Source organism: Neisseria polysaccharea (genome assembly GCF_963392925.1).
In the GTDB taxonomy this organism is placed as follows: domain Bacteria; phylum Pseudomonadota; class Gammaproteobacteria; order Burkholderiales; family Neisseriaceae; genus Neisseria; species Neisseria polysaccharea.
Genome location: NZ_CAUJNZ010000003.1, coordinates 1 through 115343 on the forward strand (window position 1 = coordinate 1; position 115343 = coordinate 115343).

At 53.5% G+C, this 115343-nt stretch carries 102 protein-coding genes, 2 tRNA genes, 3 pseudogenes and 1 riboswitch (1 of these 108 running past the window's edge); of the genes and pseudogenes, 60 read left to right on the top strand and 47 right to left on the bottom strand.

Annotation, left to right across the window (positions count from 1 at the left end; translation table 11 throughout):
* The 5 genes and pseudogenes from RDY34_RS02540 to RDY34_RS02560 all read left to right on the top strand — a co-directional run.
* A pseudogene (locus tag RDY34_RS02540) lies at nt 1-244 on the top strand (hypothetical protein); the annotation flags it as partial.
* Nucleotides 245-359: 115 nt separating this feature from the next.
* A complete protein-coding gene (locus tag RDY34_RS02545) occupies nt 360-593 on the top strand; it encodes an RNA-binding S4 domain-containing protein (RefSeq protein ID WP_003752919.1) in 234 nt (77 codons plus the stop codon).
* On the top strand, nt 571-774 hold the full coding sequence (locus tag RDY34_RS02550; protein ID WP_002214553.1) for an oxidoreductase-like domain-containing protein: 204 nt from the start codon (nt 571-573) through the stop codon (nt 772-774). Before RDY34_RS02545 ends, RDY34_RS02550 begins: the two co-directional genes overlap by 23 nt.
* A 104-nt stretch (nt 775-878) precedes the next feature.
* On the top strand, nt 879-1280 hold the full coding sequence (locus tag RDY34_RS02555; protein WP_002233000.1) for a hypothetical protein: 402 nt from the start codon (nt 879-881) through the stop codon (nt 1278-1280).
* Nucleotides 1281-1589: 309 nt separating this feature from the next.
* A complete protein-coding gene (locus tag RDY34_RS02560; RefSeq protein ID WP_308074415.1) occupies nt 1590-2426 on the top strand; it encodes a PHP domain-containing protein in 837 nt (278 codons plus the stop codon).
* 51 nt (nt 2427-2477) lie between these two features.
* Here the strand turns inward: RDY34_RS02560 and RDY34_RS02565 are convergent, their stop codons facing one another.
* From RDY34_RS02565 to pilM, 16 genes are all read right to left on the bottom strand, one after another.
* The gene (locus tag RDY34_RS02565; RefSeq protein WP_308074422.1) at nt 2478-3770 is read right to left on the bottom strand and encodes a valine--pyruvate transaminase; all 1293 of its coding nucleotides are present in this window, start codon (nt 3768-3770) and stop codon (nt 2478-2480) included.
* A 55-nt stretch (nt 3771-3825) separates the two neighbouring features.
* Nucleotides 3826-5736 carry an NADH-dependent dehydratase PglD gene (pglD, locus tag RDY34_RS02570; protein ID WP_308074414.1) on the bottom strand — a complete coding sequence of 637 codons (1911 nt, stop codon included), beginning with the start codon at nt 5734-5736 and terminating at the stop codon, nt 3826-3828.
* 47 nt (nt 5737-5783) lie between these two features.
* Nucleotides 5784-6959, bottom strand: a complete 1176-nt coding sequence (locus RDY34_RS02575) for a DegT/DnrJ/EryC1/StrS family aminotransferase (RefSeq protein WP_308184458.1) — start codon at nt 6957-6959, stop codon at nt 5784-5786.
* 130 nt (nt 6960-7089) lie between these two features.
* Nucleotides 7090-8331, bottom strand: a complete 1242-nt coding sequence (locus RDY34_RS02580) for a NeuD/PglB/VioB family sugar acetyltransferase (protein ID WP_308075231.1) — start codon at nt 8329-8331, stop codon at nt 7090-7092.
* A 15-nt stretch (nt 8332-8346) separates the two neighbouring features.
* Nucleotides 8347-8502 (bottom strand): hypothetical protein, encoded by a 156-nt coding sequence (locus tag RDY34_RS02585; protein WP_308074423.1) that lies wholly within the window; start codon nt 8500-8502, stop codon nt 8347-8349.
* Complete coding sequence (locus tag RDY34_RS02590) at nt 8499-9920, bottom strand: lipopolysaccharide biosynthesis protein (RefSeq protein ID WP_002219795.1); 1422 nt, start codon at nt 9918-9920, stop codon at nt 8499-8501. Before RDY34_RS02590 ends, RDY34_RS02585 begins: the two co-directional genes overlap by 4 nt.
* A gap of 194 nt (nt 9921-10114) precedes the next feature.
* Complete coding sequence (ribD, locus tag RDY34_RS02595; RefSeq protein WP_308074412.1) at nt 10115-11224, bottom strand: bifunctional diaminohydroxyphosphoribosylaminopyrimidine deaminase/5-amino-6-(5-phosphoribosylamino)uracil reductase RibD; 1110 nt, start codon at nt 11222-11224, stop codon at nt 10115-10117.
* 32 nt (nt 11225-11256) lie between these two features.
* On the bottom strand, nt 11257-11721 hold the full coding sequence (gene nrdR, locus RDY34_RS02600) for a transcriptional regulator NrdR (protein ID WP_308073298.1): 465 nt from the start codon (nt 11719-11721) through the stop codon (nt 11257-11259).
* A gap of 28 nt (nt 11722-11749) precedes the next feature.
* Complete coding sequence (locus RDY34_RS02605) at nt 11750-12592, bottom strand: class II glutamine amidotransferase (RefSeq protein WP_308074410.1); 843 nt, start codon at nt 12590-12592, stop codon at nt 11750-11752.
* 627 nt (nt 12593-13219) lie between these two features.
* A complete protein-coding gene (gene aroB / locus RDY34_RS02610) occupies nt 13220-14299 on the bottom strand; it encodes a 3-dehydroquinate synthase (RefSeq protein ID WP_308073301.1) in 1080 nt (359 codons plus the stop codon).
* Nucleotides 14300-14309: 10 nt separating this feature from the next.
* Complete coding sequence (locus RDY34_RS02615) at nt 14310-14822, bottom strand: shikimate kinase (RefSeq protein ID WP_308073302.1); 513 nt, start codon at nt 14820-14822, stop codon at nt 14310-14312.
* A 903-nt stretch (nt 14823-15725) separates the two neighbouring features.
* Nucleotides 15726-17915, bottom strand: a complete 2190-nt coding sequence (locus tag RDY34_RS02620) for a type IV pilus secretin PilQ (protein ID WP_115437596.1) — start codon at nt 17913-17915, stop codon at nt 15726-15728.
* 17 nt (nt 17916-17932) lie between these two features.
* On the bottom strand, nt 17933-18478 hold the full coding sequence (locus tag RDY34_RS02625) for a pilus assembly protein PilP (protein WP_003750267.1): 546 nt from the start codon (nt 18476-18478) through the stop codon (nt 17933-17935).
* 17 nt (nt 18479-18495) lie between these two features.
* Nucleotides 18496-19158 (bottom strand): type IV pilus inner membrane component PilO, encoded by a 663-nt coding sequence (locus RDY34_RS02630; protein ID WP_301673389.1) that lies wholly within the window; start codon nt 19156-19158, stop codon nt 18496-18498.
* Entirely contained in the window at nt 19159-19758 is a 600-nt protein-coding gene (locus tag RDY34_RS02635) for a PilN domain-containing protein (protein ID WP_304711412.1), read from the bottom strand. It lies immediately after the preceding gene.
* 2 nt (nt 19759-19760) lie between these two features.
* Nucleotides 19761-20876 carry a type IV pilus biogenesis protein PilM gene (pilM, locus tag RDY34_RS02640; RefSeq protein ID WP_304711413.1) on the bottom strand — a complete coding sequence of 372 codons (1116 nt, stop codon included), beginning with the start codon at nt 20874-20876 and terminating at the stop codon, nt 19761-19763.
* Between the two features lie 152 nt (nt 20877-21028).
* Here pilM and RDY34_RS02645 point away from each other — a divergent pair, with 152 nt between their 5' ends.
* A complete protein-coding gene (locus RDY34_RS02645) occupies nt 21029-23425 on the top strand; it encodes a penicillin-binding protein 1A (RefSeq protein WP_304711414.1) in 2397 nt (798 codons plus the stop codon).
* Between the two features lie 121 nt (nt 23426-23546).
* Here the strand turns inward: RDY34_RS02645 and yihA are convergent, their stop codons facing one another.
* Nucleotides 23547-24173, bottom strand: a complete 627-nt coding sequence (yihA, locus tag RDY34_RS02650; RefSeq protein ID WP_025456630.1) for a ribosome biogenesis GTP-binding protein YihA/YsxC — start codon at nt 24171-24173, stop codon at nt 23547-23549.
* 206 nt (nt 24174-24379) lie between these two features.
* On the opposite strand from yihA, the gene RDY34_RS02655 reads away from it, so the two are divergent.
* The 4 genes from RDY34_RS02655 (at nt 24380) to tsaD (ending at nt 29568) form a co-directional block, all read left to right on the top strand.
* Complete coding sequence (locus RDY34_RS02655) at nt 24380-25003, top strand: c-type cytochrome (RefSeq protein ID WP_127231103.1); 624 nt, start codon at nt 24380-24382, stop codon at nt 25001-25003.
* 277 nt (nt 25004-25280) lie between these two features.
* Nucleotides 25281-27233: a cytochrome c biogenesis protein ResB gene (locus RDY34_RS02660; RefSeq protein WP_308074979.1), complete on the top strand. Its 1953-nt coding sequence runs from the start codon at nt 25281-25283 to the stop codon at nt 27231-27233.
* Nucleotides 27226-28413 (top strand): c-type cytochrome biogenesis protein CcsB, encoded by a 1188-nt coding sequence (ccsB, locus tag RDY34_RS02665; protein ID WP_304670985.1) that lies wholly within the window; start codon nt 27226-27228, stop codon nt 28411-28413. Before RDY34_RS02660 ends, ccsB begins: the two co-directional genes overlap by 8 nt.
* 90 nt (nt 28414-28503) lie before the next feature.
* Nucleotides 28504-29568: a tRNA (adenosine(37)-N6)-threonylcarbamoyltransferase complex transferase subunit TsaD gene (gene tsaD, locus RDY34_RS02670; RefSeq protein ID WP_304670993.1), complete on the top strand. Its 1065-nt coding sequence runs from the start codon at nt 28504-28506 to the stop codon at nt 29566-29568.
* Nucleotides 29569-29611: 43 nt separating this feature from the next.
* On the opposite strand, the gene RDY34_RS02675 is transcribed toward tsaD, so the two are convergent.
* Nucleotides 29612-30463 (bottom strand): lysophospholipid acyltransferase family protein, encoded by an 852-nt coding sequence (locus RDY34_RS02675; RefSeq protein ID WP_443677869.1) that lies wholly within the window; start codon nt 30461-30463, stop codon nt 29612-29614.
* Nucleotides 30464-30560: 97 nt separating this feature from the next.
* Nucleotides 30561-30670, top strand: a riboswitch (SAM-I-IV-variant riboswitch).
* A gap of 337 nt (nt 30671-31007) precedes the next feature.
* Here RDY34_RS02675 and metK point away from each other — a divergent pair.
* A complete protein-coding gene (gene metK, locus RDY34_RS02680) occupies nt 31008-32177 on the top strand; it encodes a methionine adenosyltransferase (RefSeq protein WP_003750250.1) in 1170 nt (389 codons plus the stop codon).
* A gap of 81 nt (nt 32178-32258) precedes the next feature.
* Here the strand turns inward: metK and RDY34_RS02685 are convergent, their stop codons facing one another.
* Nucleotides 32259-32705, bottom strand: a complete 447-nt coding sequence (locus RDY34_RS02685) for an Rrf2 family transcriptional regulator (RefSeq protein ID WP_304674319.1) — start codon at nt 32703-32705, stop codon at nt 32259-32261.
* 162 nt (nt 32706-32867) lie between these two features.
* Here RDY34_RS02685 and RDY34_RS02690 point away from each other — a divergent pair, with 162 nt between their 5' ends.
* Nucleotides 32868-33257 carry a hemerythrin domain-containing protein gene (locus RDY34_RS02690; RefSeq protein WP_118787530.1) on the top strand — a complete coding sequence of 130 codons (390 nt, stop codon included), beginning with the start codon at nt 32868-32870 and terminating at the stop codon, nt 33255-33257.
* A 27-nt stretch (nt 33258-33284) separates the two neighbouring features.
* Nucleotides 33285-34442, top strand: a complete 1158-nt coding sequence (locus RDY34_RS02695) for an NnrS family protein (protein ID WP_118787498.1) — start codon at nt 33285-33287, stop codon at nt 34440-34442.
* A 63-nt stretch (nt 34443-34505) separates the two neighbouring features.
* Here the strand turns inward: RDY34_RS02695 and RDY34_RS02700 are convergent, their stop codons facing one another.
* The gene (locus RDY34_RS02700) at nt 34506-35378 is read right to left on the bottom strand and encodes a prephenate dehydrogenase (RefSeq protein ID WP_118787497.1); all 873 of its coding nucleotides are present in this window, start codon (nt 35376-35378) and stop codon (nt 34506-34508) included.
* An 83-nt stretch (nt 35379-35461) separates the two neighbouring features.
* Here RDY34_RS02700 and RDY34_RS02705 point away from each other — a divergent pair, with 83 nt between their 5' ends.
* From RDY34_RS02705 to RDY34_RS02715, 3 genes are read left to right on the top strand one after another with little or no spacing between them, the layout of a single operon-like run.
* Nucleotides 35462-36274, top strand: a complete 813-nt coding sequence (locus RDY34_RS02705) for a carbon-nitrogen hydrolase family protein (RefSeq protein WP_308074404.1) — start codon at nt 35462-35464, stop codon at nt 36272-36274.
* Nucleotides 36264-36446 carry a hypothetical protein gene (locus RDY34_RS02710; RefSeq protein WP_003750244.1) on the top strand — a complete coding sequence of 61 codons (183 nt, stop codon included), beginning with the start codon at nt 36264-36266 and terminating at the stop codon, nt 36444-36446. Before RDY34_RS02705 ends, RDY34_RS02710 begins: the two co-directional genes overlap by 11 nt.
* Nucleotides 36447-37301 carry a DMT family transporter gene (locus tag RDY34_RS02715; RefSeq protein WP_003750243.1) on the top strand — a complete coding sequence of 285 codons (855 nt, stop codon included), beginning with the start codon at nt 36447-36449 and terminating at the stop codon, nt 37299-37301.
* Between the two features lie 703 nt (nt 37302-38004).
* Here RDY34_RS02715 and RDY34_RS02720 read toward each other — a convergent pair.
* A complete protein-coding gene (locus tag RDY34_RS02720; protein WP_101141708.1) occupies nt 38005-38523 on the bottom strand; it encodes an opacity family porin in 519 nt (172 codons plus the stop codon).
* A gap of 276 nt (nt 38524-38799) precedes the next feature.
* Here RDY34_RS02720 and RDY34_RS02725 point away from each other — a divergent pair, with 276 nt between their 5' ends.
* The 8 genes from RDY34_RS02725 to RDY34_RS02760 all read left to right on the top strand — a co-directional run bounded on the left by RDY34_RS02725 (nt 38800) and on the right by RDY34_RS02760 (nt 45687).
* Entirely contained in the window at nt 38800-40032 is a 1233-nt protein-coding gene (locus tag RDY34_RS02725) for a multidrug effflux MFS transporter (RefSeq protein ID WP_308074403.1), read from the top strand.
* 38 nt (nt 40033-40070) lie between these two features.
* Nucleotides 40071-41198 (top strand): prephenate dehydratase, encoded by a 1128-nt coding sequence (gene pheA, locus RDY34_RS02730; protein WP_308074402.1) that lies wholly within the window; start codon nt 40071-40073, stop codon nt 41196-41198.
* A gap of 36 nt (nt 41199-41234) precedes the next feature.
* Entirely contained in the window at nt 41235-41975 is a 741-nt protein-coding gene (recO, locus tag RDY34_RS02735) for a DNA repair protein RecO (protein ID WP_304671989.1), read from the top strand.
* A 60-nt stretch (nt 41976-42035) separates the two neighbouring features.
* Nucleotides 42036-42764 (top strand): pyridoxine 5'-phosphate synthase, encoded by a 729-nt coding sequence (gene pdxJ / locus RDY34_RS02740; protein ID WP_308074400.1) that lies wholly within the window; start codon nt 42036-42038, stop codon nt 42762-42764.
* 49 nt (nt 42765-42813) lie between these two features.
* On the top strand, nt 42814-43191 hold the full coding sequence (gene acpS / locus RDY34_RS02745) for a holo-ACP synthase (RefSeq protein WP_308074399.1): 378 nt from the start codon (nt 42814-42816) through the stop codon (nt 43189-43191).
* Between the two features lie 80 nt (nt 43192-43271).
* Entirely contained in the window at nt 43272-44081 is an 810-nt protein-coding gene (locus tag RDY34_RS02750) for an NUDIX domain-containing protein (protein ID WP_308184459.1), read from the top strand.
* Nucleotides 44074-44496, top strand: coding sequence for a hypothetical protein (locus tag RDY34_RS02755; protein WP_003754236.1), 423 nt, complete (start codon nt 44074-44076; stop codon nt 44494-44496). The genes RDY34_RS02750 and RDY34_RS02755 overlap by 8 nt, the downstream gene beginning before the upstream one ends.
* Nucleotides 44497-44544: 48 nt before the next feature.
* On the top strand, nt 44545-45687 hold the full coding sequence (locus RDY34_RS02760; RefSeq protein WP_308184453.1) for a THUMP domain-containing class I SAM-dependent RNA methyltransferase: 1143 nt from the start codon (nt 44545-44547) through the stop codon (nt 45685-45687).
* Nucleotides 45688-45744: 57 nt separating this feature from the next.
* Here RDY34_RS02760 and RDY34_RS02765 read toward each other — a convergent pair whose 3' ends face one another.
* On the bottom strand, nt 45745-46995 hold the full coding sequence (locus tag RDY34_RS02765; protein ID WP_308075234.1) for an N-acetylmuramoyl-L-alanine amidase: 1251 nt from the start codon (nt 46993-46995) through the stop codon (nt 45745-45747).
* Nucleotides 46992-47453, bottom strand: a complete 462-nt coding sequence (tsaE, locus tag RDY34_RS02770; protein WP_308075235.1) for a tRNA (adenosine(37)-N6)-threonylcarbamoyltransferase complex ATPase subunit type 1 TsaE — start codon at nt 47451-47453, stop codon at nt 46992-46994. The genes RDY34_RS02765 and tsaE overlap by 4 nt, the downstream gene beginning before the upstream one ends.
* Before the next feature lie 200 nt (nt 47454-47653).
* Between tsaE and murI the strand changes: the two genes are divergently transcribed.
* The 3 genes and pseudogenes from murI to RDY34_RS02785 all read left to right on the top strand — a co-directional run bounded on the left by murI (nt 47654) and on the right by RDY34_RS02785 (nt 54398).
* A complete protein-coding gene (gene murI / locus RDY34_RS02775; protein WP_308075236.1) occupies nt 47654-48466 on the top strand; it encodes a glutamate racemase in 813 nt (270 codons plus the stop codon).
* A gap of 996 nt (nt 48467-49462) precedes the next feature.
* Nucleotides 49463-51576, top strand: a pseudogene (locus tag RDY34_RS02780) (transferrin-binding protein-like solute binding protein).
* Between the two features lie 86 nt (nt 51577-51662).
* Complete coding sequence (locus RDY34_RS02785; RefSeq protein ID WP_308075238.1) at nt 51663-54398, top strand: lactoferrin/transferrin family TonB-dependent receptor; 2736 nt, start codon at nt 51663-51665, stop codon at nt 54396-54398.
* A gap of 575 nt (nt 54399-54973) precedes the next feature.
* On the opposite strand, the gene RDY34_RS02790 is transcribed toward RDY34_RS02785, so the two are convergent.
* Entirely contained in the window at nt 54974-56116 is a 1143-nt protein-coding gene (locus RDY34_RS02790; RefSeq protein WP_019272516.1) for an extracellular solute-binding protein, read from the bottom strand.
* A 302-nt stretch (nt 56117-56418) separates the two neighbouring features.
* Between RDY34_RS02790 and rpsT the strand changes: the two genes are divergently transcribed.
* The 5 genes from rpsT to RDY34_RS02815 all read left to right on the top strand — a co-directional run bounded on the left by rpsT (nt 56419) and on the right by RDY34_RS02815 (nt 61136).
* On the top strand, nt 56419-56682 hold the full coding sequence (gene rpsT / locus RDY34_RS02795) for a 30S ribosomal protein S20 (protein WP_002212556.1): 264 nt from the start codon (nt 56419-56421) through the stop codon (nt 56680-56682).
* A gap of 160 nt (nt 56683-56842) precedes the next feature.
* On the top strand, nt 56843-57991 hold the full coding sequence (locus RDY34_RS02800; protein ID WP_308074393.1) for a phospholipase A: 1149 nt from the start codon (nt 56843-56845) through the stop codon (nt 57989-57991).
* Between the two features lie 142 nt (nt 57992-58133).
* Nucleotides 58134-58835: a DUF502 domain-containing protein gene (locus RDY34_RS02805; protein ID WP_118818021.1), complete on the top strand. Its 702-nt coding sequence runs from the start codon at nt 58134-58136 to the stop codon at nt 58833-58835.
* 57 nt (nt 58836-58892) lie between these two features.
* Complete coding sequence (aspS, locus tag RDY34_RS02810) at nt 58893-60701, top strand: aspartate--tRNA ligase (protein WP_308074392.1); 1809 nt, start codon at nt 58893-58895, stop codon at nt 60699-60701.
* Nucleotides 60702-60851: 150 nt separating this feature from the next.
* Nucleotides 60852-61136 carry a PepSY domain-containing protein gene (locus RDY34_RS02815; RefSeq protein ID WP_308017836.1) on the top strand — a complete coding sequence of 95 codons (285 nt, stop codon included), beginning with the start codon at nt 60852-60854 and terminating at the stop codon, nt 61134-61136.
* 81 nt (nt 61137-61217) lie between these two features.
* Here the strand turns inward: RDY34_RS02815 and RDY34_RS02820 are convergent, their stop codons facing one another.
* Nucleotides 61218-62237 carry a L,D-transpeptidase gene (locus RDY34_RS02820; RefSeq protein ID WP_308073528.1) on the bottom strand — a complete coding sequence of 340 codons (1020 nt, stop codon included), beginning with the start codon at nt 62235-62237 and terminating at the stop codon, nt 61218-61220.
* A 63-nt stretch (nt 62238-62300) separates the two neighbouring features.
* On the opposite strand from RDY34_RS02820, the gene rlmD reads away from it, so the two are divergent.
* The 7 genes from rlmD (at nt 62301) to RDY34_RS02855 (ending at nt 68163) form a co-directional block, all read left to right on the top strand.
* Nucleotides 62301-63632, top strand: coding sequence for a 23S rRNA (uracil(1939)-C(5))-methyltransferase RlmD (rlmD, locus tag RDY34_RS02825; protein ID WP_308074391.1), 1332 nt, complete (start codon nt 62301-62303; stop codon nt 63630-63632).
* Between the two features lie 253 nt (nt 63633-63885).
* Nucleotides 63886-65304, top strand: a complete 1419-nt coding sequence (locus RDY34_RS02830) for a tetratricopeptide repeat protein (RefSeq protein WP_304670674.1) — start codon at nt 63886-63888, stop codon at nt 65302-65304.
* 19 nt (nt 65305-65323) lie between these two features.
* Nucleotides 65324-66421 carry a response regulator gene (locus tag RDY34_RS02835; RefSeq protein WP_115437600.1) on the top strand — a complete coding sequence of 366 codons (1098 nt, stop codon included), beginning with the start codon at nt 65324-65326 and terminating at the stop codon, nt 66419-66421.
* Nucleotides 66422-66432: 11 nt separating this feature from the next.
* A complete protein-coding gene (locus tag RDY34_RS02840) occupies nt 66433-66969 on the top strand; it encodes a GTP-binding protein (protein ID WP_003710372.1) in 537 nt (178 codons plus the stop codon).
* 1 nt (nt 66970) lies between these two features.
* On the top strand, nt 66971-67615 hold the full coding sequence (locus RDY34_RS02845) for a hypothetical protein (RefSeq protein WP_003710371.1): 645 nt from the start codon (nt 66971-66973) through the stop codon (nt 67613-67615).
* A gap of 20 nt (nt 67616-67635) precedes the next feature.
* On the top strand, nt 67636-67995 hold the full coding sequence (locus tag RDY34_RS02850; RefSeq protein WP_003710368.1) for a roadblock/LC7 domain-containing protein: 360 nt from the start codon (nt 67636-67638) through the stop codon (nt 67993-67995).
* Between the two features lie 92 nt (nt 67996-68087).
* A tRNA-Asn gene (locus tag RDY34_RS02855) sits at nt 68088-68163 on the top strand.
* A gap of 396 nt (nt 68164-68559) precedes the next feature.
* Here the strand turns inward: RDY34_RS02855 and RDY34_RS02860 are convergent.
* Together RDY34_RS02860 and dacB are read right to left on the bottom strand one after the other, a co-directional pair.
* Nucleotides 68560-68676, bottom strand: a pseudogene (locus RDY34_RS02860) (IS5/IS1182 family transposase); the annotation flags it as partial.
* A gap of 193 nt (nt 68677-68869) precedes the next feature.
* Complete coding sequence (gene dacB, locus RDY34_RS02865) at nt 68870-70279, bottom strand: D-alanyl-D-alanine carboxypeptidase/D-alanyl-D-alanine endopeptidase (RefSeq protein WP_003754264.1); 1410 nt, start codon at nt 70277-70279, stop codon at nt 68870-68872.
* A gap of 158 nt (nt 70280-70437) precedes the next feature.
* On the opposite strand from dacB, the gene RDY34_RS02870 reads away from it, so the two are divergent.
* From RDY34_RS02870 to RDY34_RS02880, 3 genes are all read left to right on the top strand, one after another.
* Nucleotides 70438-71010, top strand: a complete 573-nt coding sequence (locus RDY34_RS02870; protein WP_003754265.1) for an NADPH-dependent FMN reductase — start codon at nt 70438-70440, stop codon at nt 71008-71010.
* Nucleotides 71011-71124: 114 nt separating this feature from the next.
* A complete protein-coding gene (locus RDY34_RS02875; RefSeq protein ID WP_003754266.1) occupies nt 71125-71799 on the top strand; it encodes a response regulator transcription factor in 675 nt (224 codons plus the stop codon).
* Between the two features lie 81 nt (nt 71800-71880).
* Entirely contained in the window at nt 71881-73131 is a 1251-nt protein-coding gene (locus tag RDY34_RS02880; RefSeq protein ID WP_308073547.1) for a sensor histidine kinase, read from the top strand.
* A 34-nt stretch (nt 73132-73165) separates the two neighbouring features.
* Here RDY34_RS02880 and rng read toward each other — a convergent pair whose 3' ends face one another.
* A complete protein-coding gene (gene rng, locus RDY34_RS02885) occupies nt 73166-74659 on the bottom strand; it encodes a ribonuclease G (RefSeq protein ID WP_301673418.1) in 1494 nt (497 codons plus the stop codon).
* 213 nt (nt 74660-74872) lie between these two features.
* Here rng and grxC point away from each other — a divergent pair, with 213 nt between their 5' ends.
* From grxC to recG, 3 genes are all read left to right on the top strand, one after another.
* Nucleotides 74873-75130, top strand: coding sequence for a glutaredoxin 3 (gene grxC / locus RDY34_RS02890; protein WP_308074390.1), 258 nt, complete (start codon nt 74873-74875; stop codon nt 75128-75130).
* Between the two features lie 20 nt (nt 75131-75150).
* Nucleotides 75151-75594 (top strand): protein-export chaperone SecB, encoded by a 444-nt coding sequence (secB, locus tag RDY34_RS02895; protein WP_002226664.1) that lies wholly within the window; start codon nt 75151-75153, stop codon nt 75592-75594.
* Nucleotides 75595-75679: 85 nt separating this feature from the next.
* On the top strand, nt 75680-77722 hold the full coding sequence (gene recG / locus RDY34_RS02900) for an ATP-dependent DNA helicase RecG (protein WP_308073524.1): 2043 nt from the start codon (nt 75680-75682) through the stop codon (nt 77720-77722).
* Nucleotides 77723-77805: 83 nt separating this feature from the next.
* On the opposite strand, the gene argC is transcribed toward recG, so the two are convergent.
* The 3 genes from argC to RDY34_RS02915 all read right to left on the bottom strand — a co-directional run bounded on the left by argC (nt 77806) and on the right by RDY34_RS02915 (nt 80597).
* Complete coding sequence (gene argC / locus RDY34_RS02905; protein WP_308074389.1) at nt 77806-78849, bottom strand: N-acetyl-gamma-glutamyl-phosphate reductase; 1044 nt, start codon at nt 78847-78849, stop codon at nt 77806-77808.
* 73 nt (nt 78850-78922) lie between these two features.
* Nucleotides 78923-79372 (bottom strand): DUF6636 domain-containing protein, encoded by a 450-nt coding sequence (locus RDY34_RS02910; protein WP_308073522.1) that lies wholly within the window; start codon nt 79370-79372, stop codon nt 78923-78925.
* 4 nt (nt 79373-79376) lie between these two features.
* The gene (locus tag RDY34_RS02915; protein WP_003754276.1) at nt 79377-80597 is read right to left on the bottom strand and encodes a YihY family inner membrane protein; all 1221 of its coding nucleotides are present in this window, start codon (nt 80595-80597) and stop codon (nt 79377-79379) included.
* Nucleotides 80598-81112: 515 nt separating this feature from the next.
* Here RDY34_RS02915 and queC point away from each other — a divergent pair.
* From queC to RDY34_RS02945, 6 genes are all read left to right on the top strand, one after another.
* Nucleotides 81113-81772, top strand: coding sequence for a 7-cyano-7-deazaguanine synthase QueC (queC, locus tag RDY34_RS02920; RefSeq protein WP_025458053.1), 660 nt, complete (start codon nt 81113-81115; stop codon nt 81770-81772).
* Between the two features lie 32 nt (nt 81773-81804).
* Entirely contained in the window at nt 81805-82323 is a 519-nt protein-coding gene (locus RDY34_RS02925) for a DUF1543 domain-containing protein (RefSeq protein ID WP_308074388.1), read from the top strand.
* 10 nt (nt 82324-82333) lie between these two features.
* On the top strand, nt 82334-82756 hold the full coding sequence (gene queD / locus RDY34_RS02930; protein WP_308074387.1) for a 6-carboxytetrahydropterin synthase QueD: 423 nt from the start codon (nt 82334-82336) through the stop codon (nt 82754-82756).
* Between the two features lie 381 nt (nt 82757-83137).
* Nucleotides 83138-83557 carry a hypothetical protein gene (locus RDY34_RS02935; RefSeq protein ID WP_042508533.1) on the top strand — a complete coding sequence of 140 codons (420 nt, stop codon included), beginning with the start codon at nt 83138-83140 and terminating at the stop codon, nt 83555-83557.
* Between the two features lie 270 nt (nt 83558-83827).
* Entirely contained in the window at nt 83828-84199 is a 372-nt protein-coding gene (locus RDY34_RS02940; protein WP_025456926.1) for a DUF1304 domain-containing protein, read from the top strand.
* Entirely contained in the window at nt 84196-84834 is a 639-nt protein-coding gene (locus RDY34_RS02945; protein ID WP_003754295.1) for a 7-carboxy-7-deazaguanine synthase QueE, read from the top strand. The genes RDY34_RS02940 and RDY34_RS02945 overlap by 4 nt, the downstream gene beginning before the upstream one ends.
* A gap of 335 nt (nt 84835-85169) precedes the next feature.
* On the opposite strand, the gene RDY34_RS02950 is transcribed toward RDY34_RS02945, so the two are convergent.
* The 6 genes from RDY34_RS02950 to RDY34_RS02975 form a co-directional block, all read right to left on the bottom strand.
* Nucleotides 85170-85246 (bottom strand) — tRNA-Pro (locus RDY34_RS02950).
* 225 nt (nt 85247-85471) lie between these two features.
* Nucleotides 85472-86557 (bottom strand): beta-N-acetylhexosaminidase, encoded by a 1086-nt coding sequence (gene nagZ, locus RDY34_RS02955; RefSeq protein ID WP_003754307.1) that lies wholly within the window; start codon nt 86555-86557, stop codon nt 85472-85474.
* A 56-nt stretch (nt 86558-86613) separates the two neighbouring features.
* Nucleotides 86614-88134 (bottom strand): Na+/H+ antiporter NhaC family protein, encoded by a 1521-nt coding sequence (locus tag RDY34_RS02960; RefSeq protein ID WP_003754308.1) that lies wholly within the window; start codon nt 88132-88134, stop codon nt 86614-86616.
* 201 nt (nt 88135-88335) lie between these two features.
* Nucleotides 88336-89835: a DegQ family serine endoprotease gene (locus RDY34_RS02965; RefSeq protein WP_115437601.1), complete on the bottom strand. Its 1500-nt coding sequence runs from the start codon at nt 89833-89835 to the stop codon at nt 88336-88338.
* 137 nt (nt 89836-89972) lie between these two features.
* A complete protein-coding gene (gene nth, locus RDY34_RS02970) occupies nt 89973-90602 on the bottom strand; it encodes an endonuclease III (RefSeq protein WP_002217860.1) in 630 nt (209 codons plus the stop codon).
* Between the two features lie 45 nt (nt 90603-90647).
* On the bottom strand, nt 90648-91061 hold the full coding sequence (locus tag RDY34_RS02975) for a YqaA family protein (protein WP_308074386.1): 414 nt from the start codon (nt 91059-91061) through the stop codon (nt 90648-90650).
* A 205-nt stretch (nt 91062-91266) separates the two neighbouring features.
* Here RDY34_RS02975 and RDY34_RS02980 point away from each other — a divergent pair, with 205 nt between their 5' ends.
* Both RDY34_RS02980 and nhaC read left to right on the top strand, forming a co-directional pair.
* On the top strand, nt 91267-92490 hold the full coding sequence (locus tag RDY34_RS02980; RefSeq protein WP_308074385.1) for a sugar MFS transporter: 1224 nt from the start codon (nt 91267-91269) through the stop codon (nt 92488-92490).
* A gap of 682 nt (nt 92491-93172) precedes the next feature.
* Nucleotides 93173-94552 (top strand): Na+/H+ antiporter NhaC, encoded by a 1380-nt coding sequence (nhaC, locus tag RDY34_RS02985; protein WP_003753802.1) that lies wholly within the window; start codon nt 93173-93175, stop codon nt 94550-94552.
* A gap of 137 nt (nt 94553-94689) precedes the next feature.
* Here the strand turns inward: nhaC and RDY34_RS02990 are convergent, their stop codons facing one another.
* Together RDY34_RS02990 and ybeY are read right to left on the bottom strand one after the other, a co-directional pair.
* A complete protein-coding gene (locus tag RDY34_RS02990) occupies nt 94690-95514 on the bottom strand; it encodes a CorC family transporter (protein WP_115118472.1) in 825 nt (274 codons plus the stop codon).
* A 1-nt stretch (nt 95515) separates the two neighbouring features.
* Nucleotides 95516-96031, bottom strand: a complete 516-nt coding sequence (ybeY, locus tag RDY34_RS02995) for an rRNA maturation RNase YbeY (protein ID WP_308184454.1) — start codon at nt 96029-96031, stop codon at nt 95516-95518.
* Nucleotides 96032-96149: 118 nt separating this feature from the next.
* Here ybeY and hemC point away from each other — a divergent pair, with 118 nt between their 5' ends.
* Nucleotides 96150-97085: a hydroxymethylbilane synthase gene (gene hemC / locus RDY34_RS03000; RefSeq protein WP_308184455.1), complete on the top strand. Its 936-nt coding sequence runs from the start codon at nt 96150-96152 to the stop codon at nt 97083-97085.
* A gap of 309 nt (nt 97086-97394) precedes the next feature.
* On the opposite strand, the gene RDY34_RS03005 is transcribed toward hemC, so the two are convergent.
* Both RDY34_RS03005 and RDY34_RS03010 read right to left on the bottom strand, forming a co-directional pair.
* A complete protein-coding gene (locus RDY34_RS03005) occupies nt 97395-98588 on the bottom strand; it encodes an amino acid aminotransferase (protein WP_308084756.1) in 1194 nt (397 codons plus the stop codon).
* Nucleotides 98589-98669: 81 nt separating this feature from the next.
* Nucleotides 98670-99167, bottom strand: a complete 498-nt coding sequence (locus RDY34_RS03010; RefSeq protein ID WP_308084757.1) for a DMP19 family protein — start codon at nt 99165-99167, stop codon at nt 98670-98672.
* Between the two features lie 115 nt (nt 99168-99282).
* Between RDY34_RS03010 and RDY34_RS03015 the strand changes: the two genes are divergently transcribed.
* Entirely contained in the window at nt 99283-99486 is a 204-nt protein-coding gene (locus RDY34_RS03015; protein WP_118816680.1) for a zinc-finger domain-containing protein, read from the top strand.
* A gap of 167 nt (nt 99487-99653) precedes the next feature.
* Here the strand turns inward: RDY34_RS03015 and RDY34_RS03020 are convergent, their stop codons facing one another.
* Nucleotides 99654-101240: an L-lactate permease gene (locus RDY34_RS03020; protein WP_308073516.1), complete on the bottom strand. Its 1587-nt coding sequence runs from the start codon at nt 101238-101240 to the stop codon at nt 99654-99656.
* A 268-nt stretch (nt 101241-101508) separates the two neighbouring features.
* A complete protein-coding gene (lpxH, locus tag RDY34_RS03025; RefSeq protein ID WP_301667058.1) occupies nt 101509-102231 on the bottom strand; it encodes a UDP-2,3-diacylglucosamine diphosphatase in 723 nt (240 codons plus the stop codon).
* 248 nt (nt 102232-102479) lie between these two features.
* On the opposite strand from lpxH, the gene smc reads away from it, so the two are divergent.
* On the top strand, nt 102480-105965 hold the full coding sequence (gene smc / locus RDY34_RS03030; protein WP_308075239.1) for a chromosome segregation protein SMC: 3486 nt from the start codon (nt 102480-102482) through the stop codon (nt 105963-105965).
* Nucleotides 105966-106040: 75 nt separating this feature from the next.
* Here smc and adhP read toward each other — a convergent pair whose 3' ends face one another.
* Both adhP and RDY34_RS03040 read right to left on the bottom strand, forming a co-directional pair.
* Nucleotides 106041-107087, bottom strand: a complete 1047-nt coding sequence (gene adhP, locus RDY34_RS03035; protein ID WP_003753820.1) for an alcohol dehydrogenase AdhP — start codon at nt 107085-107087, stop codon at nt 106041-106043.
* Between the two features lie 281 nt (nt 107088-107368).
* Nucleotides 107369-107758, bottom strand: a complete 390-nt coding sequence (locus tag RDY34_RS03040) for a type IV pilin protein (RefSeq protein ID WP_003753822.1) — start codon at nt 107756-107758, stop codon at nt 107369-107371.
* 225 nt (nt 107759-107983) lie between these two features.
* Here RDY34_RS03040 and RDY34_RS03045 point away from each other — a divergent pair, with 225 nt between their 5' ends.
* A complete protein-coding gene (locus RDY34_RS03045; protein WP_308074418.1) occupies nt 107984-109159 on the top strand; it encodes a MacA family efflux pump subunit in 1176 nt (391 codons plus the stop codon).
* A gap of 70 nt (nt 109160-109229) precedes the next feature.
* Nucleotides 109230-111164 (top strand): MacB family efflux pump subunit, encoded by a 1935-nt coding sequence (locus tag RDY34_RS03050; RefSeq protein ID WP_308073511.1) that lies wholly within the window; start codon nt 109230-109232, stop codon nt 111162-111164.
* A 101-nt stretch (nt 111165-111265) separates the two neighbouring features.
* Here the strand turns inward: RDY34_RS03050 and RDY34_RS03055 are convergent, their stop codons facing one another.
* Nucleotides 111266-112048, bottom strand: a complete 783-nt coding sequence (locus tag RDY34_RS03055; protein ID WP_308073510.1) for a DsbC family protein — start codon at nt 112046-112048, stop codon at nt 111266-111268.
* A gap of 255 nt (nt 112049-112303) precedes the next feature.
* Between RDY34_RS03055 and RDY34_RS03060 the strand changes: the two genes are divergently transcribed.
* Together RDY34_RS03060 and RDY34_RS03065 are read left to right on the top strand one after the other, a co-directional pair.
* Nucleotides 112304-112969: a hypothetical protein gene (locus RDY34_RS03060; protein WP_308074380.1), complete on the top strand. Its 666-nt coding sequence runs from the start codon at nt 112304-112306 to the stop codon at nt 112967-112969.
* A gap of 41 nt (nt 112970-113010) precedes the next feature.
* On the top strand, nt 113011-115200 hold the full coding sequence (locus tag RDY34_RS03065; RefSeq protein ID WP_308074417.1) for a primosomal protein N': 2190 nt from the start codon (nt 113011-113013) through the stop codon (nt 115198-115200).
* A 45-nt stretch (nt 115201-115245) separates the two neighbouring features.
* Here the strand turns inward: RDY34_RS03065 and RDY34_RS03070 are convergent, their stop codons facing one another.
* Nucleotides 115246-115343 carry the end of an NnrS family protein gene (locus tag RDY34_RS03070; protein WP_308074379.1) on the bottom strand. The gene runs 1000 nt beyond the window's last position, so 98 of the gene's 1098 nt are visible here — the last part of the coding sequence; its start codon lies off the right edge, out of view; it ends in the stop codon at nt 115246-115248.

Here is a 115343-nt window from a genome sequence, read left to right on the forward strand (position 1 = left end):
TGCTCATGAGAAATCCCCTAAATGTCTTGGTGGGAATTTAGGGGATTTTGGGGAATTTTGCAAAGGTCTCTTCTTGTGTGAGCCTTATCTAAAATCAGGACAGCTTGTTCGTTTATTTCCTGAAGTGGAGATTCAAAAATGGCAACTGTTTTTATACCGCTCATACGAAACTGTTACGCCACTAATGGTATTAAAAGTCTTTGAAATACTTGAAGGAATTTTGAAAAAGGAATTCGAGAGATAGCCAAGCGTGAGGATTTTGCAAAGCTCTTGGGTTTATCAGAATGAATAAAACAGGAGGAGGATTTTCTTTCAGACGGCTATGTTAAAATATCGCCATCATTAAAAAGGATTGAATTATGGAAGCCACTGTCTATCTCGAAGACAACGAATACATCGCCTTGTGCGACCTCTTGAAATTGGCCGGACTTGCCGAAAGCGGCGGACAGGCGAAAGCGTTTATCGCCGAAGGGCTGGTGTTGCGCAACGGCGAAACCGAAACCCGCAAAACTGCCAAAATACGCGGCGGCGAAATCATTGAGTTTGACGGCGCGCGCTTGGAAATCGCCGATGGATATGACCCTGAAGCATAAAGCCGAAGCCCTTTTGGGCGAGCCGCTTTTAGACGAACCCGTCCGCCCCGAGTCGTGGGAATGCTGCGGTAGCGACTGCGGCGAGGCGTGCATTCAGACGATTTATTGGGCAGATAAGGCCCGCTACGACGCGCAACGGCGGAAATTGAAAGAAGCGGGTTGGTCGGACGATGCCGTCTGAAAACGGAACCAACATCTACTATTAATGTGTATAGAGGGGAACCTAATGGACATACTGGTCTAAGTCCTATACATGGCTCACCTGGAAATTAGCAAGGAACATAAATGGCTATTTATGACTTAAACGAAATAGTAACCAGTGCCGCATTAGGTATGTATAAAGGTAAATGGCAAAACATGGATTTTGAGCAAGTTTTACAAGATATTGTTCAGGAAACAGATTTTACATACTCTTGGGAATATGGGGAAAATTGGGCTATTTTCTGTCTAAACGAAAAGTCTGTTGGTATGTTATGTAAACAGATACCTTTCGCGATTATAGAGAATGAAAAATTATCACAGAAAATATACCAAGAATACCCTTGGATACTAACTCAACAAGTTTATCATTTTGATACAGATAAAATTTTATTAAACAAATATGTATGCAAATTAACTATTGGAATAATGAGTGCCATCAGCCAAGAACCTATATCTTTACAAGATCTTTATGTAGATACTGTGTAGATGTACATAGTGAGAACTCGCTGTTTGAAATTGCGTTAGGAATTCGCAATCCAAAATTGGTACAAGAGCTAGAACAACAATTAATTGAAGCATATGATTTAATGGATACAGCAGGATAACTAATAATGCAAACAAATAATGTACCCATCCCTACTGGCTCTATCCGCACATTCGGGGGTTGGGAATGACCGCATAGCGGCTTTTCCTTTGCATTTGCCATACACCGGTTTTTTAAAATGACCGCCGACGCCACACTGCCCGACAACATTGAAACATCCCGTCCTTCATTCACCACACACATAACACCCCATGATAGACCTGCACTGCCATTCCACCGTTTCCGACGGTATGCTCTCCCCCGCCGAAGTTGTGCGTCTCGCGCATCAAAACGGCTGCACGCTGCTGGCGTTGACCGACCACGACCACACGGGCGGCATCGCCGAAGCGCGTGCCGAAGCCGACAAACTCGGTTTGCGCCTGATTAACGGCGTGGAAATCTCCGTAACTTGGCGCGGGCGTACCATACACGTTGTCGGTTTGGATTTCGACGAGCAGGACGAAAACCTGCAAAACTTGTTGGCGCAAGTGCGGCAAGGCCGTCTGAAACGTCTTGAAGCCATCGCCGCCAAGCTCGAAAAGAAAGGTATCGTCGGCGCATACGACGGCGCGCTCGCGTTGGCGGCAAACAAAGAAATGGTCAGCCGCACCCACGTCGCCGAGTTCCTCATCCAAGCGGGACATGTCAAAAACAAGCAGCAGGCGTTCACCAAATACTTGGGCGACGGCAAATCCTGCGCCGTCCGACACGAATGGGCGACGCTGGAAGACTGCGTTTCCACCGTCAACGGCGCGGGTGGGTTGGCAGTCATTGCCCATCCGATGCGCTACGATTTGTCCGCCACCGCCAAGCGCAATCTGTTTGAAGAATTTAAAAACCTCGGCGGCGCAGGCATTGAAGTCCACAGCGGAAACTGCTGCAAAAACGACCGCCTCAACTACGCGCTTTTGGCAGAACGCTTCGGTATGCTCGCCAGCGCGGGCAGCGACTTCCACCGTTTAAACGACTTCAGCGGCGGCATCCTCGGCGCGTGTCCCGAGCTGCCGGAAAACTGCAGGCCGGTGTGGGCGCATTTTTCCCGACATTGAATGCAGATAAAAATGCCGTCTGAAAACCTTTCAGACGGCATTTTTTGCGTTTTAAACGTTGTCGTACAGTTTTCGGACGGTTTTGCCGATGGCGGCAATGCCTTTTTCCAGCGTTTGAGCGTCCTGCGCGATACTCATGCGGATGCACTCGCCAGCGTGCGGGTAATCCTGCGTGTCGATGCCGACGAAGAAATGCTCGCCCGGAATAATCAGCGTGCCTTCGGCTTTGAGCATTTCGTACAGGGTTTGCGAAGAAACGGGCAGGTTTTCAAACCAGAGCCACAGGAAAATCGCGCCTTCGGGTTTGTGGATTTTCATCGGGTACGTGCCCAATTCGCGCTTGAGCAGGGCGACGGCGGTTCGCGCCTGATTGCGGTAAAACGGACGGATGACTTGGTCGGCAAGCCGTTTCATCTCGCCGCTTTCCAGCAGCGGGGCGGCGATGGCCGCGCCGAAGCGCGTGGGGGCAAGGTTCACAATCGCGTTCAGGCTGCTGACGGCTTTGACGACTTCGGGCGCGGCGACGATGATGCCGGTGCGAACACCCGGCAGGCCGACTTTGGACAGGCTGAAGCAGAGGATGATGTTTTCGTGCCAATTCAGCGTTACGTCGCTGTAAATGATGTTGGGGAACGGCATTCCGTAGGCGTTGTCGATAATCAGCGGAATGCCGTGTTCCCGTGCCAGAGCGTCCAAACGCGCCATTTCGCCGTCGGTCAGCACGTTGCCGGTCGGGTTGGTCGGGCGCGAACAGCAAATCGCGCCGATTTTGCCCGCTTTGAGTTCGGGCAGGTTTTCCAGTGCGTCAAAGTCCACACGGTATTTGAAGAAACCTGCTTCGCCTTCGTGTTCGATGTTTTCGATTTTGGGCTTGACGGAAACGAAGTGCTGCCCTTCGACATGCACGTCGGCATAGCCAATGTATTCGGGCGCGAGCGGCAGCAAAATGGCTTTTTCTGCGGATGTGCCGTCTGAAAGGTTGAATTTGCCGCCGAAGAGGTTGAACAAATAGAAAAACGCGTTTTGCGAACCGTTGGTCAGCGCGATATTGCCGACGGTCAGGTTCCAGCCGTATTCGCGGTTGAGGAAGGCGGTCAGCGCGTCAATCAGCGCGGCATCGCCTTGGGGATTGGAGTAGTTGCCGATGTTCTCGACGGCGTGTTCCGCCGCCAGTTTGGAGAATATGTCGGCGAACGCCCGATCGATTTCCGGAATGCGCGCCGGATTGCCGCCGCCGAGCATATTGACGGGCTTGTCGCTTTTGAGCGCGTCGCCGAGGTCGTCCATCAGTTGGAGGATGCCGCTGTGTTGCGTGAATTTTTCGCCGAATGCTGAAAACTGCATGTCAAACTCCGTGTGTGTAAGGTAGGTTGGTTTGTACGTTATGCCGTCTGAAGGTTCAGACGGCATTTTTTCTGTGTGTTTCTCGTACCCAAAGCAGGTCGCAGATGCCGTCGCTCGGGGCAAAGCCGGTCGGGGCGTTGACGAGCAGGTCGCGGATTGCCTGCTGGTCGTAACGGTCGCAGGCGGTGCGGATGCGGTCGAGCAGGGCGGAGAGCTCGTGCCACGGCAGCATGGTCTCGCTGGCGGTCATGATGCGCGGATGGCCGGTTTTGCGGACGTTGTCGCCGATGAGCAGCTCTTCGTAGAGTTTTTCTCCAGGACGCAATCCGGTAATGAGGATTTCGATGTCGCCGTCGGGTTGTTCGGGTGTTTTGGGTTTGAGGCCGCTTAGGGTAATCATTTGGCGGGCAAGGTCGATGATTTTGACGGATTCGCCCATGTCGAGGACAAACACGTCGCCGCCTTTGCCCATCGCGCCGGCTTGGATAACCAGTTGCGCCGCTTCGGGTATGGTCATGAAATAGCGCGTGATGTCGGGGTGGGTCAGGGTAAGCGGGCCGCCTTCGGCAATCTGTTTTTCAAACAGCGGGACGACGGAGCCGGACGAACCTAAAACATTGCCGAAACGTACCATGCTGAAGCGGGTTTTCTGTCCGGGTTCGGCGGCGAGTGCCTGAAGGCAGAGTTCCGCCATGCGTTTGCTGGCACCCATGGTGTTGGTGGGGCGGACGGCTTTGTCGGTGGAGATGAGGACGAAGGTTCTTACGCCTGATGCCGTGGCGGCAAGCGCGCACTCGAGTGTGCCGAAGATGTTGTTGCGTATGCCTTCGACGGTGTTGAATTCGACCATGGGGACGTGTTTGTAGGCAGCGGCGTGATAGACGGTCGCAACGGAAAAGGCGGTCATGACGTGTTCGAGCAGCGTGCGGTTTTGCACCGAACCGAGAAAGGGCAGGATTTCGGTGTCGAGGCGTTTTTGGATGCAGGTTTCGCGCAATTCTTTTTCGATGGCGTACAGGGCGAATTCGGATAACTCGAACAGCAGCAGTTTTTCGGGGCGGCGGCGGATAATCTGGCGGCAGAGTTCCGAACCGATAGAACCGCCGGCGCCGGTTACCATCACGGTTTTGCCGGCAATGTCGGCATTCATGAGGCGGTCGTCGGGCGTGACGGGGTCGCGTCCGAGCAGGTCGGACACGGAGATTTTTTTGAGCGTGCCGATGCTGAGTTTGCCGTCCATCAGGTCTTTGATGCCGGGAATGGTCAGCACTTCGCAGGGATAGGCTTCCAGTTTGCCGATGATTTTGCGGCGTTGCGCCTGGGTCGCGCCGGGGATGGCGAGCAGGATTTTTTTCACGCCGCAGCGTCCGATGAGGGCGGCGATGTCGTCGGGACGGTAAACGGCAAGGCCGCAGATGACGGTGTGCCACAGTTTGGGGTCGTCGTCCACAAAGGCGGCGGCGGAATATTCGCGCATTTGTTTGACGGCCTCGAGAAGCTGCCTGCCCGAACGCCCCGCGCCGTAAATAATGACGGGGATCATCTGTTTTTTGGGGTGTTCGGACAACAGTCCGCGCAAAACCATACGCGAGCCGGTCACGGAAACAAACAGCAGTAAGAAATAGACAATCGGCAGGGCGAGGCGCAGTCTTTCTTCAAAAATCAATGTGTTGAGGAAGAACAATACGGCGGAGGCGAGGCTGCCTGCCAGTGCGGTGGTGAGGATGCGGAAGCTGACGAAGCGTGTAACGGCGCGGTAAAGCCCCATTCGGATAAATAATGTGATGGTCAGCAAGGCAGTCAGCAAAAAAGACTGCCAGTTGGCAAAATTGAACCATTCGTCCGAGTAGTCGGCCTTCAGGCTTTGGGTGAACCAAAAGGCAATGAAAATCATCAGAAAATCGTGTATGAGGAAACAGATTTTCTTGATGTTGCGCGGCAGGGCGATCAGGGTTTCCAGATTCATATCGTGGGGCGGTATGTGCTTTCGGGCGGCGTATGCCGTCTGAAGGGTTATTGTGTGGCTTCTGCCAATACGGCTTCGATGTGTTTTTTGCAAAACGCGATTTCGCCGTCGGTCAGCGTCGGATGCACCAAGAACATCAGGCCGGTATCGCCCAGCTCGACGGCGTTTTTCAGCCGCTCTTTCGGCCGCCACGGCGTGTTGTCGAAGGCTTTTTCCAAATAGACTTCGGAGCAGCTTCCCTGATAGCAGGGGACTTTGCGCGCGTTCAGTTCGTTGACGATGCGGTCGCGCGTCCAGCCGTCTTTGAGGTGTTCGGGGCGGACGAAGGCGTAGAACTTGTATTGCGCGTGTCCGATGTAGTCGGCGACTTCAACCAAACGGATGCTGGCGAACTTGCCTAAACTTTCGGCAAGCGCGGCGGCGTTTTCTTGGCGGCGTGCCGTCCATTCGGGTAGGCGTTTGAGCTGGATGCGGCCGATGACCGCCTGCATTTCCATCATGCGCCAGTTGGTGCCGAAGCTTTCGTGCAGCCAGCGGAAACCGGGTGCGTGTTGGCGGTGGTACACGGCATCGTAGCTTTTGCCGTGGTCTTTGTACGACCACATTTTTTCCCACAGGGTTTTGTCGTTGGTGGTAACCATACCGCCCTCGCCGCCGGTGGTCATAATTTTGTCTTGGCAGAACGACCACGCGCCGATGTGTCCGATAGAGCCGACGGATTTGCCTTTGTATTTTGCGCCGTGCGCTTGGGCGCAGTCTTCGATTACCCAAAGATTATGTTCTTTTGCCAAAGCCATAATGCCGTCCATTTCGGCGGGCATACCGGCAAGGTGAACCACGATAATCGCTTTGGTATTCGGGGTCAGCACAGCCTTGACGGTTTCCGCGCTGATGTTTTGGCTGTTCAAATCCACATCGGCAAACACCGGATTTGCGCCCGCGTTCACAATGCAGGACGCGGAAGCCAAGAAAGTGCGCGAAGTGACAATCACATCGTCGCCCGCGCCTATGCCGATTGCTTTGAGCGCGGCATCGAGTGCCAGCGTGCCGTTGGCAAGGGCGACGGCGTATTGCGTACCGGCGAAGGCGGCAAATTCTTTTTCAAATTCGCGGCATTCGTTTCCCGTCCAGTAATTGACTTTGTTGGACAGCAGGACTTTGGAAACGGCATCGGCTTCTTCTTGGGTGAAGCAGGGCCACGGGGAAAGGAAAGTGTTCAACATGATGGTTTGTCCGTCGGGTTCAGACGGCATTTCCGACCCTATGCCGTCTGAAGGGGGCGTGTTCCGAAGAATCGGGTGCACGCCGCAGGTGTTGTCAAAATCGGTCTGTACGGGGGTGTATTTTAATCGCTTATGCCGTCGCGGTCTCGGGATTTTTGCGCGGCAGGGGCTTTGCCGGATTGCCCGCGACGGTTATACCGTCTGAAACGTCGCGCACGACGACTGCGCCCGCTCCAATGGTTGCGCGGCTGCCGATACGGATTTGCTGGCGGCTGCACGCGCCCGTGCCTATCCAGCTTTCTTCGCCGATACGCGTGTTGCCCGACAGGTGCGCGCCCGGGCTGATGTGGACGAAAGCGTCAAGCAGGCAGTCGTGATCGACGGTGGCGGCAGTGTTCACAATCACGCCGTCTTTCAATACGCTGCCGGCCTGTATGACTGCCTGAGCCATCACGACGCTGCCCTGACCGACGGTTGCCGACGGGGAAACGTATGCAAGCGGATGAATCAGGACGGGCAGTTTAAAACCCAATGCGGCGGCGCGTCCGGCGATTTGGCGGCGGATGCGGTTGTTGCCGACGGCGACGGCGATGTCGAATTGTTCGGGCGATAAACCGTTTTCAAGCAGCAGTGTCGTGCCGATGACGGGAAAGCCGTCGATACTGCCTTGTGCGCGGTCGTCCAGAAAAACGATTTCGCCGTATGTGCCGAGTGCGGCGGCAAGGTCGGCAACGACTTTTCCGTGTCCGCCCGCGCCGACGACGGCAAGTTTGCGTTTTCCTGTGAAAGGAGGCATAGTGGCTTCGCCCTCCGCCGAAATGCCTTCTTTGATAAAGACTTTTCTGACTGTCAAAAACAGGATTTTCATATCCAGCCAAAAACTGTAATGGTCGATATACCAAACATCGCAGGCGAACTTTTCGTCCCACGAAAGCGCGTTGCGCCCGTTGACCTGCGCCCAGCCGGTAATGCCCGGTTTCATTTCGTGGCGGCGGTTTTGAAATTCGTTGTAAAGCGGCAGGTAGCCCATCAAAAGCGGGCGCGGGCCGACCAGGCTCATCTCGCCTTTTAAGACATTCCACAGTTCGGGCAGTTCGTCCAAGCTGGCGGCACGCAGTTTTTTGCCGAAATCGGTCAGGCGTTCTCCGTCGGGCAGCGGAATGCCGTCTGAATCAAGCGCATCGCGCATAGAGCGGAATTTAATCATTTTAAACGGCTTGCCGTCCTTGCCCGGCCGCTCTTGGATGAAGAACACGGGCGAACCCAGATTCTTGCGGATGAGGTACGCCAAAATCAGGAAAACGGGTGAGAGGACAATCAGCCCCGATGCGGAGGCGGCAATGTCGAACAGGCGTTTGAAAAATTTATTCATCAGCTAATCTTTCAATCAGGTTGACGATTTTTTGATAGGCAACGTCGCGCCTGAAGCGGCGGACGATTTCGTCGGACTGAACGGGGTCGTTTTTGCACGCCATTTGGCAATCGATGATGTCGTGCCCGTGCCGCCCAAGCCCGACATAGAAGTGGTCAGGATGATTTTCATAATGGGAAACCTTGTTTTTTCAAATAATGAAACAGTTTGTGCAAATCTTTCCGGTGGCGCAGGATGCAGCCTGCCAGATATGCCGCCCATACGCCGGCAAACAGGGGGTAGTTTGCCGGTGTGCCGAAGCAGGTGTAGGCCGCCGAGGAGGCCAGGCAGAACAATGTGTGCATATAAAGCGGCAGGCGTTTGAGCGGCTGCCACAGGCGACAGGAGCTTTCTGTCTTGAAAACAAAAAACAACCAGAATGAGGCGGCACAGGCAACCGCCGCGCCGCGCGCGCCGCCGGACGGTACGGCAAGCCCCAGCAGCAGCAGGTTTGCCGCCAGCGCGCCCAAGGTGGCGAGCGCGATCGGGCGTGTTTTTCGGACGACGTTCAAACCGATGCCGCTGATTTCTACCAGCGTGCAAAACAGCGGCGGCAGCATACACGATACGACGATAAACCGGACGGCGGCGTAGTTTTCCGGCAGCAGGAGGGAGGCGAGGGGCGAGAAAATGCCGGTCAGGCAGACGGCGGCGGCAAGCAGGGCGGAGGCGGATTCTGCCGTTGCCGAGAGGCGGGCGGGCGGGGCGTTTTCTTCGATTGCGCGGAAAATATACGGTGTCCAGACCGTTGAAAAGATGCTTTGGAACAATAATGCCGCCCCGCCGAACGAAATACCCATCGAATAAACGCCGAGCTGTTCTAGGCCGGCATATTTTTTCAGGAACAAACGGTCGGCGGATGCCAGCCCCCAATAGGCGATGCTGCTTAGTGCGATCGGTATGCCGTAGCGCAGGCCGCGATGCAGGACGGCGGATGAAAACGGTGCTCGCCGGACGGCCTTCAGACGGCATCGGTTTTGAAACAGCAAAAAGGCGGCGGCGGCAAGGTTTGCCAGCGCGTAAACGGCGGTCAGGACGGCGGTGTTCGCCGGAAAGTGCAGCAGCCCGACCGTCAGCGGCAGCAGCAGCAGGATGGCGAGCTTGGACACGAGTTGCGCGGACGAAAAGGCAAGGGCGCGTCCTTCCATACGCAAAACCAGTAAGAGAAAGCGGATGGGCAGGAAGCTCAGTTCAAACAGCACCAGCCCGATGCCGGCGGCGGCATCGTCGAGCGAAAACAGGATTTCAGACGGCAGGGACGGGCGGGAAAGCAGCAGGGCGGCTATCGCGGCGGCAGACAGCAGCGGCGGCAGGAACAGGGTTTTGAACAAAGTGTCTTTGTCGGCGGCGGCATAGTATTCGCGGACGTATGCCTGATCCAGCCCGAGGCACAATACCGACACCGTCAGTCCCGCCGCCGTCTGCATCAGCACGATGCGTCCGATGTCGTCGGCGGGGAAATACCACGACAGCAGCGGCAGGATGATGACGGCTAAAACCGCGCTGCCGATCGAGCCTGCCGCGTAGCCGAGGATTTCTTTTGTGTCCATTTTTGATGTCCGGACGGAGGCGGGATGCTGCCTATGCCGTCTGAAGCCTTTCTTGATCGGAATTTGACGGCTTTCAGACCGTCGCGGCTGCCGGCGGGGTGCGGCAGTCCGGGTTGCGCTTTTTCGGGTGGGCGGCGGTCTGAATGGTGCCGTTTTTTATCGGCGTTATTATATAGTGAAACGGCACAAACCCTTTAAAAGGCGTTGCCGTTTTTCCGGAACACGGTTTTGATGTCGTGTCCGAGGATTTCGCTTGAAACGGGTGTCCACAAGGGTGGTGCGGAAAGGGCGGCGCGGTTTTCGGGCAGGGAAAACAGGTCTTTGCCGCCGCCGAGGATTTTGGGCGAGCGGTATAAAACGATTTCGTCCGCCAAATCTTCTGCCAAAAATGCGGATGTGAGTTCGGAGCCTGCTTCGACCATGATTTCGCCGAAACCTTCGTCGGCAAGGAGGCGCATCAGGTGGTGCAGGTCGATTTTGCCGTCTGCCGTTTCAGACGGCATCAGGATGCGGATGTGTGCGTGTTCCCGATAGGGGCGGAGTTTGTCTTCATCGCGTTCCAAGGTGGCGATGTAGGTCGGAGATTGTCCGTCGGTAACCAAATGGCTGTACGGGGGCAGGCGCAGGCGGCTGTCTAACACGATGCGTGCGGGTTGGCGCAAAGTTGGAAAAGCGCGGACGTTGAGTTGGGGATTGTCCGCCAACACCGTGCCGATGCCGGTCAGCATCGCGCAGCTTTCGGCACGCAAAACCTGTACGTCGGCACGCGCTTCTTCGCCGGTAATCCAAAAGCTGCTGCCGTCTGAAAGCGCGGTTTTGCCGTCCAGCGAAACGGCGCATTTGAGGCGGACAAAGGGGCGGCGGCGTTCGATGCGCGATAAAAATCCCCGGTTGAGTTCGCGTGCTTTGTTTTCAAGCAGTCCGCATTCTGTTTTGATGCCCGCTGCTTCGAGCATGGCAAACCCTTTGCCTGCAACCGGCGGGTTGGGGTCGCGCATGGCGGCAACGACGCGTGTTACGCCGGAACGGAGCAGAGCTTCGGCGCAGGGCGGTGTGCGCCCGTAATGGCTGCACGGTTCGAGGGTAACAAAGGCGGTCGCGCCTTGTGCCATTTTGCCCGCCTGACGCAGGGCGTGGACTTCGGCATGGGGTTCGCCGGCTTTGATATGGAAACCCTGTCCGACAATTTGGCTGCCGTGTGCGATAACGCAGCCGACGCGCGGATTGGGCGAAGTGGAAAAACGTCCCAAAGCGGCAAGTCGGAGGGCGTTTTCCATCATGGATATATCTGTGTCCGAAAACATGGGGATACCGTATCAGTATGGGTTGGGGAGAATCAGGCTTTGCGGTCTGTTTTGACGGCTTGCGCCAGCCACGAGGCAAAGTCTGACGGATTGTCGAAGCGTTTGTGCAGTGCGGCGAAGCGGACGGCGGCTTCCGTATCTTGTCGGAGCAGTTCTTTTAGCACCATGTCGGCAAGTGCGGCAGAGGGGATGTCGCGCTGACCCGAAGTGTAGAGCCTGTGTTCCGTCAGGCGGACGGTTTCGTCGATCTGTTCGGGTGTCAGGGCGGATTTTCGGGCGGCGGCGGTCAGGTCGGCATGAAGCTTCCTTCTGTCGAAAGGACAGCGTTTTTTGTCATGGCCGATGACGGCGGGCATTTTGAGTTCGGCGGTTTCGAGCGTACCGAAGCGTTTGCCGCAGTTGGGGCAGTGGCGGCGGCGGCGCACGGCGTTGCGTTCTTCCATCAGGCGCGAATCGGCAACGCGGGTGTCGGGGTGGGCGCAAAACGGGCATTTCATGGTATTTCTTCCTGATGCCGTCTGAACGTCAAACCGATACGCCGGCGGCGCGGGCGATTTCCAGACCTTCTTCGGCACTCATATAGACGGGGTTTTCGGGACGGTCGTGTCGGACGATGTTGCCTTCGCGGAACATGACCAGTTCGTTCACGGCAAGTTGGGACCACGATTCGTCGCGGGTCAGCGGTAGGGTGGCGATAACGGCGACGCGGTCGTCCGGCGTGGTTACTTCGGCAAAATCGACCATTACGTCGTCGTCGAGCAGGCGCGCCTTGCCGAACGGGGCTTGGCGGACGATGTAGTGCAGCAGTGTGCTGGCGTGGGCAAACAGGGCAATGCCGTCTGAAAGCATAAAGTTAAACAGCCCGAACTTGCGGATTTCGTGCGTCAGCCCCGCAATCGCGCCAAACAGGGTTTCGTCGTCGGGACGGGCGGCAAAGCGGGTGCGGAGGCGGTTGAGGATGTGGCAGAACGCGCGTTCGGAATCGGTTGTGCCGACGGGGTGGAAAAATTCGCCCTGTTCGGGAAAAAAATCGACCAAATGCCCGTTGTGGGCAAACAGCCAGTAGCCGCCCCACATTTCGCGCATAAAGGGATGGGTGTTCGCCAGCGAGGTTTGTCCTTGCGATGCTTTGCGGATATGTGCGATGACGTTTTCCGATTTGATTTGGTAGGCGCGCACGAGGTCGGCGACGGGGGAATTTGCGCTCGGCTTGTCGTCGTGGAACAGGCGCACGCCTTTGCCTTCGAAAAAGCCGATGCCGAAACCGTCGGCATGATGGTCGGTAATGCCGCCCCTGCGGCGGAAGCCCTCAAAGGAAAACATAATATCGGTCGGCGTATTGCAGTTCATACCCAGCAGTTGACACATAGTTTGTCCAAATGATTCAGATGGTCGCAAGTATTCGGATTATACCCCGAACTGAAAATGCCGTCTGAAATACGGCTTGTCCCCATTGTTCACGCGAAAACGGAAAACAAAGGCGGAAACTTAAAATTCCGCCATTTCCGTTCAGGCGGGAATCCGGTCTGTCCGTTTCCGGTTGTTTTTCGTTCCGTAACTTTTGAGCCGTCATTCCCGCGCAGGCGGGAATCTAGAATTTCAATGCCTCAAGAATTTATCTGGAAAAACCAAAACCCTTCCGCCGTCATTCCCACGAAAGTGGGAATCTAGAAATGAAAAGCAACAGGAATTTATCGGAAATGACCGAAACTGAACGGACTGGATTCCCGCCTGTGCGGGAATGACGGCGACAGGGTTGCTGTTATTCTGGATAAATTCCTGTGATTTTGAATTTCCGGATTTCCATCTGCATGGAAATGACGGCGAACGGATTGTCGTTATTCCGGATAAATTCCTGCGATATGGGATAACCGGATGCCCGCTTTTACGGAGAATGATGATGGAAAGTCATCATCGTGCGTCAAACCCGCGCGGCAGCACACCGGTAAAGCCGATGCCGTCTGAACGCCCTTCAGACGGCATCGGTATGGCTGATCAGAGATACGGTTGCAGGGTGCGGCGGAGGATGTCCGTGTCAGTAATTTCGGTGATGACGGCTTCGCCCAGACGGTTCAACCCGATAAAGCGCATCACGCCGCCGCTGACTTTTTTATCGTGGCTCATATGTTCGAGCCATTTTTCGAATGGGAACACGGGCGGTGCGGACGGCAGTCCGGCGGCTTCAAACAGGGCGGCAAGCCGTGCGGTATCTGCGGCGGAGATTTTGCCCAGTTGTTCGGACAAACGCGCCGCCAACACGCAGCCGGCGGCGACGGCCTCGCCGTGCAGCCATACGCCGTAACCCATTTCCGCTTCGACGGCGTGTCCGAAGGTGTGTCCGAGGTTGAGCCATGCGCGTATGCCCTGTTCGGTCTCGTCTTGGGCGACGATGTCTGCCTTCATCTGACAGCAGCGGTACACGGCACGGGCGAGTTTTTCCCGATCGAGCGTCATCAGGCTGGACATATTCTGTTCCAGCCATTCGAAAAAACCGATGTCGCCGAGCGCACCGTATTTGATGACTTCCGCCATACCGGCGGACAATTCGCGTGCGGGCAGAGTGTGCAGCGTGTCCAAGTCGGCAAGCACCGCCTGCGGCTGGTAAAACGCGCCAATCATATTTTTGCCGAGCGGGTGGTTGATGGCGGTTTTGCCGCCGACGGAGGAATCGACCTGGCTTAATAAAGTAGTGGGAATTTGAACAAATGGCGCGCCGCGTTGATAAGTAGCCGCCGCAAAACCCGTCATATCGCCGATTACGCCGCCGCCCAGCGCGATTAATGTGGTTTTACGTTCGGCGCGGTTTTGCATCAGACCGTCGAAGATGAGGTTGAGCGTCTGCCAGTTTTTGTGCGCCTCGCCGTCGGGCAGGATGATGCTGAAATGGGATACGCCTGCCGCATCCAATGCCGTCTGAAGCGTACCGAGGTAGAGCGGCGCGACGGTTTCGTTGGTAATGATGGCGGCGCGTTTGCCCAAATGCGGTTTGAGCAGGCTTCCTGCCTGCGGCAGCAGCCCGTTGCCGATAAAGATGGGGTAGCTGTGGGACGGGGTGTGTACGGTCAGTGTTTTCATGCGTCGGTTTTTATTCGGATAAAAGGTTGAGCAGGGTTTGTATGGTTTGTCGGCAGTTTCCCGATTCGACGGTGAAGTCGGCAGTTTGCCTGTAAAGCGGGTCGCGTGCGGTGTAGAGTTCGCGCAATTTCGCCAAAGGATCGGCAACTTGCAGCAAAGGGCGGCTGTTGTCGCAGCGCGTGCGTTCGAGCAGGGTTTCGGGTGGGGCGTGCAGATAGACGACCGTGCCGCTTTTGCGGATAAGGGCGCGGTTTTCTTCTTTTAACACCGCGCCGCCGCCGGTGGACAGGACGATATGCGGCAGGACAATCAGTTTTTTGAGTATGGCGGTTTCGCGCGAACGGAATCCTTGTTCGCCTTCCATTTCAAATATGGTGGGGATGGGAACGCCGGCGGCTGCGGCGATTTCGTGATCGCTGTCGTAAAAACGGTAATCCAGCCGCTGCGCCATTTGCCGGCCCAACGTGGTTTTGCCCGCGCCCATCAGTCCGATGAGGATGAGTTTGTCGTTAAAGTTTTTCATCACAATTCCTTAATGTTTGACACCCCGCCTTTCGGGGCGGCAGGGTTCGGGCTTGTCGGGTTACGGCGGGATTTTATACGAAATCGGCAGGGCGGCGGTATGTTTGGAAAAATAACCCGACCATCCCGAACCTTTCTGATTTTAAGGAAAAATAAAAGAAATCAGGGAGGTTTTTTATTTCAGGCTGTGTTTTGACAATCCGTTGATTTCACTTATTTGTCAGGAAAAGGCAATTATCTTTGCTTAGGCAAACAATTATCCGATTGAATATATTGAAGATAATATGTTTATCAATACTATAGTGGATTAACAAAAACCAGTACGGCGTTTCCTCGCCTTAGCTCAAAGAGAACGATTCTCTAAGGTGCTGAAGCACCAAGTGAATCGGTTCCGTACTATTTGTACTGTCTGCGGCTTCGTCGCCTTGTCCTGATTTTTGTTAATCCACTATAAAGACCGTTGGGCATCTGCAGCCGTCATTCCCGCGAAAGCGGGAATCTAGAATTTCAATGCGGCAAGAATTTATCGGAAAAAACCGAAGTTTAAAGACCTAGATTCCCGCCTGCGCAGGAATGACGGGGTTTTAAGTTGCCGTTTCGGGTTGCTGTTTTTTGTGGAAATGACGAGGCTTTGGATTGCGAGGATTTATCCCTTCTGCCGTCATTCCCACAAAAGTGGGAATCTAGAAATGAAAAGCAACAGGAATTTATCGGAAATGACCGAAACTGAACGGACTGGATTTCCGCTTTCGCGGGAATGACGGCTCAAAAGTTACGAGACGAAAAACAAGCGAAACCAGACAAGTTGGATTCCTGCCTGCGCGGGAATGACGGCATTTCGGTCGCGGCAAAAAGCATAAAGAAAGGGCATATGCCGTAAAACATATGCCCTTATCTGGCCGCATTAATAGCGCAGGCTGTTGCCGGCCGTATCCATAATCCTTGGGGTAATGAAAATCAGCAGCTCGCGGCGGTTGGTGCTTTTCCCGCGTGTTTTAAAGAGGTTGCCGATAACGGGGATGTCGCCCAACAGGGGGACTTTGGTCAGCGTATTGCCGTTCTCTTCTTCATAAATGCCGCCTACAATCAAAGTGCCGCCGTTTTCAACCATAGCCTGCGTATTCAGGTTTTTGGTTTGGATACACTTGGTCGTCTCATCTTTTACGGTACAGTCGACAGGCGTGTCTTTATTGATTTTGACGGTCATAATGATTTGCCCGTCGGGCGTGATGTTCGGCGTAACGGTCAGCCCCAAGACGGCTTTTTTGAAGGTTGTGGTTGTGCTGCTGCTGCTGCCCGAACTTGAAGTGTCTTGGTAGGGGATTTCTGTACCGGATTCGATTTTGGCCTCTTTGCGGTTTTGGGTCAGCACGCGCGGATTGGCAAGCGTTTTGGTTTTTGAAAGCGACTCGGATGCGGACAATTCCAAATTCAACGCGCCGGAGGAAATCGCGCGCACCAGCGAAATGCTGTTTGCGGCAGCGGCAACCGGCAGGTTGATGCTGGTTTGGGCAGACCATTTGCCGTCGCCGCCTTCAAAACCCGAGTTCACACCCCAGCCGAATGCGCGGTCTGCATCTTTCAGTTTTTTCTTGCCTGTCGCGCCGAACTTAACGCCCAAATCGCGCGAGAAGCCGTCTGCTGCTTCGACGATGCGCGCCTCAATCATCACTTGTTGCGCTGGCACGTCCAATTCGTCAATCAGTTTGCGGAATTTTTCGATGACGCTGCGGGTGTCGGTAACAATCAGGGTGTTGGTGGCAGGATCAATCAGCACGCTGCCCCTGCCGCTGATAAGCGTGTTGCGGTTTCCGGTCGTGTCGGCATTGTCCAAACGCAGGATGCTGCGAAATTCTTCCACATTTTTGTATTTCAACTGGAAGTTTTGGGAATACAGCGCACCCAAATCGGCAATGTCTTTTTCCGCCTGCAGGAAAGCTTTGTCTTTGGCAAGCAGCTCATCGCGGGGAGCGATATTGACGATGTTCCCTTGCTGGCGCATATCGAGGTTGCGCGCCTGCATAACCAAATCCAAAGCCTGATCCCAAGGTACATCTTTCAGGGAGAGGGTCATTTTGCCGTTGACGGAGTCGCTGGCAACAATGTTCATCCCGGATTCTTTTGCCAAAATCTGCAGGATGGTGCGGACTTCGACATCTTGGAAGTCAAGGGAGATTTTCCGACCTTTGAAGGTTTTGGGCGCATTGTTCACGCCGCCTGACTCGAGGTTTTGTTTTTTCGGCAGGACTTGGAAGGTAAAGTGTCCGGGCGCGGCGGATTTGTTGACGAGTTCCCAGTTGCCGGCTGTTGTGATAATCAGCTGGGTGTCGTTATTGAGGCGTTTCAGCGTAACCTTTTGAACCGGTGTTTTGAAGTCTGCCACATCCAAACTGCGTTGGAGCGCGGTCGGCAGGGTATGGTTTTTCAGCGTAACGATGATGTGGTCGCGCTGTTGGCTGATGTCGGGCTGCCCGGCAAAGCCCAATGCCGCCAATTCGATAATGCCGGCATTTTTACCGTCTTTGCGGAAATCGATATTGGTTTGTTTTGCCTGTACAGCCGCCGTTTGTTGTGTTGCGGGGCTGAACGGAGCGGATACGGATACTACGGACTCGGTAAACGGTACGGCGGCTTGTTGTTTTGCCGGTGCGGCAGCCTGTGCGGCAGGCGCGGCTTTTACGGCGGGGCGGGCGGGGGCGGACACGGTATCGTCCGATTCGTTGATGAGAATCCAAACTTCATTTCCGCGTACTTCGGTATTGTATTGACCCGGTTTGTTCAGATTCAGAACCAGACGCGCACGGCTGCTGTTCTGTGCGGCACTGATTTTGCTCAACAGAGGGTCGGCATACTCGAGTACCTGTTGATTCATGGAAATGCCGGTTTGTTCAAAGTCCAAGGCGATGCGCGCGGGCGACGAAGTGATGAAGCCGGTTGGGTTGACAACCTCTTTGTCAAAGCTGACTTTGACGATTTTCTGTTTGTTAGGCAGGGAGGAAACTTTGATGTCTGTAATGTTTCCTGCCGATGCCGTCTGAAAGGCGGCGGTTGCGACAAACAGGCCGGAAATGATTTTTGTCAGTTTGGTATTCATATGGATTAATCCCCTTCTTAATTTTGTTCTGCGGCGGGTGCTGCCGCTTGTTCGGTGTTTTTGTCGGAAGCGTTCAGAGGCAGTTCCGCCCTGCGGGAAACCCAGTTGCCCGTACCGTCTTCGATTAATTCGTTCAAAACGATGCTGTCGTCGGTAATGCTTTGGATTTTACCGTAATTTTGTCCCAAATAGTTGCCGATGCCGACTGTGTAGACATAACCGTCGGCTTCAACGAAGCCGGATACTTTCTGACCGGACTTCACAATGCCGACATAGCGTATGTTTTCCAAGCTGAATTTTTCCAGCGTTTCTTTAATACGCTTGGTGTCGGGGGCGTTACCCCCTTTTTTGGCAGCTTCCATTCGGTGGAAATCGAAAGCGTTGAACCCTGTCGGCTGCGGGGGGCTGTATACTGGTGCGACCGGCAGGGTCGGTGCTTGGAAAGGTATGATTCCTGCTTTGGCTTCCTGCTGTGTCTGAGCCATCCACCCGTTCAGGTCTTCAGCATCTTGGGAACAGGCGGATAGGGCGGCAAGGCTGATGAATAAGGCGTAATATTTCATGGTTTCCCTAACATAAGTTATTTTTGTTCGGCATTTTGTGCCGCTTCTGCAGCCTGCTGTTGTGCGGCAAGTTCTTCTATGGATTTTGCCTTATAGGTAGTGGCAATGGCACTGAGGTTCAGGATGTTGCTTTTGCCGTCCGCCCCTCCTCCGTTTTCGGCGGATTGGGTGATTTTGAGCGATTCAAGGGTAATAATCCGCGAAAGGCTACCAACATCGCGCGTGAACTGGCTGATTTGATTGTAGTTTCCGGTAATGGAAATGGAATAGGGCAGCCTTTGTATCGGGCCGTCGTCAACAGGCGGCTGCGGTATGACGCTGTCCAAGCGCAGACCGTTGCTTGAGCCTGCCTGATGAAGCTCTTGAACCAGATTGGGAATTTCGGAATCGGTCGGAAGCTGTTTCAGCATAATGTTGAAGGCGGATCGGATGGCGGCAAGCTCTTCTTTCAGGTTGTCCAAACTGGCCGCGTCGATACTTTTCTGTTTGTAGGTGTTTTTCAGTTCGGTTTCTTTTGCTTCATATTCCTCAAGGGATTCCATCTGGCTTTTGAACAATCCGGCATAACCGAGTCCCAGCATGGCGGCAACGACCAGCAGGGCGATAAAAAGCCTAGCAGGAAGGTTGAGCAGGTGAAGGTTGTTGAGATCCAAGTTGGTTTTAGATGATTTAGAAGCCATTCAGTTTGCCTCCTGTGCGTTTCCCGAAGCCGGATTCTCTTTGGATTCGGCCGCCTTTACGATAGGTTGTAATGTTGCCTGAAGGGTAAATTCCTGATACGAATTGTTTTTCTTGATGCTTAACAATTCGGGTTGCTTGAATATGCCGGTATTGGGCATTGCCCTCATCATGGCGGCAACGCGGTTGTCGCTGGATGTCCTGCCGTTTAACCGGTAAGAGTCGGCGGTAACGGCATCCAGTGAGGTCAGGTAGGTGCTTTCAGGGGTGGCCTCATTCAGGCTGTCGAGGATTTTTGCGGCTTGGAGGCGTTTGAGCTGAAGTTCCTCAATTTTGTTTTTCTTAATCAGGAAGGCATCTTTTTCCTGTTTAAGCTTTTGTATTTCCGACAGCTCGGTATCCAAGTGTGCGATGGAGGTTTCCAGCAGCGTGTTTCTTTCCGACTGGTTATTGATCATATTGTCGATAAACAGGTAGGTTGCCGCAACGGCGGCAACGCCCGTCAGCACGGCACCGTACATCAGCATTTTAAACTGCTGCTGTTTGCGCTTGTTCATCTCTTCCCTGTAGGGGAGGAGGTTGATTTTGATTAAATTGTTCATAATTATAATCCCCGTACCGCCAAACCGAACGCCTTGGTCAGTGTCGGCGCATCAAGTTCGAATTGTTGTTCGTCTGTTTTGAGGTTGTCCGCAAAATAACGTGCGGGATGGACGCATTGTACATCCGCATTGGTTTGCGAGGCGACGGTTTGGGCGATGCCTTCCTGGCGCACCGCTTCCCCGGTCAGCAGGATATGCTTGATGTCGGTCATATCGTCTGCGGTCTGCGTGGTGTAATAAAACTGCAAGACCCTTTGTATTTCTTGGGTAATCTGTTGGTTGAAATAGTTTGCCACGCTTTCTTGGTAATCGGAAGGTTTTTGCGGGGAGCTGATGATTTCTTCCGCTTTTTCTTCTGTTACCTGATAGGTGCGCTGGATGAGTTGGTTGAGCTGTTCTTCGCTGACGGAGGTTTCCTGTTTGTATAGGATTTTTCCGTCTTGGATGACCAGGGCGTAGGTCTGTGCGGCATATACGCCGAAAATGGCGACTTTTTCGGCCGCAAGCTCGGGGGCGAAATGGTTTATCCACAGCGCGTAGGCGTTGTATTGTCCGAAAATGTCCACATCAAGCGCGGATAATTTCATACCGGCGGCGTTGAATGCGTCAATCAGGGGTTCGATTTCATCCTTTCTCGATGCGACGGCCAAAACAGCTTCGCCGGCGGCCGATTGGGACAAGACCTGATAGTCGTAATTGGCTTCTTCGAGCGATATCGAGCTGACTTCGGAGATGGAGGACTCCACGAACCCCTGCAGGTCCAATTCTGCATCTTTGGCCGTGTAGGTCAATTGTTCGATGGTTGCCAGATTTTGCGGGACGGACGCGATGATGTTTTTGCACGAGGTACCCAGTTCGGCATAGGCTTGTTGTAAATATGTAACAAGTTGATCGTAATTTTGGACTTTATTGCCTTGAACGATATTCTTTGGTAATTTGGCAATGACGTATTTTTCCAATTGAATTTGGTTTAAACTACGTCCTGACAATTGGACCATTTTAATGGAATGCTGGTCGATATCGATGCCGATTGCCGCGCGGTTATTGAGTCCCGAAGATTTTTTAGGGAGCTTGGCATCTGTTTTTTTAGGGTTTTTCAAGCTTTTAAACAAGCGCATGATGAAAGTTCCTGCTTTATTTGTACAGTGAGTAACCGTTTCGGTATCCGTAATGGATTTCTTGTTCTTTGCACATTGAAACCGTGCTTTGTAGAAATCGGCTGCTATTTTACTTTATTTAATACCAATAATGGTAAATTATCATTTCAGCTATGATTAAAAAGATTATAACGACTTGTTTTGGTTTGGTTTTTGGGTTTTGTGTATTTGGAGTGGGTCTGGTTGCCATTGCTATTTTGGTAACGTATCCGAAACTGCCGTCTTTGGATTCTTTGCAGCATTACCAGCCTAAAATGCCGTTGACTATTTATTCGGCGGATGGAGAAGTCATCGGTATGTATGGGGAGCAGCGGCGCGAATTTACAAAAATCGGCGATTTCCCCGAGGTGTTGCGGAATGCGGTTATCGCCGCCGAGGATAAACGCTTTTACCGGCATTGGGGGGTAGATGTTTGGGGCGTTGCCCGCGCTGCCGTCGGCAATGTCGTGTCCGGCAGCATGCAGTCGGGTGCGAGTACGATTACACAGCAGGTGGCGAAAAATTTTTATTTGAGCAGTGAAAAAACGTTCACACGAAAATTCAATGAGGCGTTGCTTGCCTATAAAATCGAGCAGTCTTTAAGCAAAGATAAAATCCTCGAGTTGTATTTCAATCAGATTTACCTCGGTCAGCGCGCCTATGGTTTTGCATCTGCCGCGCAAATCTATTTCAATAAGAATGTCCAAGATTTAACTTTGGCGGAAGCCGCCATGCTTGCGGGACTGCCTAAGGCCCCGTCTGCCTATAATCCGATTGTTAATCCGGAACGTGCCAAGTTGCGCCAGAAGTATATTTTGAACAATATGCTCGAGGAGAAGATGATTACCGTGCAACAGCGCGATCAGGCGTTGAATGAGGAGCTGCATTACGAGCGGTTTGTTCAGAAAATCGATCAGAGTGCTTTATATGTGGCGGAAATGGTGCGTCAGGAACTGTATGAAAAATATGGTGAAGATGCCTATACGCAGGGTTTTAAGGTTTATACCACGGTCCGCACCGATCATCAGAAGGCGGCAACCGAGGCATTGCGCAAGGCTCTACGGAATTTCGATCGCGGCAGCAGCTACCGCGGTGCGGAAAACTATATCGATTTGAGTAAGAGTGAAGATGTCGAGGAGACTGTCAGCCAGTATCTGTCGGGACTCTATACTGTCGATAAAATGGTTCCCGCCGTTGTGTTGGATGTTACCAAAAAGAAAAATGTCGTCATGCAGCTGCCCGGCGGCAGGCGGGTTACGCTTGACAGGCGCGCCTTGGGTTTTGCGGCCCGCGCGGTCGATAATGAGAAAATGGGGGAGGACCGTATCCGCAGGGGCGCGGTCATCCGTGTCAAAAACAACGGCGGGCGTTGGGCGGTAGTTCAAGAGCCGTTGCTGCAGGGGGCTTTGGTTTCGTTGGATGCAAAAACCGGGGCTGTGCGCGCGCTGGTCGGCGGTTATGATTTTCACAGCAAAACATTCAATCGTGCCGTTCAGGCAATGCGGCAGCCGGGTTCGACCTTTAAGCCGTTTGTCTATTCGGCGGCATTATCTAAGGGGATGACCGCGTCCACAATGGTTAACGATGCGCCGATTTCCCTGCCGGGGAAAGGGCCGAACGGTTCGGTGTGGACACCTAAAAATTCAGACGGCAGATATTCGGGATATATCACTTTAAGGCAGGCTCTGACGGCTTCCAAGAATATGGTTTCCATCCGTATTTTGATGTCTATCGGTGTCGGTTACGCGCAACAGTATATCCGGCGTTTCGGCTTCAAACCGTCCGAGCTGCCTGTCAGCCTGTCTATGGCTTTAGGTACGGGCGAGACGACACCGTTGAGGATAGCGGAGGCATATAGCGTATTCGCAAACGGGGGTTATAGGGTTTCTTCGCACGTGATCGATAAGATTTATGACAGAGACGGCAGGTTGCGCGCCCAAATGCAACCTTTGGTGGCCGGGCAAAATGCGCCTCAGGCAATCGATCCGCGCAATGCCTATATTATGTATAAGATTATGCAGGATGTGGTCCGTGTCGGTACGGCAAGGGGGGCAGCTGCGTTGGGAAGAACGGATATTGCCGGTAAAACGGGTACGACCAATGATAATAAGGATGCGTGGTTTGTCGGTTTTAACCCTGATGTGGTTACTGCCGTATATATCGGCTTCGACAAACCTAAGAGTATGGGGCGTGCCGGCTACGGCGGTACGATTGCGGTGCCGGTTTGGGTGGACTACATGCGTTTTGCGTTGAAAGGAAAGCAGGGCAAAGGGATGAAAATGCCTGAAGGTGTGGTCAGCAGCAATGGCGAATACTATATGAAGGAACGTATGGTAACCGATCCGGGCTTGATGCTGGACAACAGCGGTATTGCGCCGCAACCTTCCCGACGGGCAAAAGAAGATGATGAAGCGGCAGTAGAAAACGAACAGCAGGGAAGGTCTGACGAAACGCGTCAGGACGTACAGGAAACGCCGGCACTTCCGAGCAATACGGATTCCAAACAGCAGCAGTTGGATTCCCTGTTTTAAAGACTCCGCAAAATGCCGTCTGAAAAGTCTTTCAGACGGCATTTTAGATTTGGCAGTGGCAATTTTTTAAATGTTTGCGGTCGGTCAAGTGGGGGGGAATACGGTTTCCGTATAATTGGGGTCAGTTTTCCTCTAGAGAGGCGGCGGCATCTGCTGCGTCAAACCAGCTTCCGACAGTTCGGTTGGTCTCGTCAATACCTTGTTTTTTCAGGCTGGAAAACAGCTGTACGCTGATGTTTTGCCTGTCGGAATAAGGTTTGAGCAGTTTTTTGACTTGGGACAGGGTTTTTATCTGTTCGTTTTTGGATAATTTGTCGGCTTTTGACAGCAGGATGTGAACCGGTCGACCTGTGGTGTGGAAAAAGTCCAGCATACGGATGTCGAGTTCTTTTAAAGGATGGCGGGCATCCATAATCAGAATCAGACCGATAAGCTGTTTGCGCTGTTGCAGATAGTCGCCGAGCAGCTTGACCCAATGTGCGCGTACTGCTTCGGGGACTTGGGCATAACCGTAGCCGGGCAAATCGACCATAAAATTGCCGTTCTGCAGCTCAAAAAAGTTGATATGCTGCGTCCGTCCCGGTGTTTTTGAAACGTAGGCAAGACGGACATGGTTGGTCAGGGTATTGATGGCGCTGGATTTTCCGGCATTGCTCCTGCCGACAAAGGCAATTTCGAGCGGTGTGTCGGGCAGGTCTTTGAGATGGTTTACCGTCGTGAAGAATTTGGCGTTTTGAAAAAGGTTCATGGGCATATCCTTGTTTTTCCGCCGCCGTTTGTCCGACAGCAAAAATATGCGGTTGGTTTTATGTGAAACACAGTAGTAATTTAATGTAAATTTAGTATAGAATATCACGTTTACAGAATCATCGGTTTTAATCGGGTCAAAAATCCCGTATTTGAATATAAAAAGAGCATTGTTGCGTTATCCAATGCTGTAATCAGGAGCACTCCATGAAACGATTGACTTTATTGGCCTTTGTTTTGGCTGCCGGTGCGGTTTCCGCATCTCCCAAAGCAGACGTGGAAAAAGGCAAACAGGTTGCCGCAACGGTTTGTGCGGCTTGCCATGCAGCAGACGGTAACAGCGGCATTGCGATGTATCCGCGTTTGGCGGCACAGCATACTGCTTACATCTATCATCAAACTATCGGTATCCGCGACGGCAAACGCACCCACGGTTCGGCAGCTGTGATGAAACCGATGGTAATGAATTTGAGCGATCAGGATATTTTGAATGTATCCGCATTCTATGCCAAACAGCAGCCTAAATCCGGCGAAGCCAATCCTAAGGAAAATCCCGAATTGGGCGCGAAAATCTATCGCGGCGGTTTGAGCGATAAAAAATTGCCGGCGTGTATGTCCTGCCACGGTCCGAGCGGTGCGGGTATGCCCGGGGGGGGAAGTGAAATTCAGGCTTATCCGCGCTTGGGAGGACAACATCAGGCATATATTATCGACCAGATGAACGCTTATAAATCCGGTCAGCGCAAAAATGCCATTATGGCGGATATTGCAAACCGAATGTCCGAAGAAGATTTAAAAGCAGTTGCTAACTTTATCCAGGGTTTGCGTTAATCATCCAAGGGTCTGCTTCAGAAGCCGTCTGAAAAGGTTTTCAGACGGCTTCAGACAATTTTGCGATAAGTTTTCTAAATCGCATTTGTTGGGATTGATATAAACCATCTTTATAGTCTTGAAATAAAAGGCATCAAGACAGTAGAATCGGAGCAGAGTGTCCTTTATTGTCCGATTCCGTCTTCTATATTCCTGATTGCGGAAGAAACACACAATGAGTAAATCCCGTAGATCTACCCCGCTTCTTTTACATCCGTGGTTCGCTTTTTTCAGCTCCATGCGCTTTGCGGTCGCCTTGCTCAGTCTGCTGGGTATTGCATCGGTTATCGGTACGGTGTTGCAGCAAAACCAGCCGCAGACGGATTATCTGGTCAAATTCGGATCGTTTTGGGCGCAGATTTTTGGTTTTCTGGGACTGTATGATGTCTATGCTTCGGCATGGTTCGTTGTCATTATGCTCTTTTTGGTCATCTCGACCAGTTTGTGCCTGATTCGCAATGTGCCGCCGTTCTGGCGCGAAATGAAGTCTTTTCGGGAAAAGGTTAAAGAAAAATCTCTGGCGGCGATGCGCCATTCTTTACTGTTGGATGTAAAAATTGCCCCCGAAGTTGCCAAACGTTATCTGGAGGTGCAGGGTTTTCAGGGAAAAACCGTCAGCCGTGAGGACGGGTCGGTTCTGATTGCCGCCAAAAAAGGCACGATGAACAAATGGGGCTATATCTTTGCCCATGTTGCTTTGATTGTCATTTGCCTGGGCGGGCTGATAGACAGTAACCTGCTGTTGAAACTGGGTATGCTGACCGGTCGGATTGTTCCGGACAATCAGGCGGTTTATGCCAAGGATTTCAAGCCCGAAAGTATTTTGGGTGCGTCCAATCTCTCATTTAGGGGCAACGTCAATATTTCCGAAGGGCAAAGTGCGGATGTGGTTTTCCTTAATGCCGACAACGGGATGTTGGTTCAGGACTTGCCTTTTGAAGTCAAACTGAAAAAATTTCATATCGACTTTTACAATACCGGTATGCCGCGCGATTTTGCCAGTGATATTGAAGTAACGGACAAGGCAACCGGTGAGAAACTCAAGCGCACCATCCGCGTGAACCATCCTTTGACCTTGCACGGTATCACGATTTATCAGGCGAGTTTTGCCGACGGCGGTTCGGATTTGACATTCAAGGCGTGGAATTTGGGTGATGCTTCGCGCGAACCTGTCGTGTTGAAGGCAACCTCCGTGCGGCAGTTTCCGTTGGAAATTGGCAAACACAAATATCGTCTTGAGTTCGATCAGTTCACTTCGATGAACGTGGAGGACATGAGTGAGGACGGGAAACGGGAAAAAAGTCTGAAATCCACGCTGAACGATGTCCGCGCCGTTACTCAGGAAGGTAAAAAATACACCAATATCGGCCCTTCCATTGTTTACCGTATCCGTGATGCGGCAGGGCAGGCGGTCGAATATAAAAACTATATGCTGCCGATTTTGCAGGACAAAGATTATTTTTGGCTGACCGGCACGCGCAGCGGCTTGCAGCAGCAATACCGCTGGCTGCGTATTCCTTTGGACAAACAAGGGAAAGCAGATACCTTCATGGCATTGCGTGAGTTTTTGAAAGATGGGGAAGGGCGCAAACGTCTGGTTGCCGACGCAACCAAAGACGCACCTGCCGAAATCCGCGAACAATTCATGCTGGCTGCGGAAAACACGCTGAACATCTTTGCACAAAAAGGCTATTTGGGATTGGACGAATTTATTACGTCCAATATCCCGAAAGAGCAGCAGGAGAAAATGCAGGGCTATTTCTACGAAATGCTTTACGGCGTGATGAACGCTGCTTTGGATGAAACCATACGCCGGTACGGCTTGCCGGAATGGCAGCAGGATGAAGCGCGGAACCGTTTCCTGCTGCACAGTATGGATGCATACACGGGATTGACGGAATATCCCGCGCCCATGCTACTCCAGCTTGACGGGTTTTCGGAAGTGCGCTCTTCAGGTTTGCAGATGACCCGCTCGCCCGGTTCGCTTTTGGTCTATCTTGGTTCGGTATTGTTGGTTTTAGGTACGGTATTCATGTTTTATGTTCGGGAAAAGCGCGCATGGATATTGTTTTCAGACGGCAAAATCCGTTTTGCTATGTCTTCGGCCCGCAGCGAACGGGATTTGCAGAAGGAATTTCCAAAACATGTCGAGAGTCTGCAACGGCTCGGCAAGGACTTGAATCATGACTGAACACTATAAAACCCTTCCTGAACACGAACTGCTGGTCCGAAAGTCTTTTATCCGTAATTTGAATATCTGGGATTGGGTGTTTGCCGCGCTGGTTTTTTCGGGTACGGTTTTCGTACAGACCCGTTCCGGTATGCATATGGACATTTACGAAACGGTCATGTTGTGGGCGAGTGCCGGTATTGCCGTGTTTTTGGGTTGGTTTTTCAAACCGATGCGCTGGTTTGTTCCTTTAAGCGTATTGCTTGCCTATGCCGCCGTCGGTCTGTATGGCGGCAATATCAAATCGGCAGAGATTTTCCTGTTGCGGTATTTCCTCAGCAGCCAATCGGCGATTATGTGGCAGTGCGCCTTTGTCTTTTTCGCCCTGTTCGCCTATATTTCGGGCGCGGTTTTGGCAAGCGTAAAAAATGTGCCGACCAACACGCTGTTGGGTATGGGAACCGTGTTTGCATGGGTGTCTGCCGTAGCAGGCTTTACTGGTCTGCTGGTACGTTGGCACGAAAGCTATCTGCTCCGTCCCGATGCGGGGCATATTCCGGTTTCCAACCTTTATGAAGTGTTCATTCTGTTTTTGGTCATTACCGCGCTGATGTATCTGTATTACGAGGGTAAATTTGCCGTGCAGAAATTGGGCGGCTTCGTGTTCGGCTTTATGGCGGTCGTGGTTGGATTTGTCTTGTGGTACAGCGTGTCGCGTGAGGCGCATACCATCCAGCCGCTGATTCCCGCGCTCCAGTCCTGGTGGATGAAAATCCACGTTCCGGCAAACTTTATCGGTTACGGCGCGTTTTGCATTTCCGCGATGCTCGGTATTGCTGAACTGGTTTCCCTGCGTGCGGAAGGAAAAGGCGGAAAACTGTGGCTGCCGCCATCGGCATTGATCGACGAGGTGATGTATAAGGCGATTGCCGTCGGCTTTCTGTTCTTTACCATTGCCACCATTTTGGGTGCGCTGTGGGCGGCGGATGCTTGGGGACGCTATTGGAGTTGGGACCCGAAAGAGACGTGGGCGTTCATCGTCTGGCTCAATTACGCCGTTTGGCTGCACTTGCGGCTGGTTGCCGGTTGGCGCGGCAAAGTGCTGGCGTGGTGGGCGATTATCGGTTTGTTCGTAACCGCATTTGCCTTTATCGGCGTGAATATGTTTTTGAGCGGGCTGCATTCTTACGGAACGCTTTGATACGGTGCGACGATGCCGTCTGAAGGGTTTCAGACGGCATTTCCCGCTTTTTGGCGCACCGTTTTTTCAATTTTCGGACGGTATCGGATTATGTTGGTATTGGGAATCGAATCTTCTTGCGACGAAACAGGCGTCGCGCTTTATGATACGGAATGCGGATTGCGGGCGCACTGCCTGCACACGCAGATGGCAATGCACGCCGAATACGGCGGGGTTGTGCCGGAATTGGCAAGCCGCGACCATATCCGCCGCCTTGTTCCGTTGACTGAAGGCTGTTTGGCGCAGGCGGGCGCATCGTATGGCGACATTGACGCGGTTGCCTTTACGCAGGGACCCGGTTTGGGCGGCGCGCTGCTGGCGGGTTCGAGCTACGCCAATGCCCTGGCTTTAGCGTTGGATAAGCCTGTTATTCCCGTCCATCATTTGGAAGGACATCTGCTGTCGCCGCTGTTGGCGGAGGAAAAACCCGACTTTCCTTTTGTCGCGCTGCTGGTTTCGGGCGGGCATACGCAGATTATGGCGGTCAGGGGCATAGGCGACTACGAGCTTTTGGGCGAGAGCGTCGATGATGCGGCGGGCGAGGCATTCGACAAAACGGCGAAACTGCTGGGCTTGCCGTATCCGGGCGGTGCGAAACTGTCGGAACTTGCGGAATCGGGCAGGCCCGAAGCGTTTGTTTTTCCGCGCCCGATGATTCATTCCGACGATTTGCAGATGAGTTTTTCAGGTTTGAAAACCGCTGTTTTGACTGCCGTTGAAAAAGTGCGTGAGGCAAACGGTTCGGAAACCATTCCCGAGCAGACCCGCAACGACATCTGCCGTGCGTTTCAAGATGCGGTGGTAGATGTGTTGGAGGCAAAAGTGAAAAAAGCCCTGTTGCAGACAGGGTTCAGAACCGTAGTGGTTGCCGGCGGGGTCGGTGCAAACCGCAAACTCCGCGAAACTTTCGGCAACATGACGGTGCAAATCCCGACCCCCAAAGGCAAGCCGAAACATCCGTCCGAAAAAGTCAGCGTGTTTTTCCCGCCGATGGCATATTGCACGGACAACGGTGCCATGATTGCCTTTGCCGGTGCGATGCACCTGGGCAAGGGCAGGGAGGTCGGTGCGTTCAATGTCCGTCCGCGCTGGCCGTTGTCCGAAATCGTCAAATGACAAAATGCCGTCTGAAATTGTTCAGACGGCATTTTTATTTTCGTTACGGCGTTTTATAGCGGTTGTACATGAACAGATACTGGGTAGGAAAGCGGCGTATCCAATATTCGGTATTGCGGTTGAATACGGCGGCATCGTGGGCTTTGTCGCCGTTCAATTCCCCTTGGACGGGGCGGATGTGCAAATCGAAACCCTGTCCGCCAGGCAGGCGTTCGCAGCAGAAAAACAGGGTTTTCACGCCTTTGACGTGTGCCAATTTTGCCGCCAGCGTCATGGTATAGGCAGGTTTTCCGAAAAAGTCCGCCCATACGCCTTCCCCGCCTTCTTGAGGGGAGGGGACGTGGTCGGGCAGGACGATGGTTGCTTCGCCCGAACGCAGGGCTTTGATGATTTGTTTGACCCCTTGTATGCTGGTAGGCGCGGTTTTGCCTTTGCCGCGAACCCTGCCTGCCTGCATCACTTTGTCTATTGCTTTAATTTTCGGCGGTTTATACATGGCGGTTAAGGGGAATGGCAGCCGTTGGCTGATATATCGCCCCCCTAAGTCGTAGCTGCCGATGTGCGGCGTGATAAACAGCAGCCCTTCGCCCTTGTCCAAAGCCTGCTGCACGTGTTCCCAGCCGTGTACCGCTTTGAACATTGTTTCTATGTCTTCCGGTTTTTTGAAAAATGCGAGGGCAAGTTCCAAACCGCCTTTTGCCGTTTCCGCAAAAACGGCTTTGACCGTTTTTGGGTCGGGATTCATGCCTGCCTGACGCATATTGGCAATAATGCGTTCCCGGTCTTCTTTGCGCAGGTAAAACGCCAGATGTCCGAGGAAAACACCCAATTTGTGCAGAAAGGGCAGGGGCAGCAGGGAAAAGGATTTGAGGAGGGCGGTCAGTAGGATGTGCATAACGGGGAAGCAAGGGGGAAACAGCCTGAATTGTAAACGAAACATGCCGTCTGAAAAAGGGAAGTATTGCGGCGGAAAGGCTTTTCTGCTACCATCCGCGCTGCATTAAGAGTTGGGAATTCCATGCCAACCTGCTTTTCAAAAGGAAAAGTAAGGTGGACGGTTGAAAAGCCGATGTGGCTCACCAGAGCAATCCAAACCCGCTTGATGCGGGAATTTTTTTGCCTGTACGAAACGTACGGGCAGAGATTCCAAAGTATAGTGGATTAACAAAAACCAGTACAGCGTTGCCTCGCCTTAGCTCAAAGAGAACGATTCTCTAAGGTGCTGAAGTACCAAGTGAATCGGTTCCGTACTATTTGTACTGTCTGCGGCTTCGTCGCCTTGTCCTGATTTTTGTTAATCCACTATACCATTCAAATGGGAATGTTTCTCAACTGGATGGCACGAATAGGGAAATTTTGCTATATTTCCCGCTGTTTGACATTATGTTCATACAACATGCCGTCTGAAGAAGATGGTTTGTTTTTCAAGGAAAATCTCAATGAGCGAATATCTGTTTACTTCCGAATCGGTATCCGAAGGCCATCCGGACAAAGTGGCCGACCAAGTGTCCGATGCGATTTTGGATGCCATTTTGGCGCAAGACCCAAAAGCGCGTGTCGCCGCGGAAACCTTGGTCAACACAGGCTTGTGCGTATTGGCGGGCGAAATTACCACCACTGCCCAAGTGGACTACATCAAAGTCGCACGCGAAACCATCAAACGCATCGGCTACAACTCCTCCGAGCTGGGCTTTGATGCCAACGGCTGCGCAGTCGGCGTGTACTACGACCAACAATCCCCCGACATCGCCCAAGGCGTAAACGAAGGCGAAGGCATCGACCTGAACCAAGGCGCAGGCGACCAAGGTTTGATGTTCGGCTACGCCTGCGACGAAACCCCGACCCTGATGCCGTTTGCCATCTATTACAGCCACCGCCTGATGCAGCGTCAAAGCGAATTGCGCAAAGACGGCCGCCTGCCTTGGCTGCGTCCTGATGCCAAAGCCCAACTGACCGTGGTTTACGACAGCGAAACCGGCAAAGTAAAACGCATCGACACCGTCGTCCTGTCCACCCAGCACGATCCTGCCATCAGCCATGAAGAACTGAGCAAAGCCGTGATTGAGCAGATTATCAAGCCCGTCCTGCCGTCTGAAATGCTGACTGCCGAAACCAAATACCTGATCAACCCGACCGGTCGTTTCGTCATCGGCGGCCCGCAAGGCGACTGCGGTTTGACCGGTCGTAAAATCATCGTTGATACCTACGGCGGCGCGGCTCCGCACGGCGGCGGCGCGTTTTCCGGTAAAGACCCGTCCAAAGTGGACCGTTCCGCCGCCTACGCCTGCCGTTATGTGGCGAAAAACATCGTCGCCGCAGGCTTGGCAACCCAATGCCAAATCCAAGTTTCCTACGCCATCGGCGTTGCCGAACCGACTTCGATTTCCATCGACACTTTCGGTACGGGCAAAATCAGCGAGGAAAAACTGATTGCGCTGGTTCGCGAACATTTCGACCTGCGCCCCAAAGGCATCGTCCAAATGCTCGACCTCTTGCGCCCGATTTACGGAAAATCCGCCGCTTACGGACATTTCGGCCGCGAAGAACCTGAGTTCACTTGGGAACGCACCGACAAAATAGCCGCATTGAAAGCAGCCGCGGGGCTGTAATTTGGTCTGAATAAAGAAATGCCGTCTGAAACCGAACTGCCTCCGGAGGCGGTTTGTGTTTCAGACGGCATTTTTGCAGCCTTAATGTTGCGTTACAATCGGAATTCTCGGTTCGTAGAGCAGGTCGTAAGTCGGTTTGTTGAGCAGGTCTTGGAGCGTGAAGCCGTCCAAATAGGTAAAAAACGACTTCATCGCGCCGCCGAGTATGCCCGTCAGACGGCAGGACGGCGTAATCAGGCATTCGTTGTTCGGGCCCATACATTCGACCAGCTGCATCGGTTCGAGATGGCGGACGACCGCGCCGATATTGATGCGTTCGGGCGGCGATGCCAGCCTCAGCCCGCCGCCTTTTCCGCGTACGCTGTGTAAGAACCCGCCTTTGACCAGCGCGGTAACCACCTTCATCAGATGGCTTTTGGAAATGCCGTAGGTCGAGGCGATGGTAGCGATGTTGACCAGCGCGTCGTCGTTGACGGCGGTGTAGATGAGGACGCGCAGCCCGTAGTCCGTATGTTGTGTCAAATACATGATTTTCTCGGTATGGATCGTTATTCTTATCGGTACGGTTTAAGTTTCACTAATGGTTGAAACCCTGTCCGTCGGGGCGGTAGAATGCAGCCTGCCTGCGGCGGTATGCCGTCTGAAGCACCCGTCCTGCCGTTTGATAATTTGTTATTGTAACTCAAAATGATGAAACCGTTGAAACGACATCCCGCCCTTATCGGGCTTTCGCGCGACCACCACCATTCGCTTTCCCTGTGCGTGCGGCTGCTGCGTACGCCGGAAGAGGGGCATCGGGACGAACTCGAACCGCATTTTGCCGAACTGGAAATCCATTTCTGTGAAGAGGAAACCATGTTCGCCTCTGTCTGGCAGAATATTGCCCCCGAGCTTAAAGCCCGTTTCGAGAGGGATCATGCCAAACTGCGGCAGATGATGGCGCAACCCGAATACGGGAGCAAAATATGGAACACGGATTTTGCCGTCACGCTCCGCGATCACGCGCGGTTTGAAGAACGCGAGCTGTTTCCCGCCGCCGAACCGTTTTTGCCGTCCGGGCCTGCCGGTTCGGAGGGGTAAAATATTAACGACAAATAAGGAACACGAATGAGCGCATTTACCAAGCACCCCGTCTGGGCAATGGCGTTCCGCCCGTTTTATTCGCTGGCGGCGCTGTACGGCGCATTGTCCGTATTGCTGTGGGGTTTCGGCTACACGGGAACGCCGGATCTGCCCGGTTTTTACTGGCACGCGCATGAGATGATTTGGGGTTATGCCGGCCTCGTCGTCGTCGCCTTCCTGCTGACCGCCGTCGCCACTTGGACGGGGCAGCCGCCTACGAGGGGCGGCGTTCTGGTCGGGCTGACCGCCTTTTGGCTGGCTGCGCGGATTGCCGCCTTTATCCCGGGTTGGGGTGCGGCGGCAAGCGGCATACTCGGCACGCTGTTTTTTTGGTATGGCGCGGTGTGTATGGCTTTGCCTGTCATCCGTTCGCAGAATCAGCGCAATTATGCCGCCGTGTTCGCGCTGTTCGTCTTGGGCGGCACGCACGCGGCGTTCCACGTCCAACTGCACAACGGCAATTTCGAGGGGCTGTTGGGCGGTTTGCAGTCGGGGCTGATTATGGTGTCGGGCTTTATCGGTCTGATCGGGATGCGGATTATTTCGTTTTTTACGTCCAAACGTTTGAACGTGCCGCAGATTCCCAGTCCGAAATGGGTGGCGCAGGCTTCGCTGTGGCTGCCTATGTTGACCGCCATGCTGATGGCGCACGGCGCGCTGCCTTGGCTGTCTGCCGTTTTTGCCTTTGCGGCAGGCGTGATTTTTACCGTGCAGGTTTACCGTTGGTGGTATAGACCCGTATTGAAAGAGCCGATGCTGTGGATTCTGTTTGCCGGTTATCTGTTTACCGGATTGGGGCTGATTGCGGTCGGCGCGTCTTATTTCAAACCCGCTTTCCTTAATTTGGGCGTGCACCTGATCGGCGTGGGCGGCATCGGCGTGCTGACTTTGGGTATGATGGCGCGTACCGCGCTCGGTCATACGGGCAATCCCATTTATCCGTCGCCCAAATCCGTTCCGGTCGCATTTTGGCTGATGATGGCGGCAACTGCCGTCCGCATGGTTGCCGTATTTTCTTCCGGTACCGCCTATACGCACAGCATACGCACGTCGTCGGTTTTGTTTGCCCTCGCGCTTTTGGTGTATGCGTGGAAGTATATTCCTTGGCTGATCCGTCCGCGCTCCGACGGCAGGCCCGGTTGAGTAAAACCGCCGCAGATTCCCGGTCTGCGGCGGTTTCGGTTTGGGTGGGATGCCGTCTGAACATCAATTCTCATCAGACCGGCCGTCGCGCGTGGCTTTGGCTTCTTCAAAATAGCGGTACAGGGAGGGGCGGTCCCGGTTAAGCAGGATGGTTTCCAAAGTGTCCAACTGCCTGCCCAAGCCCCGAATCAGCTCCAACAGGTTGTCCCTGTTGGCAAGACAGATGTCCGCCCACACGGCAGGGTGGCTGGAGGCGGTGCGGGTAAAGTCCTGAAAGCCCGTGGCGGCAAATTTCAGATACGCCTTTCCGTCGGGGTGGTCGAAAAGCTGGTGGACGTAGGCGAAGGCGGCAAGGTGGGGCATATGGGAGACGGCGGCAAAAACCGCATCGTGTTTTTGCGCGTCCATCGTATAAATTTCGGCCCCGACGGCGCGCCACAGGTTTTCTATCAATGCGATGCCGTCTGAATCTTCGCCGCCGTGTGGTGTGATGATGAGTTTTCTATTTTGGAACAGCCCGTACTGCGCCGCATCTGCCCCGCTTTTGTCGGAGCCGGCAATCGGGTGCGCGGCGATGCAGCGGTGAATGCTGTCGGGCAGGCAGCGTCGGAAAGCCTCGATAACGGAGATTTTGGTGCTGCCGACATCGGAAATCCAAGTGTGTTCCGGCAAAACGGGGCGCAGCGCGGTCAAAATGGTGGGAACGGTGGCGACGGGCGTGGCAATCAGCACCAAATCCGCACCGCCGATGCTGTTTTTATCGATGGCAACGGAAGCGCGGTCAATCACGCCGCGTTCCAGCGCGCGTTGCAGGTTGTCGCGGTCGGTGTCGATACCGGTAACGGTGCGGACGAGTCCCTGCCTTTTGAGGTCGAGAACGAACGAACCGCCGATCAGCCCTACACCGATGAGGGCAATATGGTTCAAAATGGGCATTTGTGTAAAGATTTTCGTCAACTGCCGTTATGGTAGCGTATCGGCGGAATATGCCGCAAGGTCGGCAGGAAAAAGGAGAAGAAATGGACAAAATCAGAGTTGCCGCCGTACAGATGGTTTCAGGATTGTCGCCGCAAAAAAATATCGAAACGATGGGGCGTTTGGTCAAACAAGCGGCGCAGTGCGGTGCGGATTGGGTGCTGTTGCCCGAATATTGGGTGCTGATGGGCGCAAACGATACCGACAAACTTGCGCTTGCCGAGCCTTTGGGCGGCGGGCGTTTTCAGACGGCATTGAGTGAAACGGCGAAAGAATGCGGCGTGGTGCTGTTCGGCGGAACCGTGCCGCTGCAAAGCCGCGAGGCGGGCAAAGTGATGAATACGCTGTTGGTGTACGGACAGGACGGCGTAAGGACGGGTCTGTACCACAAAATGCACCTCTTCGGTTTTTCCGGTTTGGGCGAACGCTATGCCGAATCCGATACCATCCGCGCGGGCGGGGAAGTGCCGCACTTGTCGGCAGAGGGCGTGTCTGTGGCGGCAGGTATTTGTTACGATGTCCGCTTTCCCGAATTTTTCCGCCGCCAACTGCCGTTTGACGTATTGATGCTTCCGGCGGCATTTACCCACACGACGGGCAAGGCGCATTGGGAGTTGCTGCTGCGCGCGCGTGCGGTGGAGAACCAATGTTATGTTGTCGCGGCGGCGCAGGGCGGATTGCACGAAAACGGCAGGCGCACGTTCGGACACAGTATGATTGTCGATCCGTGGGGCGACGTGTTGGACGTATTGCCCGAAGGCGAAGGCATCGTTACGGCAGACATCGATGCCAACCGCCTGAACAGCGTCCGCAACCGCCTGCCCGCCTTGAAACACCGGGTTTTGGATGCCGTCTGAACGCGGCAGGCGGTTTGTTCCGCCGCTCTGTTCCTTACCGCCCGAACCGCCCGCCGTCTGCGGCGGTAGAATCCGAACGGCTGCGGAAGCCGCCGCTTTCCGCCTGTTGCCTGATGTGCCGTCCCGCGTGCCGAGACAGCCGCACAAACAATTTTTAATCCGGATACTTTAAATGTTTTACCAAATCCTTGCCCTGATTATCTGGAGCAGCTCGTTTATTGCCGCCAAATATGCCTATGGCGGCATCGACCCCGCACTGATGGTCGGCGCGCGCCTGTTGATTGCCGCGCTGCCGGCACTGCCCGCCTGCCGCCGGCATATCGGTAAGATTCCGCGCGAGGAATGGAAGCCCCTGCTGATTGCGGCGTTTGTCAACTATGTTCTGACCCTGCTGCTCCAGTTTGTCGGCTTGAAATACACTTCCGCCGCCAGTGCATCGGTCATTGTCGGACTCGAGCCGTTGATGATGGTTTTTATCGGACACTTTTTCTTCAACGACAAAGCCGAAACCCATCATTGGATATGCGGCGCGGCGGCATTTGCCGGCATCGCGCTGCTGATGGCGGGCGGGGCGGAAGCCGGCGGAGAAATCGACTGGTTCGGCTGCCTGCTGGTGTTGTTGGCGGGCGCGGGATTTTGTGCCGCCATGCGTCCGACGCAAAGGCTGGTTGCCCGCATCGGCGCACCGGCGGTTACATCCGTTTCCATAGCCGCATCTTCGTTGATGTGCCTGCCGTTTTCGCTTGCACTGGCACAAAGTTATACCGTGGACTGGAGCGTCGGAATGGTATTGTCGCTGCTGTATTTGGGCTTGGGATGCGGCTGGTGCGCCTATTGGCTATGGAACAAAGGGATGAGCCGTGTTCCTGCCAACGTGTCGGGACTGTTGATTTCGCTCGAACCCGTCGTCGGCGTGCTGCTGGCGGTTTTGATTTTGGGCGAACATTTATCGCCCGTATCCATTTTAGGCGTGTCGATTGTTATCGCTGCCACGCTGTCCGCCGCCCGGCTGCCGCATCAAAGATAAAGTTGGGAAGCGGTGTTTGACGGTTGCCGAATAGGCGGAAATCTTTCCATCGCCATTCCTGCGAAAGCGGGAATCCGGGTTTTCCGTCATTCCCACGGAAGTGGGAATCCAGTCCGTTCGGTTTCGGTTTTTCCCGATAGATTCCCGCCGCGTCGGATGTTTGGATTCCCGCCTGCGCGGGAATGACGAAAGCAGCCTTTCCGCCGTCATTCCCACGAAAGTGGGAATCTAGAAACTCAAAGCTGCAAGAATTTATCGGAAATGACTGAAACCGAACGGACCGGATTCCCGCCTGCGCGGGAATGACGAGGTTTTAGATTGCACGGATTTATCCGCTCCGCCGTCATTCCCACGAAAGTGGGAATCTAGGAATGAAAGGCAGCAGGAATTTATCGGAAACAACTGAAACCGAACAGACCGGATTCCCTCCTGAGCGGGAATGACGAATCCATCCGCACGGAAACCTGCACCACGTCATTCCCACGAAAGTGGGAATCCAGAACGTAAAATCTAACGTAAAATCTAAAGAAACCGTTTTATCCGATAAGTTTCTGCACTGACAGACCTAGATTCCCGCCTGCGCGGGAATGACGGAAAGCGGCGGGAATGACGGGATTTCAGGCATTTGTTTTTGATTTTTGCAGAAACGGAAAACCGCCGCAATGGCGGCGGTCGGCTTGCCGGCGGATGCCGGTTTCGGGGATTAGAATTTCACACGGACACCGGCGGTATATTCGTGATCCCAAACTTTAGCATTTTCAAACTTGCCCAAATAATTGAAGCGGTAGCCCAAATCCAAAGTTACGTTGGGTGCGACTTCAAAGCCGACACCGCCCAATGCGCCGACGCTTACTTTGGTTTTTTTATAGTCTTCGGCTTTCAAACGGTTCAGACCCAAACGCGCGCCGACATAAGGTTTGACGATGGAATTGGTATTGAAGTCTTTGATGACGGCAACGCCTGCGCCTTGGAGTGTGGCGGTGACATCATCATTTTTGTCGCGGATGCGGTAGTAATCTGCGGCAATACGCATATCGCCGGTATCATAACCGACAGAAACGCGAGGGATAAAATCGCTGCCTCTAAGTGTTTCACCATCGGCGTGAATGGAGACAGAGGCAACGCCCACGTCACCTTGTACATAAACACCCGGTTGGCTGTCGGCGGCAAATGCGGCAGCGGGAAGGGCAAGCACGGTTAATGCAGTAAGGAGTTTTTTCATTTTTTGATTCCTAAAAATGTTCAAAAGTTTTTGAATATCGGAATCCGTTAGGGAATCCGTTAGGGAATCCGTTAGGGAATCCGTTAGGGAATCCCGTTCCATTATACAATATTTTTCAAATTTTTGTCCGCCTTCGGCCTTTTATCGTTCCGACTTTTCCGGTGTTGTCCGTGGCTTTTGTTGCCGCCTGTTTGTGCCGGTGTGCTAAAATTTTCCGTTTCCGCGTATTGTGTTTTCCGCCGCCGGGCGGTTTGTTTGCGAATCGGACGAGAATTTATGCCTTCTGCCCATTATCCTGAGATGAATGAAAAACTGATGGCGGTCCTGATGGCGATGCTGGTCGCGCTGATGCCGTTTTCCATCGATGCCTACCTGCCGGCGATTCCCGAAATGGCGCAATCGCTGGGTGCGGATGTCCACCGTATCGAACAGAGCCTGAGTGTGTTTATGTTCGGCACGGCGTTCGGACAGGTGGTCGGCGGTTCGGTGTCCGACATCAAAGGGCGCAAACCCGTCGCGCTGACCGGATTGGCCGTCTACTGCCTTGCCGTTGCCGCCATCGTATTTGCCTCAAGTGCCGAACAGCTCCTCAACCTGCGCGTCGTGCAGGCATTCGGCGCGGGTATGACCGTCGTCATCGTCGGCGCAATGGTGCGCGATTATTATTCCGGACGCAAAGCCGCGCAGATGTTTGCCCTTATCGGCATCATTCTGATGGTTGTGCCGCTGGTTGCACCTATGGCCGGCGCGGTATTGCAGAGTTTGGGCGGCTGGCAGGCGATTTTCGTTTTTTTGGCGGCTTATTCGCTGGTGTTGTTCGGTTTGGTGCAGTATTTCCTGCCCAAGCCCGCCGCCGGCGGCAAAATCGGACGGGACGTGTTCGGACTGGCGGCGGGGCGGTTCAAGCGCGTATTGAAAACCCGTGCCGCGATGGGTTATCTGTTTTTTCAGGCATTCAGCTTCGGTTCGATGTTCGCCTTTCTGACCGAATCTTCCTTCGTGTATCAGCAGCTTTACCGCGTTACGCCGCATCAATACGCTTGGGCGTTTGCGCTCAACATCATTACGATGATGTTTTTCAACCGTATTACCGCGTGGCGGCTTAAAACCGGCGCGCATCCGCAAAGCATCCTGCTGTGGGGGATTGTCGTCCAGTTTGCCGCCAACCTGTCCCAACTCGCCGCCGTGCTGTTTTTCGGGTTGCCCCCGTTTTGGCTGCTGGTTGCGTGCGTGATGTTTTCCGTCGGCACACAGGGCTTGGTCGGTGCGAACACGCAGGCGTGTTTCATGTCCTATTTCAAAGAAGAGGGCGGCAGCGCGAACGCCGTGTTGGGCGTGTTCCAGTCCTTAATCGGCGCGGGCGTGGGCATGGCGGCAACCGTCCTGCACGACGGTTCGGCAACCGTGATGGCGGCAACGATGACCGCCTCGACATCGTGCGGCATCGTGCTGCTGTGGCTGTGTTCGCACCGGGCGTGGAAGGAAAACGAACAGAGCGAATACCTTTAACGGAAAATGCCGTCTGAAGCCGCTTCAGACGGCATTTGATGTTAGAATGCACGGCAAATTACTGTTCAGGCGAAATTATGTCCCAAACTATCGACGAACTCCTCATCCCGCACCGCAACGCCATCGACACCATCGATGCCGAAATCCTGTGCCTGCTCAACGAACGCGCGCAACACGCACACGCCATCGGCGAATTGAAAGGCACGGGCGCGGTGTACCGCCCCGAACGCGAAGTCGCCGTGTTGCGCCGCATTCAGGATTTGAACAAAGGCCCGCTGCCCGACGAATCCGTCGCCCGCTTGTTCAGGGAAGTGATGAGCGAGTGCCTCGCCGTCGAACGTCCGTTGACCATCGCCTATCTGGGGCCGCAGGGTACGTTTACCCAACAGGCGGCGATTAAGCATTTCGGTCATGCCGCACACACTATGGCGTGTCCGACCATAGACGACTGCTTCAAACAGGTTGAAACGCGTCAGGCGGATTATCTGGTCGCCCCCGTGGAAAATTCGACCGAAGGCTCGGTCGGGCGCACGTTGGATTTGCTTGCCGTTACCTCATTGCAGGCTTGCGGCGAAGTCGTCTTGCGCATACACCACAACCTTCTGCGTAAAAACAGCAGCAGTACCGAAGGCATCACCAAAGTATTTTCGCACGCACAGGCGTTGGCGCAGTGCAACGACTGGCTGGGCAGACACCTTCCCAACGCCGAGAGGGTGGCGGTCTCCAGCAATGCCGAAGCCGCGCGGCTGGTTGCCGAATCGGACGACGGTACGGTTGCCGCCATTGCCGGGCGTACTGCGGCGGAAATCTACGGACTCAGCCCCGTGGCCGAGTGCATTGAGGATGAGACGAACAACACCACGCGCTTCCTGGTTATGGGTCATCATGAAACCGGTGCCGGCGGCAGCGACAAAACCTCGCTGGTCGTTTCCGCACCCAACCGGGCGGGCGCGGTTGCTTCGCTACTGCAACCCCTTACCGAATCAGGCATTTCCATGACCAAGTTTGAGAGCCGTCCCGGAAAGGCGGCGTTGTGGGAATACCTGTTCTTTATCGATATCGAGGGACACCGGACGGATGACAAGGTTCAGACGGCATTAAAACAGTTGGGCGGGCGCGCTTCGTTCGTCAAAATCATCGGTTCGTATCCGACTGCCGTTTTGTAGTCGCGGCAGCGTTCAGACGGCATTTCCACAACGATTATGTCCGAATACCGAGTCAACCACGAACCCGTTTTTATGCTGGCATCTTCGCCTTGGCGCGAAAGCAGCCTGTGGGTTGAAGCATTCAGCCGCCGTTACGGGCGTGTGGCTTTGCTGGCGCGCAGCGCGCGCAAACGGCAGAGCGAGCTGCGCGGCGTATTGGTTCCGTTCGTCCCTGTCAGCGTGTCGTGGTACGGCAGTCAGGAACTCAAAACCCTTCACCGCGCCGAATGGGTTGGCGGTTGGCGGCAGCCGCAGGGCAGGGCGTTGTTTGGCGGATTGTATGTGAACGAGCTGGTTTTAAAACTGACCGCGCGCGAAGATCCCATGCCTGAGTTATACGATGCATTGGCTGAAGTGATGAAGGCAGTCTGCTGCGAGGCAGACCATGTTGCCGATTTGCGCCGCTTCGAGTGGAAGCTGTTGACGGTCTTAGGCGTCGCCCCCGATTTGCATACGGACGGAGAGGGCAGGGAAATCCAGTCCTCCGCTAGATACTGTATCAGACCGGAAGAAGCAGTCATGCCCGTAGGCAGGGAATGTGTTTTGCCGTCTGAAACCGTCATTATTGCCGACGGGCAGAGCCTGATTGATTTGCAGACGGGCAGTTTCGGCAGTGCGCAAAGCCTTCAGGATGCCCTGAAAATCACACGGCTGCTGACAGGCAGCCTGCTTCCTGAAGGGGTGAAGTCGAGGCAGGTTTTGGAACAGATACGGCAGTTTGACCGTCGTGCAACATAGGTGCCGACGCAGCGCACCGGTATGCTGCAAAATAAAAAATCGAAGAGAAAAGGAAACATTATGCTTCTGGGTGTCAACATCGACCACATCGCCACCGTCCGCAACGCGCGCGGCACGACCTATCCCAGCCCCGTGGAAGCGGCATTGGTTGCCGAAACGCACGGTGCGGATTTGATTACCATGCACCTGCGCGAAGACCGCCGCCACATTAAAGACGCAGACGTGTTTGCCGTCAAAAACGCCATCCGCACGCGCCTGAACCTTGAAATGGCGTTGACCGAAGAAATGCTTGAAAACGCGCTTAAAGTGATGCCGGAAGACGTGTGCATCGTGCCGGAAAAACGTCAGGAAATCACGACCGAAGGCGGTTTGGACGTATTGGCGCAACAGGAAAAAATCGCCGAATTCACCAAAATCCTGACCGGCGCAGGCATCCGAGTCTCGCTCTTTATCGATGCCGACAACGAGCAAATCCAAGCCGCCCGTGATGTCGGCGCACCCGTTATCGAGCTGCACACCGGCGCATACGCTGATGCACACAGCCACGCCGAACAAATCAAACAATTCGAGCGTTTGCAAAACGGCGCGCATTTTGCCAGCGATTTGGGCTTGGTCGTCAACGCCGGACACGGACTGACCATACACAACGTTACCCCCATCGCCCAAATCCTCGCCATCCGCGAGCTGAACATCGGGCATTCGCTGATTTCGCAGGCACTTTTCCTCGGATTGTCCGAGGCCGTGCGCCAGATGAAGGAGGCGATGTTCCGTGCAAGAATGCTGCCGTAAGGGCAGGCAAACCGTTTCAGACGGCATTTCACGACAAAGGAGCGCAAATATGATTTACGGCATCGGTACAGACATCGTTTCCCTCAAGCGCATCATCCGCCTGAGCAAAAAGTTCGGACAGGCGTTTGCCGAGCGCATCCTTACTCCGGAAGAGTTGCTTGAATTCCCTCAGGCGGGCAAACCCGTCAACTACCTTGCCAAACGCTTTGCCGCCAAAGAAGCCTTTGCCAAAGCCGTCGGTACGGGCATACGCGGCGCGGTTTCCTTCCGCAACATCGGCATCGGGCACGACGCATTGGGCAAACCCGAATTTTTCTATGCCCCCGCCCTGTCCAAATGGCTGGAGGAACAAGGCATCAGCCGCGTCAGCCTGAGTATGGCGGACGAAGGCGATACCGTGTTGGCGTTTGCCGTTGCCGAAAAATAATGCCGTCTGAAATACGGCAAACCCTTGACGGCATTGCCCGTCCCTCATTTGCACTCCGACCGACCAACCGCATACCCGCCATGATCCAAGACACCCGCCCCTTTATCCGCGTCGTTGCCGGCATCCTGCTCGATTCAGACGGCAACTACCTGCTCAGCTCGCGCCCCGAAGGCAAGCCCTATGCCGGATATTGGGAATTTGCCGGCGGCAAAGTCGAGGCGGGCGAAACCGACTTTCAAGCCCTGCAACGCGAGTTCGACGAAGAACTCGGCATCCGCATCCTCGCCGCCACGCCTTGGCTGACCAAAATCCATTCCTACGAACACGCCCGCGTCTGCCTGAAATTCTTATGGGTCAACCCCGACCAATGGACGGGCGGACCGCAATCCCGCGAAGGACAGGAATGGTCGTGGCAGAAGGCGGGTGATTTTACCGTTGCCCCCATGCTGCCTGCCAACGGCGCGCTTTTGCGTTCGCTGTCCGTTCCGCGCCGTTTGTACGGCAGCCTGAAAACGGGTTTGTACGGGGAGAACAGTATGGGCGCGTACCGCGTCCTGCCTTTGGGTTCGGCAGAGAGAAGCGGTGCGAACGTTTTGATGGAGGCGGCGCAATGGCAGGACAGACCCGAACACGCCGACAGCGTGTGGATGATGGTGCAGACCCGCGAACAATGGAGGCAGGCGCAGGAAAAGGGCGCGGATGTGGTCGTGTGGCGCGTGTGCGATGATGTTCAGGCACAAGAGGCTGCAGAAGCCCTGCGGCACGGCGTATCTGTGCCGCTCGTACTTGCAGCAAACGGACAGACAGTCGAACGTTATGGGAAACTATGGCTCGGATTGGGGGCGCACGCGGTGGTAAGGGATGAAAAAATGGGGAACGGAAATGGCTAAAAACCGCAAATTACTGCTTGCCGCACTGCTGCTGATTGCCTTTGCCGCCTTCAAGCTCGTTTTGTTGCAATGGTGGCAGGCGCAGCAGCCGCAAGCTGTGGCGGCGCAATGCGATTTGACCGAAGGTTGCACGCTGCCGGACGGAAGCCGCGTCCGCGCCGCCGCCGTTTCAACCAAAAAACCGTTTGATATTTATATCGAACACGCGCCCGCCGGCACGGAACAGGTCAGCATCAGCTTCAGTATGAAAAATATGGATATGGGTTTCAACCGCTATATGTTCGAGCGGCAACCGTCGGGGACTTGGCAGGCAGTACGCATCCGCCTGCCCGTCTGTGTCGAAGGCAGGCGCGATTTTACGGCGGACATTACAATCGGCAGTCGGACATTTCAGACGGCATTTACCGCCGAATAAACCTTTCAATCCGCCATTGCCGGAACATCCGTCCGGAAAGGACACGCTATGAATACTTTATATACACTTTTCGCCACCTGCCCGCGCGGCTTGGAAACCGTTTTATCTCAAGAACTCGGAAGCCTCGGCTGTACCGATGTTCAAGCGTTTGACGGCGGCGTTTCCTGCCGGGGCGGATTGGAACAGGCCTACGCCGCCAACCTGCACTCGCGCACCGCCAGCCGTATCCTGCTGCGTCTGACCAAAGGCACATACCGCAATGAGCGGGACATCTACAAACTTGCCAAAAACATCAACTGGTTCAATTGGTTTACTTTACAGCAGACGTTCAAAGTTAAAGTCGAGGCAAAGCGTGCCAACGTTAAGAGCATCCAATTTGTCGGACTGACCGTCAAAGATGCCGTCTGCGATGCCTTCCGCGACATTTACGACGCACGTCCGAGCGTGGACAAAGCCGCGCCCGATGTCCGCATCCACGCCTTTTTGGATGAACGCAATGTCGAAATCTTCATCGATACTTCGGGCGAAGCCCTGTTTAAACGCGGCTACCGCCTGGATACCGGCGAAGCCCCGCTGCGCGAAAACCTTGCTGCCGGACTGCTGCTCTCGGCAGGTTACGACGGCACGCAGCCGTTTCAGGATCCGTTTTGCGGCAGCGGCACGATTGCTATCGAAGCCGCTTGGATTGCCACAGGCCGCGCACCGGGCATGATGCGCCGTTTCGGTTTTGAGAAACTGCAAAATTTCGATAAAACGCTGTGGGCGGATTTGCGCCGCCGCGCCGAAGCGCAAACCCGCCCCGTCCGCGCCCCGATTTCGGGCAGCGACAACGACCGCCGCATCGTTCAGACGGCATTGGCCAACGCACGCAGTGCCGAAGTGGACGACATCGTTTCCTTCAGCGTTGCCGACGCGCAATCCGTCCGTCCGAACGGCGAAAACGGCATCATGGTGTCCAATCCGCCCTACGGCGTGCGCCTTGAGGAAGTCCACGCTTTGCAGGCACTGTATCCGCAACTGGGGACGTGGTTGAAGAAACATTACGCAGGCTGGCGGGTCGGTATGTTTACCGGCGACAGGGAAATGCCCAAATTCATGCGCCTGTCGCCAAAACGCAAAATCCCACTTTATAACGGCAACCTCGATTGCCGCCTGTTCCTGATTGATATGGTGCAGGGATCGAACCGTTGAGGAAAATGTACAAAAATGCCGTCTGAAAAATGTTCAGACGGCATTTATTTTTCGGGATCAACCCCGTTTTAATACGGAAGTATTGATGTAGCGTTGGACACCCGAGGCAATGGATTGGGCGCACTGCCGACGGAAGGATTCGCTGCCCAGCAGCTTCTCTTCGGCAGGATTGGACAGGAAGGCGGTTTCGACCAGGATAGACGGCATATCGGGTGCGCGCAAAACGGCGAAATTGGCTTCGTCCACCCTGCCTTTGTGCAAGTGGTTGAGCCTGCCCAATTCTTCAAGCACCAGGTTGCCGAGTTTGCGGCTGTCGCGCAGTGTGGCGGTTTGGGTCATATCGAGCAGGGCGGTATCGACATTGCGGTTGCCGCTGGTCGGTACGCCGCCGACCGCGTCGGCATTGTTTTGGGTTTGTTCCAAGAATTTGGCGGCGGAGCTGGTCGCGCCTTTGGTGTTCAACATATAAACCCCTGTGCCGCGCGCGGAGGGGCTGGTGAAGGCATCGGCGTGGATGGAGACGAATACGTCCGCCCGCCGTGCACGCCCTTTGGCGACACGCACGCCCAAAGGGATGAACACGTCTTCGTTGCGCGTCATAAAGACGTTGTAACCTAATGCTTCCAACTGATTTTTGGTTTCCCTTGCAATGGATAGGACGACATGTTTTTCCTGTAGGCCGCCCGGGCTGATGGCACCGGGGTCTTCACCGCCGTGTCCCGGATCAAGCATGATGATTGGTTTGCGCCCGTTTTTGCCGCGTTCGGTTTGTGCGGGAGTGTTTTGAGCGAGGTCGGCTTCAGGGGAGCCGCGACGGGTTTTGTTCAGGCTGCCGTTAAGCAGCGCCATCATCGGATCGTCGGGATCCATTCCGTGCGGATAGAGGTCGATAACGAGGCGGTTTTTAAAACCGCTGACAGGGGGGAGGGAAAAGACTTGTGCGCGTGAGGATTGTTTCAGGTCGATGACGAGGCGGACGGTGGTCGGCGTGTTCTGACCCGCGCGTATGCTGCGGATAAAGGGGTCGTCTGCCATGACTTTCTGAGACAGTCCGTGCAATACGGTATTGATGTTCGCGTTTTGTATATCGACGACCAACCTGCCCGGGTTGTCGAGCGTGAAGTGTTGGTATTTGAGCGCGGTTGTGCTTTCCAGCGTCAGGCGGGTGTAGGTGTGCGACGGCCATATCCGTGCGGCAGTGAATTGTGGTGCGCGTACCGTTTTGGCAACGGCGGATGCGATGGGGCTTAGGGCGAACAGTGTGCCGGCGGTGCGGCGGATGATTTGTCTTCGTGTCAGTTTGGTCATAGCGGCAGGCTTTCACGTCCTCGTTCGGTATGGGCGGTCAGCAGGCATTTTCTGCCGTCGCCGTCGTGTGTCAATGTTGCGGTGATGTCGGCAGGCGGCGTAAATTCCCCGCCCTGTTGCGGCCATTCGATCAGGCAGACGCTGTTTGCGGCAAACAGTTCGTCAAGCCCCGCGTCTTCCCATTCTTCGGGCGTGGTGAAGCGGTAGAGGTCGAAATGATGCAGGGTAAAGGATTTCAGCGGATAAGATTCGATGATGGCGTAAGTCGGGCTTTTGACCGGTCCCCGATGACCGAGTCCGCGCAGGATTCCGCGTGTCAGCGTGGTTTTCCCCGCGCCCAAGTCTCCCTCGAGATAAATGACCAGGGGTGCATTTAAACGGGAAGACCATGCTTCACCCAAATCGAGTGTGGCGGCTTCATCGGAAAGGAATCGGGAGATGGAGGGTAAATCAGACATGGAAACGGTTTGTTGTAAGGTTGGGGGTATTATGGGCAGTTTTACAGGTTTTGCAAACTTTGCACCCGAGGGGCGGATGCTTCCTGTCCGAGCATTATAACAGTCAAATACGCGTTCTGCTTTCAGACGGCATGGCTGTCAAGAAAAAGCGGCGCGTGTACAATACGCGGATTGTATGTTTAGGACAGATTGGAAGAAGGATGGAAAATATCGGCAGGCAGCGACCCATCGGTGTTTTTGATTCAGGAATCGGCGGTTTGACCAATGTGCGCGCGCTGATGGAGCGGCTGCCGATGGAAAACATCATTTATTTCGGCGATACGGCACGTGTGCCTTATGGAACGAAGTCGAAGGCGACCATTGAGCATTTCTCCATGCAGATTGTCGATTTTCTACTGGAACACGATGTTAAGGCAATGGTTATCGCGTGTAATACGATTGCGGCGGTGGCGGGGCAGAAAATCCGTCAAAAGACGGGCAATATGCCTGTGTTGGACGTGATTTCCGCCGGCGCGAAAGCCGCGCTGTCAACGACGCGCAACAACAAAATCGGCATTATCGCCACCAATACGACAGTCAACAGCAACGCCTATGCGCGCGCCATCCACAGGGACAACCCCGACACGCTCGTCCGCACGCAGGCCGCGCCGCTGCTCGTCCCTTTGGTGGAGGAAGGTTGGTTGGAACACGAAGTTACCCGCCTGACCGTATGCGAATACCTCAAACCATTGCTTGCAGACGGCATCGATACGCTGGTGTTGGGCTGCACGCACTTTCCCTTGCTCAAGCCCTTAATCGGCAGGGAGGCGCACAATGTCGCGTTGGTCGATTCCGCGATTACGACTGCCGAAGAAACCGCACGTGTCCTTGCTCAGGAAGGATTGCTCAATACCGACAACAACAATCCCGACTACCGTTTTTACGTCAGCGATATTCCTTTGAAATTCAGAACCATCGGCGAACGTTTCTTGGGCAGGACGATGGAGCAGATTGAAATGGTGTCTTTGGGTTAAAACGATAACGGAAAGCTGCCCGAGATTACAGAAACCTAAAATCCCGTCATTCCCACGAAAGTGGGAATCTAGACCTGTCGGTGCGGAAACTTATCGGATAAAACGGTTTCTTTAGATTTTACGTTCTAGATTCCCGCTTTCGCGGGAATGACGGGATGCAGGTTTCTGTGCAGATGTATTCGGATTCCCTCCTGCGCGGGAATGATGGGATTTTTAAATGTCCGAATGCCGCAAATGCCGTCTGAAAGGCTTCAGACGGCATTTTTTACACAACTCCCACCGTTTCCCATCCTTCTCGATACACTGTAATCTCGAACCCCGTCATTCCCGTGAAAACAGAAAATCAAAAACAGAAACCTCAAATCCCGTCATTCCCGCGCAGGCGGGAATCCAGACATTCAATGCTAAGGCAATTTATCGGGAATGACTGAAACTCAAAAAACTGGATTCCCGCCTGCGCGGGAATGATGAAGTGGAAGTTACCCGAAACTTAAAACAAGCGAAACCGAACGAACCGGATTCCCACTTTCGTGGGAATGACGAATTTCAGGTTGCTGTTTTTGGTTTTCTGTTTTTGTGAAAATAACAGGATTTTAGCTTGTGGGTATTTACCGGAAAAAACAGAAACCGCTCCGCCGTCATTCCCGCGCAGGTGGGAATCTAGGTCTGTCGGTGCGGAAACTTATCGGGTAAAACGGTTTCTTGAGATTTTGCGTCTTGGATTCCCACTTTCGTGGGAATGACGCGATTAGAGTTTCAAAATTTATTCTAAATAGCTGAAACTCAACGCACTGGATTCCCGCCTGCGCGGGAATGACGGGATATACGTGGGAATGACGGGATATAGGTTTCCGTGCGGACGCGTTCGGATTCACGACTGCGCGGGAATGACGGGATTTTGGTGTATTCCCTAAAAAAAATAAAAAAGCATTTGCAAATTTGTTAAAAATAAATAAAATAATAATCTTTATCATTCTTTAATTGAATTGGGTTTATATGAACAATCCATTGGTAAATCAGGCTGCTATGGTGCTGCCGGTGTTTTTGTTGAGTGCTTGTCTGGGCGGAGGCGGCGGCAGTTTCGATCTTGATTCTGTCGATACCGAAGCCCCGCGTCCCGCGCCAAAATATCAAGATGTTTCTTCCGAAAAACCGCAAGCCCAAAAAGACCAAGGCGGATACGGTTTTGCGATGCGCTTCAAGCGGAGGAATTGGTATCAGAGGGCGAATCCTAAAGAAGATGAGATAAAACTCTCTGAAAATGATTGGGAACAAACAGATAATGGTGATATCAAAAACCCTTCCAAACAAAAAATATTATTAATGCCTTACCTGGAAATAATGGAGGAGCATCATTGCAAGATTCCAGTCAAGAAAATCAGGGTATATCTAAGGTTACGGACTATCACAATTTCCAATACGTATGGTCGGGTTTTTTTTATAAACAGATTAAAAATACAATTGAAAAAAACGGCTCATCTATAACCGCAGCCAGAAACGGTCCTGACGGTTATATTTTTTATAAAGGCAAAGATCCCTCGAGACAACTCCCTGTATTGGGACAGGTTACGTATAAAGGGACTTGGGATTTCTTAACTGATGTGAAAATAAATCAGAAATTTATAGATTTAGGGAATACTTCTACGAAACCCGGCGACCGATATAGTGCTTTTTCCGGGGAGTTGGATTATATCGTCAATAAAGATAGCGATAAGAAAGACGGGCACGTAGGTTTGGGATTAACAACGGAAATAACGGTTGATTTTGAGAAAAAAACCCTCAACGGAAAATTAATTAAAAACAACAGTGTAAGCAATAATGATGCTAACGCTAAATACACCACGCAATATTACAGCCTTGATGCGACGCTTAAGGGAAACCGCTTTAGCGGAAAAGCGGAAGCAACCGACAAACCCAAAAACGGCGAAACCAAACAACATCCCTTTGTTTCCGACTCGTCTTCTTTGAGCGGCGGCTTTTTCGGCCCGAAGGGTGAGGAATTGGGTTTCCGCTTTTTGAGCGACGATAAAAAAGTTGCGGTTGTCGGCAGCGCGAAAACCAAAGACAACACTGCAAATGGCAATACTGCGGCGGCTCCAGGCGGTGCAGGTGCGGCAGCATCGGACGGTGCGGCAGGCACGTCGTCTGAAAACGGTAAGCTGACCACGGTTTTGGATGCGGTTGAGCTGAAATCTGGCGGTAAGGAAGTCAAAAATCTCGACAACTTTAGCAACGCCGCCCAACTGGTTGTCGACGGCATTATGATTCCGCTCCTGCCCAAGGATTCCGAAAGCGGGAACAATCAGGCAGATAAAGGTAAAAACGGCGGAACAGCCTTTATCTATAAAACGACCTACACGCCGAAAAACGATGACAAAGATACCAAAGCCCAAACAGGTGCGGCAGGCTCTAGCGGCGCACAAACCGATTTGGGTAAGGCGGACGTTAACGGCGGGCAGGCAGGAACAAAAACCTATGAAGTCGAAGTCTGCTGTTCCAACCTCAATTATCTGAAATACGGGTTGCTGACGCGCAAAACTGCCGGCAATACGGGGGAAGGCGGCAACGGCAGCCCAACCGCCGCCCAAACGGGCGCGCAGAGTATGTTCCTTCAAGGCGAGCGCACCGATGAAAAAGAGATTCCAAACGAGCAAAACGTCGTTTATCGGGGGTCTTGGTACGGACATATTGCCAACGGCACAAGCTGGAGCGGCAATGCTTCAGATAAAGAGGGCGGCAACAGGGCGGACTTTACCGTGAATTTTGGCGAGAAAAAAATTAACGGAACGTTAACCGCTGAAAACAGGCAGGCGGCAACCTTTACCATTGAGGGAACGATTCAGGGCAACGGTTTTTCCGGTACGGCGAAAACTGCTGACTCAGGTTTTGATCTCGATCAAAGCAATACCACCCGCACGCCTAAGGCATATATCACAAACGCCAAGGTGCAGGGCGGTTTTTACGGGCCCAAAGCCGAAGAGTTGGGCGGATGGTTTGCCTATCCGGGCGATAAACAAACGGAAAATGCAACAGTTGCATCCGGCAATGGAAATTCAGCAAGCAGTGCAACTGTCGTATTCGGTGCGAAACGCCAACAGCTTGTGCAATAAGCACGGCTGCCGAACAATCGAGAATAAGGCTTCAGACGGCATCGCTCCTTCCGATGCCGTCTGAAAGCGAAGAGTAGGGAAACACTATGCAACAGCAACATTTGTTCCGATTAAATATTTTATGCCTGTCTTTAATGACTGCGCTGCCCGTTTATGCAGAAAATGTGCAAGCCGGACAAGCACAGGAAAAACAGTTGGATACCATACAGGTAAAAGCCAAAAAACAGAAAACCCGCCGCGATAACGAAGTAACCGGTTTGGGCAAATTGGTCAAAACCGCCGACACCCTCAGCAAGGAACAGGTACTCGATATCCGCGACCTGACGCGTTACGACCCCGGCATCGCCGTCGTCGAACAGGGGCGCGGCGCAAGCTCTGGCTACTCGATACGCGGTATGGACAAAAACCGCGTTTCCTTGACGGTAGACGGCTTGGCGCAAATACAGTCCTACACCGCTCAGGCGGCATTGGGCGGGACGAGGACGGCGGGCAGCAGCGGCGCAATCAATGAAATCGAGTATGAAAACGTCAAAGCTGTTGAAATCAGCAAAGGCTCAAACTCGGTCGAACAAGGCAGCGGCGCATTGGCGGGCTCGGTCGCATTTCAAACCAAAACTGCCGACGATGTTATCGGGGAAGGCAGGCAGTGGGGGATTCAGAGTAAAACCGCCTATTCCGGCAAAAACCGGGGGCTTACCCAATCCATCGCGCTGGCGGGGCGCATCGGCGGTGCGGAGGCTTTGCTGATCCACACGGGTCGGCGCGCGGGGGAAATCCGTGCCCACGAAGCCGCCGGACGCGGCGTTCAGAGCTTTAACAGGCTGGTACCGGTTGAGGATACCAATCAGTACGCAAATTTCATCGTTGAAGAAGAATGCGAAAGCAAAAATTACGAAACGTGTAAAGCGAATCCGAAAAAAGATGTTGTCGGCAAAGACGAACGTCAAACGGTTTCCACCCGAGACTACACGGGTCCCAACCGCTTCCTCGCCGATCCGCTTTCATACGAAAGCCGGTCGTGGCTGTTCCGCCCGGGTTTTCGTTTTGAGAATAAGCGGCACTACATCGGCGGCATACTCGAACGCACGCAACAAACTTTCGACACGCGCGATATGACGGTTCCGGCATTCCTGACCAAGGAGGTTTTTGATGCAAATAAAAATCCTTTACCCGGCTACGGCAAATACGCGGGCGACCACAAATACGGCGGTCTGTTTACCAAAGTTGAAAACGATGCGGAGGTGGGCGCGGAATACGGTACGGGCGTGTTTTACGACGAGACGCACACCAAAAGCCGCTACGGTTTGGAATATGTCTATACCAATGCCGATAAAGACACTTGGGCGGATTATGCCCGCCTCTCTTACGACCGGCAGGACATCGGTTTGGACAACCATTTTCAGCAGACGCACTGTTCTGCCGACGGTTCGGACAAATATTGCCGCCCGAGTGCCGACAAGCCGTCTTCCTACTACAAATCCGACCGCGTGATTTATGGGGAAAGCCATAAGCTCTTGCAGGCGGCATTCAAAAAATCCTTTGATACCGCCAAAATCCGCCACAACCTGAGCGTGAATCTCGGTTTTGACCGCTTTGGCTCTAATCTCCGCCATCAGGATTATTATTCTCAAAGTGCCGACCGCGCCTATTTGCCGAAAACGACCCATCCCGACAATCCAAAAATCAGCCTCAACGGCAGCCAAGACAAACCCTATTGGGTCAGCATAGGCGGGGGAAATGTCAAAAAGAAGGAACTCTGCCTCTCGAGCAGCAATAATTATGCGGACTGCACGCCGCGCAGCATCAACGGCAAAAGCTATTACGCGGCAGTTCGGGACAATGTCCGTTTGGGCAGGTGGGCGGATGTCGGCGCGGGCTTGCGCTACGACTACCGCAGCACGCATTCGGACGACGGCAGCGTTTCCACCGGCACGCACCGCACACTGTCCTGGAACGTCGGCATCGTCCTCAAACCTTTCACTTGGATGGATTTGACTTACCGCACTTCAACCGGCTTCCGCCTGCCTTCGTTTGCCGAAATGTACGGCTGGCGGTCGGGCGATAAAATAAAAGCCGTCAAAATCGATCCGGAAAAATCGTTCAACAAAGAAGCCGGCATCGTGTTTAAAGGCGATTTCGGCAACTTGGAGGCAAGTTGGTTCAACAATGCCTACCGCGATTTGATTGTCCGGGGTTATGAAGCGCAAATTAAAAACGGCAAGGAAGAAGCCAAAGGCGACCCGGCTTACCTCAATGCCCAAAGCGCGCGGATTACCGGCATCAATATTTTGGGCAAAATCGATTGGAACGGCGTATGGGATAAATTGCCCGAAGGTTGGTATTCCACATTTGCCTATAATCGTGTCCGTGTCCGCGATATTAAAAAACGCGCAGACCGCACCGATATTCAATCACATCTGTTTGATGCCATCCAACCCTCGCGCTATGTTGTCGGCTTGGGCTATGACCAACCGGAAGGCAAATGGGGTGTGAACGGTATGCTGACTTATTCCAAAGCCAAGGAAATTACAGAGTTGTTGGGCAGCCGGGCTTTGCTCAACGGCAACAGCCGCGATACAAAAGCCACCGCGCGCCGTACCCGCCCTTGGTATATTGTGGACGTGTCCGGTTATTACACGATTAAAAAACACTTTACCCTCCGTGCGGGCGTGTACAACCTCCTCAACCACCGCTATGTTACTTGGGAAAATGTGCGGCAAACTGCCGGCGGCGCAGTCAACCAACACAAAAATGTCGGCGTTTACAACCGATATGCCGCCCCCGGCCGAAACTACACATTTAGCTTGGAAATGAAGTTCTAAACGTCCAAACGCCGCAAATGCCGTCTGAAAGGCTTCAGACGGCATTTTTTACACAATTCCCACCGTTTCCCATCATCCCCGATACACCGTAATCCTGAAATTTCGTCATTCCCGCGCAGGCGGGAATCTAAGTTTGTCGGTGCGGAAACTTATCGGATAAAACGGTTTCTTTAGATTTTACGTTCTAGATTCCCGCCTGCGCGGGAATGACGGGATGTAGGTTTCTGTGCGGACGTGTTCTAGATTCCCACTTTCGTGGGGATGACGGGATTTCAGTTTGCGGATTGATTTGAAGTTGCAAAATCCCAACGGACCGGATTCCCGCTTTCGCGTTTCAAAGTTACGGCGTTATCGGAAAAACAGAAAATCAAAGCTGCGAGGATTTATTTAAAACAACCGAATTTCAACGAACCGGATTTTCGCCTGCGCGGCGGCGGAAGGTTTTTTGTTTTTCCTGACAAATGTCCGCAGTCTGAAATTCCGGCCGCCGGCATAACGGTATAAATATTTTCTATTTGAATCCAATATAAAATGCCGTCCGAACGATGTTCGGACGGCATTTTTAATGCTTCAAATCAGTTGGTGCCGACTTTGATTTTCTGCCACAGGCTGACTGACAGTTTTTTCGCATCCGCGCTCATTTGCGGCATCACGAAACCGTCTTTCATATCCTGCTCGTTCGGGAAGATGGAACGGGTGTTCACCAGTTCGGCAGGCATTTTTTCGCGCGCCGGTTTGCTGGCGGGGGCGAAGGTTACGGCGATGCCGTTTTTCGCCGCGATTTCGGGGTCGAGCGTGTAGTTGATGTATTTGTGGGCATTGGCGACGTTTTTCGCATCGGCGGGAATCAGCCAAGACTCAATCCAGAAGCCCATACCTTTCGGTGTCAGCACTTCGATGCCGACGTTGTTTTTCACTTCTTCGGAACGTGCTTTCGCCAAGTTCAAATCGCCGCCGTTGCCTGCCGCCAGACAGATGTCGCCGCGCGCCAGCTCGTCGATGATGGACGGGCTGAAACGTTTGACATCCGGACGGATAGACTTCAACACTTCCGCCGCCGCCTTCAAATCTTCAGGATTCGAGCCTTTGGGGTCTTTGCCCAAGTAGTTCAGCAAAATCGGGAACATTTCGCTCGGGGTGTCCCACAGGGCGATGCCGCAGGATTTCAGTTTGTGGGTGTATTCAGGTTTGAACAGCAAATCCCAGCCGTTTTCGGGCAGCTTGCCGCCCAAAAGCTCTTTGCCTTTCGCCGTAATCGCAATCGTGTTCACGCCGGAGAAATAGGGGACGGCATACTGGTTGCCCGGGTCGGCGGTTTCCAGCATTTTCAAGAGTTCGGGATCGATGTTCTTATAGTTGGGAATCAGGTCTTTGTTGACTTTTTGATACGCGCCCGCCTCAATTTGGCGCGGCAGGAAGGCGATGCCCGGCACAACCAAATCGTAACCGGATTTGCCGGTCAGCATTTTGGCTTCCAGCGTTTCATTGTTTTCGTACAAGTCGTAAGTCAGCTTCAGATTGTTGGCTTTTTTAAAGTCTTCGACCGTACTCTCGTCAACATAGTTCGACCAGTTGTAGATGTTCAGAGTATCGGTGGCAGCGGCTTCGGCATTGGCAGCAGACGCAGCGTCTGCTTGAGGTTGCACGGCGTTTTTTTCGCTGCCGCCGCAGGCTGCCAAAGACAGCGCGGCCAAAACGGCTAATACGGATTTTTTCATACGGGCAGATTCCTGATGAAAGAGGTTGGAAAAAAAGAAAACCCCGCGCCCCATAAACACCCCGGCGCAAGGTTTGGGCATTGTAAAGTAAATTTGTGCAAACTCAAAGCGATATTGGACTGATTTTCCTAAAAAATTACCCTGTTTCCAAAAGAGGGGGAAAACGGTTGCCCGATTTTGCCGTTTTTTTGCGCTGTCAGGGTGTCCGGCGGGCGGATAGAGAGAAAAGGCTTGCATATAATGTAAACCCCCTTTAAAATTGCGCGTTTACAGAATTTATTTTTCTTTCAGGAGATTCCAATATGGCAAACAGCGCACAAGCACGCAAACGTGCCCGCCAGTCCGTCAAACAACGCGCCCACAACGCTAGCCTGCGTACCGCATTCCGCACCGCAGTGAAAAAAGTATTGAAAGCAGTCGAAGCAGGCGATAAAGCTGCCGCACAAGCGGTTTACCAAGAGTCTGTCAAAGTCATCGACCGCATCGCCGACAAGGGTGTGTTCCACAAAAACAAAGCGGCACGCCACAAAAGCCGTCTGTCTGCAAAAGTAAAAGCGCTGGCTTGATTTTTGCAAAACCGCCAAGGCGGTTGATACGCGATAAGCGGAAAACCCTGAAGCCCGACGGTTTCGGGGTTTTCTGTATTGTGGGAGCAAAACCCCGAAATGGCGGAAAGGGTGCGGTTTTTTATCCGAATCCGCTATAAAATGCCGTCTGAAAACCAATATGCCGACAATGGGGGTGGAGATGAATACACGGAATATGCGCTATATTCTTTTGACAGGACTGTTGCCGACGGTATCCGCTTTTGGAGAGACCGCGCTGCAATGCGCCGCTTTGACGGACAATGTTACGCGTTTGGCGTGTTACGACAGGATTTTTGCGGCACAGCTTCCGTCTTCGGCAGGGCAGGAAGGGCGGGAGTCGAAAACCGTACTCAATCTGACGGAAACCGTCCGCAGCAGCCTGGATAAGGGCGAGGCGGTCATTGTTGTTGAAAAAGGCGGGGATGCGCTTCCTACCGACAGTGTGGGCGAAACCGCCGACATCTATACGCCTTTGAGCCTGATGTACGACTTGGACAAAAACGATTTGCGCGGGCTGTTGGGCGTGCGCGAACACAATCCGATGTACCTTATGCCGGTTTGGTACAACAGTTCGCCCAACTATGCCCCGAGTTCGCCGACGCGCGGTACGACTGTACAGGAAAAATTCGGACAGCAGAAACGTGCGGAAACCAAATTGCAGGTTTCGTTTAAAAGCAAAATTGCCGAAGATTTGTTTAAAACCCGCGCGGATCTGTGGTTCGGCTACACCCAAAAATCCGATTGGCAGATTTACAACCAAGGCAGGAAATCCGCGCCGTTCCGCAATACGGATTACAAACCCGAAATTTTCCTGACCCAGCCTGTGAAGGCAGATTTGCCGTTCGGCGGCAGGCTGCGTATGCTCGGTGCGGGTTTTGTCCACCAGTCCAACGGACAGAGCCGTCCCGAATCGCGTTCGTGGAACAGGATTTACGCCGTGGCGGGGATGGAGTGGGGCAAATTGACGGTGGTTCCGCGCGTGTGGGTGCGTGCGTTCGATCAGAGCGGCGATAAAAACGACAATCCCGATATTGCCGACTATATGGGGTATGGCGACGTGAAGTTGCAGTACCGCCTGAACGACAGGCAGAATGTGTATTCCGTATTGCGCTACAACCCCAAAACGGGCTACGGCGCGATTGAAGCCGCCTACACGTTTCCGATTAAGGGCAAGCTCAAAGGCGTGGTACGCGGATTCCACGGTTACGGCGAGAGCCTGATCGACTACAACCACAAGCAGAACGGTATCGGTATCGGGTTGATGTTCAACGACTGGGACGGCATCTGAACCGCGTGTTCAAACGGCATATCAAGTTGCCGTGCCGTCTGAAGCCGCTGGCGGTTTGGCGGGGCGGGATAAAAAATTCGTTTGAATCCGGGCAAACGCGTATAATGTGCGGTTTGTACGGACTTTGTCGGAATCAAGCAAGATGACGGAACCTGCGGCCGAAGGCGGCAAAGCTGCCAAGGCGTTAAAAAAATATCTGATTACGGGCATTTTGGTCTGGCTGCCGATTGCGGTAACGGTTTGGGTGATTTCCTATATCGTTTCCGCGTCCGACCAGCTCGTCAACCTGCTGCCGAAGCAATGGCGGCCGCAATATGTTTTGGGGTTCAATATCCCGGGGCTGGGCGTTATCGTTGCCATTGCCGTATTGTTTGTAACCGGATTGTTTGCCGCCAACGTGTTGGGCCGGCAGATTCTTGCCGCGTGGGACAGCCTGTTGGGGCGGATTCCGGTTGTCAAATCCATCTATTCGAGTGTGAAAAAAGTATCCGAGTCCCTGCTTTCCGACAGCAGCCGTTCGTTTAAAACACCGGTACTCGTGCCGTTTCCCCAATCGGGTATTTGGACAATCGCATTCGTGTCCGGTCAGGTGTCGAATGCGGTTAAGGTCGCATTGCCTCAGGATGGCGATTATCTTTCCGTGTATGTCCCGACCACGCCCAACCCGACCGGCGGTTACTATATTATGGTAAAGAAAAGTGATGTGCGCGAACTCGATATGAGCGTGGACGAAGCGTTGAAATATGTGATTTCGCTGGGTATGGTCATCCCTGACGACCTGCCCGTCAAAACATTGGCAGGACCTATGCCGTCTGAAAAGGCGGATTTGCCCGAACAACAATAAAGCCGCCGTTCAGACGGCATTTTCTGTTTTCAGTTTAAATTAATAAAAGGTGATTTTATGCGTACCAACTATTGCGGCCTGATCAGCGAGCAATACTTAGACCAAACCGTTACCGTCAAAGGCTGGGTACACCGCCGACGTGACCACGGCGGTGTGATTTTTATCGACCTGCGCGACCGCGAAGGCATCGTCCAAGTCGTGATTGATCCCGACACGCCCGAAGCATTTGCCGCTGCCGACTCTTCCCGCAATGAATACGTTTTGAGCATTACCGGCCGCGTACGCAACCGTCCCGAAGGCACGACCAACGACAAAATGATTTCCGGCAAAATCGAAATCCTTGCCAAAGAAATCGAAGTCTTGAACGCCGCCGCTACGCCTCCGTTCCAAATCGACGACGAAAACATCAGCGAAAACGTGCGCCTGACCAACCGCGTTATCGACTTGCGCCGTCCTGCCATGCAACGCAACCTGCGCCTGCGTTACCAAGTCGCTATGGGCGTTCGCCGCTACTTGGACGCGCAAGGCTTCATCGACATCGAAACGCCGATGCTGACCCGCTCCACTCCGGAAGGCGCACGCGACTACCTCGTACCAAGCCGCGTTCATCCGGGCGAATTCTTCGCTCTGCCGCAATCTCCACAATTGTTCAAACAATTGCTGATGGTTGCCGGTTTCGACCGTTACTACCAAATCACCAAGTGCTTCCGCGACGAAGACTTGCGTGCCGACCGCCAGCCCGAATTCACCCAAATCGACTTGGAAACCTCGTTCTTGAACGAGGATGAAATCATGGACATCACCGAAGGCATGGCGAAACAAGTCTTCAAAGATGCTTTAAACGTAGATTTAGGCGACTTCCCGCGTATGCCTTACGCCGAAGCCATGTTCTACTACGGCTCTGACAAACCGGATATGCGCATCAACCTGAAATTCACCGAGTTGACCGACCTGATGAAAACGGAAGAATTCAAAGTCTTCCGTGGCGCGGCAGATATGAAAGGCGGCCGCGTGGTTGCCCTGCGCGTGCCGAACGGTGCGAAATTCAGCCGCAAAGAAATCGATGAATACACTAAATTTGTCGGCATCTACGGTGCGAAAGGTCTGGCATATATCAAAGTAAACGATGTCAGCAACCTCTCCAACGGCGAAGACAGCGGCCTGCAATCTCCAATCGTAAAATTCCTGTCTGAGAATGCCCTGAAAGAAATCATCGCGCGTACCGGCGCACAAAACGGCGACATCATCTTCTTCGGTGCAGACAAAACCAAAGTTGTGAACGAAGCCATCGGCGCATTGCGTATCAAAGTCGGCTTGGAACACGGCAAAGACAACGGCTACTTCACAGACGAATGGAAACCTTTGTGGGTTGTCGATTTCCCAATGTTCGAATACGACGAAGAAGCCGACCGCTACGTAGCCGTACACCATCCGTTTACTGCGCCTAAAGAAGGTCATGAAGACCTGATGGTTTCAGACCCTGCAAACTGCCTGGCACGCGCCTACGATATGGTGTTGAACGGCTGGGAAATCGGTGGCGGCTCTATCCGTATCCACCGTGCAGACGTACAAGAGAAAGTGTTTGCCGCGCTGAAAATCAGCCCTGAAGAGCAACAAGAGAAATTCGGCTTCCTCTTGGACAACCTGAAATTCGGCGCACCTCCGCACGGCGGCCTTGCATTCGGCCTCGACCGTTTGGTTACCCTGATGACCGGCGCCGAATCTATCCGCGACGTGATTGCCTTCCCAAAAACACAACGTGCCCAATGCCTGCTGACCAACGCGCCCAACAGCGTGGACGACAAGCAGTTGCGTGAATTGAGCTTGCGCCTGCGTCAAAAGGCGGCTGAAACCAAAGAAGCATAAGGAAAACAGAGCCGTTTGACGGCTCTGTTTCTTTCAGACGGCATTTACGCTTCTTAACTTTCCTCTAATTCAAACCTAATTTTGCTGTGTTTTAATGGCGGTATTAAAAAACACATCTTGTTCAATCAACCGATAAAGAAAGGACTGAAAATGAAAAAATTGTTATTGGCCGCCGTTGTTTCCCTGAGTGCCGCTGCCGCATTTGCCGGCGACTCTGCCGAGCGTCAGATTTACGGTGATCCCCATTTTGAACAAAACCGCACAAAAGCCGTGAAAATGTTGGAACAGCGCGGTTATCAGGTTCACGATGTCGATGCCGACGACCATTGGGGCAAACCGGTTTTGGAAGTGGAAGCCTATAAAGACGGCCGCGAATACGACATCGTGTTGTCTTACCCCGACCTGAAAATCATCAAAGAGCAGATCGATCGCTGATTCTTTTGATGGAAAGATGAACCAAAATGCCGTCTGAAAGACAGTTCAGACGGCATTTCGTTTTCCGGTGGGGAGGCAGGTTTAGAACAGCGAATCAAACGGTTCGGAAGCAGTATTTTTAAAAGTTTCAGTTTCTGCCTGAGGTACGGATTCGGTAACCGGTTCGACATCGGCCGGCGGCAGGGCGGGGATAGGATGGACGATTTGAACCGGCGGTTGTTCGGCAGCTTGGGCAACCGGCCGCTCGACAGGATCAACCCGGGTAGTTTGGACGGGTGCCTCAGCTTGGCTGTATGAGGAAGAACCCTGTATCCACGCCAGCGATTTGAGCGGCATCTTCATCTTGCCGTTTTTTCCGCAGGTCAGGCAGACGGGCGCGCCGGTACGTGCTTTAAGTACGGCATCGATTTTACCGGATGCGATGGTTTTACCCTGTGTTTTTGCCCATTGTACAATACTTTTTTTCAGAGAGGCGATGTCAAGGTTGTTTTTGTCGTAAGGGTCGCGGAAGGCGGCAAGCCACAGGTTGCGATCCGCATCTTCATTGAGGCCCGCCATTTGATAGATGACGGAGGCGGGCGAGCCGGTGGCGATGGTTTTGGCAAACTCGAGCGCGTCGGGCGATTTCATGCGGACGCAGCCGTGACTCCGAACCCCGGGGACGCTGGCCGGCGCATTGGTCCCGTGTATGCCCAAACCGAGTTTCGGGTCTCCTAAGCGGACAAAAACCGGCCCCAAAGGGTTGTCCGGGCCGGCGGCTATGGTTTTTACGCCGTCGCCGCGTTCTTTCTGTATGGATTTGGGGATGTGCCAAACAGGGTTATAGGCTTTCGCCCCGATTTTATGTTCGCCTAGATTGGTTTGTGTCATCGCCCGACCTACTGCAACGGGATAAACCTTGGTCAGTTTGCCGTCGGTGTAGAGGAATAGGCGTTGCTGAGGGATGTTAATGAAGACATGTTGACCTTGTGCGACGGGGGAGACATCAGGAATGACGGTGTTTGCGTATGAAAAACCGCTTATCAATAGTGCGGCAGTGCGGCAGATTGTTTTATTCATATCAAAATATGGTGTGTGTCCGATAGGTTTTCGGCAAATCATACCTGAAACCGTACCAATTTGTGCGAAAATATGCGCTTCGGTACAGTGCGGACGGATTGGGTAATGGCAACGGAAACAAATGTCGCGGAAATTTCCGCCTTGGATTATGAAGGCAGGGGTGTGGCAAAGGTTGGCGGCAAAACGGTTTTTATTAAAGGGGCATTGCCGTCTGAAAGAGTCGGTTTTCGGATTACCAAACAGAAAAAGCAGTTTGACGAAGCGGAAACAGTAGCGATATTCAAAGTTTCGGATGAGCGTACCGTCCCGCAGTGCCGTTATTTTGAACGCTGTGGCGGTTGTTCCCTGCAACATATTTCTCCAACAGCGCAGGTGGCGTTCAAACAAAGGATGATGGAAGAGCAGCTCGAGCGTATCGGCAAGGTCAAACCGAAGCAGATATTGCCGCCGATTTACGGACATGTATGGCATTATCGGGATAGGGCGCGGTTCAGTGTGTCATTAGACAAATCATGCCGTCTGAAACTGGGGTTTCAGGCAAAGAAAACGAATGATGTGGTGGGTATTTCGTCATGTATGCTGATTCCGAAGCCGGTTTCAGACAAGCTGCCCGCCATCAGGGAGCTTTTGCAGGATTTGGCGGAAGAGGGAAGTGTTGCCCGGTTTGCCGAGTTTTATTGCGGCAGTGAAATCATCGTATTGAACATCGCGTTCAAAAGCAAACTTCGGCAGAACGAAGAGAACCGGATTCGGCAGTGGTTTGATTCGGAATTGTCGGACGGCTGGCAGGTTTGGCTGCAAATCGAAGGGGGCGTATCGCAACCGTTTTATCCCAAAACAGACAAAACATTAAAATATACATTATCTGAATTCGGCATTGAAATGCCGTTCCGGCCGGGAGATTTTACGCAAATTAATACAGATACCAACCGGCTGATGGTTTCACGCGCCGTAAAAATGCTCGACATACGTCAGGGTGAGCGAGTTGCCGACCTGTTTTGCGGTTTGGGCAATTTCAGTCTGCCCATAGCCAAGAGCGGGGCGGATGTGGTCGGCATCGAAGGCGCGGAAAACCTGGTCAGGCGCGCCCAGCAAAATGCACGGTTGAACGGTTGCGACGGACAGACGGATTTTATTGCTGCCAACCTCTTTGATTGCACCGAAAAGACAGTCGCCTCTTGGGGAAGGTTTGACAAAATGCTGATAGATCCTCCCAGAAGCGGTGCGTATGAAGTCGTCAAATCGCTGCATACACCCTACCTTCCGCAAAAAATCGTTTATGTATCCTGCAACCCTTCCACTTTGGCACGGGATGCGGGCGTGTTGGTTGAAAAAGGCTATATACTCAGCGGGGCAGGGATAATGAATATGTTTGCCCAGACATCCCATACCGAGTCTGTCGCCGTATTCGATTTGTTGCCGCAAACAGGAAAATAACTTTTTGAAAATCAAAGGAAAAGAATAATTAAGGAAGGGGGTGCAAACAGATAGTGCCCGACAAATACATTTAAACGTATAAAACATAAAAGGTCATATGGCAAGGCTTGTGCAGAAGGCATATTGTCAAACGTTAAATTATGGTATGATTTGAAACTTACAAGTCTATTTCAGTAAATCGTTAATAATAAAAGCGGACAATTGCCGTTGCAGGCAGTCGGCCATCCGCTCGTTACGGTATCGGGAGTATCCTTTGGAAAACTCATTAATTATCGGTCTGGCACTGGCGGTATTGCTGGTGCTTTTGGTTATGCGTGCGAAGCAGGGTAAGAAAACACCGAAGCGCAAATCCCAAGGTGTCGGCAATACGCAGGGGCAGTCGCCCGGAAGCAATGATTCGGACTGGGTCGATCAGGTTGACCAATCGGTTTCAGACGGCACGCAGACGGGATTTTCTTGGAATGAGAGCGCCGAGACTGCATCTGCGGCAGTATCCGCGCAAGAAGTCGATCCGCTGACGGAATATCAGGTTTATAAGCAGTTCGGTTATCAGGGCAAGGCTGCCGAATCTTTGGCTGCCTATCTGGACGGCATTCCGGATGGTGAAGCGAAACCTGAAAACCTTATCCGCGAGCTGCTCGATATCAATCTCGAAGTGGGGGATGTCGATGTTTTGGCAGACAATCTGCAAAAATACGGCAAACTGATCCCTTCCGAACTTTTGGCAAAATATATCGAACAGGCATTACAGCGCGATTCAAACCATTTGCGTATCCGCGTCTTGGCGGAAGAAGGTTTGGGATGGGGCATTCAGGAGATTGAAAAACGTGCGGAAGGCGGTTCTGCGACGGCAGCTTCCGCATCGCCCCCACCGGATGCCGGCGGTAAGGCTTATGGAGCCGAAGAAATCAAGCGCATCCCGATTGTGCGGGGCAAAAAAGACGTGTCCGGAATCAGCCAAGAGGAAATCGGTGCGATTGCCGGCTTGGTCCGCGCCGATCAAGGTGCGAAAATCCTTAAAGACAAAGTCAGCTACGAAACGGCATCGAAACAATACGACCGTGCCATCCAAACTTCCGAAAAACCTGCAAACCTGATTATCGATGCGTTGAAACTCGACTATCAGCATGCGGATATAGACCGTTTTGCCGGACATTTGTGGAAACTTTACCAAACGTTGGGCAATTACGGCAGGCAGGTTAAAGAGCGGATGCTGGGTTGGGGGTACAGCCTGGGTTACCATGAAGTTTTCGATGATTTGGAAAAGGGGCCGAACGACCGGCAAATCAAAGACATCGGTATGGGGCACGGGTATCTGCCGCAAAATATACAGAAATTCAAAGCGCAACATCGGGATTTGGTGCTTCAAGATTCTTCATTGATCAACACCGGTTCGTCTCCGGCAGACGATGCGGTTAAAGAAGTAGAGTCGTTGCTGATGTATGGTCAGATTGAAGCGGCAATGGATGTGTTGGAGCAGGCGGTATTGAAATATCCCGACGAGTCCCAGCTTTATATTACGTTGATCGATATTTATGAACGTACTGAAGATTGGGATAGGTTGGGGCAGTTTTTAAGGGTATTGAGGGAACGTGCGGACAGGCTTCCTGAAGAGGTCGTTATGCTGATGAGCCGGCTGCTGCAGCGTATGAATCAAAATATAAAAAAATAAAACGGTACGGAAAATAAAAATGGAAGTTCAACTGCCGAAAATTAAAACAGTACGCGTAATGTTGGCGGGGATGACGGCGCAGCAGGAATCCGTTTTCAAAATGGCATTCAAAATGCACAATACCACCTGTTATGAAACGGTATCCCCTTCAGACGGCAGTGTCGTGCCCGATTTGGTTTTGGCGGATACCGATGCCGAGGGCGGTTTTGAACTTTGGAAAGAGCTTGCCGAGCGTTATAAGGATATACCCGTCGCCGTCTGTTCGGAGAAAGTTCCCGATTCTGAAGTTCCCTACCTGCCCAAACCGATTCGGTTTGAAACATTGTTTCCTATGCTCCGCAAGTTGTTGCAGGGCGAGAATGTTTATGGGAAATCGTTTATTGCACCCGCAGACCGGTCGGCAAAAAACAACGGGAATGTGCAGCGTACGGTTACGATACGCCGGTTTAACCCGAATAAAGGATTATTGGGGGCGTTGCGGTTTGCGGAAAAGAACAGGCGGGACATCGCTATCTTGCATGGAAATAAGCCGGTCCTTATTGTTTTCCCCTCGATACAACGGGTTTTGCTGACAGAAAGTGTGCAAAAACTCGAAGAATTGTGTAAAGACGAAAATTTGCAGGTCAGTTGCAAGACTGTTCCCGATAACCCGCAATGGCGCGAAAAGGCTAAAGTAGGCATTATGTCCTGTATGTGGCAGTTTTCCATTTGGACGGCGCAGGGCAGGTTGATTTATCCGATTTCTCCCGATACTCCGTTTACGTTGAAATCTTGGCCAAACCTGACCCGGTTGGCAAATGTGCCGGGGTCGATACGCTTGTCGGCATTTCTGACCAAGGCATCCGTCAACCTTAACGTGTTGTATAAAGTGATGCCTTTAAACCTCAATGATATTCTGAATTATCTTGCGGCAACCTATACGACCGGGTTTTTGTCGGTAGATTTAAAAACGGTTTCACAACAGGCATACTCCGATATGGCGGATAAAATAAATATCGGGGCCGATTCTGCCTCTGATAGTGAAATGGTGAAAAAAGCGGAAAAAATCACGACACCATCCCAATCCCAGCCGCGCGGTCTTCTTCAAAGGCTGATGAAAAAACTGTTGGGCAGCTAAGAGGCGGAGAGATGAGAGAAAATAAAATTATTTTCACAGGACCTGTCGGCGTAGGGAAAACCACTGCCATTGCGGCTATTTCGGACGAAGCACCCGTCCAGACCGATGCTTCCGCATCCGATATGACTTTGGATAGGAAAAGGAATACGACAGTGGCGATGGACTACGGGGTCATCAGCTTGGATGAGGATACCAAAGTCCATTTATATGGTACGCCCGGTCAGGAACGGTTCAACTTTATGTGGGAAATCTTAAGCCAAGGCAGTATGGGTTTGGTCTTGCTTTTAGATAATGCCCGAACCAACCCGTTGAAAGATTTGGAATTCTTTTTACATTCGTTTCGAGGGCTGCTGGAGAAGGCACCCGTCGTTGTCGGTATTACCAAGATGGATATACGCTCTCAGCCCGGTATCGACGTGTATCACAAATATCTTGCAAAACATAATCTTAATGTTCCGGTTTTTGAAATTGATGCCCGTAAGGAAGATGACGTAAAGCAATTGGTTAGCGCAATGTTATTTTCTATTGATCCGGGACTGGAGGTTTAATATGGAATCAACACTTTCACTACAAGCAAATTTATATCCCCGCCTGACTCCTGCCGGTGCATTTTATGCCGTATCCAGCGATACCCCCAGTGCCGGTAAAACCTTATTGCACAGCCTGTTGAAAGCGGATGCGGACGAAGTGGTCAGCAGTGAGAAGCTGCTCGCCTGGGCGGACACCGCCGACATCGATACCGCTTTGAACCTGTTGTACCGTTTGCAAAAACTCGAATTCCTTTATGGCGATGAAAACGGTCATTCAGACGGCATCAATCTGTCGGACGAGCAATTACCGCTGTTGATGGAGCAGTTGTCCGGCAGCGGTAAGGCATTATTGGTCGATCGGAATGGTCTGTATCTTGCCAATGCCAATTTCCATCATGAGGCGGCGGAAGAGTTGGGGTTGTTGGCGGCAGAAGTTGCACAGATGGAAAAGAAACACCGGCTGCTGATTAAGAACAACCTGTATATCAACAATAACGCTTGGGGCGTTTGCGACCCTTCCGGTCAGAGCGAATTGACATTTTTCCCATTGTATATCGGTTCAACCAAATTTATTTTGGTTATCGGCGGTATTCCGGACTTGAGCAAAGAGGCATTTGTTACTTTGGTCAGGATTTTATACCGCCGTTACAGCAACCGCGTGTAAAACTTGGGACAGGAGGGTTTATGCAGCAATTATTAATTTCGGTTTTGGAAGACTTGAACAACACATCTCCGGATATTGTCGCATCTGCCGTTATCTCAACCGACGGATTGCCGATGGCGACAATGCTTCCTTCACATTTGAATTCGGACAGGGTAGGGGCGATTTCTGCTACTTTGCTTGCTTTAGGCAGCCGTTCGGTGCAAGAACTCGCCTGCGGGGAATTGGAACAAGTGATGATTAAAGGAAAATCAGGCTATATCCTTTTAAGTCAGGCGGGTAAAGATGCCGTGTTGGTGCTGATGGCAAAAGAAACCGGCAAACTTGGTTTAATCCTATTGGATGCGAAACGTGCGGCAAGGCATATTGCGGAAGCCATATGACATATAAAGATTGCGGGCTTGCAGATAAAGTGCAATCGATTGTAAATTTATATTGACACGTTTGGTATTTCTGTTTTATTATTCTCGCTTATTCCCCGATAGCTCAGTCGGTAGAGCGACGGACTGTTAATCCGCAGGTCCCTGGTTCGAGCCCAGGTCGGGGAGCCAAATTCCAAAACCCTCTAAGTATTTTCTTAGAGGGTTTTATTTTTGTCAGGGAATCCGGTACGGCATTCTTTTATGGAGGGAAGTTGTTACCCAATCAAGGCGGATTTTAGAATACGCAGAGAAGCAATGCAGCACGGTTTCTGAGTATTTGTGGATAGAATATCTTGATTCTACAGTGTTGAGGCATGGTGGGAATAGGGGGAAATGGTATGCCTTAATCGGGAGGATTGCCAAAAGCCGTTTGGGTTTGCAGGGGATGGAGGGGTAACATCCATTAATGTGAAGAGTAATCCTGATATGGTTTCCGTTTTGAGGTGGGGAGAAAATTTTTTACCTGCATACCATATGAACAAGCAGCATTGGGTCGGTATCGTGTTGGATTATGGTGCGGAAACGGATGAAATATAGTGGATTAAATTTAAACCAGTACAGCGTTGCCTCGCCTTGCCGTACTATTTGTACTGTCTGCGGCTTCGTCGCCTTGTCCTGATTTAAATTTAATCCACTATATTGATGCTGTTGGATTGGAGCTATGATTTGATGGAGAAATAAAAATGCCGTCTGGACTTGACTGCACCCTATAAGTTGGGGCAGTGCAAGTTCAGACGGCATTTTATCGTGGGTCGGCAGAAATCGGAACAAGGCGGTGAAACTGCAAACTGTACGGCAATGCGGTAACCTGTTAATTTACTATATTTTTGTCCGTTCAGGCGTGGCGTTCTTTGCACATCAGTTTTGCATCCAGCCAGCCGTCGCCTCCGGGAATGATATTTTTAGAAACGAAGTTGTCCAAATCAGGTAGTAGGGAAACGGCACGTCCGCTGTTGACGATGACGACGACGACCATCGGTTTGTCGCCCAGCCAATAACCTGCAAGGGCGCGGACATTGTTGAGCGTGCCGGTTTTCAGGCGCAGCAGCCCGCCGCTTTGTTTGAAGCGGTTGCGTAAAGTTCCGTCTGTACCGGCGATGGGCAGCGTGTCGATGAAATCTTGTGCAAACGGGCTGAAATAAGCCGTTTCCAACATTTGCGCCATCATTCTCGCCGTTACCCTTTCTTTTCTGGACAGACCCGAACCGTTTTCCAAAACCAAATCCGCAACATCGATGCCCGACACGGCAAGTTCACGCCGGACGGCAGACGCTGCCTGTTCGGAAACGGCGGGTAGTTTGCCGTTGCCGCCGAGTTTGAGGAAGACGGAACGCGCAATCAGATTGTCCGAACGCTTGTTCATGTCCGTCAAAATTTCCTTCATCGGCTTTGAGTGTGCAACGGCAAGCGTCTGCGCGCCTTCCGGCGTGTCGGCTATGCCGATGCCGTCTGAAATCCGTCCGCCGCCGAGCAGCCAGTGGTTGGTAAAACTTTGCCGGATCAGTTCGTCAAGCGCGAACATCCGGACACCGACAGGCTTGCCCAAACAGCTTTCGGGAATATTGCCGCGCAATTTCAGCGTATTGTCCGAAAAAGATGCACGCATCAGTTTTTTGACCGAAGGGCAGGCAGCTTGGGAGGCGGTAATTTTCAAGTTGTTTTGGGCGAAAATATGCGGCAAAGGCGGATCGGTGAGGATGTCGGTACTGCCGGCGGCATTGCGTTCGGCGCGCACCATAACCATACCGGCAGACAGCATAGTCGGATTGGGGGGCGTCATAAACGGCGAACCGCTGTCGGCTTCAAAATGGTCAGGACTGCCGACTTCGCCCCACAGCTTGTGGTCGAGTATCAGGTGTCCCGTGATATTGCGTATGCCTTTGTCGCGCAACTGTTTTTGAACGTCAAGCAGGTTTTCCTGATTGAAAACGGGGTCGCCGCTGCCTGCCCAATACAAATCGCCATCCAGCGTGCCGTTACTCACTTTGCCGTTGCTTTTAAACTCGGTCGCCCAGCGGTAATTGCTGCCGAAGGTTTTGAAGGCGGCAAACGCGGTAACGAGTTTCATCGTGGACGCGGGATTGACGGGGACATCCGCGCGATGGTCGATGACGACCCTGCCGCTGCCGAGTTCTTGGACATATACGGCGATTTCGTTTTGCGGAATGCGGCCGGTATCGAGCGCGTGTGCGGCGAGGGAGGCGAGAAGCAGCAGCAGGGAGGCCGCTGTTTTGGGGAAATTCATAGGTGAATCTGTTACATAAAAAAAGCAATTATAAGGCAAAGCCGGATAAGTGGGAACGCCGGGGCGGCGGTCCGGCTTGTTTGCAGGGGAAATCACATATATAATAATCGTTATCATTATGAAATGATTGAGACGTACAAACTTAATATTCAGGAGGAATGATTGTGGCTAAGAAAATCAGTATTTTGGTGGGCAGCCTGCGCCGTGCTTCGTTTGCGCGCAAAGTGGCATTGAATGCGGCGGAGATGTTCCCCGAAGGCTGGCAGGCGGAAATCGTCGAAATCGGACATCTGCCGCTTTACAATTTCGATTATGACGACCCTGCGGTGGAAGATGTGCCGCTGCCCGAAAGCTACACGGCTTTCCGCGAAACGATTAAGGCTTCAGACGGCATTTTGTTCGTTACGTCCGAAAACAACCGCACTGTTCCCGCCTGTTTGAAAAATGCGGTGGACATCGGTTCTAAACCGAATGCCGATGTGGCGTGGAAACACAAACCTGCCGGCATCATCAGCCATTCCGTCGGCAAGATGGGGGGCTACAGTTCTCAAAAAAACCTGCGTCTTGCTTTGTCTTATTTCGATATGCCGCTAACAGGGCAGCCTGAGGTGTTTTTGGGCAATTCGCCGACGCTGTTTGATGAAAAAGGCAAATTGATCGACTCGGCAAGGGATTTTGTTCAGTCATATATTAATCAGTTTGTCTCTCTGGTGGAGAAACACGCAAAATAGGTTGAAAACGGTCAAAAACCGCAGAATTTCTGTTCTGCGGTTTTTTGTTGCCGCTAAATTGCAGCTAATGTTCAAGTGTTAGAATAGCCGCGGTTTGTCTGAAAGGGAAAGTTGATGCGTGTTTTGCTGGTTGAAGATGATGCGATGATTGCGGAAGCGGTGTCGGCAAATTTGAAAGACGGCGGTTATGCGGTGGATTGGGTCAAAAACGGCGCGCAGGTTGCAGCGGCGGCCGCTGCCCAGCCTTATGACCTGATGCTGCTGGATTTGGGTTTGCCGGGGCGCGATGGTTTGGATGTTTTGTCGGAAATACGCGCGGCAGGCTGTACCGTCCCCGTGCTGATCGTTACGGCGCGGGATGATTTGTACAGCCGGCTGAATGGTTTGGACGGCGGTGCGGACGACTATATCGTCAAGCCGTTCGATATGGCGGAGCTTAAGGCGCGGATGCGGGCAGTGTTGCGGCGCGGCGGCGGTCAGGGACAGGTTTGCCTGTCCAACGGCGTGATTTCGCTGAATCCGGCAACGTATCAGGCGGAAATTATTGCCGAGGGGCGGCAGGTGGCATTGAGCAACAAGGAGTTTGCAGTATTGCAGGCTTTGCTGGCGAGGCCGGGCGTGATTTTGTCGCGCTCGGATTTGGAGGACAAGGTTTACGGCTGGGGCGAGGAAGTCGAAAGCAATGCGGTAGATTTTCTGATTCACGCGCTGCGTAAGAAACTGGGTAAGGAAAGCATACAAAATGTGCGCGGTGTCGGCTGGCTGATGCCGCGTCAAGATGCCGTCTGAACAGGAACGAAGATGCCGGACCGTTTTTTTAAAATTTTAAAACATTCGCTTCAGGTCAGAATCAGCCTTGCCCTGATTTGGATGTTTGTTCCGCTGGCAATGCTTGCAGGTATGTTTTCCTACTACGAAACCTTCCACGAAACGGAAGAGTTGCAGGACGACCTGTTGCGTCAGACGGCATTGTATGTCGCCCCCGATTCCAAACCTGAAACTTTGCCCGAGGGCGACGGCGATACGCGTATTTTGGTACAGATGCCGCAGCAGGAAGACCCTGTTGTCAGCCTGCCCGCGCATCTGGCGGACGGTCTGCACACGCTTCAGGCGGACGATGACGACGATTATTACCGCGTCTATATCCGCACGACGGAGCGGGGGCGGATTGCCGTGATGCAGGAAAACGAATACCGTGAAGATTTGGCGGCGGATGCGGCACGGCAAAGCGTGTTGCCACTGCTGGCGGCACTGCCGCTGATGATACTGCTGACCGTGTGGATTACGCACAAAGCCATGCGCCCCGTCCGCAAATTGTCGCAAAGTCTCGAACAACGCCGAATCAATGACCTGTCTGCTTTGAGCGTGGACAATATTCCCAGTGAAATCAGAGGGTTCGTAACCGCCATCAACCTGCTTTTGAAACGTGCGGATGAAGACATCCGCCATCGTCAGCGGTTTGTCGCCGATGCGGCACACGAATTGCGTACGCCGATGACCGCCCTTTCCCTTCAGGCGGAACGGCTCAACAATATGTCTCTGCCACCCGATGCGGCGCGGCAGTCTGCCGTTTTGCAGCAAAGCATCAGGCGCAACAAACACCTGCTCGAGCAGCTTTTGGCACTGGCGCGTTCGCAGTCGGACGAAACCCCCTTGGCGAAAACGACATTCGGTCTGCAAAGCCGTTTCCGCCAAGTGTTGCAGGAACTGATGCCGCTGGCTTTGGAAAAACGTCAGGACATCGGCGTGGCGGTCGGAGGCGATGTCGAAGTGTCTGCCGACGAAACGGAAATCTATACGCTGATTAAAACCTTTGCCGACAACGCGGTACGTTATACGCCGCCCGAAGGCAGGATAGATTTGGGTTTCACGGACGAAGGGAAATATCTTGCCGTGTGGGTGGAAGATAACGGGAACGGTATTCCCGAATCCGAACGCGCCCGCGTCCTCGATCCGTTTTACCGTATTTTGGGAACGGAGCAGCAGGGGACGGGGCTGGGTCTGTCCATCGCCGACACGCTTGCTAAAAAATACGGCGGACATTTGGAATTGTCAGACAGCCGCCGTTTCGGACACGGGCTGCTGATACGCGCCTTGTTGGACAAGGAAACCCTGAAATAGACAGATGCCGTCTGAAGGCTTCAGACGGCATTTTTTACATCAGCACAATATCGTATTGTTCCTGCGTGTAAGCGGTTTCGACCGCCAAAGAAATCGGTTTGCCGATAAAGTCTATCAGCATTGCCAAGGATTGCGATTCTTCGTCCAAAAACAAATCGATAACGTTGGGGGCGGCGAGGATGCGGAAACTTTCGGCATCGTAACGGCGCGCTTCGCGGACGATTTCGCGCTGGATTTCGTAGCACACGGTTTGCGGCGTTTTCAGACGGCCTCTGCCTTGGCAGGAAGGGCAGGGTTCGCAGAGGACTTGGTTTAAGTTTTCGCGCGAACGTTTGCGCGTCAGCTCGACCAGCCCCAAATGGGTAAAGCCATGCAGGGTGATGCGTGTGCGGTCGAAGGCGAGGGCTTTGGCAAGCTCCTGCAACACGGCTTCGCGGTGGCTTTCCTGAGCCATATCGATGAAGTCGATGATGATGATGCCGCCGAGGTTGCGCAGCCTCAATTCGCGGGCGATGGTGTGGCAGGCTTCTAAGTTGGTGCGGAAGATGGTTTCGTCGAAGTTGCGTGCACCGACGAAGCCGCCGGTGTTTACATCTATCGTGGTCATCGCTTCGGTGGACTCGATAATCAGGTAGCTGCCGAAGTTGAGGTTGACGCGCGGTTGCAGGGCGCGGCCGATTTCCTGTTCGACGTTGTGGGTTTCAAACAGCGGGCGTTCGCCTTTGAACAGCTCTATCCTGCCCAATGCGCCGTGGACGTATTGTTCGGCAAAACGCGTCATGCGCCCGTGGTTTACGGTGGAATCGACGAGGATTTTTTGCGTGTCGCAGCCGACCATATCGCGCAACACACGCAGGCTTAAAGGCAAGTCCTGATAAAGCAGGGTTTCCGGCGGTTGGATTTTTGCCTGTTCTTGGATGTGTTCCCACACTTTGGTCAGGTAGTCGATGTCGGATTGTAGCTGTTCGTCGGTGGCGTTTTCGGCGTTGGTGCGGATGATGTAGCCGTGGCATGCCTTTTCGGGCAGGAGCTTGTTGAGACGCTCGCGCAGGTTGCTTCGTTCCGTATCGTCTTCGATACGCTGGGATACGCCGATATGTTCTTCCTGCGGGAGGTGGACGAGGAAACGCCCCGCCAGCGAGATTTGTGTGGAAAGCCGCGCGCCTTTGGTGTTGATGGGGTCTTTGATGACCTGCACCAAAACCGACTGCCCTTCAAACAGCATATGTTCGATGCGCTGGGTTTCTTCGGGGTTGCGGCGTTGTTCGAGGACATCGACGATGTGTAAAAACGCCGCGCGTTCCAAGCCGATGTCGATAAACGCGCTCTGCATCCCGGGCAGTACGCGGCGCACCACGCCCAGATAGATATTGCCGACCAGGCTGTGCCCGCTGTTGCGCTCGATGTGCAGCTCGCAGATATTGTTTTCCTCCAATACTGCTACGCGTGTTTCCTGCGGCGTGATGTTGACCAATATCGTTTCGGGCGGGCGCGCGATGTCTTTGGGGATGGGGAGTCCTGACAACATGGTTTTTCCTGAAAATGTAATAAAAATATTTTTGCACCCGTTCCGCCGCGCAGCGCGGGTGCAAAAATATTTTTCACAATGTCTATCATACTTTAAAAAAGAAACTTTGACACACTCCGCACATGCCGTCTGAACGTGCATCTGTTCCGCACTTGCCAAACGGAGCGATTGCCCCTATATTGATTATCATTGCAAAACTTTCGGAAACCCAATATGCAGACCGTTACCATGTACACAGGTCCGTTTTGCCCCTACTGCACGATGGTGAAAAGGCTGCTGCACGCGGCAGGTGTCGGACATATCGACGAAATCCGTGTCGATGCAAGCCCCGAAGCCTTTGCCGAAATGCAGCAGCTTTCGGGACAGCGCAGCGTGCCGCAGATTTTCATCGGCGAAACGCATGTCGGCGGATTTACCGACCTCTACCGCCTCCAGCAGGAAGGCGGGTTGGACGGACTGCTGAACCCTTAACCCCCAACTAGGAAAACAAAATGAGCGAAGAACTGCAACCCGTATTCAGCATCGAGCGACTGTATGTCAAAGACTTGTCTTTGGAAGTGCCTCACGCGCCGCAAATCTTTTTGGAACAGGGCGAGCCCGAAGTGGATATGCGCGTTTCCACCGGCAGCCAAAAGCTGGAAGACGGCTACTACAACGTGGACGTTACCGTAACCGTTACCGCCAAGCTGGATAACGAGCGCACGATGTTTTTGAACGAAGTAACCCAAAGCGGTATTTTCCGTCTGGAAAACATCCCCGAAGAAGATGCCGACCTGCTGCTCGGCGTGGCGTGTCCGAACATCCTCTTCCCTTACGCGCGCGAAGCGGTTTCCGGTACGGTAACGCGCGCCGGCTTCCCGCCCGTCCTGCTTGCGCCGATTAATTTTGAGGCGATTTACCAACAACAGCAGGAAGCCGAAGCCGCCGGGGCTTGATTCCTGCCTGCCGATGCCGTCTGAATCCGTTTCAGACGGCATTTTTGTTTTCGGATAAAATAGGCGCGTCCAAAGGAATCTGCCTATGATGTCGCCCGAAACCCGAAAACAGCTCAAAATTACCGATGTTTCCGCCAAGAAGCTCGACAAACTCAACCTTCATACCGCGTGGGATTTGGTTTTGCATCTGCCGCTGCGTTACGAGGACGAGACGCACATTATGCCGATTAAGGACGCGCCGATCGGCGTGCCGTGCCAGGTCGAGGGCGAGGTTATCCATCAGGAAGTAACTTTTAAGCCGCGCAAGCAGCTGATTGTCCAAATCGCCGACGGTTCCGGCGGCGTCCTTTTCCTGCGCTTCATCCACTTTTACGCCAGCCATCAGAAACAGATGGCGGTCGGTAAGCGCATCCGCGCCGTGGGCGAAATCAAACATGGGTTTTACGGCGACGAAATGATTCATCCCAAAATCCGCGATGCTGAGAGCAGCGGTTTGGCAGAAAGCCTCACGCCGATTTATCCGACCGTAAACGGTTTAAATCAGCCCACTTTGCGCCGCATTATTCAGACGGCCTTGGACGTTACGCCGTTGCACGACACGCTGCCCGATGCCCTGCTGTGCCGTCTGAAGCTGCCGCACCTTGCCGAAAGCCTGCGCCTTTTGCATTCTCCGCCGCCGAGTTTCACTATTCATCAACTTTCAGACGGCACGCTGCCTGCATGGCAACGGCTCAAATTTGACGAACTTTTGGCACAACAGCTTTCCATGCGCTTGGCGCGGCAGAAGCGTGTCAGCGGCACGGCAGCGGCATTGGGCGGCGACGGCACATTGACCCAAGCCCTGCGCCACGCCTTACCGTTTGCCCTGACCGATGCGCAAGAAAGGGTCGTGTCCGAAATCCGCCGCGATATGGCGCAAACCTACCCGATGCACCGCCTGCTGCAGGGCGATGTCGGCAGCGGCAAAACCATTGTGGCTGCTTTGTCTGCTTTGACGGCTATCGAATCCGGTGCGCAGGTGGCTGTAATGGCGCCCACTGAAATCCTTGCCGAACAACATTTTATTAAATTTAAACAATGGCTCGAACCTTTGGGCATTGAAGTTGTCCGCCTTTTTGGCAGTTTGCGTAAAAAAGCCAAAGACGAAGCCAAAGCCAAACTCGCCGACGGCAGCGTCAAAATCGCCGTCGGCACGCACGCCCTGTTTTCAGACGGCGTGGCGTTTCACAATTTGGGCTTGAGCATTGTGGACGAACAACACCGCTTCGGCGTCGCCCAACGCCTCGCCCTCAAAAACAAAGGGCGCGACGTCCACCAGCTGATGATGTCCGCCACGCCCATCCCGCGCACGCTTGCCATGAGTTTCTTCGCCGACTTGGACGTGTCTGTTATCGACCAGTTGCCGCCCGGACGTACTCCGATTAAAACCCGCCTCGTCAACAACGTCCGGCGCGCCGAAGTTGAAGGCTTCGTCCTCAACATCTGCCGCAAGGGGCAGCAGGCATACTGGGTCTGCCCGCTGATTGAAGAAAGCGAAACCCTGCAACTGCAAACCGCCGCCGAAACCCTCGCCCGGCTTCAGACGGCATTGCCCGAACTCAACATCGGCTTGGTACACGGGCGTATGAAAGCCGCCGAAAAAGCCGAAGTTATGGCGGAATTTGCCGCAGGCCGTCTGAACGTCTTGGTTGCCACCACCGTCATCGAAGTCGGCGTAGATGTGCCCAATGCCGCCATGATGGTGATCGAACACGCCGAGCGCATGGGCTTGGCGCAGCTACACCAATTACGCGGACGGGTAGGGCGCGGCGCGGCGGAAAGCGTGTGCGTCCTCCTGTTTGCCGAACCCTTGGGCGAACTCGCCAAAGCGCGGTTGAAAGTCATCTACGAACACACCGACGGCTTTGAAATCGCCCGCCAAGACCTCAACATCCGCGGTCCCGGCGAATTTCTCGGCGCGCGCCAAAGCGGCGTGCCTATGCTGCGCTTCGCCAAGCTCGAAGAAGACCTGCACCTCTTGGAACAAGCGCGCGAAATCGCACCCATGTTAATCGAACAAAACCCCGAAATCGTCGAGGCGCATTTGGCAAGATGGCTTTCCGGCAGGGAAGGTTATTTGGGCGTGTGAGCGAAATGCCGTCTGAAACGCTTGCGGAGTTCGGCGGCATCAAAAAACCGCAGGCACGATGCCTGCGGTTTGCTGTTTGCGTTTCAGGGGAGCAGGGGAATGCCGCCCAAGCCGTGTGTTTCCTCCAGTCCGAACATAATGTTCATATTTTGGACTGCCTGACCCGCCGCACCTTTGACGAGGTTGTCGATGACGGAAAGGACGACCCACACGTCGGATTGCGCCGCCTGTTGGATGCTGATGCGGCAGATGTTGCTTCCGCGCACGCTGCGGGTTTCGGGTGTCGAACCGGCAGGCAGGATGTCCACGAACGGGCTGTCGCGGTAATAGTCGCGCAAAACGGTTTCGGGGTCGGTGCCGTCTGAAAGGTGGAGGTAAACGGTGGCGTGCATACCGCGTATCATCGGCGCGAGGTGCGGCGTGAACACGAATCCTTCGGCGATGCCGTCCTGAAGCCCGGCGATGGTCTGTCTGATTTCGGGCAGGTGGCGGTGTCCGGTTATGCCGTAGGCTTTGAAGTTGTCGCCGGCTTCGCACAAAAGCGAACCGACATTGCCTTTCCTGCCCGCGCCGGATACGCCGGATTTGCAGTCGGCAATCAGCGGCATACCGGGCTTCAGACGGCATTGCCGCAACAGCGGCACGAGCGGTAGGGATACGCAGGTCGGGTAGCAGCCGGGGTTGGCGACGAGGCGCGCCTGTGCGACGGCTTCGCGGTTGAGTTCGCTCAATCCGTACACGGCTTGGGAAACGAGGCCGGGGGCGGAGTGGGTCATGCCGTACCAGTGTTCCCAGGTCGGAATGTCCCGTATGCGGAAGTCGGCGGAAAGGTCGATGACGCGCACGCCCTGTTCAATCAGGCGCGGCGCGTCTTTCATGGCGATGCCGTTGGGCGTGGCGAAGAAGACGATGTCGCATTGTTCCAAACCTGCCTCGTCGGGCGTTTGGAAGACGAGGCCGTATACGCCGCGCAGACTTGGAAAGTAATCGGCAACTGCGACTCCCGCTTCGCTGCGGCTGGTTACGGCGGCAACTTCGACATCGGGATGGGCGGCAAGCAGGCGCAGCAGTTCCACGCCCGTGTAGCCCGTCGCGCCGACAATGCCGGCTTTGATTTTTTTGCTCATGGTTTTTCCTTTGTGTGGTTGGCGGGTATGCCGTCCGAACGCTGCAAAACTGCGGTTCAGACGGCATTCTGTTTTAAAACATACGCTGCCATTTGCGGTTGAGCAGGAAGCCGTGTCCTGCCGAGTTGGTGCAGAGTACGCCGTTTTCAAGGCTGCCGCACTGCCAGCCTTTTCCTTTGGCGGTGTGTCCGTAGGCGAGGACGGGCGGATTCGGGCTGTACGGGTAGTCGCTGTAACAGCTCATATAGGCTTTCCCTTTGTTGTCGATGTTGAACACGTTGCCCCAGTCGAATCCGCATCCTTTGGGTTTCGGCATGGCGGGTTTGGTATTGTCGGTTTCGTGGATGAAGCAGGATACGCCGTGCCACGGTTCTCCGCCTTCCAGCGGTCCGGTGTCGCCGCCGCAGACGATGTTGCCGCTCGGGGTTTGGAAGTTGACGGTAAAAACGCCGTCGGGCGCATCGGCGCGTGCCGAAGCAAAGGCGGCTGCGGAGATGAGGATGAGGAGGTTGTTCGACCGCATCGTTTTATCCTTCGGACGGCGGTTGGGACGGTGAGGGGGCGGTTTGCCCGGTTTGCGCGGCAAACTCCGCCAGCGTTATCTCTAAAGATTGAAGGCAGGGTTGCACCAGCCTGCCGACGGCTTGTCCGACGGGGTTTTGATTGGCGGCGGAAGGACGGTACACAAAGCGTTTGAAGAGTGTGTCTAATTTAATGGCATCCGCCCCTGTTTTTAAAACCCAGCCCTGCCGCCCGGAATAAACATAACCGTAGTGCGCCAGTTTGTCCAAGAGCGCGCCCAACTCGTCGTAGCCCATACCGATGTGCCGTCTGAACTGCCGGACCCGCAGGGCTTTGCCGCGTTTTTGCGCCGCGTCGAGCAAGAGTAAAATGTCCAACACATCGTCAAAGCCGCCGCGCGCGTCCGCATTTTTCCGAAACGCCCCGCCCTGCCAATACGACAGGGAGGCCGTCAGCACCGCCCCGCCCAAGACCAGCGTCCACAACAGGTTCAGCCACAACAGGAAAAACGGCACGGCGGCAAACGTGCCGTAAATCGAGCGGTAGCCGTCGAAACTGCCCATATACCACACAAAAAGCGCGCGCGCGCACCACAGGCACAAAGCCGTCGCCGCCGCCCCGATCAAAGCGTGCCGCGCGGGTACGAAACGGTTGGGGACAAAGCAGTACAGCCCCCACAACAGCAGCACCGTTCCCAACGGCATCGCCAGCGGGCGCAACAGCCACGATTCCCCCCATCCCGCCGTCAGCGAGATGCCCACGCCCAAAAACAGCGGCCCGCAGGTCAGCAGGGTCCAATAAACGAGGAACTGCATCATCCAAGGACGCTGCGCGCCGACGCGCCAAATGCGGTTAAACGCCTGGTCTATCGTCCGAACCAGCATCAGCGACGTGACGAACAGCATCACGCTGCCGATGGCGGTCAGGCTGCCTGCCTGCCGGCGGAAAGCGTCGAGGTAATCCAGCACCTTGTCCGCCCCTTGCGGCACGACGGTTTGTTTGATGAAGGACACAAACGCCCCCGACCAGTTCTCAAATACCGGAAAGACCGAAACCGCCGCCACCGTTACCGTCAGCACCGGCACCAAAGCCAGCAGCGTGGTAAACGTCATACTCGCCGCCGCCTGAGGTACGCGCTCTTCGCTGAAACGGCGGGCGACAAACAGCAGGAAGGCCACGCCGCCGTTTTCCATACCTTTTTGCCAATACTTTGAAAATACCGTCATTTTTATATGCCTGTACCGAACGGAAAGCACAGATTGTAACCGAAACCGCCGCCGTCCCCAAATCCGGCATCCGTTGCGCCGCAGGTGCGGGGCCGGATGAAAACAAGCCGAAGCCTTTGCTGGCGCATCGCTTATGGGGGCTTTGTTTTCAAATGCCGTCTACAAAATGAATAAGCCCCCGATTTTTTTATTTTGACGGCGTTTCAATACTGAAAAATAATTGCCTTTTCCTCGGCAAATAGTCGGAATCGGCGGATGGTTCAGACGCAGCCTTTATTTTTTCCCAATATCGGCAAGGTCTTGGCCGGTTGGGGGCGGCGCATCGTGATGCGTCAAATTCCGCGAACAGGCTGTTTTTCGGAGATTTCAAGCCGCGCCGTTTCCCGGCCGGATGCCGCGGCGGTTTCAGACGGCATCGGCGGCGGTACGCAGTCCGCATTCGGAGTTTGTTATAATCCGATTTTTCCAACTTCGCGGTTCGCAAACCTCCCGCGTTACCAAAACTAGGATTCGATATGTCAAACCAAAAAGCCTTGGTCATCTTTTCGGGCGGTCAGGATTCGACCACCTGCCTGATTCAGGCAATCCAAACCTACGGGCGCGAAAACGTCCAAGCCATCACTTTCCAATACGGGCAACGCCATGCCGTCGAGCTGGAACGCGCCCGCTGGATTGCACAGGATTTGGGCATCAAACAAACCGTACTCGACTTGAGCCTGATGCGGCAGATTACGCACAATGCCCTGATGGACGAAGCCGCCTCCATCGAAACTGCCGAAAACGGCGTTCCGAATACCTTTGTAGACGGCCGCAACGCGCTTTTCCTGCTCTACGCCGCGATTTACGCCAAAGGGCAGGGGATACGGCACATCATCGCAGGCGTGTGCGAAACCGACTTCTCCGGCTATCCCGACTGCCGCGACGTGTTCGTCAAATCCATGAACGTTACCCTTAATCTGGCGATGGACTATGATTTCCAAATCCACACGCCGCTGATGTACCTGACCAAGGCGCAAACTTGGGCGTTGGCGGATGAAATGGGCGCGCTGGACTACATCCGCGAGCAGACCCACACCTGCTACAACGGCATCGTCGGCGGCTGCCACGAATGCCCGAGCTGCGTGTTGCGCGAGCGCGGATTGGCGGAATATTTGGAAAGTAAAAAGGCCGTCTGAAAATACAACCATTATCCGATACAAGCCTTATCATGCCCAAACTTTATATGTTCTATCTCGGCGGTAACGCAGGCCGCTCCAATATCGAAGTGCACGACATCCAATTTGCCGTGTGCGACGACTACCGCGAAGCCGTCCCCGCACTCAAAGCCGCATGGTTCGGCGATGCGGACAAAATCCACATCGACGGTTGGCAGGTTGTCGAATGGGCGGACGGTTACGACATCGCCGTATCCGAAATGCCCAAAACGGAAATGCCGTCTGAACACGCCCCGCGCCTGTATTTTGCCAATGTCGGCGGTTATCGCGCGGGGCAGCTTGCCGAGGCGCACGCGTTCGGGCTGTTCGCCGCCGCCACGCCTGCCGAAGCCAAACAAAAAGCCCTGCAAACCCTGTTGACCGACAGCTATGTTCAGCAGCATAAAGACAACTTAAAAGACGTGGACAACCTGCTTGCGCTCGACCGCATCGGCAATTTCCATATCCGCCTGACCCCGAATCCGCATGGCAAGCCTGCCGAAATCGGCTTTCAGGGCTATTTACCGATTTAAAGTACCCACCATGAAAATTACCAAGATATTTACCTTCGACTCCTCGCATATGCTCGACGGGCATGACGGCAAATGCCAAAACCTGCACGGGCATACCTACAAACTCGAAATCACCGTTTCAGACGACATCGTCAGGGGCGGGCCGAAAGACGGTATGGTGATGGATTTCACCGACCTTAAAGCCATTGTGAAACAATATATTACCGACCCTTTCGACCACGCGTTTATCTACCACGGCGGCAACGGGCGCGAATGCCAAATCGCCGCGCTCTTGGAGGGCTGGAACATGAAAACCCTGTGCCTGCCCTGCCGCACCACTGCCGAAAATATGGCGGTCGAAATGTACGACCGTTTGAAAAACGCGGGGCTGAACGTGTGCAGCGTCAAATTGTGGGAAACGCCGACATCGTGTGCGGAGTATGGAGGGGGGTAGGGGATAGTTTGAACGTATCGATATAGTGAATTTGAATACAACTTGCCCTAAGCCGGCATTCCCGCGCAGGCGGGAATCCAGACCTTGATTTATCAGGAATATTTAAAAATTGCAGCAATTCCAACTCTCTGGATTCCCGCCTGCGCGGGAATGACGATGTGGGGCGTCCTTATTTGAATCTGCTTTATAGTGGATTAAATTTAAACCAGTACAGCGTTGCCTCGCCTTAGCTCAAAGAGAACGATTCTCTAAGGTGCTCAAGCACCAAGTGAATCGGTTCCGTACTATTTGTACTGTCTGCGGCTTCGTCGCCTTGTCCTGATTTTTGTTAATCCACTAGTGGTACAAAATTCAAGATAGATTTCAAAGGGAGAGTTAATATTGTTAATTAAAAAAATAATTTTATGGGTAGTTATGACTTTATTTTGGATTTTCATTTTTTATCCAAATGAGAAGGAATTATCAACAAAACGATTTATTTTTGAGAAGTCATACAGTTATAATTCTGGCATACCATTTAACTATTTCTTAATAGATAAAAATCAGAATTCCATTATTTATTTCTTTATTAATAACTATATAGAAGAGGGTAACTTTATTTATTTTTCATATATTGATGGAGGTATTGTGCATGATTTCTGCTATACAAATAAAAAGTTAAAGCTATTACGTATTAACAAACTAACTGATAGTATAGAAAATGCTCAAATAAATAAGCACCAAATAGTTTTTGATAAAATTAATAAAATAAAATACAGTGATTTAACATGGTTGCAAAGTGAATATAATAGATGCAAGTAAATTTCTGTATTGATTATTTATTGGAAAAATTGCATTGTTTACACTTTTTTCATGCTGATCAGTGCACAGGTAGGGGGCGTGCTGGGGCAGAATGCGGTGGAGAATAATGCCCTAGACCGTTTGGACGGATTCACACCCGGCGAACGAAGCCTGAGAGCCAGAGCAGATAAGATCTACCAATATACCGTAAAACGGTTTTTTCTCCTGCACGGATTCCCCGTCTTTTCAAACGGCATTCCATCTCAAACGTACCCATTAAAAGGAACACCCATGAAACTCCTCTCCACCATTCTCGTTCTCCTCGTCGCCGCCGAACATTTCTACATCGCCTGGCTTGAAATGACACAGATTCCCAGCGAAAAAGCGGCGGAAATATTCAAGCTGCCTTATGAATTTATGGAACAAAAGCGCGTGCAGACCCTGTTTGGCAACCAAGGGCTGTACAACGGCTTTCTTGCCGTCGGGCTTTTGTGGGCGCAGTTTGCCGCGCCGGATAACGCCGTGTACGGCGCGACAGTACTGTTTCTCGGCTTCGTCCTGATTGCCGCCGCGTGGGGCGCGTTCTCTTCCGGCAACAAAGGCATACTCGTCAAACAAGGTTTGCCCGCATTTTTGGCAGCGGCGGCGGTGTTGGCGGTATGAAAAAAATCAGCGTCGCCCCCGAAAATCCCCAATACCGCATCGTCGAAATTTTTGAGAGCCTGCAAGGCGAGGGCTGGAACACGGGCATGCCTGCCGTTTTCGTCCGCTTGGGCAAATGCAACCTCGCCTGCGGCTGGTGTGATACCGATTATTTGACATTCAGCATGATGAGCCTGTCCGACATCTTAGGCCGTCTGAAAGCCTATGCCGCCCGCAATATCATCATTACCGGCGGCGAGCCGACCATCCAGCCGCATCTCGATGCGCTGCTGGACACGCTCAAGGCGGAAGGCTATTTCCTCTGTCTCGAAACCAACGGACTCAATCCTGCACCGCCGCAAATCGACTATGTCGCCACCAGCCCTAAAGCCTACTATGCCGCCAAATACGAAAAAAGCTGTATCGAAACAGCCGACGAAGTGCGGATTGTTGCCGACGGCGATGTCGTCGGGTTCTGCGAAAATATGGAACGCAAAATCCGTGCGCGCCATTACTACCTTTCGCCCTGCGAACAAGACGGTGCGATGAACATCTACGACACCATCCGCCAAATCGGTATTCTGAACAGCCGCCCCGACGCGCCCGTCCATTGGCAGTTGAGCGTGCAGACGCATAAATGGGCGGGGATAGAGTAGTTTAAGCAGTGTAACTCAAAGGGCCGGCTTACCGTTTTGCCGATGTTTGACATACGGGGAAAGTGTGCCGCTTCCGCGTGAAACTGCCGGTATTTCCGCTGCCTGATTGGGGGCGGAGCCTTACTGAATAAGATGCCGTCGTTGGGTACAAGCCCGGCTTCCTAAATTCCGATGGTCTTTTGAACCTTGCCGATACTCTGTGCCAGTGCGCGCAAATGGCAGGGTTAGGGAAAACAAAATGCCGTCTGAAACAGCATTCTGTTTCAGACGGCATTTTTCTGTTGCCGCCAAAAGGAAAAACCGCTCCGGCAATTTATGCCGAGGCGGTTTGGATTTGGTCGGAATGAGAGGATTCGAACCTCCGACCCCTTCGTCCCGAACGAAGTGCGCTACCGGGCTGCGCTACATTCCGAATTAAGTAAGGCGTGATTATAGCGCAAAAAATACGGCGTGCCTATACCGTTTTGCCTTTTTGCCGCGTGTCGGGCGGATTTAAAGGGCTGTGTTTGAATACAGTGTTGATAAGCATCCTTATCTCCAAGTAATTCAATAAGATAACTTTCTACCTGACCGAAAAAAATCATTGCCTTTCCCTGACAAACGGTTGAAATCGGCAGATTGTTGAAACGCAGCCGATTTAAAAGGCCTCTCCGACTTTTACGCCGTCCGCTGTATCCTGCGGCGAGGCAAGGCCGGCAACGAAGGCTTGCGCCGCTTGGAAATCCGCCGTCTGCATCATGGCTTGTGCTGCCTCATGGCCGAGCGAGTTTTCCATGTATTGCCAACGTCCGGCCAAATCCGGGTTGTCGGGAATGGTGAAACCGTCGCGCAATTCATCGACCAAGTCGGGACGGTTGCAGACCAATATGATGTCGCAACCTGCTTCAAACGACAGTCGGGCGCGTTCTTTGATACCGCCAGCCCCGCACGCGCCTTCCATGGTCAAATCGTCAGAGAAAATCACGCCTTTGAATCCGATATCGCGGCGCAAAATTTGTTTGAGCCAGATTTCGGAAAACCCTGCGGGCTTGGCATCCACTTGCGGATAAACGACGTGGGCGGGCATAACCGCTGCCATACCTTCGCGGCTCATAATGCGGAAAGGGATAAGGTCGGCGGTTTCGAGTTCGTCGAGGCTGCGCCCGTCTTCCGGCAAGACCAGATGGCTGTCTCCTTCGACAAATCCGTGTCCGGGAAAATGTTTGCCGCATGATTTCATGCCGCCTTTTTCCAAACCTTTTTGAAGGGCGAGGGCGAGGCGGGCGACCGCTTCGGGATTGCGGTGGAAACTGCGGTTGCCGATGACGGGGCAGTTTCCCCAGTCCAAATCTAAGACGGGAGTGAAGGACAAATCGATGCCGCAGGCGGAAAGCTCGGTTGCCAAAACCCGGCCGACTTGTCCGGCGGCGGTTTCGGCGGCGGACGCGCCGTCTTTGTCCCAAATCTCGCCGAGCGTACTCATTGCGGGCAGGCGGGTGAAGCCTTCGATGAAACGTTGCACCCTGCCGCCTTCGTGATCGACGGCGATAATGAGTTCGGGTGTGCGCAGGGCTTTGATTTCGGCGGTGAGTGTTTTGAGCTGTTCGATGTTTTGGAAGTTGCGGCGGAACAGGATGATGCCGCCGATTGCGGGGTCGAGCAGGCGTTGTTTTTCTTCTCTGGTCAGGCGGAAGGCGGCAATGTCTGCCATGACGGGGCCGCGCGGAATATGGGGGACGGTCATTGCGGTTTGCTCCAAAAAGCTTCAGACGGCATATGCCGTCTGAACAGGGAAAGGGGTCAGGCGTTGGCGCGTTTTTTGTCTTTCAACAGAAAAATCAGCACTGCCAATACAATGCCGGTCGTGCCAAAGCCCAACAGCGCGGATTTTGTCAGACCCAATGCGAGGTAGCCCGATGCGGCGGCGGCGGCAACGGTTAAGGCGTAAGGCAGTTGCGAGGTAACGTGGTCGATGTGGTTGCAGCGCGCGCCTGTGGACGACAGGATGGTCGTGTCGGAGATGGGCGAGCAGTGGTCGCCGCATACCGCCCCCGCCATTACTGCGGACATACACGGGATAATCAGCGCGGGTTCGACTTTGACCGCCATGGCGGCGGCAATCGGCAGCATAATGCCGAACGTCCCCCAGCTTGTGCCTGTGGCAAACGCCATCACGCTGGCGAGCAGGAAGAGGATGACGGGCAGGAAGCCGGGATGGATGTTGCCCGCAACCAGTGTGGAGAGGTAATCGCCGGTGTGCATTTCGCCGACAACCGTACTGATGAGCCAAGCGAGGATTAAAATGGCGATTGCGCCGAACATAGATTTCGCACCCTGCCAAACGGCTTTGGGATAGTCGGCGGTTTTAATCGTGCCGAGCGTGCAGAGAACGACGGCAAGGACGCCGCAAGTGCCGCCGAATACCAGCGAAGTGTTCACGTCGGTATTTTCAAATGCCCCCAAAATGCTGAAGGTTTCGCTTGCCTGTGCACCGGTGTAGATCATGGCGGAAACCGTTGAGGCGATTAAGGCCAAAACGGGAATAATCAATGCGTAAACCCTGCCCCAGCTGCCGTCTGAAACGGCAGTTTCATCGTGGGCTTCGTTCAACGCGGCTTGTTCGAAACGTGCCATCGAGCCGATGTCGAAGGAGAACCATGCGACGACGAACACCATAATCAGGGCAAACAGTGCGTAATAGTTCATCAGGCTCATGGCGACAAACGTCCCCATCGGCGTGTATTCGGTGATTTTGTAGGTAACGAGCAGTCCGGCAAGCGTGGCGATAATCGACGCGCCCCAGCTTGAAACGGGCATCAGCACGCACATAGGCGCGGCAGTGGAGTCGAGGATGTAGGCGAGTTTGGCGCGGGAAACTTTAAACTTGTCGGTAACGGGGCGGGCAATCGCACCGACGGCGAGACTGTGGAAATAGTCGTCGATAAAGGTTACGAACACGAGGCAGGCGGTCAGCATTTTCGCGCCGCGCCGGTTTTTAATGTGCCGTTTTGCCCAGTCGGCAAACGCCTGATTGCTGCCGGAGTAGGTCAGCAGGGAAGTGAAAATGCCCAAAAGTATCAGGAAAACCAAGATTTTTGGTTTGCCCAGCGACCAATCGCCGTCTGCCCAAGCCAAGCCGACGACCATGTCTTTCAGGTGTGCCAGACCGTCGACGGGGTTGCCGCCGACCAAAAAGGCAACGCCGACCAGAATACCGATGCCTAAAGACAGCAGTACGCGGCGGGTAATGACGGCAAGTGCCAGTGCCAAAAAGGGTGGCACAACCGAGAAAAATGAATGTGAATAGTCGATCAGCTGCATGGTTATGGGGGTGTTAAGCGTCCGGATGGGAGCGTATCTGTCCGCCTCCGGTTTGGGTTTTGTTGGCAAAATGGGCGGAAATATTTTTTGTCGTAAAAAATATTTGTTTAAAATCAACCAACTGATTTTTGTAAAATGCCCGTTAATCGGTATTGACGGGCATTTTATCATTTAAAAAATATTTTGGTTAAATTATGTGGGTTATTGCAGGTTTAATGCGATAAACAGTGTGTTGCCACGGCGCATGACCAGCAGGGGGACGTTTTTGCCTGCCTTGTCCATAGCTTTGCGGAAACCGTCTTCGTCATTGACGGGGACTTGCCCGACGGCAAGAATTTCGTCGCCGCGCCTCAAGCCTGCGCGTTCTGCCGTATCGGAAACCCGTACGACGACGAGGTGTCCGCCGCTGCTGTCGGTATGTGTCTGAAGGGTAATGCCTGCGGATTCGACCGAGAACGTACCGGATTGCTGTTCGGTGTAGGGGGCTTCATCTGTTTTGGATGATGCGCCGGTATGCTCGGCGGCGTTGCCCAGCTTAACTTTGATTGTGATTTCTTCGCCTTTGCGCCATACGCCGAGGCTGACTTCTTTTCCCGGTGTAATGGCGCCGACCATGACGGGAAGGTCTCCGGAAGAACGTATTTCTCCGCCGTCGAGGCTGAGGACGATGTCGCCCGCCTGAAGACCGGCACGTTCTGCGGGGCTGCCGGGCAGGACTTTGGCAATCAGTGCGCCGCCGGCTTTGTCCAAACCGAACGATTGTGCCAAACCGTAGGATACTTCTTGAATAATCACGCCCAGTTGTCCGCGTTGGACTTTGCCGGTGTTTTTCAGCTGTTCGGCAACATTCATGGCAACGTCAATCGGGATGGCGAAGGAAATGCCCATAAATCCGCCGCTGCGGCTGTATATTTGCGAGTTGATGCCGACGACCTGTCCTTTTAAGTTGAACAGCGGACCGCCGGAGTTGCCCGGATTGATGGCAACGTCGGTTTGGATGAAAGGTGTGTAGCTTTCATTGGGCAGGCTTCTGCCTTTGGCGGAGACGATGCCGGAAGTAACGCTGTTGTCGAAGCCGAAGGGCGCACCGATGGCGGCGACCCATTCGCCCGGTTTCAAATCTTTGGGATTGCCGATTTTGACGACGGGCAGCTCTTCCGTTGCATCGATTTTCAGAAGGGCGACATCGGATTGGACATCCGAACCGATGAGCTTGGCGGTATATTCGCGCTTGTCGTTAAGCAGGACTTTGATACTGCCCATGCCGGTAACGACGTGCGTATTGGTCAGGATGTAGCCGTCTTTGCTGATGATGAAGCCCGAACCGAAGTTCAATCCGCCGTCATCGGATTCTTCTTGGGGGATTTCGGGCATATTCGGGACGAGGCGTTTGAAAAATTCGTAGAAGGGATCGTTGTCGGCAATCGGGTCGGAATCGTTTTCGGCATTGCCGCTGCCGTTTTGGGTGCGCGGGGCGGGAGCTGCCTGAATATTGACGACTGCCGGACCTTCGCTTTGAACCAGTTGGGCAAAGTCGGGCAGCAGCATACTGACGCTGCCGTCGTCTTTGGTGTGTTCGATGCGTTCTACGAAGGATGCTTCTTTTTTGTCCGCACCGAAAAAGCTGCCTGCCTTGTCGCAGCCTGCCAGCGAGGCGGTACACAGTGCTGCCAAAGCGAGGTATTGGTATTTTTTGAACACGTTTCGTCCTTTGTGTTGTGCCGATATTGACTTCAATGCCGTCTGAAGCGCATTTTGTCGGCTTCAGACGGCATAGGTTGAAATTCTACAACGTCCGTCCGAATTTTCAAGCATTTCATTTTGAAGGGCGGCGGCGGTCAGGCTTTGGCGGGATATTCGCACAAATCGTTGATGATGCAGGTTTGGCATTGCGGTTTGAGTGCCTTGCAGGTGTAGCGTCCGTGCAAAATCAGCCAGTGGTGCGCGTCCATCAGAAATTCTTTAGGAATGAAGCGCATCAGTTTGTCTTCGACTTCGCGCACATCTTTCCCGGGGGCGATTTTGGTTCGGTTGGACACGCGGAAAATATGCGTATCGACCGCCATAACGGGGTGTCCGAACGCCGTGTTCAATACCACGTTTGCCGTTTTGCGCCCCACGCCCGGCAACGATTCCAAAGCCTCGCGGTCTTCCGGCACTTCGCCGTTGTATTTTTCCAGCAGGATGCGGCAGGTCTGCATGATGTGCTTGGACTTGGTTTTATACAGCCCGATGGTTTTTGTGTATTCCATCACGCCGTCCAAGCCCAAATCCAGCATCGCCTGCGGCGTATCGGCAACCGGAAACAGTTTCGCCGTCGCCTTGTTCACGCCGACGTCGGTCGCCTGCGCCGAAAGCAGAACGGCGATTAAAAGCTCGAAAGGGGAGTTGAAATTCAGCTCGGTGGTCGGATGGGGGTTGGCGGCGCGGAAGCGTTCGAAAATTTCTTGGCGGATGTGTCTGTTCATTTTTTTATACGGTGGGTTTGTGTGTTCGGCATTATAACGTATGGTTCAGGCGGCGTAATATTGCATTCCCCACAGAATGAAGGCGTAACGCGCCGTTTTGCCGATAACCAGCATCAGCCCGCTTGTCCACGGATTCAACCGCAGCCAGCCAGCGGCAAGCGGCAGTGCGTCGCCGACGACGGGCAGCCACGCAAACGGAAGCAGCCAAATACCGAAACGCCGCATCAGATTCAGTGTTTTTTCAGACGGCATTTTTCGGGAGGGCAGCAAACGCCCCATCCAATAGGAAACCATACTGCCCAATCCGTTGGCAAGGCCGGTGCACAGCAACGCGCCGTATGCATGTTCGGAAAAGCGGTGGACGAACAGGGCAAAGGCGGCTTCCGATGTGCCGGGCAGGAGGGTGGCGGAAGTGAAGGCGGAAAAGGCGAGTGCGGCGTAGGCGGAAAAAACGGTCATGTACGGTTTGTGATAAATCAAAATGAGGATTGAAAAAATACAGCGTCGGCGTGCTTGTCGGGATAATAGCGGATGTTGTCCGGCAAGGATATGCCGACGGCTTGCAAATTTGTGAAATGTCAGTATGATTCACGCCGCCCTTGAAGAATGTCAATTTTTGCCGTCCGAACCGTGTAATGTATTCCAATAAAATGAAAGGCAAATCATGTCTGCGCAATCACAAAACAACCATACGTCCCCGTTGGTCGTCTTGACCACGCTGTTCTTCATGATGGGTTTTATTACCTGCATGAACGACATCCTTATCCCTCATTTGAAAGAAATTTTCGACCTGACTTACGTTCAGGCGATGCTGGTTCAATTTTGCTTTTTTACCGCCTATGCGGTGATGTCGATTCCCATGGGTGCGCTGGTGGGCAAAATCGGTTATAAAAACGGCGTTATCGGCGGCTTTCTGCTGACGGCGGTCGGATGCCTGTTGTTTTATCCTGCTGCGGGCAGCCATTCTTACGCGGTATTTTTGGGCGCGTTGTTTATTTTGGCTTCCGGCGTAACGCTGCTTCAGGTCGCCGGTAATCCTTATGTTACCCTGCTGGCGAAACCCGGCAAGGAATCGGCAACGCTGACGCTGGTTCAGGCGTTCAATTCTTTGGGTACGACCATTGCGCCTCAAATCGGCGCGTTCCTGATTCTGGCAGACGCAACCCAAACCGTCAGCAAGGCGGAACAGATTTCTTCCGTACAGATTCCCTATTTGGGACTGGCGGGGCTGCTGATTATCCTTGCCGTTTTCGTGAAAATGATCCGCCTGCCCGACGCGCAAAAAATTGCCGCCGAGGAAAGCGCGCATAACCACGACGGCAAAACCGGCGTATGGCAATACAAACATCTCATGTTCGGTGCGGCAGGCATTTTCTGCTACGTCGGTGCGGAAGTCTCCATCGGTTCGCTGATGGTCAACGTATTGGGTTATCTGAAAGGGCTGGACCATGCTTCCGCCGCCCATTATCTGTCGTTTTATTGGGGTGGCGCGATGGTTGGACGGTTCCTCGGTTCGGCAGTGATGGCGAAATTCGCCCCCAACCGTTATTTGGCGTTTAACGCATCGGCTGCGGTCGTACTGCTTGCCGTCGCGATGGCGACGGGCAGCGGCAATGCGGATGTGGCGATGTGGTCGCTGCTTGCCATCGGTTTTTTCAACTCGATTATGTTCCCGACGATTTTCTCTTTGGCAACCAAAGGATTGGGCAAATTCACCAACGCGGCTTCCGGTGTGCTGTGTACCGCGATTGTCGGCGGTGCGGTCGTGCCGGTGATTCAAGGTTGGGCGGCGGATACTTACACCCTGATGTCTTCGTTTGTCGTTTCCGTTATCTGTTACCTGTATATCGTGTTTTTTGCGGTGTACGGATATAGGGCGGACGAATAATCTTTTTCTTGAGAAATGCCGTCTGAACATCTTTCAGACGGCATTTTTGCGTACCGGTGTTTGCGGCGTGTGTGCCGAGGTTTTAATATAGTGGATTAACAAAAACCGGTACGGCGTTGCCTCGCCTTAGCTCAAAGAGAACGATTCTCTAAGGTGCTGAAGCACCAAGTGAATCGGTTCCGTACTATTTGTACTGTCTGCGGCTTCGTCGCCTTGTCCTGATTTTTGTTAATCCACTATATTTCCCGCCATCCCAAAAACGAAGAGCGGCAGGAATTTATCGGAAAAACAGCACCTCTCCGCCGTCATTCCCGCGAAAGCGGGAATCTAGGAACTCAAAGCTGCAAGAATTTATCAGAAACAACCGAGACTTAAAAAAACGGATTCCCGTCTGCGCGGGAATGACGGGACTTTAGGTTTTTGTTTTTCTGTTTTTGCGGGAATGACGAATTTATAGTGGATTAAATTTAATCCACTATACTTCAATTCATAAAAGTCTTATATGCCAACAAACAAAAAAATAAAAAATTATATTTCAAAAAAATTAATTTAAATCGAGAAAATTGCCGTTTTGTTTCTGCCCGGCTTTTGTAAAACGCTAAAATGCCGTCTGAAAACGTCGGGCGGATTCGGTATGGTGTGTTAGAATCCGTTAACTTTATATCAAATCGGGCAAAGAATCATGTTTGCTTTCAAATCCTTACTCGATATGCCGCGCGGTGAGGCACTTGCCGTCGTCGTCGCTCTGATTGCCGCGATGGGCTATACCATCATTTCATTGGAGTGGCTGCCGCATATGTCCATTATTGCCGCCATCGTCGTGCTGATTTTGTACGGCTTGGCGCGCGGTTTGAAATACAACGATATGCAGGCAGGGATGATAGGTGCGTTGAATCAGGGTATGGGCGCGATTTACCTGTTTTTCTTCATCGGGCTGATGGTCAGCGCGCTGATGATGAGCGGCGCGATTCCGACGCTGATGTATTACGGTTTCGGACTGATTTCCCCGACTTATTTTTATTTTTCCGCCTTCGCGCTGTGTTCCGTCATCGGCGTGTCCATCGGCAGCAGCCTGACCACCTGCGCTACGGTCGGCGTTGCCTTTATGGGGATGGCGGCGGCGTTTCAGGCCGATATGGCGATGACGGCGGGCGCGATTGTTTCGGGCGCATTTTTTGGCGACAAAATGTCCCCGCTCTCCGACACCACGGGCATTTCCGCGTCCATCGTCGGTATCGACCTGTTTGAGCACATCAAAAACATGATGTACACCACCATCCCCGCATGGCTCATCAGCGCGGCACTGATGCTTTGGCTTTTGCCGAATGTCGCCGCATACGATATGGGCAGCGTCGAATCCTTCCGCAGCCAGCTTGAAGCCACGGGATTGGTGCACGGCTATTCGCTGATTCCGTTTGCACTATTGGTCGTTTTGGCATTGATGCGCGTCAACGCCGTGGTCGCCATGCTCTTTACCGTCATGGTTGCCGTTGCGGTAACTTATCTGCACAGTACGCCCGATCTGCGTCAGCTCGGCGCGTGGTTTTACGGCGGCTACAAACTCGAAGGCGAAGCGTTTAAAGACATCGCCAAACTCATTTCGCGCGGCGGCTTGGAAAGTATGTTTTTCACGCAAACCATCGTGATTCTTGGGATGAGTTTGGGCGGGCTGCTGTTTGCGCTGGGCGCGATTCCTTCCCTGCTGGATGCCGTCCGCAGCTTTTTGACGAATGCCGGACGCGCGACGTTCAGCGTTGCCATGACTTCGGTCGGGGTCAATTTCCTGATTGGAGAGCAATATTTGAGCATCCTGCTTTCGGGAGAAACCTTCAAACCTGTTTACGACAGGCTCGGACTACATTCCCGAAACCTCTCGCGCACGCTCGAAGATGCGGGGACGGTTATCAACCCGCTCGTGCCGTGGAGCGTGTGCGGCGTATTTATCAGCCACGCCCTCGGCGTACCCGTTTGGGAATATCTGCCCTATGCCTTTTTCTGCTATTTGAGTTTGGCTTTGACGCTTCTGTTCGGCTGGACGGGGCTGACTTTGAGCAAAAAATAAGCGGATAAGCGAAATGCCGTCTGAACCTGTTTTCTGGTTTCAGACGGCATTTTTATGTTTGGCGGATGGGGCGGATTGAAACAGAAAACGCCCGTACCGTCATCCTAAACTGTGCAGAAAGTGCTGGCAGGCTCTGCTTACTTCACGCGTGTTGCCATCAGCGTATGCAGGCGGCGGTTGTCGGCGCGTGCGACGGTAAATTGCAGGCCGCCGATAATGACTTTTTCGCCGCGCACGGGCAGGTGCCCCAATTCCTGAATGACCAGGCCGCCGATGGTATCGGCTTCTTCGCTGCTGTATTCCGTGCCGAAGAAGGCGTTGATGTCTTCGATTTCGGTAGCCGCGTGGATGCGCCAGCGTTCGGAAGAAACGGCGTGGATATTATCGGCACTGTCGTCTTCGTCAAACTCGTCTTCGATTTCGCCGACGATTTGCTCGATGATGTCTTCAAAAGTAACCAGGCCGGATGTGCCGCCGTATTCGTCGATGACGATCGCCATATGGTTGCGCTGTTCGCGGAACTCTTTTAAAAGGGCGGTCAGCGATTTGCCTTCGGGGACGAAGACGGCGGGGCGCAATATCGATTTGAGGTGGAACTGCTCGGGGTTGAACATATATTTGAGCAGGTCTTTGGCGTGCAAAATGCCCAAAACTTCGTCTTTGTCCTCGCCGATGACGGGGAAGCGCGAATGGGCGGTATCGATGACGTAGGCGGTGATGCGTTCGATGCTGTCGTTTTCTTTTAAAACGTTCATACGGCTGCGCGTAATCATGGCATCGCGTACTTCCAAATCGGAAAAATCGAGGACTTTTTCCAACCTCAAAAGCGTATCCGCATCAAATACCTCCTGTTCGTGCGCCTGCCGAAGCAGGTTTAATACGTCTTCGGCGGAATCGGGTTCGCGGGCGAGTCGGGCAATCAGGCGTTCAAAAAAATTCGTTTTCGGTTGTGCGCCGTCCATTTTAATGTCCGTCCTCTCGGTAGGGGTTGGGATAGCCTGCCGCCCGCATCAGGCGGATTTCTTCGGCTTCCATTATTTCGGCTTCATCGTCTTCGATGTGGTCGTAGCCCATCAGGTGCAAAACGCCGTGTATGGTTAAGTGGGCAAAATGCCGTTCGGGCGTTTTGCCTTGTTCGGCGGCTTCTTTCAAAACCACTTGCGGGCAGATAATCAAATCGCCGTACAGTTTTTCCGAAACTTGGCAGGGCAGGGTTTCGCCTTCGTTGAGCGCGAAACTCAAGACATTGGTGGCGTAGTCTTTGCCCCGGTAGTCGCGGTTGTAGGCGCGGGCTGCTTCTTCGTCCAAAAGAATCAGGCCGATGTCGGCGCGGCGGTATTCGTTTTTCAAGGCAGACCACGCCCAGCGGTAAAAATCGCGTTCGCTCGGAAGGTTGGCGGCGGAAGAGGCGTTTTCAAAGTTCAGATGAAAACGTTGCCGCTGTAAGGATAAAAAAGGATATTGTTTGGCGCGTTTCATGTTGTCCGGAAAATTTGGTTTTTAGGCGTAAATATAACATATTCACCCTCATGCCGTCTGAAAAACCGCCCAAAATATGATAGACTTCATGCCGTTTTCCATCTTTCAGGCAACCATTATGAACCCGAAAAAACTCGTTATTGCCAGTCGCGAAAGCCTGCTTGCCATGTGGCAGGCAAAACATATCCAAGGCCGTCTGAAAGCCCTGTATCCCGATTGCGAAGTCGAGATTTTGGGCATGACCACGCGCGGCGACCGGATTTTGGACAGAACTTTGTCAAAAGTCGGCGGTAAAGGCTTGTTTGTCAAAGAGTTGGAACAAGCCCTTCAAGACGGGCGCGCCGATTTGGCGGTGCATTCGATTAAAGACGTACCGATGGATTTGCCTGAAGGTTTCGCGCTTGCAGCCATCGGCGAACGCGCCAATCCGTTTGACGCATTTGTGTCCAACCAATACGCGCGTTTGGAAGAAATGCCCAAAGGCGCCGTCGTAGGCACATCCAGCCTACGCCGCGAAGCCCAGTTGCGCGCGCGCTATCCGCATTTGCTTATCAAACCCCTGCGCGGCAATGTGCAAACCCGTTTGTCCAAACTCGATAACGGCGAATACGACGCGATTATCTTGGCCGCCGCCGGTTTGCAGCGTCTGGAATTGGATGAACGCATCCGCATGATTTTGTCGGAATCCGACAGCCTGCCTGCAGCCGGACAAGGCGCATTGGGTATTGAAATTGCAGCGCATCGCGAAGATTTGTACGAAGTCTTAAAGCCGTTAAACCACGATACCACACACGCCTGCGTTACGGCAGAACGCGCTTTGGCGCGCGCTTTGGGCGGAAGCTGCCAAGTGCCGCTGGCCGCATATTGCACGGAAGAAAACGGCTTGCTGACTTTGCGCGGACTGGTCGGACACCCCGACGGTTCGGTTGTGTTGCAGGCGGACGCGCAAGCCCCTGCCGAATATGCCGACGCGCTCGGACGCGCAGTCGCTAAGAAATTGGCGGACGACGGTGCGCAGGAATTGATTGAGGCGGTATTGAATACGGAAAATTGATTTTATCGAAAATTTATAGTGGATTAACAAAAATCAGGACAAGGCGACGAAGCCGCAGACAGTACAGATAGTACGACAAGGCGAGGCAACGCCGTACTGGTTTAAAGTTAATCCACTATACTGTGGCGTTCAAATTTTGAATTTGAGAATGATGATATTCGTATTTTTTATTTGAGTTCATCATATTGGGTTGATTTTATAGATGTTTTTAGCTTGTTTGAAATTGTTATAGTTTATTGTTTTTTAACAAAAAACAGATGCCGTCTGAACTGGTTAAGGTTCAGACGGCATTTTCATATGGCTGTGCTTTTACAGTACTTTCACGATGCTTTCGCACAGATAATCGATGTTGTCGTCGGTAATGCCTGCAACATTAATCCGGCCGGAGCGGACGGCATAAATGGCAAACTCGTTTTTCAAACGGTCAACTTGTTCGGGAGTCAGACCGCTGAAAGAGAACATGCCGTTTTGTTCGATAATGAAATCAAAGTTTTGGCTTGCACCTTTAGCTTTGAGCAACTCGACAAATTTTTGGCGCATGGCTTTGATGCGGTCGCGCATTTCATCGAGTTCGGCAATCCATTGGGCTTTCAAATCATCATTTTTCAACACCAGCGCAATGGTGTTCGCGCCGTGTGAAGCCGGATTGGAATACAAGGTACGGATGATGGTTTTGACTTGGCTGTGGGCGCGGGCAGCGGTTGCTTCGTCTTCGGCCACCAAAGTGAACGCGCCGACGCGCTCGTTGTACATACCGAAGTTTTTGGAATAAGAGCTGGCAATCAGCAATTCTGTATTGTGTTTCAAGAACACGCGCAAGCCGTAGGCATCTTCTTCCAGACCGTTGCCGAAGCCTTGGTAGGCAAAGTCAAACAGCGGCAGCCAGCCTTTTTCGGCAGAAAGTTTTGCCAGAGTTTCCCATTGTTCGGGCGTAGGGTCGATGCCGGTAGGGTTGTGGCAGCAGCCGTGCAGCAGGACGATGTCGCCTTTTTGCGCTTGGCTCAAGTCTTCAATCATACCGTCCCAATCCAAACCGTGTTTGGCGGCATCATAGTAGCGATAAGGTTTGTCTTGGATACCGACCGCTTTGGCGATGGCGTTGTGGTTTGGCCAAGTCGGATTGGAAATCCAGATGGTTTGCGCGTTCAACTGACGTTTGGCAAACTCGGTCGCAATACGCAATGCGCCTGTACCGCCAAGGCTTTGCGCTGTTTTGGCGCGGCGGCTGGCGATGATTTCGTGGTCTTTGCCGAACAGCAGGATTTGGGTTTGCTCGTTGTAGTCGGCAACGCCGTCGATGGTCAGGTAGTTTTTGGTGGTTTCGCTTTCCAACAGGCGTTTTTCAGCCTCTTTGACGGCTTTGACAATGGGTGTCGCGCCGGATGCGTCTTTGTACACGCCGATGCCGAGGTTGACTTTTTCGGGGCGGGTTTCGGCTTTGAACGCTTCGCCCAAACCGAGAATCGGATCGGCGGGGGCGGCTTCGATGTGCTTGAAGAACATAGCTTGCTCCTTGATGGGGACGGAAGGTCATTCGGGTTTGCCGATTTTACGCTGTTTTACACGGGCTGGAAACAGACGCAATCACGCCTGCCCGATATGGGCGAAGGTTTCCCAGTTTGACCGTATGTGTTCTGCAAGCAGGGGCAGGTCTTGTTCGGCGGCTTCGTAGTATGCGCCGTCCCATTCTTCAAAGTCGGGGAACTGTTTGCGCAGGGAAGGGATGTCCCGCCCTTCGTCGGCAAGCGTTTCGATGTTTTCGCCGTGTTGTTCGTAGAGGGCTTTGGCTTTGTCCAAGACTTTCGGCACGGCTTTGATTTTCCAGCGGCGCAGGCTGTCGGCAAGCGGGTTGCGGAAAATGTATTCGCCGTAGCCGGAGGCGATAAGCTGCACGAAGCCGCCTTCTTCGACTTGGCTGTCGAGGTAACAGAATGCGGTCAGCGTGTGCTGGTCGTCGGACAGGCAGGAGAGGGATTCGTCGCCGGTTTGGGTGGTGTGTTCGAGGTAGGCGGAAACGAGGGTGTAGAGCAGAACGGATGGCTCTTGTTGTTTGATGTTTTCAGGGAGGGTAAGCGCAGTCATGGTATGCCGTCTGAAAAGTGGGGATTATAGCGGATTGCGGCTTTGCGCCGAAAATATCCTTTAGCCTGCCGATGGCGTAAAATAGGCGTACACCAACCACGCAAAGGAAAATCAAATGGACAATCTGAATCCGCAGGAAATTTCCGTGTTGCCGGAAAATCTGCCGCTGTATTGCTCGGGGCCCGACAACGAGCAGTGGAACGGGCATCCGAGAGTGTTTTTGCCTTTGGGTGAAGGAGAATCGGGCAGCGTTTCTTGTCCGTATTGCGGCACGCGCTACCGCCTTGACGGCAAGATGCCGCATCATCACTACGCCTGAATGCAAACGACGGAAAAATGCCGTCTGAAGCCTTTTCCGGTTTCAGACGGCATTTGTTTGGCGGGGTGGGCTGTTCCGGCACCGAGATTCTGCCCGACGCGCCGCTCTGACGGGGAACGGCGGTTTCCGTTCCCCGCGTGCTGCCGCTATGGATGGCGGCGTTTCGCTTAGAGGAAGAAAATCATTGCCACGACGACGGCAATCACGCCGTAAATCGCCATCGGGATAACGGTTTTCTTGATAATCGCACCTTCGGAATTTTTCACGTCCAATACGGTACATACGGCGATGATGTTGTTGAGGCACACCATATTGCCCATCGCGCCGCCGACGGATTGCAACGCCAGAATCAGGGTAACGGACAGGCCGGTATCCAGTGCGATTTGCTGCTGAATCGGGCCGAAAGTCAGGTTGGACACGGTGTTGGAACCGGAGAAGAACGCACCGATCGCGCCCAGATACGGCGAGAAATAAACCCAGTGTTCGCCCGCCATTGCGGCAAATTCCTTACCGATGATTTTCACCATCGAATTGTCGCCGCCGACCAGCATCAGCTGAACCATAATCAGCGCGCCCATCAGGGCAAGCAGCGGTTTTTTGGTTTGATTGAAGGTTACGGCATAAATCGTCCAAGCATCTTTGAATTTGGTCTTATACAGCAGGATGCAGATCCAAACGGTAAAGACAAACGGAATCCAAGCCGGGACGTACAGCGTTTGGTAAGACGCGCTGACATCTTGTCCGAAAATATTGCCGAAGGTAATCGTCAGGGAGTCGCTGACGGTAATTTTGGACAAATCAAACGGCAGTTGGAAGCTGAACCATTCTTCTTTGCTGGTCAAAATGCCTTTGATGCCGATCTGTTTGATGCGCGTAACCACCAGCATGCCGATCAGCATACCCAAAGGGGCGAGTGCTTTGGCGACTTGGGCGAACGGCACTTTTTCGGCATTCGGGTCTTTGGCGTGGTCTTTGCTCAAGCCCCAGCCTTTATTAGCTGCAAATACGGAAAACATCAGACCGATTGCGCCGGCAACCAAAGAAGGAAATTCTTCGTTGACCATTGCCAATGCGACATAGGGAAGGGTACAGGAGAAAACGGCAATGGCGACGAAGCCCAAGTTTTTGCGGATTTCAGACCAAGGTACGATAAAACTCAAGCCGATGACGGGGATGACGAAACCTGCGAAGAAGTGCATCACGCCGGTCTGCCTGCCGATGGCGAGGATATCTTCGGCACTCAGGTTCAGCGGTGCAAAACCGAACCAAGTCGGCGTACCGACTGCGCCGAAAGAGACGGGGACGGAGTTCATCACCAAAGTGAAAATCGCCACTTTCAACGGATTGAAGCCCAAGCTCATCAGAATCGGCGCGGCAATCGCGGCAGGCGTGCCAAAGCCGGATGCGCCTTCAATCATAAAGGCAAACGACCAGCCGATAATCATCAGTTGCGCTACGGGGTTCGGGCTGATGGTCGCCAGCCATTTGCGGATGACATCGATGCAGCCCGTGGTTTCCATCATACGGTTGAACATAATCGCGCCGAAAATCACGGTAATCGGCGTGAGCGTTTTGACGAGGCCGGAAGCGGCGGTGGCGTTGAGCAGCATTCCCGCATCGCCGAAGTAGAAAAGTTTGATGGCGTAAATCAGCACTGCGGTAATCGGCAGCGCGATGTAGGAAGGCATACTGTTTTTTTTCACCATCAGCCAAATCAGCAGGACGATGGGGAATATGCTGAGGAAAAGTGCCATAACGAATCCTTTTTAGGCATTTGCATCATAAGGCGCGTTGAGGTTTGGAAAGACGTTCAAATCCCGCACACCCGATATTCTGGTTAAAAGATAAATTGGTAAGACCAATTATTATGCGTTTGCACACTTTACGTAATCTTATGTAATCGGTCAAGCATTTTATCGATAATGGCTATTAATGCGGGTTAAGGATGGTGATGATGCGGCGGAGGGAGTGTGGGAAAGGGGCGTGTAAAAAAAGCCGTCCGAAAGGCTTCAGACGGCATTTTCAGCATTTTTCCAGCGGCACGAATACCGCGCCGTCCCCGTCCACACGGAGGATTGAAGCATAGTCGTTATGCCAGTCGCCCAAAACGATGCGGGTAAAGCCGTTTTCGTGATGGATATGCTCGCGGTGGGTGTGCCCGTGTATCAGCCTTTCCGCGTTAAAGGCGCGAACCTGCCGCGTGGTAAAGGCGGCATTGACATCCATAATATCGGCGGGCTTGACCTGTTTTTCCATTTTGCTGACACGCCTGATTTTGGCGGCAAGGCGTGTGCGCCACTTCAGAGGCAGCATCAGGAACAGTTTTTGCAGCCGCTTCCGATGCACGATTTTGCGGAAACGTTGGTATGCCCTGTCATCCGTACACAGAGTGTCGCCGTGGCAGATGAGGGTTTTGCAGCCGAACAAGTCCAAAACCGAGTAATCCGGCAGTAGCGTCATGCCCGCACGCCGGCAAAAATCCTGACCGATCAGGAAGTCGCGGTTACCCCTGACAAAGAACACGGCAACGCCTTTGTCGGACAATTTCCTGATTTCACGCGCAACCGAAGTATTCAACTCGGAAACTTCGTCATCGCCCACCCAGAAATCAAACAAATCGCCCAAAATATAAACCGCCCGCGCCTGTCCGGCGGCGGAAGAACGTAAAAAACGCAGCAACAGCGCGGTCAGTTCGGGATGCTTTTCGCTCAAATGCAGGTCGGAAATGAAATAGGAGGGTCGCATAGGCAGGTTTCCAATCGGGCGGATGTAGTGGCGGATTATAACGCGCCCGGCGGCGGGGCAATACGGCAAATGCCGCGCCAAGCATCGGGCATTGGCGGAACTGGGGTTCGAGCGCGTTAAAAATGCCGTCTGAAGGCTTCAGACGGCATCGCGGGCGTAGGATGCGGTAAGGTTTTGCCGAAAAGATATGGGGTGGTGCGGCGAGATTTCCGTTAAAATACGCTTCTTTTTTATTTTTTCCGACCATTATGCGCCTGACCCACATCAAACTCTCCGGCTTCAAATCTTTTACCGACCCGACCACGATTCATGTTCCGGGGCAGCTTGTTGCGGTTATCGGGCCGAACGGCTGCGGCAAGTCGAATGTGATTGACGCGGTGCGCTGGGTGTTGGGCGAGGCTTCGGCGAAGCAGCTTCGCGGCGAGAGTATGCAGGACGTGATTTTTAACGGTGCGGCGACGCGCCGTCCTGCGCCGAGGGCTTCGGTGGAGCTGGTGTTTGACAACAGCGACCACAGTTTGCAGGGCGCGTGGGGGCAGTATGCCGAGGTGAGCATCAAACGGCAGCTGACGCGGCAGGGCGAATCGACTTATTTCATCAACAATCAGACCGTGCGCCGCCGCGACATTACCGATTTATTTTTGGGTACGGGCGTGGGTGCGCGCGGTTATGCCGTTATCGAGCAGGGGATGATTTCGCGCATCATCGAAGCGCGGCCGGAGGAGTTGCGTGCCTATATCGAGGAGGCGGCGGGCGTGTCCAAATATAAGGAACGCCGCAAGGAGACGGAAGGCCGTCTGAAAGACACGCGCGAGCATTTGCAGCGTTTGGGCGATCTGCAGAACGAGTTGGCGCGTCAGGTGGAAAAGCTGGAAAAACAGGCGGAAACCGCCGAACGCTACCAATCCCTGACCGCGCAGTTGAACCAACAACAGGATTTGCTCGATTACGCCCAATGGCGGCAATCGCTTGCCGCCGCTGACAAGGCGACCGCGCAGCATCAATCTTTGCAGGCGCAGCAGGACGAAACCGCCGCGCAGGTTCAGGCGTTAAACGATGAAGTACACGCCTTGCAGACCGCCGAACAGTCGCAGCAGCAGGCGGTACACGAATTGAGCAACAAACGCGGCGTGTTGCGCGAGCAGATTGCCCGTTTGGAAGAACAAATCCGTCATCAGCAAAACCTGCATCAACGCATCGAACGCGACAAGCAGGCAGCGCAGGCGCAGTTGCAACGCATTCATCAAGAGCAGCAGCAAATCCGCGTGCAGCTTGAAGAAAACGAGTTATACGTCGAAGAAAAGCAAACCGAGCTGGCGGAATGGGCGATGCAGGTTGCCGAACACGAAGAGCGTCTGCCCGAATTGGAAGAAGCCCAAGCCACGCTCAATGCTGCCTTCCAAACCCGGCAGGACGAGGCGAACCGCATCCGCCGCGAACTGGCGTTGAAGCAGCAGCAGCTTGCCCATGCCGAACAAACCGTTGCCAAGCACGAAGAGCGCAAAGGCCGTCTGAAACAGGAAAACCAAGCCCTGAACCTGCCCGACGAAGCCGAAACCGCCGCCGCGCAGGAAGCCGCCGCCCTGTTGCAAAACCGGCAAGAGCATTACGAAGAACAAATCATCGCCGCCGAAGAAGCCTTGCACGCCGCCCGCGAGGCGTTTCAGACGGCATCAAACCGCTTCCAAAGCCTGAAGCAGCAACACATCACCTTGCAGGCGCAGCAGCAGGCGTTGTCGCAAATCCTGTCGCAACAGCAGGAAGCCGCCGATTTCTGGCAGGCAACCGACCACGCCGCCGCACCGCAACTGTGGCAACACATCACCGCGCCCGCCGAGTGGCAGCACGCCTTGTCCGTCATCCTTGCCGAACGCCTGCACGCCCGCGCCGTGCCGCAAGGTTTCGTACCGCCCGAGCCTTTGCCGCAGGGGCAGGCGGCGTGGCTTTCAGACGGCCTCTCCGGCGGCATCAAAAAATCCCTGCCCGTACAGGCATTGCTGAACCAAATCCAAGCGCAGCCGCCGTTTCAGACGGCATTGCACCACTGGCTCGACGGCGTATTGTGCGCGCCCGATTTGAGTTACGCCCTCGCGCATCAAAGCGATTTGGGCGCACACCAAATCTGGCTCACGCCCGAAGGCCATCAGGTCGACAAAGTCAGCGTCATGCTCTATGCCAAACCCGCGCAGGAAAGCCTGATTGCCCAAAAAGCACGCCTTGACGGCATCGCGTCCGAACTGGGAAACCTCGCCCCCGAACTCTCCGCTGCCGAAGCCGCGTTCAAACAGGCGGAAGCCGCCGTGCTCTCGTCTGAAGTGCAGCACAAAAACCTGATGCAGCAGCAACAGCAGCACACGCGCCAATACAGCCAAGCGCAGCAACGCGCCGCCGAACTTCTGGCGCGCACCAACCAAGGGCAAATCCGCCGCGAACACATCGAGCGCGAACTGGCGCAGTTGGCGGAAGAACAGACCGTGTTGCAACACACGTCCGACGGGCTTTCAGACGACATCGCCATTTTGCAGGAAGCCGCCGCCGAACTCGAACACCAACAGCAAACCACCGCGCACAGCCGCCAAGAGCAGCAAGGCCGTCTGAAACAGGCGCAGCTTGCCCTGTTGGAAGCCAACCGCCAATACGGGCTTGCCGAAGTCGCCGTTCACAAGCTCAACCAGCAAAAACAAAACTACCAACAGCAAATCGCCCGGCTCGAACAGCAAACCTTCGACTGGCAGGAACGCCAGCAAGAGCTTGCCCTCGCCTATGAAACCGAGTTCCAAAACGACGAGCAGCACATCAAGCTCGAAGAATTAAGCGAAGCCGTACAGACCTTGGACGAAGAATACATCGCCGTACAGGAGAAACTCGCGCAGATTCAGGAGCAGGGCAGGGAACAATACGCTAAAGTGCAAACCCTGCAAACCCAGTTGCCACAGCTTCAGGCTGCGACCCAAACCGCCCTGTTGCAACAGCAGGAAGCCCTGATCAACGCCAAACGCTACCATCAAAACCTGACCGAACGCGCCGCCGATTTGGACGCGCTCGAAGCGTTGGCGAAAGAATCGCCGAAAGTATTGAACACCAGCATCGGCAGCCTTTCGCAACAAATCGAAGCACTCGGCGCGGTCAACCTCGCCGCCCTGCAAGAACTCGAAGAAGCGCGCGAACGCGACGGCTACTACCGCAGCCAGAGCGAAGACGTGCAGGCAGCCATTACTCTTTTGGAAGAAGCCATCGCCCAAATCGACGACAAAACCAAAGCGCGTTTCAAAGAAACCTTCGATGCCGTCAACGGCAAAGTCCAAACCTTCTTCCCGACCCTGTTCGGCGGCGGCGAAGCCACCCTCAAAATGATAGGCGACGACCTCCTGACCGCCGGCGTGTCCATCATGGCGCGCCCGCCCGGCAAGAAAAACAGCACCATCCACCTCCTTTCCGGCGGCGAAAAAGCCCTTACCGCCATGAGCCTCGTGTTCGCCCTGTTCAGCCTCAATCCTGCTCCGTTCTGCCTTTTGGACGAAGTCGATGCCCCGCTGGACGATGCCAACACCTCGCGTTTCTGCAACCTGGTCAAAGAAATGTCGGCGCAAACCCAGTTCCTCTACATCTCCCACAACCGCCTGACTATGGAAATGGCGGAACAGCTCGTCGGTGTAACCATGCAGGAAAAAGGCGTATCGCGCGTCGTCGCCGTGGACATCAAACAGGCGTTGGAAATGGCGGAATCTGCCTGAACGACGAGTCCGGATGTCAAAAATGCCGTCTGAACAGCGTTCAGACGGCATTTCGATGTGTACCGCCACGTCAAATCAGTGGTGATGGCCGCAGCCGCATTCTTTTTTCATATCGATCACCATACGGCCGGTGATTTTGCCTTCGCGCATTTCTTGGAAAATGGCGGGTGCTTCATCCAAAGCACGCAGTTGGACTTTCGGCACAACCAAACCTTCCGCGCCGAATTGGAAGGCTTCTTCCAAATCTTTGCGCGTGCCGACCAAAGAGCCGACCACTTCGATGCCGTCCAAAACCAAACGTGGGATGGACAAATCCATCGATTCCGGCGGCAGTCCGACGGCAACCACACGTCCGCCAGCACGGACGCAATCCACGGCAGAGTTGAATGCGGCGGCAGATACGGCGGTTACGACCGCAGCGTGTGCGCCGCCGGTTTTTTCCTGAATCACTTTGGCAGCGTCTTCTTTGGCGGCGTTGACAACCAAATCCGCGCCGGTTTCTTTGGCAAACGCCAGTTTTTCATCGTTGATGTCGATGGCGACAACGTGCGCGCCGAATACTTTTTTCGCGTATTGGACACCCAGGTTGCCCAAACCGCCCGCGCCGTAAATCGCAATCCATTGGCCCGGACGCACGCCGGAAACTTTCACGGCTTTGTAGCAGGTAACGCCGGCACAAGTGATGCTGGACGCTTGGGCGGGGTCGAGACCGTCGGGGACTTTGACCGCATAATCCGCATTGACGATGCAGTGGGTCGCCATACCGCCGTCGGCGGTGTAGCCCGCGTTCAATACGGAACGGCACAGGGTTTCGCGGCCGGTGTTGCAGTATTCGCACGAGCCGCAGCTTTGGAACAGCCAGGCGATGCTGACGCGGTCGCCGACTTTCAGATTTTTCACACCGTCGGCAACTTCTTTAACCAAACCGATGCCTTCGTGTCCCAATACGCGGCCCGGTTTGTCGCCGTAGTCGCCTGCCGCAACGTGCAGGTCGGTGTGGCACACGCCGCAATATTCGACTTCGACCAATGCCTCGCCGTATTCCAACGGGCGAACCTCGCGTTCGACTACTTCCACATCGCCCGCTACATTTTTATTCACAACAACTGCCTGCATTTTCATGATTGCGCTCCTTAGTTACGGTAAAAAACCTGTAAACGGAATGTTGTCCGATATAAGGGTAAGCATACGCTTCCGCATCTTGCGGGTCAAATGGTATGTTGTTGAAAAATATGGGTTATATGTTATACTATAACAACTTGGAAAGGCGCGGCATCCGGACGGTTGCCGGATAAGGGGCGGCAGGTTTCAAGTTTGAAAAAACCGGACGGGAAACCCGCAAAAATGCCGTCTGAACACAGCTTCAGACGGCATTTTTACGGGTTTGCGGGTTCGGCGGAGGATCAGTCGAAGTCCGGGCAGGATTGTCCGTTGCCGGCGGCGGAAAGCGTGCCGCCGTCGTTGAGCGTGACGATGCAGGTTTCGCCTTCGTTGGTCGTCGGATTGGGGACGGCCTGAAGGGTGAAGTGGTCGGGGGTGACTTTGCTTAAGGTAATGTTGAAATATTTGTTTTGTTTCAGTTTTTTTGGGTCGTAGTTGTCAAACGTCCCTTTTTGGCGGTAGTAACGCTCCAAGTTTTGCGCGTTCATCAGCAGGGTGGATTTGACTTCCGACAGGCGGATGCGCCGGGTGTAGGCTTTATAAGAAGGGTAGGCGATGAGCGTCAGGATGCTGAGGATGGCGACGGCAATCAGCAGCTCGAGCAGCGTAAAGCCTTTTTGAACGTTTTTCATAGCAATGTGTTTCCATTTGTTTATCGGTCGGCGGCATTATAACGCCGTATCGGAAATGGCGGAATATGTAAACGGATTGAAATTTTCGGGAAAGCAGATTGTATAAGTCATTTAAAACAAATGGTTATTTTTATTGTCGGCAGTTTGCCGCCTTGGATGGGGCAGGGACTTGCGGTAGAATCCGCTTCCGATTTATGGGATTGGCGCATACAGAGAATTGAAAATATGGCAAAAATGATGAAATGGGCGGCTGTTGCGGCGGTCGCGGCGGCAGCGGTTTGGGGCGGATGGTCTTATCTGAAGCCCGAACCGCAGGCTTCTTATATTACGGAAACGGTCAGGCGCGGCGACATCAGCCGGACGGTTTCTGCGACAGGGGAGATTTCGCCGTCCAACCTGGTATCGGTCGGCGCGCAGGCATCGGGGCAGATTAAGAAACTTTATGTCAAACTCGGACAACAGGTCAAAAAGGGCGATTTGATTGCGGAAATCAATTCGACCACGCAGACCAACACGCTCAATATGGAAAAATCCAAATTGGAAACGTATCAGGCGAAGCTGGTGTCGGCACAGATTGCATTGGGCAGCGCGGAGAAGAAATATAAGCGTCAGGCGGCGTTGTGGAAGGATGATGCGACCTCTAAAGAAGATTTGGAAAGCGCGCAGGATGCGCTTGCCGCCGCCAAAGCCAATGTTGCCGAGCTGAAGGCTCTAATCAGACAGAGCAAAATTTCCATCAATACCGCCGAGTCGGAATTGGGCTACACGCGCATTACCGCGACGATGGACGGTACGGTGGTGGCGATTCTCGTGGAAGAGGGGCAGACTGTGAACGCGGCGCAGTCCGCACCGACGATTATCCAGCTTGCCAATTTGGATATGATGTTGAACAAAATGCAGATTGCCGAGGGCGATATTACCAAGGTAAAGGCGGGGCAGGATATTTCGTTTACGATTTTGTCCGAACCGGATACGCCGATTAAGGCGAAGCTCGACAGCGTCGACCCCGGGCTGACCACGATGTCGTCGGGCGGCTACAACAGCAGTACGGATACGGCTTCCAATGCGGTCTACTATTATGCCCGTTCGTTTGTGCCCAATCCGGACGGCAAACTCGCCACGGGTATGACGACGCAGAATACGGTTGAAATCGACGGTGTGAAGAATGTGCTGATTATTCCGTCGCTGACCGTGAAAAATCGCGGCGGCAAGGCGTTCGTACGCGTGTTGGGTGCAGACGGCAAAGCAGTGGAGCGCGAAATCCGAACCGGTATGAAAGACAGTATGAATACCGAAGTGAAAAGCGGTTTGAAAGAGGGGGACAAAGTGGTCATCTCCGAAATGACCGCCGCCGAGCAACAGGAAAGCAGCGAACGCGCTATGGGCGGCCCGCCGCGCTGATAAACGAATATGCCGTCTGAACACGGAAACGGTTCCAGACGGCATTTATCATACTGATTGACGGAACATTATGAGCTTGATCGAATGTAAAAACATCAACCGCTATTTCGGCAGCGGCGAGAACCGCGTCCATATTTTGAAAGACATCAGCCTGTCGATAGAGAAGGGCGATTTTGTCGCCATCATCGGGCAGTCCGGTTCGGGCAAGTCCACGCTGATGAACATACTCGGCTGTTTGGATACCGCCGGTTCCGGTTCGTACCGAATCGACGGCATCGAAACTGCCAAAATGCAGCCTGACGAACTGGCGGCATTGCGCCGCGAACGCTTCGGTTTCATCTTCCAACGCTACAACCTCTTAAGCTCGCTGACCGCAAGGGACAACGTCGCGCTGCCAGCCGTGTATATGGGTATGGGCGGCAAAGAGCGTTTGGCGCGGGCGGACAAACTCTTGCAGGATTTGGGTTTGGCAAGCAAAGAGGGCAACAAGCCCGGCGAACTCTCGGGCGGACAGCAGCAGCGTGTCTCCATCGCCCGCGCCCTGATGAACGGCGGAGAAATCATCTTCGCCGACGAGCCGACCGGCGCACTCGATACCGCCAGCGGCAAAAACGTGATGGAAATCATCCGCAGGCTGCACGAAGCTGGGCATACCGTCATTATGGTCACGCACGACCCCGGCATCGCCGCCAACGCCAACCGCGTCATCGAAATCCGGGACGGCGAAATCATTTCCGACACCTCGAAAAATCCCGAAATCCCCGCAAGTAATGTCGGGAGGATTCGGGAAAAAGCCTCGTGGTCGTTTTATTACGACCAGTTTGTCGAAGCCCTCAGAATGTCCGTTCAGGCGATTATGGCGCACAAAATGCGTTCGCTGCTGACCATGCTCGGCATCATCATCGGCATCGCTTCAGTTGTCTCCGTCGTCGCGCTGGGCAACGGTTCGCAGAAAAAAATCCTCGAAGACATCAGCTCGATGGGGACGAACACCATCAGCATCTTCCCCGGGCGCGGCTTCGGCGACAGGCGCAGCGGCAAAATCAGGACCCTGACCATAGACGACGCGAAAGTCATCGCCAAACAAAGCTATGTTGCTTCCGCCACGCCCATGACTTCGAGCGGCGGCACGCTGACCTACCGCAACACCGACCTGACCGCTTCTTTGTACGGCGTGGGCGAACAATATTTCGACGTGCGCGGGCTGAAGCTGGAAACGGGGCGGCTGTTTGATGAGAACGATGTGAAAGAAGACGCGCAAGTCGTCGTCATCGACCAAAATGTCAAAGACAAACTCTTTGCGGACTCGGATCCGTTGGGTAAAACCATTTTGTTCAGGAAACGCCCCTTGACCGTCATCGGTGTGATGAAAAAAGACGAAAACGCTTTCGGCAATTCCGACGTATTGATGCTGTGGTCGCCTTATACGACGGTGATGCACCAAATCACAGGCGAGAGCCACACCAACTCCATCACCGTCAAAATCAAAGACAATGCCAATACCCAGGTTGCCGAAAAAGGGCTGGCCGATCTGCTCAAAGCACGGCACGGCACGGAAGACTTCTTTATGAACAACAGCGACAGCATCAGGCAGATGGTCGAAAGCACCACCGGTACGATGAAGCTGCTGATTTCCTCCATCGCATTGATTTCGTTGGTAGTCGGTGGCATCGGCGTGATGAACATTATGCTGGTGTCCGTTACCGAGCGCACCAAAGAAATCGGCATACGGATGGCAATCGGCGCGCGGCGCGGCAATATTTTGCAGCAGTTTTTGATTGAGGCGGTGTTAATCTGCATCATCGGAGGCTTGGTCGGCGTAGGTTTGTCCGCCGCCGTCAGCCTCGTGTTCAATCATTTTGTAACCGATTTCCCGATGGACATTTCGGCGGCATCCGTTATCGGGGCGGTCGCCTGTTCGACCGGAATCGGCATCGCGTTCGGCTTTATGCCCGCCAATAAGGCAGCCAAACTCAATCCGATAGACGCATTGGCGCAGGATTGAGGTTGGCACAAAGATGCCGTCTGAAGCTGCCGCGACAGGCTTCAGACGGCATTTGAAAAAGGCTTGGAACACGGTTCCAAGCCTTTTGTTTTGCGGATGGATTATTGGTTTTTGCGGATGATTTCCTCCAGCTGGGGCATGGGGCTGTAGCCGCTTTGGGTGCGCCCGTTGGGGAAGACGAGGGTCGGCGTGCCGTTGAAGCCGAACTGTTCGCCCAAGGAAGTAGTTTCTGCAACTGGATTTTCACAGTCGCCGTTACCGCTCGGGAACTGACCCTTACGCATCCAGTTTGTCCATGCTTTGACAGGGTCGGGTTGGCACCAAAGGATTTGCGCTTTGCGTTCCGCATCCGGGTGGAGGCTGGCAATCGGCATCATGAAGTTGTAAATCGTGATGTCGGTCATTTTTTCGAATTCGTGTTCCAGACGTTTGCAGAACGGGCAGTCTGGATCGGAGAAGACGGCGACTTTCAGTTTGCCGTTGCCGCGCACTTCTTTGATGGCTTTGTCCAAAGGCAGGGAGGCGAAGTCGATTTTGTTCAAATCTGCCATACGCTGTTCGGTGAGGTTTTTCCGGTTGTTGATGTCAATAAGTTCGCCGGAAAATAGATAATCGGCGTTTGCATCGGTGTAGATAATCTGCCTGCCGCTGACGACGACTTCGTAAATGCCTTTGACCGGTGTTTCGCTGACGCTCAACACTTTCAAATCTTGGGCGGAATAGATTTTTTCCAAACGCGCTTTCAAAGAGGCGGCAACGGATTTGCCGGCGGACTCGGCTTTGACGGCGGGTTCGGCGTTGGCATTGGAAACGGGCGTTTGCCCGCAAGCCAGCAGCGGGAGGACGGTAAAGGGGGTTAAGATTTTGATTAACTTGGTTTTCATATAAGATGACTGCGCGTGTTGGAAAAGCGGCATTGTATCAAACCTCTGTTGCGCCTGCATTGCGCCGAGGCTCAATTTATCGTCTGAAAATAGCTTCCGGCTGTTAAAATACGCAAAAAATGATTTGCTTGTTTGTATGATTTACCACCGCATCGCCGTAAACAGATGGCTGAGCGGACTTTAGTGCGGTTTGAGGCCGTCTGAAAGATTTGCTGCTGGCAACTGAAAGATTTTATTGACACTTTGAGAGAAAAAATGAACCAACAAGAATACGCTGAATATCTGTTTAAGCTGCTGGGCGAAGAGCCACGGGCAGCAGAGAAATATAATGGCTGGGAAGATTATTTCTACGGTTTGTTTCAGGGGTTTATGCCCGACGGAGAGGGCGTGGCTGCGGTGTTTGAACCTTTGGAAAAGGGACAGGAATTGTTGGCGCGCATTATGCCTGTGTATCAAAACACTGCCGAACACAATCAAGAAATCCTCGACGGCGGCTATATTCCCGGCTATTTCTGCCCGCCTGTGCAAGATGAGGCAGAAGTGAGACAGACGGGCGAGCGTTTGCTGGAAGGTCTGCGCGAATTTGCCCGCTTTGTTGAAGATGAAGAGCTGATTGCAGCCTTGGCAGCGATTAAACAGATACGTTTGGGTGAGCCTGCGGAAGAGTTTGACGATACTCGGGACTTGTTGGGAGAGGCATTCAGCGAATGGCAGATGGGCAATACAGATGACAACAGCCCCGAACAAGTGTTGGACGAAGCCTATTATTCTATAAATTGCGATTATTACCTGTCCGCCTATCTGCAATATCCGCTTTACCGCAACAAGCCTGACAGCGATTTTCTCCGCCCTTATTTCGATTTGTGGAAACAGGGTTACGGCTTTACTTTAGGTAAAGACTGTTTGTATTTGTGCAAATAGCTTCCGTTTTTTCAGACGGCCTCAAACATTTTTTACACACCATGATCTACCACCGCATCGCCGTAAACGTGCCGCTTTCAGACGGCCTTTTGACTTATTCCCATTCCGAGCCGCTGCCGCAGGGCGCGCGGGTGCTTGTGCCTTTCCGCAACAAAACCGTTGTCGGGATGGTGTGGGAAACGGATATTGCGCCCGATATGGATACGGCGCGGATTTTGAGTGTTCAGACGGCCTTTTTAGACGAGCCGCCGTTGCCTCAAAGCTGGCGTGATTTGTTGGCATTTACGTCGCGTTATTACCACTATCCGACGGGGCAGGCGGTGTTTGCCGCATTGCCGCAAGGTTTGAAGGAAACGCGCGCGGTGGAAATGCCGCAGCCGCCGTTGTTTTATGCGTTGAACGAAGCGGGCAGGGCGCAAACGCCGCCGCCGGCACGGTTCAACAAAAAAGCGGCTCTGTGGGACGCGCTGCTGTCGGGCGGAATGACGATGGCGGCGTTGAAGCAGGTAAACGCGCAGGCGGCGAAATTGATTGAGGATTGGGCTGAACAAGGCTGGATTGAAACGACGGAAGCGGCGAAACCCGTTTTAAGGTCGTGTAATGGGCAGGCTTCGCACTCTGAATTTGTGTTGAATGCCGACCAACGGCAGGCTTCCGATGCCATTCAGACGGCATTGGGACGCTTCCAGCCGTTTCTGCTGTACGGCATCACCGGCAGCGGCAAGACCGAGGTGTATTTCGATGCGATGGCGAAAGTGTTGGCTCAGGGGCGGCAGGTGTTGTTTCTGTTGCCCGAAATCAACCTCACGCCGCAGCTTTTAAAGCGGGTGGAAAACCGTTTTGCCGACGTGCCGACCGCCGTGTTGCACAGCCAGATGGCGGCAGGCAGGCGCACGCAGGATTATCTTCGCGCCATGTTGGGACAGGCGAAGCTGGTCATCGGCACGCGGCTGGCGGTGTTCACGCCGATGGATGATGTCGGGCTGATTGTGGTCGATGAGGAACACGATAGCTCGTTCAAACAAGACAACGAATTGCGTTACCACGCCCGCGATTTGGCGGTGTGGCGGGCGAAGCAGGGCGGCTGCCCCGTCGTGTTGGGCAGTGCTACGCCCAGTTTGGAAAGCTGGCACAAGGCGCAAAGCGGCGCGTACCGCCTGCTGCAACTGACCGAGCGCGCCCATGCTTCCGCGCAACTGCCGCAAGTGGACATCCTCAACGTAGGCCGTCTGAAACTAGACAACGGCTTCTCGCCGCAAGCCTTGCAGCTTTTGAAACAGAACTTTGAAGCAGGCGGCATGTCGCTGGTATACCTCAACCGTCGCGGTTTCGCGCCCGCGCTGTTTTGCGGCGACTGCGGCCATACCTTTGGCTGCCCGAACTGCTCCGCCAAAATGGTGCTGCACCAACGCGCCCGCCAACTGCGCTGCCACCACTGCGACCACCGCGAACCCATCCCGTTCAAATGCCCCGACTGCGGCAACCAAGACCTGACCGCCGTCGGACACGGCACGCAGCGCGTTGAAGAAACCTTGCGCGCCTTCCTGCCCAAGGCCGCCGTCGTCCGTGTTGACAGGGACAGCACCGCGCACAAAAACGACTGGGCGGATTTGTACCGCCGCATCGCCGATAATGAAATCGACATTCTGGTCGGCACGCAGATGCTCGCCAAAGGCCATGATTTCGCGCGGCTCAACCTTGTTATCGTATTGAACGCCGACGGCAGCCTGTACAGCGCGGATTTTCGCGCGCCGGAAAGGCTGTTTGCCGAGCTGATGCAAGTGTCTGGCAGGGCGGGGCGCGCCGACAAACCCGGCAAGGTGCTGATACAGACCCAGCTGCCCGAACATCCCGTTTTTGCTGCCGTCAAAGCGCAAAATTACGCCGTGTTCGCCGAAAACGAATTGAACGAGCGGCAAATGTTCGCGATGCCGCCCTTCGGTTTCCAGACCGCCGTCCGCGCCGATGCGCCGCGTGTTGCCGATGCGATGGAATTTCTCAACGCCGCCAAAGAAACCCTTGCCCCGCTGTTGCCCGAAAGCGTCTCACAGTTCGGCGCCGCCCCCATGCTGATGGTGCGCCTTGCCGAACGCGAACGCGCGCAAATCTTCCTCGAATCTCCGTCCCGACAGGATTTGCACCGTGCCGTGAGTTTGTGGGCGCAGGTGTTGCAGCAAAACCGCGACGGCAAAATCAGATGGTCGGTGGATGTCGATCCGCAGGAGGCTTGATTATCGGCAATACGATGCCGTCTGAAACCGTTTCAGACGGCATTTTTATTCCGGATCGTCTGTAAACGCGTTCGCCCGAAAGATCGGTACGAATGTCAGCAGGTAAAGCACGAACACGGCGGCGGTCAGAATCGCGGGGACGG

Bases quoted from the DNA above. Each gene is read 5' to 3' on its own strand.
- RDY34_RS02605 (WP_308074410.1), bottom strand. From the start codon at position 12,592: ATGTGTCAACTGCTGGGTATGAACTGCAATACGCCGACCGATATTATG.
- RDY34_RS02980 (WP_308074385.1), top strand. From the start codon at position 91,267: ATGTCTGCGCAATCACAAAACAACCATACGTCCCCGTTGGTCGTCTTG.
- RDY34_RS02715 (WP_003750243.1), top strand. From the start codon at position 36,447: ATGTTTTACCAAATCCTTGCCCTGATTATCTGGAGCAGCTCGTTTATT.
- RDY34_RS03040 (WP_003753822.1), bottom strand. From the start codon at position 107,758: ATGAAAAACGTTCAAAAAGGCTTTACGCTGCTCGAGCTGCTGATTGCC.
- RDY34_RS02655 (WP_127231103.1), top strand. From the start codon at position 24,380: ATGAAACGATTGACTTTATTGGCCTTTGTTTTGGCTGCCGGTGCGGTT.
- RDY34_RS02915 (WP_003754276.1), bottom strand. From the start codon at position 80,597: ATGACGGTATTTTCAAAGTATTGGCAAAAAGGTATGGAAAACGGCGGC.
- adhP (WP_003753820.1), bottom strand. From the start codon at position 107,087: ATGAAAATGCAGGCAGTTGTTGTGAATAAAAATGTAGCGGGCGATGTG.
- RDY34_RS02545 (WP_003752919.1), top strand. From the start codon at position 360: ATGGAAGCCACTGTCTATCTCGAAGACAACGAATACATCGCCTTGTGC.
- RDY34_RS02790 (WP_019272516.1), bottom strand. From the start codon at position 56,116: ATGAAAAAATCCGTATTAGCCGTTTTGGCCGCGCTGTCTTTGGCAGCC.
- ccsB (WP_304670985.1), top strand. From the start codon at position 27,226: ATGACTGAACACTATAAAACCCTTCCTGAACACGAACTGCTGGTCCGA.
- RDY34_RS02705 (WP_308074404.1), top strand. From the start codon at position 35,462: ATGGACAAAATCAGAGTTGCCGCCGTACAGATGGTTTCAGGATTGTCG.
- RDY34_RS02550 (WP_002214553.1), top strand. From the start codon at position 571: ATGGATATGACCCTGAAGCATAAAGCCGAAGCCCTTTTGGGCGAGCCG.
- RDY34_RS02750 (WP_308184459.1), top strand. From the start codon at position 43,272: ATGATCCAAGACACCCGCCCCTTTATCCGCGTCGTTGCCGGCATCCTG.
- recG (WP_308073524.1), top strand. From the start codon at position 75,680: ATGATGTCGCCCGAAACCCGAAAACAGCTCAAAATTACCGATGTTTCC.
- pilM (WP_304711413.1), bottom strand. From the start codon at position 20,876: ATGCGCTTGTTTAAAAGCTTGAAAAACCCTAAAAAAACAGATGCCAAG.
- queD (WP_308074387.1), top strand. From the start codon at position 82,334: ATGAAAATTACCAAGATATTTACCTTCGACTCCTCGCATATGCTCGAC.
- rng (WP_301673418.1), bottom strand. From the start codon at position 74,659: ATGTTGTCAGGACTCCCCATCCCCAAAGACATCGCGCGCCCGCCCGAA.
- RDY34_RS03065 (WP_308074417.1), top strand. From the start codon at position 113,011: ATGATCTACCACCGCATCGCCGTAAACGTGCCGCTTTCAGACGGCCTT.
- RDY34_RS03045 (WP_308074418.1), top strand. From the start codon at position 107,984: ATGGCAAAAATGATGAAATGGGCGGCTGTTGCGGCGGTCGCGGCGGCA.
- rpsT (WP_002212556.1), top strand. From the start codon at position 56,419: ATGGCAAACAGCGCACAAGCACGCAAACGTGCCCGCCAGTCCGTCAAA.
- RDY34_RS02690 (WP_118787530.1), top strand. From the start codon at position 32,868: ATGAAACCGTTGAAACGACATCCCGCCCTTATCGGGCTTTCGCGCGAC.
- RDY34_RS02630 (WP_301673389.1), bottom strand. From the start codon at position 19,158: ATGGCTTCTAAATCATCTAAAACCAACTTGGATCTCAACAACCTTCAC.
- pheA (WP_308074402.1), top strand. From the start codon at position 40,071: ATGTTAGAATGCACGGCAAATTACTGTTCAGGCGAAATTATGTCCCAA.
- RDY34_RS02685 (WP_304674319.1), bottom strand. From the start codon at position 32,705: ATGTATTTGACACAACATACGGACTACGGGCTGCGCGTCCTCATCTAC.
- RDY34_RS02845 (WP_003710371.1), top strand. From the start codon at position 66,971: ATGGAATCAACACTTTCACTACAAGCAAATTTATATCCCCGCCTGACT.
- RDY34_RS03060 (WP_308074380.1), top strand. From the start codon at position 112,304: ATGAACCAACAAGAATACGCTGAATATCTGTTTAAGCTGCTGGGCGAA.
- RDY34_RS02615 (WP_308073302.1), bottom strand. From the start codon at position 14,822: ATGAAAAACTTTAACGACAAACTCATCCTCATCGGACTGATGGGCGCG.
- yihA (WP_025456630.1), bottom strand. From the start codon at position 24,173: ATGAACCTTTTTCAAAACGCCAAATTCTTCACGACGGTAAACCATCTC.
- RDY34_RS02945 (WP_003754295.1), top strand. From the start codon at position 84,196: ATGAAAAAAATCAGCGTCGCCCCCGAAAATCCCCAATACCGCATCGTC.
- secB (WP_002226664.1), top strand. From the start codon at position 75,151: ATGAGCGAAGAACTGCAACCCGTATTCAGCATCGAGCGACTGTATGTC.
- RDY34_RS03015 (WP_118816680.1), top strand. From the start codon at position 99,283: ATGGACAATCTGAATCCGCAGGAAATTTCCGTGTTGCCGGAAAATCTG.
- RDY34_RS02835 (WP_115437600.1), top strand. From the start codon at position 65,324: ATGGAAGTTCAACTGCCGAAAATTAAAACAGTACGCGTAATGTTGGCG.
- RDY34_RS02975 (WP_308074386.1), bottom strand. From the start codon at position 91,061: ATGACCGTTTTTTCCGCCTACGCCGCACTCGCCTTTTCCGCCTTCACT.
- RDY34_RS02910 (WP_308073522.1), bottom strand. From the start codon at position 79,372: ATGCGGTCGAACAACCTCCTCATCCTCATCTCCGCAGCCGCCTTTGCT.
- RDY34_RS03005 (WP_308084756.1), bottom strand. From the start codon at position 98,588: ATGTTCTTCAAGCACATCGAAGCCGCCCCCGCCGATCCGATTCTCGGT.
- ybeY (WP_308184454.1), bottom strand. From the start codon at position 96,031: ATGAAACGCGCCAAACAATATCCTTTTTTATCCTTACAGCGGCAACGT.
- grxC (WP_308074390.1), top strand. From the start codon at position 74,873: ATGCAGACCGTTACCATGTACACAGGTCCGTTTTGCCCCTACTGCACG.
- nth (WP_002217860.1), bottom strand. From the start codon at position 90,602: ATGAACAGACACATCCGCCAAGAAATTTTCGAACGCTTCCGCGCCGCC.
- dacB (WP_003754264.1), bottom strand. From the start codon at position 70,279: ATGAATTTCCCCAAAACAGCGGCCTCCCTGCTGCTGCTTCTCGCCTCC.
- acpS (WP_308074399.1), top strand. From the start codon at position 42,814: ATGATTTACGGCATCGGTACAGACATCGTTTCCCTCAAGCGCATCATC.
- RDY34_RS03055 (WP_308073510.1), bottom strand. From the start codon at position 112,048: ATGAAAACCAAGTTAATCAAAATCTTAACCCCCTTTACCGTCCTCCCG.
- RDY34_RS02925 (WP_308074388.1), top strand. From the start codon at position 81,805: ATGCCCAAACTTTATATGTTCTATCTCGGCGGTAACGCAGGCCGCTCC.
- RDY34_RS02785 (WP_308075238.1), top strand. From the start codon at position 51,663: ATGCAACAGCAACATTTGTTCCGATTAAATATTTTATGCCTGTCTTTA.
- RDY34_RS02645 (WP_304711414.1), top strand. From the start codon at position 21,029: ATGATTAAAAAGATTATAACGACTTGTTTTGGTTTGGTTTTTGGGTTT.
- RDY34_RS02820 (WP_308073528.1), bottom strand. From the start codon at position 62,237: ATGATTTGCCGAAAACCTATCGGACACACACCATATTTTGATATGAAT.
- RDY34_RS02800 (WP_308074393.1), top strand. From the start codon at position 56,843: ATGCCGACAATGGGGGTGGAGATGAATACACGGAATATGCGCTATATT.
- RDY34_RS02590 (WP_002219795.1), bottom strand. From the start codon at position 9,920: ATGGACACAAAAGAAATCCTCGGCTACGCGGCAGGCTCGATCGGCAGC.
- ribD (WP_308074412.1), bottom strand. From the start codon at position 11,224: ATGTTTTCGGACACAGATATATCCATGATGGAAAACGCCCTCCGACTT.
- pdxJ (WP_308074400.1), top strand. From the start codon at position 42,036: ATGCTTCTGGGTGTCAACATCGACCACATCGCCACCGTCCGCAACGCG.
- RDY34_RS02805 (WP_118818021.1), top strand. From the start codon at position 58,134: ATGACGGAACCTGCGGCCGAAGGCGGCAAAGCTGCCAAGGCGTTAAAA.
- pglD (WP_308074414.1), bottom strand. From the start codon at position 5,736: ATGAATCTGGAAACCCTGATCGCCCTGCCGCGCAACATCAAGAAAATC.
- tsaE (WP_308075235.1), bottom strand. From the start codon at position 47,453: ATGTCTGATTTACCCTCCATCTCCCGATTCCTTTCCGATGAAGCCGCC.
- tsaD (WP_304670993.1), top strand. From the start codon at position 28,504: ATGTTGGTATTGGGAATCGAATCTTCTTGCGACGAAACAGGCGTCGCG.
- RDY34_RS02840 (WP_003710372.1), top strand. From the start codon at position 66,433: ATGAGAGAAAATAAAATTATTTTCACAGGACCTGTCGGCGTAGGGAAA.
- RDY34_RS02560 (WP_308074415.1), top strand. From the start codon at position 1,590: ATGATAGACCTGCACTGCCATTCCACCGTTTCCGACGGTATGCTCTCC.
- RDY34_RS02620 (WP_115437596.1), bottom strand. From the start codon at position 17,915: ATGAATACCAAACTGACAAAAATCATTTCCGGCCTGTTTGTCGCAACC.
- recO (WP_304671989.1), top strand. From the start codon at position 41,235: ATGTCCGAATACCGAGTCAACCACGAACCCGTTTTTATGCTGGCATCT.
- RDY34_RS02940 (WP_025456926.1), top strand. From the start codon at position 83,828: ATGAAACTCCTCTCCACCATTCTCGTTCTCCTCGTCGCCGCCGAACAT.
- murI (WP_308075236.1), top strand. From the start codon at position 47,654: ATGGAAAATATCGGCAGGCAGCGACCCATCGGTGTTTTTGATTCAGGA.
- RDY34_RS02700 (WP_118787497.1), bottom strand. From the start codon at position 35,378: ATGCCCATTTTGAACCATATTGCCCTCATCGGTGTAGGGCTGATCGGC.
- lpxH (WP_301667058.1), bottom strand. From the start codon at position 102,231: ATGCGACCCTCCTATTTCATTTCCGACCTGCATTTGAGCGAAAAGCAT.
- RDY34_RS02575 (WP_308184458.1), bottom strand. From the start codon at position 6,959: ATGTTGAACACTTTCCTTTCCCCGTGGCCCTGCTTCACCCAAGAAGAA.
- metK (WP_003750250.1), top strand. From the start codon at position 31,008: ATGAGCGAATATCTGTTTACTTCCGAATCGGTATCCGAAGGCCATCCG.
- RDY34_RS02870 (WP_003754265.1), top strand. From the start codon at position 70,438: ATGATTGTGGCTAAGAAAATCAGTATTTTGGTGGGCAGCCTGCGCCGT.
- RDY34_RS03050 (WP_308073511.1), top strand. From the start codon at position 109,230: ATGAGCTTGATCGAATGTAAAAACATCAACCGCTATTTCGGCAGCGGC.
- RDY34_RS02565 (WP_308074422.1), bottom strand. From the start codon at position 3,770: ATGCAGTTTTCAGCATTCGGCGAAAAATTCACGCAACACAGCGGCATC.
- nrdR (WP_308073298.1), bottom strand. From the start codon at position 11,721: ATGAAATGCCCGTTTTGCGCCCACCCCGACACCCGCGTTGCCGATTCG.
- RDY34_RS02880 (WP_308073547.1), top strand. From the start codon at position 71,881: ATGTTTGTTCCGCTGGCAATGCTTGCAGGTATGTTTTCCTACTACGAA.
- RDY34_RS02850 (WP_003710368.1), top strand. From the start codon at position 67,636: ATGCAGCAATTATTAATTTCGGTTTTGGAAGACTTGAACAACACATCT.
- aroB (WP_308073301.1), bottom strand. From the start codon at position 14,299: ATGAAAACACTGACCGTACACACCCCGTCCCACAGCTACCCCATCTTT.
- RDY34_RS02765 (WP_308075234.1), bottom strand. From the start codon at position 46,995: ATGACCAAACTGACACGAAGACAAATCATCCGCCGCACCGCCGGCACA.
- RDY34_RS02720 (WP_101141708.1), bottom strand. From the start codon at position 38,523: ATGAAAAAACTCCTTACTGCATTAACCGTGCTTGCCCTTCCCGCTGCC.
- RDY34_RS02725 (WP_308074403.1), top strand. From the start codon at position 38,800: ATGCCTTCTGCCCATTATCCTGAGATGAATGAAAAACTGATGGCGGTC.
- RDY34_RS02875 (WP_003754266.1), top strand. From the start codon at position 71,125: ATGCGTGTTTTGCTGGTTGAAGATGATGCGATGATTGCGGAAGCGGTG.
- RDY34_RS03010 (WP_308084757.1), bottom strand. From the start codon at position 99,167: ATGACTGCGCTTACCCTCCCTGAAAACATCAAACAACAAGAGCCATCC.
- RDY34_RS02580 (WP_308075231.1), bottom strand. From the start codon at position 8,331: ATGAATAAATTTTTCAAACGCCTGTTCGACATTGCCGCCTCCGCATCG.
- rlmD (WP_308074391.1), top strand. From the start codon at position 62,301: ATGGCAACGGAAACAAATGTCGCGGAAATTTCCGCCTTGGATTATGAA.
- RDY34_RS02760 (WP_308184453.1), top strand. From the start codon at position 44,545: ATGAATACTTTATATACACTTTTCGCCACCTGCCCGCGCGGCTTGGAA.
- aspS (WP_308074392.1), top strand. From the start codon at position 58,893: ATGCGTACCAACTATTGCGGCCTGATCAGCGAGCAATACTTAGACCAA.
- nhaC (WP_003753802.1), top strand. From the start codon at position 93,173: ATGTTTGCTTTCAAATCCTTACTCGATATGCCGCGCGGTGAGGCACTT.
- RDY34_RS02635 (WP_304711412.1), bottom strand. From the start codon at position 19,758: ATGAACAATTTAATCAAAATCAACCTCCTCCCCTACAGGGAAGAGATG.
- RDY34_RS02710 (WP_003750244.1), top strand. From the start codon at position 36,264: ATGCCGTCTGAACGCGGCAGGCGGTTTGTTCCGCCGCTCTGTTCCTTA.
- RDY34_RS02585 (WP_308074423.1), bottom strand. From the start codon at position 8,502: ATGAAAATCATCCTGACCACTTCTATGTCGGGCTTGGGCGGCACGGGC.
- RDY34_RS02675 (WP_443677869.1), bottom strand. From the start codon at position 30,463: ATGCACATCCTACTGACCGCCCTCCTCAAATCCTTTTCCCTGCTGCCC.
- argC (WP_308074389.1), bottom strand. From the start codon at position 78,849: ATGAGCAAAAAAATCAAAGCCGGCATTGTCGGCGCGACGGGCTACACG.
- nagZ (WP_003754307.1), bottom strand. From the start codon at position 86,557: ATGACCGTCCCCCATATTCCGCGCGGCCCCGTCATGGCAGACATTGCC.
- RDY34_RS02990 (WP_115118472.1), bottom strand. From the start codon at position 95,514: ATGGACGGCGCACAACCGAAAACGAATTTTTTTGAACGCCTGATTGCC.
- RDY34_RS02960 (WP_003754308.1), bottom strand. From the start codon at position 88,134: ATGCAGCTGATCGACTATTCACATTCATTTTTCTCGGTTGTGCCACCC.
- RDY34_RS02660 (WP_308074979.1), top strand. From the start codon at position 25,281: ATGCGCTTTGCGGTCGCCTTGCTCAGTCTGCTGGGTATTGCATCGGTT.
- smc (WP_308075239.1), top strand. From the start codon at position 102,480: ATGCGCCTGACCCACATCAAACTCTCCGGCTTCAAATCTTTTACCGAC.
- hemC (WP_308184455.1), top strand. From the start codon at position 96,150: ATGAACCCGAAAAAACTCGTTATTGCCAGTCGCGAAAGCCTGCTTGCC.
- RDY34_RS02695 (WP_118787498.1), top strand. From the start codon at position 33,285: ATGAGCGCATTTACCAAGCACCCCGTCTGGGCAATGGCGTTCCGCCCG.
- RDY34_RS03020 (WP_308073516.1), bottom strand. From the start codon at position 101,240: ATGGCACTTTTCCTCAGCATATTCCCCATCGTCCTGCTGATTTGGCTG.
- RDY34_RS02815 (WP_308017836.1), top strand. From the start codon at position 60,852: ATGAAAAAATTGTTATTGGCCGCCGTTGTTTCCCTGAGTGCCGCTGCC.
- RDY34_RS02755 (WP_003754236.1), top strand. From the start codon at position 44,074: ATGGCTAAAAACCGCAAATTACTGCTTGCCGCACTGCTGCTGATTGCC.
- RDY34_RS02555 (WP_002233000.1), top strand. From the start codon at position 879: ATGGCTATTTATGACTTAAACGAAATAGTAACCAGTGCCGCATTAGGT.
- queC (WP_025458053.1), top strand. From the start codon at position 81,113: ATGTCAAACCAAAAAGCCTTGGTCATCTTTTCGGGCGGTCAGGATTCG.
- RDY34_RS02625 (WP_003750267.1), bottom strand. From the start codon at position 18,478: ATGAAATATTACGCCTTATTCATCAGCCTTGCCGCCCTATCCGCCTGT.